Genomic DNA, 112,667 nt, shown 5'->3' with positions numbered 1-112,667 from the left:
AACGGTCCGCAGGGTAGCCGTTCTCGGCGCCGGGATGATGGGCGCGGGCATCGCGTACTCCTGCGCCCGCGCCGGCATCGACGTCGTCCTCAAGGACGTCTCCGCCGAAGCCGCGGCCAAGGGCAAGGCGTACAGCGAGAAGCTCCTCGACAAGGCGCTCTCGCGCGGCCGCACCACCGAGGCGAAGCGCGACGAACTGCTGGCCCGCATCACCCCGACCGCCGACCCGGCGGACCTGGCGGGCTGCGACGCCGTCATCGAGGCCGTCTTCGAGGACGCCGCGCTCAAGCACCGCGTGTTCCAGGAGATCCAGGACGTCGTCGCACCGGACGCCCTGCTCTGCTCCAACACCTCGACCCTGCCCATCACCGTCCTCGCCGAGGGCGTCGAGCGCCCCGCCGACTTCATCGGGCTGCACTTCTTCTCGCCCGTGGACAAGATGCCGCTGGTCGAGATCATCAAGGGCGAGAAGACCGGTGACGAGGCCCTGGCCCGCGCCTTCGACCTGGTCCGACGGATCAGGAAGACCCCGATCGTCGTCAACGACTCGCGCGGCTTCTTCACCTCACGGGTCATCGGGCAGTTCATCAACGAGGGCGTCGCCATGGTCGGCGAGGGCGTCGAGCCGGCGTCCGTCGAGCAGGCCGCCGCGCAGTGCGGCTACCCGGCCAAGGTCCTCTCCCTGATGGACGAGCTGACCCTCACCCTCCCCCGCAGGATCCGGGAAGAGACGCGGCGGGCCGTCGAGGAGGCCGGTGGCACCTGGGTCGCGCACCCGGCGGACATCGTGATCGATCGCATGGTCGACGAGTTCGGCCGCCCCGGACGCAGCGGCGGCGCGGGCTTCTACGAGTACGACGAGAACGGCGGGCGCACCCGTCTGTGGCCCGGCCTGCGGGAGCACTTCGGCCACCGCGCGGACCCGGGCGGGGGCGGGTCCGGTGCCCGTCCCGGCACCGACATCCCCTTCACCGACATGAAGGAGCGGATGCTGTTCTCCGAGGCGCTGGACAGTGTCCGCTGCCTGGAGGAGAACGTCCTCACCTCCGTCGCCGACGCCAACATCGGCTCCCTCATGGGCATCGGCTTCCCGCCGTGGACCGGCGGCGTGCTCCAGTACATCAACGGGTACGAGGGCGGCCTGCCCGGCTTCGTGGCCCGCGCCCGGGAGCTCGCCGAACGGTACGGCGACCGCTTCCTGCCGCCCGCGCTGCTCGTGGAGAAGGCCGAGCGGGGCGAGACCTTCCACGACTGACCCGCCACGGCGGTGCCACCCCCGCGGGCCGCGTTCACCGCGCCGTGAACGCGGCCCGCAGCTCCTCCTTCAGCGACCGCTGGAACGCGGTCACCAGCGCCTGGATCACCATCGGCTGCATATGGGCGGACAGCGACTTCATCGCCGCCACGTGCTCCGGGTCCGCCTCCCGCTCCCGGTACGGGCCCCACACCTCGTCCCGGAACAGCCGCGTCAGCTCCTGCGCGGCGGACCGGGAGTGCTCCAGCAGCACCGTCCGCGCGGCCAGGATCGTCTCGTGCGCGATCGGCACGTCGAGCAGCTCGACCCCGAGCCGCAGCAGCCCCGGGTCCACCCGGTAGCGGCCGTCGACCGGCTCCGCGCGCTCCAGCACACCCATCGCCGCCAGCCGCGCGATGTCCTGCTCGCCCAGGGCACGGCCCGCCCGGCGCTCCAGATCCGCACGCGTCGCGTCCTGCGCCGAGTCCGGCGCCCACGACGCCACCAGCGCCCGGTGGATCGCCAGATCCTGCGCGCTCAGGTCCGGCGGGAGCTGTTCCAGGTAACGCTCGATCGCGGACAGCGTCATGCCCTGGTGCTGGAGCTCCTCGATGAGCGCGAGCCGGGACAGGTGCTCGGCGCCGTAGTGCCCGACGCGGCGCGGCCCGATCACCGGGGGCGGCAACAGTCCCCGGGTGCTGTAGAAACGTACGGTGCGCACGGTGACACCGGCGCGGGCCGCCAGCTCGTCGACCGTGAGCGCCGTCGGATCCTCGGTCCCGGTCGCCATGTCTGCTCCTCGCACTCCGGCCCGACGGGGAACGGCCGAACCCGCCCCCGACGGTTCAACAGTATTGCTGTCTCACCATCCCTGTGAAAATGCCCGGTGACCGCGGGGCGGATGGTGCCGCGGGCCCGCGGCACCCCGCCGCCCCGCGTGGGATGTCGGTGCCGGCCCGTACGGTGATCCCATGTCGGAGATCACGTACATCCGGGGCGACGCCACCGCGCCGCAGGGCAGCGGCGTCAAACTGATCGCGCACGTCTGCAACGACCTCGGCGGCTGGGGCAAGGGCTTCGTCCTGGCGATTTCGCGCCGCTGGCCCGAGCCGGAGGCGGCCTACCGCCGCTGGCACCGGGAGCGCGCGGGCAATGACTTCGCGCTCGGCGCGGCGCAGTTCGTCCGGGTGAGCCCGTACCTCTGGGTGGCCAACATGGTGGGCCAGCGGGGGATGCGCAGAGGCAGCAAGGGGGTGCCGGTGCGCTACGAGGCGATCGACACGGCGCTGGGGGCCGTGGCCGACCGGGCGGTCGCACTGGAGGCGTCGGTCCACATGCCCAGGATCGGCTGCGGGCTGGCGGGCGGCACATGGTCCAGGATCGAACCCCTGCTGGAGAAGCGCCTGCTGAGCCGGGGCATAGCGGTCACGGTGTACGACCACGACTGAGTCACTGGGCCCCGGCCGGTGTCACGGGCTCGCCGTGGCGGGGCCGGGTGCCGCGGCGCGGGCGCCTCAGCGCTCGGGGCGCAGACCGAAGACGATCGGCCAGTCGTCCGCGTCGGTGCCCACGTCGCCGGGCGCGCGGTCCGGGCCCGCGGTGAACACCGCGGTCAGCGGCGGCGTCAGCGCGTACCGGTCGGGGTCCACCGCGCACTCCGCGCGCAGGACCATCGCCGCCTCGGGGTCGACCGCCGAGCGGTCGGGAAAGGACGACGCGTCCACGCCGACCTGGCCCAGCGCGAACGGGTACACGGCGACGGCGACCTCCAGGCGGTCGCCGTCCAGGACGTGCTCGACCCAGCCGTCGGTCGGCAGCAGGTGGAAGGCCCTGTCGCCCTCGTAGCAGTAGTCGCCCAGCCGTGCGACGGCGTCCTCGCCGGGCGGGCCGTCCGGGTCGACGACGAGCGTCACGACGGGCGTGTCCGGCTCGTCGGGGTTCACGCCGGAACGAACGAGGAGCCGGGCCACGGGACGACCTCCGGGAACGGGGGCGGTGTACGGGGACTCAGTAGAACACGGCCGTCCGCGCGCGTGGCCGGTGCCTGCGGTGCCACGGTCCGTCAGGTGGGTCCGGCGGCCCGGTTCCCGTGTTCCGGGGCCCTTCACACGGCGCGGGAGCAGCAGCGGGCTGGCGAGGAGCAGTACCCCGCGCCGCCCGAATCGCGCCACGGGCCGGGGCGCCGGGCGTGAGCCGACGAGACCGCCGACGCGCGGGACGGCGAACCCGAGACCGCACTGCCGGGACGCGGACCCGAGGCGGCCCAGCAGCAGTGTCGCGAGCGGCGGCTCGGGCGCCGACGCGGGCGTGGGCCGAAGACCACGCGTCGGCGGGCGGCGCCGGTATACGCGTGGACGGGCCTGGGACGCGCGGGACGGGTTCTCGACCCGTCCCCGGGAACGCATACTGGTTCGTACCGGGACCGGGCGTCCGAGCCGTACGCCCGGCCGACCGCCGGGAGTCCCGCATGAGCACTTCGTCAGCGCGAGGCGCCGACCCCGTCCCTCCGCCGGCCGGGGGCGTGCTCTGGAGCATCTCCGGCGACATCCGTGCCCTGCTGATGCTGCCCGCCGCCCTCACCCTCCAGGTCGCCCATCCGGCGGTCGGCGCGGGCGTCGACGAGTACTCCGTCTTCCGTACGGACCCGTGGGGGCGTGGCGAGAGGTCCCTGCGCTCGCTCCAGCTCTGGGTGTACGGGGGAGAGGCGGCGGCCGAGGAGGGGCGCAGGCTCCGCGAGCTGCACCGCACCATCCAGGGGGTCGACAGCCGGGGGCGCCGGTACCACGCGTTGTCGCCCGCCACCTACGCCTGGGTGCACGCCACCGGCTTCCCCGTCTATCGGCATGCCGCGCGGTACCTGCTGCGGCCGTTCACCGAGGCGCAGGAGCGGGCCCTGTACCGGGAATGGCTCCAGGTGGGCAGGGTGCTCGGCATCCGCGACCAGGACATGCCGCAGACGATCGAGGAGTTCTGGCCCTACTTCCGCAAGACGCTCGCCGCGGAGATCGAGCGGACCGTCGTCGTCGAGGATCTGATCGCCACCGACCGCCCCGTACCGCCGCCGGACCGGGGGCCGTTGCCGTCGCGGCTGGTGCTGAGAGTGCTGTGGCCGGTGCTGTTCCCGCCGCTGGCCCGGTTCCGCCGCTTCGTCACCATCGGCCTGATGCCGCCGCAGGCGCGGGAGGCGATCGGGCTGGAGTGGACGGACGCACAGGAGCGCAGGCTGCGGCGGCTGGGCGCGGTGGTGCGGCGCGTCGTGCCCGTGCTCCCCGAGCGGCTGCGTTACCTGCCGTACGCGCGCCGGGCGCGTGCCGCGCACCGTGCTGCCGTGCGCGGTGACCGGGCGGACGCCGGACACAGGCCCGGCACACCGACCCGGCCGGTGTGATCACGGGTCGGTCCGCTCCGTGCGCAGGTGCGGGTTCCGTCGCCCACCGGGAGGAAGAAGGGCGGCGGAACCCGGAGAACGGTGCAGCCGTCAGGCCGGTCCGGGCGGACCGTCAGCGGCGGTCGTGGACCGTGTTCGTCGCGGCGATCTTCTTCCACGACGCGGGCCGCTCGGCCTTCGCGGGAGAGTGCGCCACGCGCTCCCCGGCCGCCGCCGGAGCCTCGGGCCGCGACGGCTGGTACAGCCAGGTGTCGAAGAAGTCGGCGAGGGGCGTGCCCGAGACCCGCTCGGCATAGGCCACGAAGTCGCCCACGCTCGCGTTCCCGTACGCGTGCTCGGCCGGCCAGCCCTTCAGCAGCGCGAAGAACGTTTCGTCGCCCAGCTTGTCGCGCAGCGCCTGAAGGGCCAGCGCCCCGCGGTCGTAGACGGCTGCGTGGAACTGGTCGTCGGGGCCCGGGTCGCCCGGCTTCACGGTCCAGAAGGGGTCGTTTGCGGGGTGCAGGGCGTAGGTGTGGTCGGCCAGTTCCCGCGCGGTGCCCTCGCCCTCCTTCTCCGACCACAGCCACTGGCTGTACCGGGCGAAGCCCTCGCTGATCCAGATGTCCTTCCAGCCCTTGACGGACACACTGTCGCCGTACCACTGGTGCGCCAGCTCGTGGACGACCACCGACACGTTGGATCCGTTCGCGAACTGCCGCGGGCTGTAGAACGGCCTGGTCTGCGTCTCCAGCGCGAACCCGCTCTTCACGTTGGGGGAGTACCCGCCGAGCGCGTCGAACGGATACGGCCCGAACACCTCCGTCAGCCACTCGGCGACCTCGGCGGTCCGCTCGATGCTGGCGCGTGCAGCCCCGGCGCCCGCGCCGAGATCCTTGCTGTACGCGTTGACGACCGGCAGCCCGTCCGCCGTGGTGTCCGTGGTGATGTCGAACTTCCCGATCGCCAGCGTCGTCAGGTACGTCGCCTGCGGCTTGGTGGAGCGCCAGTTGAATCGGGTCCAGCCGAGCTTCGAACTCTGCGACTGGAGCGTGCCGTTGCTGATCGCCTGGGTGCCGTCCGGCACCGAGACCGAGATGTCGTACGTCGCCTTGTCCAGCGGATGGTCGTTGCTGGGGAACCACCAGACGGCCGACTCCGGCTCCTGCGCGGCCACCGCGCCGTCCGGCGTACGGACCCAGGAGGTCCAGCCGTTCACCTCGACCTCGGACGGCTTCCCGGCGTACCGCACGACCACCGAGAGGGACCTTTCCTTCGCCAGTGCCCCGGCCGGGGTGATCTCCAGCTCCTGCTCACCGCTCCTGGTGAAAGCGGCCTTCTTGCCGTTCACCCGCACCTCGGACACGTCCAGCCCGAAGTCGAGGTTGAAGCGGGACAGCGCCTGTGTGGTCGTGGCGAGGATCGTCGCCGTGCCCTCCAGCAGGTCGGTCGCGGGCTGGTACTTCAGCCGCAGGTCGTAGTGGGACACGTCGTAGCCGCCGTTGCCGCTGGCCGGGTAATAGGGGTCGCCGATGGACGGGGAGCCCACGGTGCCCCCTGCGGCCGAGGCCGGGACCGCCAGCAGCAGGGAGGCCGCGAGGGCGCCGGGGACGATGAGTCTGCGGTGCACGAATGCTCCAAGTCGTCGGTTCGGATGGGCTTGAGCACTTGCCAGGACCCTGTGCAAAGACATGTCCATGACTGACGATGTCATGCATTCGCCGTTCCGCCGACATGGCACCGCGGCCGCGCCGACAACGAGAAACCCGATACGGCCCAGGTCCAGGACCCGCCGTGCGGACACCGGCTCGCCGAGGACCGGTCCGACGACGTCACGGACGAACTCGCTCCGCACGGTGTCACCGCACGACCCGACCGCGACGGAGCCCACGTGCCGCTGAGGCAGTCCGCCCGGAAGCCGATTCCCCTCCTCCCGGACGGAGGGCGGCGCACCACCTCCGCGGTCCGCGGCCCGGGCGGCGGCACAGCCCGTAGGATCGGCACCCTGATGACTGCCACTCTCGTCGCCAAGGACCTCGCCGCCGCGCACGGCGACCGCACCCTCTTCGCCGGGCTCGACCTCGTCGTCGCGCCCGGTGACGTGATCGGCCTCGTCGGAGCCAACGGCGCGGGCAAATCGACGCTGCTCCGGCTGCTCGCCGGACTCGACCGGCCGGAGCAGGGCGAGCTGCGGCTCTCGCCGCCCACCGCCACCGTCGGCCACCTCCCGCAGGAGCCGGAGCGGCGCCCGGGCGAGACCGTGCGGGAGTTCCTGGCCCGTCGCACCGGCGTCGCCGACGCCCAGCGCGCGATGGACGAGGCGACGCAGGGCCTCGTCGACGGGACGCCCGGTGCCGACGACGCGTACGCCGAGACGCTCGAACGCTGGCTGGCGCTCGGCGGCGCCGACCTCGACGAGCGCGCGGAGGAGGTCGCCGCCGACCTCGGCCTCACCGTCGGCCTCGACCTGCCGATGACCGCGCTCTCCGGCGGCCAGGCGGCCCGCGCGGGCCTCGCCTCCCTGCTGCTCTCCCGCTACGACGTCTTCCTGCTCGACGAACCCACCAACGACCTCGACCTCGACGGTCTGGAACGGCTCGAACGCTACGTCTCCGGGCTGCGCGCGGGCACGGTCGTCATCAGCCACGACCGCGAGTTCCTGACGCGGACGGTCACCAAGGTCCTCGAACTCGACCTGGCCCAGCAGACGATCAACCTGTACGGCGGCGGATACGCGGCCTACCTGGAGGAGCGCGAGCGGGCCCGCAGGCACGCCCGCGAGGAGTACGAGGAGTACGCCGACAAGCGCGCCGCCCTGGAGGACCGCGCCCACACGCAGCGCTCCTGGATGGACAAGGGCGTGAAGAACGCCCGCCGCAAGGCGACCGACAACGACAAGATCGGCCGCAAGTTCCGCAGCGAGGCGAGCGAGAAGCAGGCCGCGAAGGCCCGGCAGACCCAGCGCATGATCGAACGGCTCGACGTCGTCGAGGAGCCGCGCAAGGAATGGGAACTGCGGATGGAGATCGCCGCCGCGCCCCGGTCCGGCTCGGTCGTCGCGACCCTGCGCGAAGCACGCGTCGAACGGGGCGACTTCGTCCTCGGCCCGGTGTCCCTCCAGGTCGACTGGGCGGACCGGGTCGCGATCACCGGCGCCAACGGGGCGGGCAAGTCCACCCTCCTCGCCGCACTCCTCGGACGCCTCCCGCTGGACTCCGGACACGCGACGCTCGGTTCGGGCGTGGTGGTCGGCGAGGTCGACCAGGCGCGCAAGCTGTTCCACGGCCCGGAGTCGTTGCTGGACGCGTTCTGCGCCGCCGTGCCCGACAGCGAACCGGCCGAGGTCCGCACGCTGCTCGCCAAGTTCGCTCTGCGCGCGGACCATGTGCTGCGCCCCGCGACGACCCTCTCGCCGGGCGAACGCACCAGGGCCGCGCTCGCCCTCCTCCAGGGCCGCGGGGTGAACCTCCTCGTCCTCGACGAACCGACCAACCACCTCGATCTGCCCGCGATCGAGCAGCTGGAATCGGCGCTGGGCTCGTACCCGGGGACGCTGCTGCTGGTCACGCACGACCGGCGGATGCTGGAGGCGGTGCGCACGACCCGGCGCATCGAGGTGGTGGACGGCAGGATGAAGGAGTTCTGACCGTCCCGGTCCCGTGACCGCCGCTCCCGGTCCCGTACCCGCTCCTCCTCACCCGCGAGGGCGAGGGCCCGGCCGCCGCGCCGATGAGGGCCCGGCCGCGTGTCGGCGAGAGCGGAGGCCCGGCGCGGAGGCGGGAACGCGCCGGTCCGCGCGTACCCCGCCTCCGTCCGGGCGTCAGCGCTTCCTGCCGCCGTCCCGGTCCGGACCGGTCAGCCCGGCCCGCCGCAGGGCGTCCGCCATCGCGCTGTTCACCGGCGCCGGACGGGCGGCGCCGCCACCGCGCCGGTCGCGGTCCTGACCGCCCTGGCGCGGCCGCGGCGGCCGGGCACCCTGGCCACCCCGTTCACCGCGCTCCCGCCGGGACCCGCCGCCCTGGCCGGACGCTGCCGCCGCGTCGTCGAGCCGCAGCGTCAACGAGATCCGCTTGCGCGGAATGTCGACGTCCATGACCTTGACCTTGACGATGTCGCCCGGCTTCACGACGTCCCGCGGGTCCTTCACGAACGTCCGCGACATCGCCGACACATGCACCAGACCGTCCTGGTGCACCCCGATGTCCACGAACGCGCCGAACGCCGCGACATTGGTGACGACACCTTCCAGCACCATGCCGGACGCCAGGTCGCCGATCTTCTCGACGCCCTCCTTGAAGGCGGCCGTCCTGAACGCGGGCCGCGGGTCGCGCCCCGGCTTCTCCAGTTCCTTCAGGATGTCGGTGACCGTCGGCAGACCGAACTTCTCGTCCACGAAGTCGTCGGCCCGCAACGACCGCAGCACCCCCGTGTCGCCGATCAGCGAGGCGACGTCACCGCCCGTCCGCTTCGCCATCGCCCGCACCACCGGATACGCCTCCGGGTGCACGCTGGACGCGTCCAGCGGGTCGTCGCCCCGGATGCGCAGGAAGCCCGCACACTGCTCGTACGCCTTCGGGCCCAGCCGCGCCACGTCCTTGAGCGCCCTGCGCGACCGGAAGGGCCCGTTCGCGTCACGGTGCGCGACGATGTTCTCCGCGAGCCCCGCGCCGATCCCCGAGACCCGCGAAAGCAGCGGCGCCGACGCGGTGTTGACGTCCACACCGACACCGTTCACACAGTCCTCGACGACCGCGTCCAGCGACCGCGACAGCTTCACCTCGGACAGGTCGTGCTGGTACTGGCCGACCCCGATCGACTTCGGGTCGATCTTCACCAGCTCCGCCAGCGGGTCCTGGAGCCGCCGCGCGATCGACACCGCGCCGCGCAACGACACGTCCATGTCGGGAAGTTCCTGCGAGGCGAAGGCCGAGGCCGAGTACACCGACGCGCCGGCCTCCGAAACCATCACCTTCGTGAGGTTCAACTCCGGGTGCTTCGCGATCAGTTCACCGGCGAGCTTGTCGGTCTCGCGGGACGCCGTGCCGTTGCCGATCGCGACCAGTTCGACGGCGTGCGCCCGCGCCAGGTGCTCCAGCTTCGCCAGCGCCTGGTCCCACTTGTTCGCCGGGACGTGCGGGTGGATGACGTCCGTGGCGACGACCTTGCCGGTCGCGTCGACGACCGCGACCTTCACACCCGTGCGGAAACCGGGGTCGAGCCCCAGCGTGGCACGCGTCCCGGCCGGTGCGGCGAGCAGCAGATCGCGCAGGTTCGACGCGAAGACCCGCACCGCCTCGTCCTCGGCCGCCGTGCGCAGCCGCAGCCGCAGGTCGATGCCGAGGTGCACCAGGATCCTCGTCCGCCAGGCCCAGCGCACGGTCTCGCCCAGCCACGTGTCGCCGGGGCGCCCCTGGTCGCTCACCTCGAAGCGCCGGGCGACGATGCCCTCGTACGACGACGGTCCGGGCGTGTCCGAGGGCTCCTCCGGCTCCAGGACCAGATCGAGCACACCCTCCTTCTCGCCCCGCAGCATCGCCAGCACGCGGTGCGAGGGCAGTTCGGTGAACGGCTCGGCGAAGTCGAAGTAGTCGGCGAACTTCGCGCCCGCCTCCTCCTTGCCCTCGCGCACCTTCGCCGCCAGCCGGCCGCGCGTCCACATGCGCTCGCGCAGCTCACCGATCAGATCGGCGTCCTCCGAGAACCGCTCGGTGAGAATGGCGCGGGCGCCCTCCAGCGCGGCGGCCGGGTCCGCGACGCCCTTGTCCGCGTCGACGAAGGCGGCGGCAGCGGCGAGCGGTTGCACCGACGGGTCGCCGAGCAGCCCGTCGGCGAGCGGTTCGAGCCCCGCCTCGCGGGCGATCTGCGCCTTGGTGCGCCGCTTGGGCTTGAACGGCAGGTAGATGTCCTCGAGACGGGCCTTGGTGTCGGCGGCCCTGATCCGGGCCTCCAGCTCCTCGTCCAGCTTGCCCTGCTCGCGCACGGAATCGAGGATCGCCGCCCGGCGGTCCTCCAGCTCCCGCAGGTACCGCAGCCGCTCCTCAAGGGTGCGCAACTGCGCGTCGTCGAGCATCTCGGTCGCTTCCTTGCGGTAGCGCGCGATGAACGGCACGGTCGACCCGCCGTCGAGCAGCTCGACGGCCGCCTTCACCTGCCGTTCGCGTACGCCGAGCTCCTCGGCGATCCTGCCTTCGATGGACGTCGTCACGGTTCTACCGACTCGCCTTCTCGTACGGGCTGTGCTCGTGCCCCTCCCGGCACCAGCTGCACTGGCTGTGCTCACGGGGCCGGGGCCCCTTCGCCTGCATTGTGCCGGGTGGCCGGGCGCCGTGTCGCCCGGCCACCCCCGGCGCGGCCTCGTTGCGATGGCGGGAAAGGTGGGAGATTCGTCATTGCGGCCATCCGGGCGGTCGCGAAGGACGGTGTGCATGACGCAGAGATCCCTCTTGCGGTAGCCCCGCCCCGGCGGGCCGGTGGGTCAGCCGGCCCTCTCGGGCGGTCCGAAGCGCGGCACGCGCCGTTCCAGGAAGGCCGCGACACCCTCCGCGGTGTCGCGGCTGCGCCGCGCCCGCTCCGCCCAGTACGCGTCCCGGTCCCGGCGTCCGTCGGCGAACTCCTTCGCCGCCGCCTGCGTGAGCCACGAACGCGCCGCCAGCGTGCGCGTGTACGCGTCGACCCGCGCGTCCAGTCCACCGGCCGGAAGCACCTCGTCCACCAGCCCGGACCGCAGCGCCCGCGCGGTGTCGATCAGTTCGCCGGAGAAGAGCAGGTGCTTCGCCGTGGCCGGCCCGGTCAGCGCCACCAGCCGCCGGGTCGACGACGCCGGGTACACGATCCCGAGCCTGGCCGGGGTGACCCCGAACGAGGCACCGTCCTCGGCGAACCGCAGGTCGCAGGCGGCCGCGAGCTGACTGCCGCCGCCCACGCAGTAGCCGCGGATCGCCGCCAGCGTCGGCCGGGGAAATGCGGCCAGCGCCTCCTCGGCCGCCACGGAGAGCGTCTGCGGATCCTGCGACGGACCGCCGGGCAAGGACAGGGCCCCCGGCAAGGACGGGTCCCGGTGCGACGGAGCCCTGAGCGAGGCGATGTCCGCCCCGGCGCAGAAGGTGTCCCCGGCGCCCGTCAGCACCAGCGCGCGTACCGAGAGGTCCGCCGCCAGCCGCTCCAGCAGCGGGGGAAGCGCGTTCCACATCGAGGTCGTCATCGCGTTGCGCTTGGCAGGGTTGTCGATGACGACGGTGGCGACACCGTCCGCGACGGTGTGCGTCAGCCGGGGTTCCGTACGGTCCATGCGCCGGATGCTATCCGCACGGTTCGAACCTATGATCAAAAAGGGGTGGCCGTGCACCTGCGCACCGTGAGGAGCTTTCCGTGGCCGATCCCGCAGTCGAGGGCAGGAAGCTGAGCCGGAGTTTCGGCCGGCTGGCCCTGCTCGGCATCCTTCTCGTCGTGGCCGGTGTGATCGGCCTCGTCTACACCGGTGTCGCGACCCTGACATCGATGCTGCTCTTCGGCTGGTTGCTGCTGGTCGGTGGCGTCGTCGGTCTGCTCCACGCCATCGAGTCGCGGGGCAGCAACTACTTCTGGCTGGCGGTCGTGGTGGCTGCGCTGAACATCGCCGCGGGGGTCGTCGTCATCCGGCATCCGCACGGCACGGCCGAGGCGCTGACCATGTTCGCCGCGCTTCTCTTCCTGACCGGCGGGGTGTTCCGGCTGGTCGGCAGCGTCGTCGTGCGCGGCCCGCAGTTCGGCTGGACGCTGCTCCAGGGGGCCTTCGGGCTCCTCCTCGGTCTGTTGGTCCTCTTCGACTGGCCGCACAGCAGCCTCTACGTCCTCGGTCTCTTCTTCTCGCTGGCCCTGCTCTTCGACGGCCTCGGTCTGATCGCGATCGGGGTCGGCGGCCGACGCATCGTCTCCCTCGTCGCGGACCAGGGCACGGAACCGGAGCGTCGCCACCCGCGCATGGAAACGGACCGCAAGACGACCGGGGAACGGCCGGACGCGTCCACCGGAGAGGACAAGAACCAGTCCAAGAACTGATTGAGTCGGGCAGGTTCGATCAGAATTCGTCGATAGAAGTCGACTTTTATTCACTGGTCCGGTGCGGTGGCTACGCCGCGCACTCTGTACTCGACGTGCAGTCGCCGACGAGTCGAGGGCGGTACCGGACTATGGAGAGCCGCGGGAGGGTCCCCGCTCGGCCCCTGTCGTACGAAGGAGTCTGGCGGTTCACCGCCCCGGCCGTGGACGTCTCCGTCCCACGGGCCAGGCGCGCGGTACGCGATCTGCTGGACCGTCAGGGTGTGCCGATCGGCACCGACGCCGCCGAAGGACTGCTGCTCATCGTCTCCGAGCTGGTCACCAACGCGGTGAAACACGCCGCGCTGCTCTCGCCGGAACTCGCCGTCGAGGTGGCCGTCGGCGCGGCATGGGTCAGGGTGTCCGTGGAGGACAACCACCCCTACCGGCCGACGGCCCTGGAGACGGACCACGGGCAGACCGGCGGTCGCGGGCTGCTCCTCGTCCGGGAGATCACCCGGGAGGCGGGCGGTGCCTGCGACGTGCAGCACACCGCGGGCGGCGGGAAGATCATCTGGGCCGCGCTGCCGCTGAACCCGGGGCTCTGACCCGGCTTCCGCCGGATCCGCGGGCACCCGGTGACGCGGCTCCCGCGAGCACCGGGCGGCCCGTCCGCTACCAGCCGGCGGATGGTCCGGTCAGCTCCCTGACGGCCGGCCGGGCGGCGTCCAGCACCGTCATGAACCACGCCGAGAACGGCGCCTCGGCGTGCCGTTCGGCCAGTTCCTCGGCCGTGACGAACGCGGTCTCGCCGACCTCCTCCGGGTCCGGCCGCAGCCGGTCCTGCACCATGCCCACGAAGAGATGGTTGAACTCCTGCTCCACCAGGCCGGAAGCCGGGTCGGGGTGGTTGTAGCGGACCGTGCCCGCCGCGGCCAGCAGCGAGGGCGACACGCCGAGCTCCTCGTACGTGCGCCGGGCGGCGGCGGCGAAGGGCGCCTCGCCGGGGTAGGGGTGGCCGCAGCAGGTGTTCGACCAGACACCGGGGGAGTGGTACTTGCCGAGCGCGCGCCGCTGGAGCAGCAGCCGGCCGCGCTCGTCGAACAGGAACACGGAGAAGGCCCGGTGCAGCAGACCCGGCGGCTGGTGGGCGGAGAGCTTCTCCGCCGTACCGATGGTGGTGCCGTTCTCGTCGACCAGTTCGAGCATGATCGCTTCTGCTGTGCCGTTCGACGAGCTGTGCGCCGCGGTGGCTGGTGTGGTCGGCATACCCATCCTTCGCTATGGTCCCGGCCCGGTGCGCCGGTCCCGTCGAGTCCGCTCAAGTCTGCCGTACAAAAGCCGCTCGTCCGCACTACGGGTCCGCATGTCCGGACTCGGCGCCATCACCGCACGGGGGCGGTCCGGACGGCCCTCGGACGGCGGAGGCGGCCGGGCGGATCGTGCCCCGCCGCACCGGCGCCGCCATCGCCTCGCCCCGGGACGCCGAAGGTCGGCCGGATCCCGCAACGGGCGGTGTGGTCGTGATCAGTCACCGCGGGACACCTCTGCGGTCGAGGGACCCGGTCGGCCGTTCAGTGACAGAGACCCGCCTCGTGCTCGGCGTGGCCGCTCGGCTCCAGTTGGAACGTGCAGTGCTCGACGTCGAAGTGGTCGCCCAGGCACCCCTGGAGTTCGTGGAGGAGCTTCTCGTGGCCGACCGAGTCCAGCACCTCCTGGCTCACCACCACATGCGCGGAGAGCACCGGCATCCCCGAAGTGATCGTCCAGGCGTGCAGGTCGTGGACGTCCAGGACCCCGGGCAGCGCCGTGATGTGGGCCCGTACGTCCCCCATGTCCACGCCCGTCGGGGCCGCCTCCAGCAGCACGTTCAGCGTCTCACGGAGCAGCTTCACGGTGCGGGGGACGATCATCAGGCCGATCACCAGGGAGGCGATCGGGTCGGCGGCCTGCCAGCCGGTGGCCAGGATGACGCCCGCCGAGACCAGCACGGCGACCGAGCCGAGCGTGTCCGCGAGCACCTCCAGATAGGCGCCGCGCACATTGAGGCTCTCCTTCTGCCCGCGCAGCAGCAGCGACAGGGAGACGAGATTGGCGGCCATACCGACCAGGGCGAAGACGACCGTCAGCCCGCCCCTGGTCTCGGCGGGGTTGATGAAGCGCCCGACCGCCTCGAAGAGCAGGAACCCCCCCACCCCGAGCAGCAGCAGACAGTTGGCCAGCGCCGCGAGGATCTCGGCGCGGGCGAAGCCGAAGGTGCGGTTGAGCCCGGCGGGCCGGTTGGCGAAGTGGATCGCCAGCAGAGCCATGCCCAGTCCCAGGGCGTCGGTCGCCATATGGGCCGCGTCGGCGATCAGGGCGAGCGAGTCGGCGAGCAGCCCCCCGACGACCTCCGTGACCATGACGGTGAGTGTGATGCCCAGCGCGATCCGCAATCGACCCTTGTACGCGGCGGCGGCCGTGCCGGTGGGCGGCGGCCCGCCGTGGGTGTGTCCGTGATCGTGCCCTGCCCCCATGGGGACGCCTCCCGATCGTCTCGCGGACTCGGGCACGGTCGGCCCGAGCACTGCCAGTGAACTACGGGTGGGGGGTATCGGGCAACACGGCACTGAACACCGTTGTCATGTGCCCTGACCTGCGGAAACACTTGCAGGTCAGGGCGGTGGGGTGATCAGCGGAAGGTCAGTTCGTGCGTGCCTCGGGGTGCTGGAGACACCAGCCGTCCCAGGCGGATTCGACCATCTCGCGCACGTCGCGCCGGGCCGTCCAGCCGAGATCCCCGGACATCCGGGCGGCGGACGCGACGGCCTTCGCCCCGTCGCCGGGGCGGCGCGCCTCCACCACCGGCGGCACGTGCCGGCCGGTGACCTCGCCCACGAGACCCGCGATCTCCCGTACCGACACCCCCTCGCCGCGGCCGATGTTCACGGTCAGGTCGTCGGCGTCCCCTTCGGCCCGCGCGGCCAGACTCCGGGCGACGGCCAGATGCGCGTCGGCGAGATCGGCGACGTGGATGTAGTCGCGGATGCCGGTGCCGTCGGGGGTGGGGTAGTCGTCACCGAAGATTCGGGGCGCCTCGCCCCGGGTCAGCCGTTCGAAGAACATCGGGATCACGTTGAAGGCGCCCGTGTCCGCCAGTTCCGGCGCCGCCGCCCCGGCCACGTTGAAGTAACGCAGACAGGCGGTGGACAGCCCGTGCGCCCGCCCGGCCGCCCGGACCAGCCACTCCCCGGCGAGCTTCGTCTGGCCGTAGGGACTGATCGGGGCACAGGGCGTCTCCTCGGTGATCAGTTCCACATCCGGCACGCCGTACACGGAGGCGGAGGAGGAGAACAGGAAGTGCCGTACCCCGGCGGCGACGACCGCCTCCAGCAGCGCGGTCAGCCCGGCCAGATTCTCCCGGTAGTACAGCAGCGGCCGCTCGACGGACTCGCCGACCTGCTTCTTCGCCGCGAGATGCACCACACCCGTCACCGCGTGCCGCGCCAGCACCTCGTCGAGCAGCGCGCGGTCGGCCACCGAGCCCTCGATCAGCGGCACACCGGCCGGGAGCCGTCCGGCGACGCCGGTCGACAGGTCGTCGAGGACGACGACCCGCTCACCCGCCTCCGCCATGGTCCGCACCACGTGTGCGCCGATGTACCCCGCCCCGCCTGTGATCAGCCATGTCATACGGACCAGCCTAGGGGCTGTCCCGCAGTCCCCGGCGGGCGTGCGGCGTCAGCCACGACACCTCGCCGCGTTGCCGGAACGCCCGAGTGCATCCAGTATTCGGGTGTCCTCCGCCTTGCGCTGCACCGCATCCGACGCCGCACGCCGATCCGCCAGGGATCACGGGACAGCCCTGAGGGCGTGTCCCGGCAGCGGCACCGCCGTCCCGGAGCGTACGGGGAGGGCCAGGGTTCCCGCCGGGCGCTCCGTCCGCGCTGCGGGCCCTCTCGCCCGATCCGGGCGGGATTGGCCCGGATCCGTACCACCGCGTTTTGTCAGGCGAGGCGGGAATCGACGATGATGATCGCGGGCGATGCCGCATGACGCCGGTCCGTCCCAACGGAGCACGAACGGGCGGTGAACTCCCGCTTCCGTTCATCCGATAGCCTCTGCCGACGTGCCGTCGGCCCGCTTCCGGGCCGCGTTGCAGCGCGCCGACCCCGTCAGCACCAAGGAGTGAGTTCGTCTGTCGACCGCCATCCTCACCGGTGCTCCGCTGCCCGGATCCTCGCTCGCGGACGATCTGCGGTCACTGGGCTTCGACGTACAGGCCGCCGCCGACGCGACCGAGACCGCGCGGCTCCTCGCGGCCGTTCCCGCCGACCGCCGCGTCGCACTGGTCGACCCCCGTTTCGTCGGTCACGTACACGCCCTCCGGCTCGGACTGACCGACCCGCGCTTCCCGGCCGCCGCCGTCCGCGGCGCGCTCACCGCGCAGCCGGAGGCCCGCCCCGCGCTCGCCCGGGCCCTGGTCACCGCCGTGTCCGACGGCTCCGCAGCACCCACCGCCGCCGGCACGACTGTGGCGACGGTCACCGACCACACCCTGCCGGGCCGCGTCGCCGGTCTCCTGGACGCCGAGGGCATCCCCGTACAGCGCCCCGAACTGGGCTCGCTGGTCGCCGCCGTCCCGGCCGACGCGCCCGCGCGCGCCGAGGCGGAGGGTGCCGTCGCCGCCGTCGACGACGAGGCGATACGGCTGCGCAGTGCCGTGAAGTCCCGCGACGGCTTCTTCACCACGTTCCTCATCAGCCCGTACTCCCGCTACATCGCCCGCTGGTGCGCGCGGCGCGGGCTCACCCCCAACCAGGTCACCACCGCCTCCCTGCTGACCGCCCTGATCGCGGCCGGCAGCGCGGCCACCGGCACCCGTGCGGGCTTCGTCGCCGCCGGCGTGCTGCTGCTCCTCTCCTTCGTCCTGGACTGCACCGACGGGCAGCTCGCCCGCTACTCGCTCCAGTACTCGACGCTGGGCGCCTGGCTGGACGCCACCTTCGACCGGGCCAAGGAGTACGCCTACTACGCGGGGCTCGCCCTCGGGGCCGCCCGGGGCGGGGACGACGTCTGGGCGCTGGCGCTCGGCGCCATGGTGCTCCAGACCTGCCGGCACGTCGTCGATTTCTCGTTCAACGAGGCCAACCACGACGCGGTGGGCAATTCGAGTCCCACGGCCGCCCTCTCCGACCGGCTCGACAGCGTGGGCTGGACGGTGTGGCTGCGCCGGATGATCGTGCTGCCGATCGGGGAGCGCTGGGCGATGATCGCGGTGCTCACCGCGGCGACCACGCCCCGGATCGTCTTCTACGCCCTGCTCGGCGGCTGCGCCTTCGCCGCCTGCTACACCACCGCGGGCCGGCTGCTGCGCTCGCTGACCCGCAGGGCCGAGCGCACCGACCGGGCCGCCCGGGCCCTGGCCGACCTCACCGACTCCGGCCCGCTCGCCCAGGCCGTCGCGGCGTTCGGTCGCAGGCTCGGCGGCAACTGGAGCGCCCCCGTCGCGGCCCTGCTCGCCGGAGCGCTCATGATCGCCTCCGCGCTCACGCAGCCCTTCGGGAGCTGGCACACCATCCTCGCGGCCGTCGTGTACGCGATGTTCTCCGGCATGGCTGTCTCCCGCCCCCTCAAGGGCGCCCTGGACTGGCTCGTACCCCCGATATTCAGGGCGGCCGAGTACTGCACCGTCCTGATCCTCGCCGCCCGCAGCGACGTCCCGGGGGCGCTCCCCGCGGCCTTCGGGCTGGTCTCGGCCGTCGCCTACCATCACTACGACACCGTCTACCGCATTCGCGGAGGCACCGGCGCGCCGCCCCGGTGGCTGGTGCGCACGATCGGCGGGCACGAGGGCCGCACCCTGGTGGTGGCCGTACTCGCCGCCGTACTCACCCGGCATTCAGCGTTCACCATGGCGCTCACCGCGTTCGCGGTGGCCGTGGCACTGGTGGTGCTCGTGGAGTCCATCCGCTTCTGGGTGTCCTCAGGAGCACCCGCCGTTCACGACGAAGGAGAACCCGCATGATCGGCCTCGTACTGGCAGCCGGTGCCGGGCGGCGACTGCGCCCCTACACCGACACGCTCCCGAAGGCCCTCGTGCCGGTGGACGGCGAGAAGACGGTCCTGGACCTCACGCTGGCCAACTTCGCGGAGATCGGCCTCACCGAGGCCGCCGTCGTCGTCGGCTACCGCAAGGAGGCCGTGTACGCCCGCAAGGCCGAGTTCGAGGAGAAGTACGGCCTCGCCCTCACCCTGATCGACAACGACAAGGCCGAGGAGTGGAACAACGCCTACTCCCTGTGGTGCGCCCGCGACGTCCTCGCCCGCGGCGTCATCCTGGCGAACGGCGACACCGTCCACCCCGTCTCCGTCGAGAAGACCCTGCTCGCCGCCCGCGGCGACGGGCAGAAGATCATCCTGGCGCTCGACACCGTGAAGCGCCTCGCCGACGAGGAGATGAAGGTCGTCACCGAGGACGGCCGGGGTGTGCGGTCCATCACCAAGCTGATGGACCCGGCCACCGCGACCGGCGAGTACATCGGCGTCACCCTCATCGAGCCGGAGGCCGCCGCCGAACTCGCCGACGCCCTGAAGGCGACCTTCGAGCGCGACCCGGACCTCTACTACGAGGACGGCTACCAGGAACTCGTCGACCGCGGCTTCACCGTCGACGTGGCCCCCATCGGCGAGGTGGCGTGGGTCGAGATCGACAACCACGACGACCTCGCGAAGGGCCGTGAGATCGCGTGCCAGTACTGACCCGGCTCATTCCGTCCCCGGTCGTCGTCGACATCAGCCGCGGCGCCCTGGACGACCTGGCCGGCCTCCTCGCCGACCAGCGGATCTCCGCCTCCGGCAAGCTCGCCGTCGCGATCAGCGACGGGTCGGGGCGCGCGCTGCGCGAACGGCTGGCCCCCGCACTGCCCGGTGCCCACTGGTACCCGGTCGCGGACGGCAGCCTCGACTCGGCGGTCAAGCTCGCCGACGACATCAAGGGCAACCGGTACGACGCCGTGGTCGGACTCGGCGGCGGCAAGATCGTCGACGTGGCCAAGTACGCCGCCGCGCGCGTGGGGCTGCCCATGGTCGCGGTGGCGACGAACCTCGCCCACGACGGGCTCTGCTCGCCGGTCGCCACGCTGGACAACGACAACGGCCGGGGCTCCTACGGGGTCCCGACCCCGATCGCCGTCGTCATCGACCTCGACATCGTCCGCCAGGCACCGCCCCGCTACGTGCGCTCCGGCATCGGCGACGCGGTCTCCAACATCTCGTGCGTGGCCGACTGGGAACTCGCCCGCGACGTCAGGGGCGAGAAGGTCGACGGCCTCGCCGCGGCCATGGCCCGGCAGGCCGGCGAGGCCGTGCTGCGCCACCCCGGCGGGATCGCCGACGACGGCTTCCTCACGGTGCTGGCCGAGGGCCTCGTGCTGACCGGCATCTCCATGTCGGTGGCAGGAGACTCCCGGCCCGCATCGGGCGCCTGCCATGAGATCAACCACGGCTTCGACCTGCTGTACCCGAAGCGTGCGGCCAGCCACGGCGAGCAGGTCGGCCTCGGCGCCTGCTTCGCCATGCACCTGCGCGGTGCGCGCGAGGAGTCGCTGCTCATGGCGGCCGTGCTGCGCCGGCACGGCCTGCCCGTGCGGCCCGAAGAGATCGGTTTCACCGCCGACGAGTTCGTCCGCGCCGTCGAGTACGCCCCGCAGACCCGTCCGGGACGCTTCACGATCCTCGAACACCTCAACCTGTCCACCGACCAGATCAGGGACGCGTACGCCGACTATGCAAAAGCCATCGATAGCTGAACTCCGCCCGGTCGTGCACCCTCCGGGCGTGAAGGACCGGCGCAGTGGTGAGCACTGGGCGGGGCGGCTCTACATGCGCGAGATCTCCCTGCGCGTGGACCGGCACCTGGTGAACACCCGGATCACGCCCAACCAGCTGACCTATGTGATGACCGTCGCGGGCGTGCTCGCCGCGCCGGCCCTGCTCGTCCCGGGCATCCCCGGGGCGCTGCTCGGCGTGCTCATGGTCCAGCTCTACCTGCTGCTCGACTGCGTCGACGGCGAGGTGGCCCGCTGGAAGAAGCAGTTCTCGCTGGGCGGGGTCTATCTGGACCGGGTCGGTGCGTACCTCTGCGACGCGGCCGTGCTCGTCGGTTTCGGTCTGCGGGCCGCCGACCTGTGGGGTTCCGGACGGATCGACTGGCTGTGGGCCTTCCTGGGGACCCTCGCGGCCCTCGGCGCCATCCTGATCAAGGCCGAGACCGACCTCGTCGGCGTCGCGCGCCACCAGGGCGGACTTCCCCCGGTCAAGGAGGCCGCCTCCGAGCCGCGCTCGTCCGGCATGGCGCTCGCCCGTCGGGCCGCCGCCGCGCTCAAGTTCCACCGGCTGATCCTCGGCGTCGAGGCGTCCCTGGTGGTCCTGGTGGCGGCGGTGTTCGACGCGGTCAGGGACGACCTGTTCGTCAGCCGTCTCCTGGTCGCGGTCCTGGCCGGCATCGCGCTGCTGCAGACCCTCCTGCATCTCGTGTCGATCCTCGCATCGAGCAGGTTGAAGTGAGCACATCCATGAAACTCGGCGCGGTCATCATCACGATGGGCAACCGCCCCGAGGAACTGCGGGCCCTCCTGGATTCGGTCGCCCAGCAGGAGGGCGACCGGATCGAGGTGGTCGTCGTCGGCAACGGCGCCCCCGTGCCCGACGTCCCCGCGGGCGTACGCACCGTGGAACTGCCCGAGAACCTGGGCATCCCCGGCGGCCGGAATGTCGGGATCGAGGCGTTCGGCCCGTCCGGTGCCGACGTGGACGCGCTGCTCTTCCTCGACGACGACGGGCTGCTGCCGCTCACCGACACCGCCGAGCTGTGCCGACGGGCGTTCGAGGCCGATCCCCGGCTGGGGATCATCAGCTTCCGCATCGCCGACCCGGACACCGGTGTCACCCAGCGGCGCCACGTGCCGCGCCTGCGCGCGTCCGACCCGATGCGTTCCTCCCGGGTGACGACCTTCCTCGGCGGCGCCAACGCCGTACGCACCAAGGTCTTCGCCGAGGTCGGGCCGCTGCCCGGTCGGTTCTTCTACGCGCACGAGGAGACCGACCTCGCCTGGCGGGCACTGGACGCCGGCTGGTCGATCGACTACCGCGCGGACATGGTCCTCGACCACCCGACGACGGCTCCCTCGAGGCATGCCGTGTACCACCGGATGGTGGCCCGCAACCGGGTCTGGCTGGCCCGCCGGAATCTGCCGGCGCCCCTGATCCCCGTCTACCTCGGTGTGTGGCTGCTGCTGACCCTGGTGCGCAAGCCCTCCGGTCCGGCCCTGAAGGCGTGGTTCGGAGGCTTCAAGGAGGGCTGGTCCACTCCGTGCGGCACCCGCCGCCCGATGAAGTGGCGCACGGTATGGCGGCTGACCAGGCTCGGCCGACCTCCGGTGATCTGAGTGTCTCCACTCTGAGAGCATGGGGGGCGACTCCTCTGTACCTCCGTCTCCACGGGACCTGTCCGCTCCGAGCCGCGCCCACGACCGGCCGCGCACGTTGAATACGAGAGTTTCATTCTGGTGAGTGACACAACCCACGATGGTGCGGTCGCCCTGGGCGCCGCACCATCCGCCGACGACGGCCTGAGCGCGGCCGAGAGGGCCGCCAAGTACGGGCTGACGGTGAGCGGCGCCCGGCCAGGGCTGATCGAGTACGTCCGCCAGCTCTGGGGGCGGCGCCACTTCATCATGGCGTTCTCCCGGGCCAAGCTGACCGCCCAGTACAGCCAGGCGAAGCTGGGCCAGCTGTGGCAGGTGGCCACACCGCTGCTCAACGCCCTCGTCTACTATCTGATCTTCGGGCTGATCCTGGGGACCAGGAAGGGAATGACCCAGGAGGTCTTCATCCCGTTCCTGGTGACCGGCGTCTTCGTCTTCACCTTCACCCAGAACTCGGTGATGGCCGGTGTGCGGGCGATCTCCGGCAACCTGGGGCTGGTCCGGGCCCTGCACTTCCCGCGGGCCTCGCTGCCGGTCTCGTTCTCGCTCCAGCAGCTCCAGCAGCTGCTGTACTCGATGATCGTGCTCGCGGTCGTGGCCGTCGCCTTCGGCAGTCGCCCGGGGTTGTCCTGGCTGCTGGTCGTCCCGGCGCTGGCCCTGCAGTTCGTCTTCAACACCGGACTGGCGATGATCATGGCCAGGCTCGGCAGCAAGACCCCCGACCTCGCGCAGCTGATGCCGTTCATCATGCGGACCTGGATGTACGCGTCGGGCGTCATGTTCTCCATCCCGGTGATGCTCGCGGACAAGCCGGCCTGGATCGCCGACGTGCTCCAGTACAACCCGGCGGCCATCTACATGGACCTGATGCGTTTCGCCCTGATCAAGGGCTACGGCGCCGAGAACCTTCCGGCGCACGTCTGGATGGCGGCGCTCGCCTGGGCGGCCGTCGTCGGCATCGCGGGCTTCGTGTACTTCTGGAAGGCGGAGGAACGGTACGGCCGTGGCTGAGGACAACACTTCGGGGCGGGTCCCCACCGTCATCGCCGACGACGTGCACATCGTGTACCGCGTCAACGGCGGCGGAGGAGGCAGGGGCAGCGCCACCGCGGCACTGAGCCGGATCCTGCGTCGCGACAAGGGCGAGGGGCGCGGGGTGCGGAAGGTGCACGCCGTGCGAGGCGTCACCTTCACCGCGTACCGCGGTGAGGCGATCGGCCTGATCGGGACCAACGGCTCCGGCAAGTCGACCCTGCTGCGGGCCATCGCCGGTCTGCTCCCGACCGAGAGCGGCAAGGTGTACACCGACGGCCAGCCGTCGCTGCTCGGCGTGAACGCGGCGCTGATGAGCGATCTGACCGGGGAACGCAACGTGGTGCTCGGCGGCCTGGCCATGGGCATGTCGCGCGAGGAGATCCGCGAGCGCTACCAGGAGATCGTCGACTTCTCCGGCATCAACGAGAAGGGCGACTTCATCACGCTGCCGATGCGGACGTACTCCTCCGGCATGGCCGCCCGCCTGCGGTTCTCCATTGCCGCCGCCAAGAACCACGACGTCCTCATGATCGACGAGGCGCTGGCGACCGGCGACCGCAAGTTCCAGATCCGCTCCGAGAAGCGCATCAGGGAACTGCGCAAGGAGGCAGGCACGGTCTTCCTGGTCAGCCACAGCAACAAGTCCATCCGGGACACCTGCGACCGGGTGCTGTGGCTGGAGAAGGGCGAACTGCTGATGGACGGTCCGACCGACGAGGTCCTCAAGGCGTACGAGCGCGAGACCGGCAAGTAGTCCGTCCCCGGTCCTGCGGCACACCGAAACGGCCCTTGCCGGAGCCTTCCGGCGGGGCCGCTTCGGTGTCCGGACCGTGGACCCGCCGTGGCGTCCTGCACGCCCGGCGGTATGCACCGGTCAAGATCTCCTACCGGCGGATGACGTCAAAGCCTCTCCTCGCGGGGAAGGTTGGCGGAGTGGAGGGCGTTGTCGGGCAGCGCGCGACACCCCGTCCGTGCCGATGGGCTCGTACAACGTAAGCTGTACCGGTGCTGATTCGTGGCAAGTGGGGCGATACCGCCAGGGCGTATGGCCCGCAGGCGCGCTCCGCACTCGGCAGAGCGGGCGGCGTGTCCGGAATGGGATGTTTTGGGTCAGCAGTGTAGAACGGGAGATGTGACGGCAATGACGGAAGATCTCCAGCTCCGAGGTGTTCACGCCGTCCCAGCGCCTCTCCTTTCCGGACGGACACGGCGCGTCACGGCACCGGCACCGGGCGGCCCGTGGTGACCCCGGCCCGGCAGGCCCGCCCCGCGGTGGCCGTGCCCCGCACCCTCGACAAGGCCGCGGACGAGAACTTCCCCGTGGCCCCCTTCTTCCTGCCGCGCGCCTGGCGGGACGACCTGATGGCCGTCTACGGCTTCGCCCGGCTCGTCGACGACATCGGCGACGGCGACCTCGCCCCCGGCGGCGCGGACGCCCGCCACCTCGGCCTCGCCCCCGAGCAGGCCGACGACCGGCTCGCCCTGCTCGACGCCTTCGAGGCCGACCTGCGCCGAGTCTTCGCCGCCACGGGCGACGGCCCGCACCACCCCCTGCTGCGCGCGCTGCGCCCCACCGTGCGGCGGCGCGCGCTCACCCCCGAACCCTTCCTCGGCCTCGTCGAGGCCAACCGCCAGGACCAGAAGGTCCGCCGCTACGGGACGTACGAGGAACTCGCCGCCTACTGCGAGCTCTCCGCCAACCCCGTGGGCCGGCTCGTCCTGCAGATCACCGGCACCGCCAGCCCCGAACGGATCCGCCGATCCGACGCCGTCTGCACGGCCCTGCAGATCGTCGAGCACCTCCAGGACGTCGCCGAGGACCTCGGACGCGACCGGATCTACCTGCCCGCCGACGACATGGCCCGCTTCCACGTCCGCGAGTCCGACCTCGCCGCCCCCTCGGCGGGCGCGTCGGTCCGTTCGCTGGTCGCGTTCGAGGCGGAACGCGCCCGGGAACTGCTGAATGAAGGCACCCCCCTGGTGGGTAGCGTCCACGGCAGGCTCAGGCTGCTTCTCGCCGGATTCGTGGGAGGCGGGCGCGCCGCCCTCTCCGCGATCGCGGCCGCCGGGTTCGATGTCCTGCCCGGCCCCCCCAAGCCCACCAAGCCCAGCCTGCTGCGCGAAGTGGGAGTTGTCTTGCGAAGAGCGCGTGGAGAGGGGTGAGCCGGACCGTGGAGGCACAGACGATGCCCGTGTCGGCACCGGTACAGGCCGCATACAGATACTGCGAGGCGGTCACCGGACAGCAGGCGCGCAACTTCGCGTACGGAATCAGACTGCTGCCGGCCGAGAAGCGGCAGGCCATGTCGGCGCTGTACGCCTTCTCGCGCCGGGTCGACGACATCGGGGACGGCGACCTCGCGCCGCAGGCCAAGCGGGAACGCCTGGAGAGCACCCGCGAGGTCCTGGACCGGATCCGCGGCGGCGCGATCGACGAGGACGACACCGATCCGGTAGCCGTCGCGCTCGCCGACGTCGCGCGAAGGTTCCCGCTCCCGCTCGGCGGGCTCGACGAACTCATCGACGGCGTGCTGATGGACGTGCGCGGCGCGACCTACGAGACGTGGGACGACCTCAAGGCGTACTGCCGCTGCGTGGCGGGAGCCATCGGCCGCCTCAGCCTGGGGATCTTCGGTACCCAACGGGGTGCGCCCGGCACCGACCGTGCCGCCGAGTACGCCGACACGCTCGGGCTCGCGCTGCAGTTGACGAACATCCTGCGAGACGTCCGCGAGGACGCCGGCAACGGACGCACGTACCTTCCCTCCGACGACCTCGCCAAGTTCGGCTGCTCGGCCGGTTTCCACTCGGCCACGCCACCGTCCGGCGCGGACTTCGCGGGGCTGGTGCATTTCGAGGTCCGCCGGGCCCGCACGCTGTTCGCCGAGGGATACCGGCTGCTGCCGATGCTGGACCGGCGCAGCGGCGCCTGCGTCGCGGCCATGGCGGGCATCTACCGGCGGCTGCTCGACCGCATCGAGCGCGACCCCGGGGCGGTGCTGCGCGGCCGGGTGTCGCTGCCCGGCCACGAGAAGGCGTACGTCGCGATGCGCGGACTCTCCGGACTCGACACGCGGCACGTGTCCCGACGGACGGTCAGGAGGCGCGCCTGATGCGGCGCACGGATATCTCGCGCACCATGTGGATCACGGGCAGGTGTCCGTGCTCAACCCTCGGCCGTACCGAAGCGTCCCTGACTGAAGCGACCCGACGAAAGGAGGACGCATGACGGACGGCGCCCCGCGTTCCTCCCGCGCGGTGGTGATCGGCGGCGGAATCGCCGGCACCACCGCCGCTCTGCGACTGGCCGATGCCGGGCTCGAGGTGACCCTGCTCGAAGGGCGGCCCCGGCTCGGCGGACTCGCCTTCTCCTTCCGGCGCGGCGAACTGACGGTCGACAACGGACAGCATGTCTACCTGCGCTGTTGCACCGCCTACCGGTGGTTGCTCGACCGCGTCGGCGCGGCGAGCCTCGCGCCTCTGCAGAACCGTTTGGACGTACCTGTCCTCGACGTCGGCCGGCCTTCGGGGCCCCGGCTGGGACGGCTGCGCCGCAACGACCTGCCGGTGCCGTTCCACCTCGCGGCCGGACTCGTCGGCTATCCGCACCTCTCGCTCGTCGAACGCGCGAGCGTCGGACGCGCCGCGCTCGCGCTGGGCCGCCTGGACCCGGAGGACCCCGCCCTCGACACCGTCGACTTCGGCGCCTGGCTCGCCCGGCACGGCCAGTCGCCGCGCACCGTCGAGGCGCTGTGGGACCTGGTCGGCGTCGCCACGCTCAACGCCACCGCCCCGAACGCCTCCCTGGCCCTGGCCGCGAAGGTCTTCAAGACCGGCCTCCTGTCCGAGCCCGGCGCCGCCGACATCGGCTGGGCGGGCGTACCCCTCGGCGAGATCCACGACACACTGGCCCGGGCGGCACTCGACGCCGTCGGCGTCCGCGTCGAACTGCGCACCAAGGCGACCTCCCTCACCCGTACGGAGCAGGGCGGCTGGAGTGTCGGCACGGACGGCGAACGGATCGACGCGGACGCCGTCGTCCTCGCCGTCCCGCAGCGCGAGACCCACGCCCTGCTGCCCGCCGGAGCGATCGACGCACCGGACCGGCTGCTCGACATCGGCACCTCGCCGATCCTGAACGTGCACGTCGTCTACGACCGCACGGTGCTGCGCCGCCCGTTCTTCACCGCGCTCGGCTCCCCGGTGCAGTGGGTCTTCGACCGTACGGAGGCATCCGGGCTCACCGGACCCGGACAGTACCTCGCGGTGTCCCAGTCCGCGGCGGACGAGGAGATCGACCTCCCCGTCGCCGAGCTGCGAGGGCGCTACCTGCCCGAGCTGGAGCGTCTCCTCCCGGCCGCCCGCACGGCCGGGATCAGGGACTTCTTCGTCACCCGGGAGCGCGCGGCGACCTTCGCCCCCGCCCCCGGCGTCGGCCGACTGCGGCCCGGATCCCGCACCCGAGCCCCCGGCCTCGGCCTGGCGGGCGCGTGGACGGCGACCGGCTGGCCCGCGACGATGGAGGGCGCCGTCCGCAGCGGGTTCAGCGCCGCGGACGTCGCGCTGAGGGCACTGGGCCGCTCCCATGAACATCCGCTGCAGGAGGCGGCATGAGCAGTACCACCGGAACAAGAGGAGAGTCAGTGACCCCGGCGAATCCGGCTTTCGACACCGTGGCCGACACCACGGACGTCACCGCGCTTCTGGAGCGTGGGCGGGCCCTTTCCACGCCGGTGCTCCGGGCCGCTGTGAACCGGCTCGCACCGCCCATGGACACCGTCGCCGCCTACCACTTCGGCTGGATCGACGCCCAGGGAGAGCCCTCCGACGGCGACGGCGGCAAGGCCGTCCGGCCGGCGCTCGCCCTGCTGTCCTCGGAGGCGGCGGGCGCCGCACCCGAGGCGGGCGTCCCCGGAGCCGTGGCCGTCGAACTCGTGCACAACTTCTCGCTGCTGCACGACGACCTGATGGACGGCGACGAGCAGCGTCGCCACCGTGACACGGTCTGGAAGGTCCACGGTCCCGCCCAGGCGATCCTGGTCGGCGACGCGCTGTTCGCGCTCGCCAACGAGGTCCTGCTGGAACTCGGCACCTCCGAGGCGGGCCGCGCGACCCGCCGGCTGACCGCCGCCACCCGCAAGCTCATCGACGGTCAGGCCCAGGACATCTCCTACGAGCACCGCGAACGGGTCACCGTGGAGGAGTGCCTGGAGATGGAGGGCAACAAGACCGGCGCACTGCTCGCCTGCGCCTGCTCCATCGGTGCGGTCCTCGGAGGCGCCGACGACCGCACCGCCGACACCCTGGAGGCGTACGGCTACCACCTCGGCCTCGCCTTCCAGGCCGTCGACGACGTGCTCGGCATCTGGGGCGACCCCGACTCCACCGGCAAGCAGACCTGGAGCGACCTGCGTCAGCGCAAGAAGTCGCTCCCGGTCGTCGCCGCGCTCGCCGCGGGCGGACCGGCCTCCCAGCGGCTGGGCGAACTGCTCGCCGCCGACGCCAAGAGCGCCGATTTCGACAGCTTCTCCGAAGAGGAGTTCGCCGCCCGCGCGGCACTCATCGAGGAGGCGGGCGGCCGCGAATGGACCGCCCAGGAGGCGCGTCGCCAGCATGCGGTCGCCATCGAGGCACTGCACCGCGTCGACATGCCGGAAACCGTGCGGGCGCAGCTCACGGCGCTCGCGGACTTCGTCGTCGTACGAAAGAGATGATCACCATCTGGTCCATATGACTCGCAGTCGCCGGCCGGTGCCCCCACGGGCACCGGCCGACGGAGCCCCCAGCACAGCAGAGGACAACACTGCACGAAGGGGAAGCCATGACAGCGACGACCGACGGAAGCGCCGGGGCCGTGACCCCCGGCGCGGCCACGGCCACCCATCCGACCGACACGACCAGCGCCGCGCACGAGGTGCTCGAAGCCGCGCGGTACGCCGTGGAACGCTCGGTGGAGCACCTCCTCGGCAGACAGGACGAGCAGGGCTGGTGGAAGGGCGACCTCGCCACCAACGTCACCATGGACGCCGAGGACCTGCTGCTCCGTCAATTCCTCGGCATCCAGGACCCGGAAGTCGTCCGTGCAGCCGCGCTCTTCATCCGCGGCGAACAGCTCGGCGACGGCACGTGGGCCACCTTCCACGGCGGACCCGGAGACCTCTCCGCCACCATCGAGGCGTACGTGGCCCTGCGGCTGGCCGGGGACGCCCCCGACGCACCGCACATGGCCCGCGCCGCACGCTGGATCAGGGAACGGGGCGGCATTGCCGAGAGCCGCGTCTTCACCCGCATCTGGCTCGCCCTCTTCGGCTGGTGGAAGTGGGAGGACCTCCCGCAGCTCCCGCCCGAGCTGATGTTCTTCCCCACGTGGGTTCCGCTCAACATCTACGAATTCGGCTGCTGGGCCCGGCAGACCATCGTGCCGCTCACCATCGTCTCGGCCAAGCGGCCGGTGCGCCCCGCGCCCTTCCCCCTCGACGAACTCCACACCGACCCGAACGACCCGAACCCGCCCCGGCGCGTCGCTCCCGTCGCCAGCTGGGACGGCGTCTTCCAGCGCCTCGACAAGGCGTTGCGCCTGTACCACCGCATCGCACCGCGCAAGCTGCGCCGGGCCGCCATGAACAACGCGGCGCGCTGGATCGTCGAGCGCCAGGAGAACGACGGCTGCTGGGGCGGCATCCAGCCGCCCGCCGTCTATTCCGTCATCGCCCTGCACCTGCTCGGTTACGACCTCGACCACCCCGTGATGCGGGCCGGCCTGGACTCCCTCGACCGGTTCGCCGTCCGGCGCGAGGACGGCGCGCGGATGATCGAGGCGTGTCAGTCCCCGGTCTGGGACACCTGCCTCGCGACCATCGCGCTCGCCGACGCCGGGGTCCGCCCCGATCACCCGGCGCTCGTGAAGGCCGCGGACTGGATGCTCGGCGAACAGATCGACCGGCCCGGCGACTGGGCCGTACGCCGTCCCCGGCTCGCGCCGGGGGGCTGGGCGTTCGAGTTCCACAACGACAACTACCCGGACATCGACGACACCGCCGAGGTGGTCCTGGCACTGCGCCGGGTCCGCCACCCCGACCCCTCGCGCGTCGAGGACGCCATCGCGCGCGGAGTGCGCTGGAACCTCGGCATGCAGTCCCGCGACGGGGCGTGGGGCGCGTTCGACGCGGACAACACCAGCCCGTTCCCCAACCGGCTGCCCTTCTGCGACTTCGGCGAGGTCATCGACCCGCCGTCCGCCGACGTCACCGGACACGTGGTGGAGATGCTCGCCGTCGAGGGCCAGGCCGGCCTGCCCGCCGCACGACGCGGCATCCAGTGGCTGCTCGCCCGACAGGAGGCGAGCGGCGGCTGGTTCGGCCGTTGGGGCGTCAACCATGTGTACGGCACGGGGGCGGTGGTGCCCGCGCTGGTGGCCGCCGGACTGCCCGCCGCGCACCCGGCGATCCGCCGGGCCGTCGCCTGGCTGGAGTCCGTTCAGAACGACGACGGCGGCTGGGGCGAGGACCTGCGCTCCTACCGCGAGGAGAAGTGGATCGGCCACGGCGCCTCCACCGCCTCCCAGACCGCGTGGGCCCTGCTCGCCCTGCTCGCCGCGGGACGGCGGGACACCGAGCCCGTACGGCGCGGGATCTCCTGGCTGACCGGGACGCAACGGGCCGACGGCTCCTGGGACGAGCCGTACTTCACCGGCACCGGATTCCCCTGGGACTTCTCCATCAACTACCACCTCTACCGCCAGGTCTTCCCGCTGACCGCGCTCGGGCGGTACGTGCACGGCGAACCGTTCGCCGACCGCGCGGCCGGCCGCAAGGGGGCCTGATGGGCGATGGCCCCCGGCCGGCCGGTCCCGCGGCGCCGCTGCTGATCGCCTGCGCGCTCGGCATCGAGCGGCTCGCGCTGCGCAGGGGCAGGGCCCGCGGGGCACCGGGGCCGGTGTCCGTCCTTTGTACGGGCATGGGGCCCAGGGCCGCCGACGCGGCCGTGACCAGGGCGCTCGGCGGGGGCCGGGCGCCCGGCACGGCCGTCCTCGCCGCCGGTTTCTGCGCCGGTCTTTCACCCGGCATGCACCCCGGGGACCTGGTGGTCGCCGACGAGACCCGGGGCACCGGCGGCCCGACCGCCTGCACCGGCACGCGGCTGCTCGCCGAGGCTCTCGCCCGGGCGGTGCCCGGGCACACCGTCCACACCGGCCCGCTGACCGGCTCCGCCCATGTCGTACGCGGACACGAGCGGGCCGAACTGCGGGCCACCGGAGCGATCGCGGTGGACATGGAGTCCGCCGCCACCCTCCGCGCCGCGTTGCGGTCCGGGCCGCGGCCCGTTGCGGCCGTACGGGTGGTCGTCGACGCCCCGGAGCACGAGCTCATCCGTATCGGCACGATACGCGGTGGAATATCGGCTTTCCGCGTCCTCTGTGCCGTCCTGCCTGCTTTTTATGAATGGCACCGATCTTTGCCGCTCCCCAGGAGGTGAGCCAGATGGCCATGCCGCTCCGTCAGTCCATCAAGGTTGCGACGTACCTCATGGAACAGAAGCTCCGCCGGCGGGACAAGTTCCCGCTCATCGTGGAACTGGAGCCCCTGTTCGCCTGCAACCTCGCGTGCGAGGGCTGTGGGAAGATCCAGCATCCGGCCGGAGTGCTCAAGCAGCGCATGCCGGTCGCCCAGGCCGTGGGCGCCGTCCTCGAATCAGGTGCTCCGATGGTCTCCATCGCGGGCGGCGAACCGCTGATGCACCCGCAGATCGACGAGATCGTCCGGCAGTTGGTGGCACGCAAGAAGTACGTGTTCCTCTGCACCAACGCCATGCTGTTGCGCAAGAAGATCGACAAGTTCTCGCCCTCCCCGTTCTTCGCCTTCGCCGTACACATCGACGGACTGCGCGAGCGCCATGACGAATCGGTGGCCAAGGAAGGCGTCTTCGACGAGGCGGTGGCGGCGATCAAGGAGGCCAAGCGGCGCGGCTTCCGGGTCACCACCAACTCCACCTTCTTCAACACCGACACCCCCCAGACCGTCATCGAGGTCCTCAACTACCTCAACGACGACCTGAAGGTCGACGAGATGATGATCTCGCCCGCCTACGCCTACGAGAAGGCGCCCGATCAGGAACACTTCCTCGGGGTCGAGCAGACCCGCGAACTGTTCAAGAGGTCCTTCGCGGGCGGCAACCGCTCGCGCTGGCGGCTCAACCACTCACCGCTCTTCCTGGACTTCCTGGAGGGCAGGGCGGACTTCCCGTGCACCGCGTGGGCGATCCCGAACTACTCGCTGTTCGGCTGGCAGCGGCCCTGCTACCTGATGAGCGACGGATACGTCCCCACGTACCGCGAACTCATCGAGAAGACCGACTGGGACAAGTACGGCCGCGGCAAGGACCCGCGCTGTGCCAACTGCATGGCGCACTGCGGCTACGAGCCGACCGCCGTCCTCGCCACCATGGGATCGCTGAAGGAGTCCCTGCGCGCCGCGCGCGAGACGCTCGCCGGGAGCCGGTGACGTCGCGTCCGCCGCGGAGCCGGGCACGCGAGGGTCTCCCCGTACCGCAGGCCCCGCCGCCCGCGACGCGCCGCCCCGGGCGGCGCGTCGCGGGCGGGGAGGTGCCCGTGCGGTCGACGACCGCGGCGCGCACGGCCGGACGCGGACGGGGGACGGACGGGGAACGGCGGTCGCCCGGGGCGGTCGGTCAGGTGCTGAGGGACGCCGGGGGCGACGTACCGCCGCGGACGTTCGGCGTCCCCGAGCGGTTCCTCGCCCACGGCACACGCACCGAGGTGCCGGCCGATGTCGGGCGCACCGGTCGAGAACGCCGGAGGGATCAGCGCCGCAACGGCCACCGGGGAGGCGGCCGGACGGACCAGGAGGGCACGGAATGAAGGACGACGAACCCAAGGGCTTCGACCTGGCACGGCTCCTCGCCGAGCGCGGCCCCGAACGCTACGAACTGCACACGAAGCACCTCAACCACCAGCTGCCCCGCATGCTGCGCACCCTCGGCTTCGACCAGGTCTACGAACGGGCCGAGGGCGCGTACTTCTGGGACGCGGACGGCAACGACTACCTCGACATGCTCGCCGGCTTCGGGGTGATGGGCCTCGGCCGGCACCACCCGGTCGTGCGCAAGGCGCTGCACGACGTCCTCGACGCCTCGCTCGCCGACCTCACCCGCTTCGACTGCCAGCCGCTGCCCGGACTGCTGGCCGAGAGGCTGCTGGCGCACAGCCCGCACCTGGATCGGGTCTTCTTCGGCAACAGCGGTACGGAGGCCGTGGAGACCGCCCTGAAGTTCGCCCGGTACGCCACCGGCAGGCCCAGGGTCCTCTATTGCGCGCACGCCTTCCACGGGCTGACGACCGGCTCGCTGTCCGTCAACGGCGAGAGCGGCTTCCGGGACGGCTTCGCGCCGCTGCTGCCGGACACCGCCGTCCCGCTCGGCGACCTCGACGCCCTGAGGCGCGAACTGAGGCGCGGGGACGTCGCGGCGCTGGTGGTCGAACCGATCCAGGGCAAGGGCGTCCACGCGGCGCCGCCCGGCTACCTGCGGGCCGCGCAGGAGCTGCTGCACCGGCACGGGGCGCTGCTCATCGCCGACGAGGTGCAGACGGGGCTCGGCAGGACCGGGGACTTCTACGCGTACCAGCACGAGGAGGGCGTCGAACCCGATCTGGTCTGCGTCGCCAAGGCCCTCTCCGGGGGCTATGTGCCGGTCGGGGCGACGCTCGGCAAGGACTGGATCTTCAGGAAGGTCTACTCCTCGATGGACCGGGTCCTGGTGCACTCCGCGAGCTTCGGCTCCAACGCCCAGGCGATGGCCGCCGGGCTCGCGGTCCTCGCGGTGATGGATGACGAGGACGTCGTCGCCGGCGCGCGCCGCACCGGCGATCTGCTGCGCGAACGGCTGGCCGCGCTGATCGACCGGTACGAGTTGCTGCGCGAGGTGCGCGGGCGCGGGCTGATGATCGGCATCGAGTTCGGTCGGCCCTCGTCACTGAAGCTGCGCGGCCGGTGGACGATGCTGCAGACGGCCCGCAAGGGCCTCTTCGCGCAGATGGTCGTGGTGCCGCTGCTCCGCAAGCACCGCATCCTCACCCAGGTCTCGGGTGACCACATGGAAGTGATCAAGCTGATTCCGCCACTGGTGATCGGGGAGCCGGAGGTCGACCGGTTCGTCACGGCGTTCACCGCCGTCATGGACGAGGCACACAGCGGCGGCGGACTGATGTGGGACTTCGGCAGGACCCTGGTGAAACAGGCCGTCGCCCACCGCTGACCCCGGCCACGGCCCCCGTCCGGACAGGGGTCGGTGCGGCCATGGCCACCTTTTGCCTCTCAGGTAAGAAATTTGCCCGAGAGGAAAGATTTTGGCCCAATGGGTACATGAACACTCCGGACGGAGCGGCGGCCGACGAGCTGCCCGAGGTCGCGCCTCGCCTGCGCGATCTGCGCCGTGGCCGTGGTCTCACCCTGGAGGCCGCCGCCCAGCGGGCCGGGCTCTCGCCCGCCCACCTCTCCCGGCTCGAGACGGGCCGTCGACAGCCGTCGCTGCCGATGCTGCTCGGTCTTGCCAGGATCTACGGTACGACGGTTTCCGAGTTGCTCGGCGAGAGGCCCCCCGAACGGGAGGCGATCATCCGCGGCGGGGCGTTCGAGGGTGCCGAGGCCGGCGGCTGGCAGTACCAGCGGGCGGGCAGTCCCGGCCGGGCGATGCAGGCGCTCCGGGTCCGGGTCCTGCACGGCGCGCAGGGCGACCTGGTGCGGGTGCATCCCGGCGAGGAGTGGCTGTACGTGCTCGCGGGCCATCTGCGGGTCACGCTCGGGGACACCGTGCACGACCTCGCCCCCGGTGACAGCGCGCACTACGATTCGCTCACCCCGCACCGCGTCACGGCCGTCGACCGTGACGGAGCCGAGCTCCTCTTCGTCCACACCCTGTTGCAGAGCCCCGCCGCCGAGCTGTGTCTCGGCGACGGTATCCACCGCCGCTGAGACCGGCCCCCGGCCGGTCACCAGAGAGGACCGCCATGTCCGATTCAGAGAACTTCGACCCACTGGGGTCGGCCAAGAAGTACGAGGCGCAGGAACGCAAATTCCCGCGCGGCGTCGTGATCCGGCTGTTCGCCTATCTCATCGCCGGGCACGTCTTCGCGGCCTTCCTGTACATCCTCTTCGCGGTGGCCGGCAAAGGCTGACCACCGCGACCGACGGGCGGCTGGCGTCAGACCGATTCGAGGAGCCGGTCGCGCAGCCGCTCACGGGTCTCGGCGGACAGCCCCAGGCCCTCCTCCAGGTAACGCTCCGTGCCGCCCCAGGTCTCCTCGATGGTGGTGAACGCCGCGACGAGGTAGTCGCGGTGCGCGCCGAAGAGCGGATTGAGCAGTTCCAGCACCTCGGCCGACAAGCCGTCCGCCGAGGTGTCGCTGCGGCGGATCCGGTAACGGCGGTGCGCCTCGTTGGACTTCAGGTAGTCGGCCTCGATGGCGTCGCGCTCGACACCGACCGCGAGCAGCGACACCGCGATCGACAGACCGGCCCGGTCCTTGCCCGCCGCACAGTGCATCAGCGCCGGAACGCTGTCCTCGGCCAGGGCGTGCAGCACCCGGCTGTGCTCGGCGGTGCGTTCCAGGATGATCGCACGGTACGAGGCGATCATCCGGTCCGCCGCCTTCCCGTCGGCGAGCAGCGAGCGCAGCTGGTCCAGGTCGCCGTCGCGGACCATGCGCCAGAACTCGGCACCGTCCGCCGGGTCGGAGAGCGGGATGCTGAGATTTCGCACACCCGGCAGTTCCACGTCGAGCCCGTCGAGCCGGCGGTCCGCGGCATTGCGGAAGTCGAAGACGGTGTGCAGCCCCAGACCGGTCAGGAAGGCGGCGTCCTCGGCGGTGGCGTGCGCGAGATGCCCGCTGCGAAAGAGCCGCCCGTGCCGCACCCGCCGACCGTCCTCGGTGGGCAGCCCGCCCACGTCGCGGAAGTTGCGGACGCCCGCCAGCTCGGGTTCCGTCGACGGGATCTGCGGCAGCTGCTGCGTCACAGTGACTCCTGGGGGTGTCCGGCCGTCGGTGCGAGTCGCCGACAAGGCCACTCCCGCGACGATACGACATCGGTTCCTCAGGCAATCATCTCGCCCTCCGCTCTGTCGATGCCCGCGCCAATCTCCGTGCCTCCGAGGCGAATTCGGCCTGCGCGATCGTCACGACACCATCGCTCGGCCCCCGAAGCCCCTGGCCGACGAAGTCCACACGCGCGGCATGCAGTTCGGTATCTGGATCGAACCGGAAATGGTCAATGCGGACAGTGATCTTTATCGTGCACCCCCGACCGGGCAGCATTTCCCCGGGCCGACGCGGACGGAGTTCCGCCATCAACGGGTACTCGATCTCGCCCGGAGCGATGTGCGGGAGTATCTCCGGGAGCAACTGGACGCGTTGCTCTCCGGTAGGCCCATCGACTATGCGAAATGGGACTGCAACCGCGGTTCACCAATGCGGGATGGCCGGGCGAGGAATATCCGCAAAATCTCTGGCCCGAGGATGTCGAGGGTCTGTACGCGCTGATCGACCGACTGCGGGCGGCTTGCCCCTCGGTGGCCTCGCATCCTGCTCGGGCGGCGGCGGCCGGATCGACCTGGGTATCCCTTCCCGTACCAACCGGGTGTGGAACCGGGACGACACCGACCCGCTCGGCCGCCTCGCCATCCAGGAGGGGTTCAGCCAGATCCATCCGGCCCGGCTGAAGTCCGCGTGCGGCACGGACAGCCCAAACGTCCAGTTCAGCGGTCGGGTCGGCTCGTTGGGACTCCGCTTCGTGAGTGCGATGGCCGGGGCGCTGGGCGTGGGCGGGGACCTCGCCGAGTGGAGCGAGTCGCCCGAGGCGTGGAGCTGGACGGATCTCTGCGGGGCGGTGCACCGCGGGTCGGTACTGCTGCACCAGGGGCTGCTCACGGGGCTGCGGGGGACCTCGACGCGCGGGTGCTGAGGCTCCGGCACGCGCGACGTCGATCGAATGTCCGTATTGAGCATATCTGTTGGCGTATGACCAAATCGATTCTGTGAGGGATTCGCGCTCGTGAGCGGAATCATATCCGTGACCGTGCGTACCGACAGGCCGATCGGATATTCCGTACGCGGCGCGGGAATTCAAGATCTGGGATCCACGGAGGGTGACCGGAATTCCGCCTCGAATTCTCGGCGCGGAATCCTCTCGGGAATCGACGGCTTGTTCTCGGTCCGCGGCTCGCCTACGGTCACCGTCAATCCGGACGGACCGCCCAATCCTGCCGCCGACCGGATAACGCACTCACTCGACGCGTGGCAGGAGCGGGGGAACCAAGTGGTCCGCCGGCCGGCGAAAGACCGGTCGGCTCGGGGTGAAGTCGCGCTCGCCGCGGCCGGGCATCTCCAGCCCGAACCCGACAGCTCACCTCGCAGGCGCCGGAGAGGAAGAACGCATCATGCCCATCTCGGGTAAGCACCGTCGTATCAAGTCCAGTGCGATCGCCCGCGGTGTCGCCGCCGTGAGCACCGGCGGCGCCGTCATCGCCCTGCCGCTGCTCGGCGCCACCGGCGCCCATGCCGCGCCGCAGGCCGCCGCCACGAAGCCGGCCTCCGCCGCCGCGCACACCGCCCCGGCCCAGCGGGTCGCCCAGGAACCGGCCGCCGACACGACGTACTCCGTCGCTCCCGGCGACTACCTGTCGAAGATCGCCGCCGAGCACGATGTCGAGGGCGGCTGGCAGAAGCTCTACCAGGACAACCGTGAGGTCATCGGTGCCGACCCGGACCTGATCCGTCCGGGCACCGAGCTGACGCTCGGCGCCAAGGCGTCGGGCCACGTCGCGCCCACCGGCGGAGGCATGGGCTCCGTCCTCCCGTCGAAGGTGCCCGCGGTGCCGTCGGCGGTCACCGAGAAGTCCGCCCCGGCCGCGTCCGTCCCCGCCCAGCCCCGGGCGGCCGAGAAGGCGAAGACCTCCGCCCAGGCGGTCCGGAGCACCGGCTCCGGTTACGTGCCCCCGGTTCCCGGCAACCACACCACCGCCTACCGGGCCTCGGGATCCAACTGGTCCAGCGGCAGCCACTCCGGAATCGACTTCCCCGTCTTCACCGGAACCAGCGTGAAGGCCATCACCTCCGGCACCGTCGTCACCGCCGGCTGGGGCGGCGCCTACGGCAACCAGGTCGTCATCAAGCATGCCGACGGCCGCTACTCGCAGTACGGGCACCTGTCCTCGATCTCCGTCTCGGCGGGTCAGTCCGTGAGCCCGGGTCAGCAGATCGGTCTCTCCGGTTCCACCGGGAACTCCACCGGACCGCACCTGCACTTCGAGGTCCGCACCGGCCCGGCGTACGGCTCCGACATCGACCCGATCGCCTACCTCGCGGCCCACGGCATCCACGTCTGAGCCACGCACTCCACACACCCGGGCCGAACGGTCCGGCGACCGGAGCGGCCGGGCCCGGCCCGGTCGGCACGGAGGGGCGCGCGACAGCGCACGCGCCCCTCCGTGCCGCGTGTTCCCCCGACGGCGAACCTGGCCAGGTGGCCTATCTCACCACCCGTCAACCCTTTATTACGGTCGCGTAGGTCACATTCGTCAGTGCAGGATGAGCGTTCGTGGCAGACGATTCGAGAAAAAACCAGCGTGGCGTCATCGACCGAAAGGGCGTCATCGGGTCGTACGCGGCGATCGGCGACAGTTTCACGGAAGGGGTCGGCGACCCCGGACCGGACGGAACCCCCGTCGGCTGGGCGGACCGGTTCGCCGTGCTTCTCGCGGACCAGCTCCCGGACCCCGCCGAGAGGACGAGCGCCGAAGGTCCCGCGCATGCGGACTTCCGTTACGCCAATCTCGCCGTACGCGGACGCCTCCTCGACCAGATCGTCGAGGAACAGGTACCGCGCGCCAAAGAGCTGGCACCCGACCTGGTGAGCTTCTGTGCGGGCGGCAACGACATCATCAGGCCCGGCACCGACCCCGACGACGTGGCGGAACGCTTCGAGCGCGCGGTCGCCGAACTGACCGCGTCCGTCGGCATCGTCATGGTCACCACCGGCTTCGACACCCGGGGCGTTCCCGTGCTTCGCCATCTGCGCGGCAAGATCGCCACGTACACCGCCCACGTACGGGCCATCGCCGACCGCTACGGCTGCCCCGTCCTCGACCTGTGGTCGCTGCGGTCCGTCCAGGACCGGCGGGCCTGGGACGACGACCGGCTCCACCTGTCACCCGAGGGGCACACCAGGGTCGCGCTGCGCGCCGCCCAGGTCCTCGGGATCGAGGTGCCCGCCGACCCCGACCAGCCGTGGCCCCCGCAGGCCCAGCGCGGCACGCTCGAAGTCCGCCGCGACGACATCCACTGGGCGCGCGAGCACCTGGTGCCATGGATCGGCCGACGGCTGCGCGGTGAGTCCTCGGGCGACCACGTCGAGGCGAAGCGGCCGGACCTCCTGCCGCTCTGAGGAGCGTCTCGAGGCGTCACCCGCCGGAAGGGCGGTCCGGACCTCGCCGACGGGATCCGGTGGACGTCCCCCCATCCGTGACGCCCCATACCGCTCGCGGGGTGGCCCCGGCCCAGGGCCACCTCGCGAACGAGGGCACACCGGTGCGGGGCCGGCCGCGCTCAGGGCCGCGCGGATTCCGGGCGGCCCGCTCTCACGGCCGTCCGGCGAGCGACGGCGGGCCCGCGGGTATCCGTTCCAGCACCCCGCCCGCGAACACGTCGTAGAGCGGCAGCGTCTCCAAGTGCACGTAGCCGATGTGGCAGTCGCACACGGCCAGCGGACAGGCACGCGGACGCAGCGCCTCCCGGTAGCTCCCGTCGTAGAGGTTGCCCAGCTCCGCCCGGACGAAATGACAGCGCCGCACCGTGCCGTCGCCGTCCACGGAGATCACCGACTCGCCCGTCCGGCACGGCAGCCCGGCCGACCGGTGCGGGTGTCTGCTGTACGGGAAGAGCGGGTCGATCGCCGTCCAGCGGTCCGCCTCCTCGTCCGTATAGGTGTGCCCCTCCGCCGCGTTCACCCACAGGTACACCTCGTCCGGCAGCGCGGCCCGCAGCCGACGCGCCTCGTCCAGGTGCTCGTCGAGGCCGACCACACCGACGCTGTGGCGGATGCCGAGCGCGGACAGCTCCCGGCACTTGCCCAGGAACCGCTCGTACGGCGTCTGACCGGGGTGGTACGTGCACCAGAGCGCGATCTTCTCCCGCCCGGCCTCACCCGCCTCGGCCAGCCACCCGGTGCGGCCGCTGAGATTGGTCTGGATCGCGACCCGGCCGATGTGCGGCGAGCGCGCGAGACCGACCAGCGCCCGCCGGTACCAGGACCGGACCAGGCCCTCGCCCCATGGCGTGAACAGGACCGAGAGCCGGTCGCTCGTCCGCTCCGCGGCCCAGGCCGTGAACCGCTCCAGCGCCGCGCGGTCCGCGCGCAGCTGCTCCGGGCTGTCGCGTCGCTTGGCGAACGGGCAGTACGGGCAGTCGTAGTCGCAGGACGCGAGCGGGCCGCGATAGAGGATGGTCAGGTCCATGGGCGTGCTCACTTCAGCTCGTACGCGGCCATCGCGGCCCGTACACCGGGGGAGAAGAGCTCGGGGCCCAGCGCGTCGGAATGGGCCAGGCCCTCGGGGGAGAGCCGCAGCAGACCGGACGCCCCGGCCGCCGTGTCGAGCCAGCCGCGCTCCTCGAACCGGGCCAGCTCGGCGGGGAAGTCGTCGGCGGGCAGGCAGCCGAACCGCTCGAGGTAGTCGGCCATCGGCATCCCCTGGGCCTGGAGCACCGACTGCAGCAGATGGCGCCGGCGCGCCTCGTCGCCGTCGACGTACCGTCCGACCTCGGCGCGCGAGAAGTCCTCGGTGGCGGTGTACCCGTCGATGATCGCCCGCACCTCGCGCATCTCCACCGCGTAGTCGAAGGAGTAGTGCAGCCGCGACGTGTACGAACGGGCCCCGCACCCCAGACCGATCATGCCGTCCGTCTGACAGGCGTAGTCGTCGGAGCCGTCCGTACGCGGGGCGTCGGCGCGGCGGAACATCCGCATCGACACCTGCTCGTAGCCGCGGGCGAGCAGATGGTCCCGGCCCGCGCGGTACAGCCGCAGCCGCTGCTCGTCCCAGGCGGCGTCCGCCGCGTCCCGCTCGTCCGCCCGCGCCTCCGAGCCCAGTCGGCCGAGACCGGTCAGCGGGCGGACGTACAGCGGGTACAAGTACAGCTCCTCCGGCCGCCATCGCAGCGCGGCGTCCAGCGAGGTGTGCCAGCTGTCCTCGGTCTGCCCTTCGATGCCGTAGATCAGGTCGATGTTCAGGACCGGGACACCCGCGTCGCGTATCCGGTCCAGCGCGCCCTCCACATCGGCGCGGCGCTGCGGCCTGACGGCGGCGCGGGCCTCGTCCTCGACGAAGCTCTGCACCCCGATGCTGATCCTCGTCGCGCCCCGCTGCGCGAGGACGGCCAGCCGGTCGGCGGTCGCGGTCGACGGCGACGTCTCGACGGACAGCGGAACGGACCGCAGATCGGCGCCCATCCGCTTCTCCGCGATGTCGCACAGCCGCTCCAGCTCGGCCGCCGTCAGGAACGTGGGCGTACCCCCGCCGAACGCTGCCGCGGCGAACCGCACCGGCTCCGCGTCGCCCAGCGCGTCACGGACCGCGACCGCCTGCCGGTCCAGCGCGTCGAGGTAGCGGGTCGTCAGCTCGTCGGGAGCTCCGATCCGGGTGAACAGGTTGCAGAAGCCGCAACGGACCTCGCAAAAGGGTACGTGGAGGTAGAGCGAGAGCGCGTCCTTGCGCTCCGAGGCCCACAGCTCCCGCAGCGCCGGCCGGCCCGGCAGGGGCCGGTAGGCCGTCTTGTGCGGATAGGCGTAGACGTAGCTCCGGTACGGTCGGACGGCCGGTGCGACGGTCGTGGTGCGGCTCATGACGCGATGGCCCCCGGTTCCAGGAAGAAGTGCGCGTACGGGACCGTCCACACGGACTCGTGGCCGATCCGGTGACCGGTGTAGCCGTCGTCCCCGTACGCCGTGCCGTGGTCGGAGCAGACGATGGCGAAGCAGCGGCGACGGCTGCTCGCGGCGGCGAAGAGCCGTCCGATGTGGGCGTCGACGTACTCGAGCGCGGCGGCGTGGGTGGCGCGGGAGTCGCCCGCCTCGCGGGTGGCCCCCGGCAGATGGAACCAGTTGGGCTGGTGCAGCGCCGACACGTTGACGAAGAGGAACAGCCGCTGTTTTGGGGCGAGAGAGGCGATCACCTGCTCCGCCTGGGCCACCTGCGCCTCGAAGGACGTGGGCGACGCGACCCCGAACTCCGGCTCCCAGTGGCTCTCCTGGAACAGGCCGGGCAGCACGGAGCCCAGCGCCCCCTGCTTGTTGAAGAACCCGACGCCGCCGATGCACACCGTGCGGTAGCCCACCGAGGCGAGGCCGGAGGGCAGGTCGGGCGTGTCGAAGACGAAGGTGCCCGACGCCGTGGACTCGCTGCCCGCGAACCGTGCCGCGAACAGCCGGGGATGGGGCCCCGGGCCGACCGGTGTCGGCAGGAAACCCGCGAACATCGCCTGGTGCGAGGCGTACGTGAAACTGCCGGGCGCGTGCCGCGTCTCCCACATGCCGCCCGGCAGATGGCGCGCCAGATGGGGGATGCGTCCCGCGGCGGCGAGCTCCTGCGCCACGTCGTGGCGCAGCGTGTCGAGGGTGACGAACAGCAGGTCGTGGCTTCCCACGACTCCGCTCATGTCCGGATTCTCGCAGGCCGAGGCGGCGGGCGCGGTGTCAGTGAGTGGGGGTTGCACGGTGGTTCCTTGCTCGGTTCAGTACGGCGGCGACCTGCGCCGCGTAGGTGTCCAGGCCCTCGGCACCGCTGCCGGGGAGCCCGGTCAGCCGCGGCAGCAGGTCGCCGAAGGCGTTGACCTCGCAGACCGCGAAGCGCCGCAGGTCGGACGAGGGCAGCAGATCGACGCCGACACACAGTGTGTCCGGGAAGCACGCGGCGGCCCGTTCGCACACGGCCAGGGCCTCGGCCCAGTCGCCGCCCGCGGCCGTGACGGCCGCGCGGAACTCGTCGAGATCCCCCCGCGCGCCCCCGAGGTGGAGATTGGTCATGGGGGAGCGGCTGGTCCGCACGACGGCGTGGGTGGCGCGGCCCGCCACCACCACGACCCGCAGGTCCGCCGCCCTGCCGCGCCGGGTCGCCTTGGGCAGCCAGCGTTCCACGTGCAGCCCGTCCGGAGCGAGCGCGTCGACGATCGCCCCGACCTCCCGCTCCGTCGTGAGGCGGCGAACCCGCAGCGAATTGAAGAGCCGGCCGGCCGCGTCGCGCTCCACCGATGTGGTGGCCCGCACCCGGCCGGGCCCGGCCGTCTCCAGGGCCAGCACCCCCGAGGCGGACGAACCGTGCGCGAGCTTCACGAAGGCCCTGCGCATGCCGTGGGCCGCCATCCGCTCGCGCACATCCGCCCAGTCGCGCACCGCGGGGGCCGCGGCGCCCGACGTCGGCGAGGCGGGCACCGGGATGCCGGCACCGTCCAGTACGGCGTGGCACAGACGCTTGTCGAACAGCACCGCGATGTCACCGGGGGCGTCGAGCAGCACGGCACCGGATTCGGCAGCGGCCCGCGCCACCGACCGCACGGCGGCCGTGAACCGGGCGTACCACAGGGCGGTGCCTTCGACCCTGGTCGGATCGTCGACCGCCCGGAGCAGCCGCTCCACCTCGGCGTCCTCCCCGGGCGAGTCCATGCGTACGGTCTCGCCCGGACGGAACACGGCCTCGCCGCGCAGCACGTCCATCCAGGGAACGACCCGTGCGGGCTGCAGCCCGGCGGCGCGCACGGCGTCCTGGAAGAGCGCCACCCGGCGGTTGCCGGGCACCCCCACGACGGCGAGACACGGCGCCGGGTCCCCCGGCCCCCGGCTATTCGCTGACGGCGACATAGCGGAACTCGTCATCGTCCGGATCCCAGTACGCGACCTCGCCCACCTCGCAGTTCACCCGGTCGGGACCGAGCAGGTTCCTGAGACGGTCCACCAGCGCCTCACCGGCGAAGTGGTGGTGCAGATCCAGTGAGGTCAGATGGGTGAGCGGCTGGCCCGAGAGCAGCGCCTCGACACCCTCGTCGCCCAGGGTCCCCATCGCCAGGCAGAGCGATTCGAGCTGGGCGACGACCGGGGCCGATGCCACCGCGGCCGCGATCTCGTCCTGGATCTCGCTGTTCTGCAGCCCGAGATGGCGCAGGGCCGGGAACGACGCCCCGGACAACAGGGGCGCCAGGTCCTCGACTCCCGCGTCCCCACCGAACTCGGGCACGCCGAGCCAGAGCTCCAGATGCTCGAGCGCGGGCAGCTCGGACGCGCCCACCGCGCGCACGACCTCGGACGGCAGCCCGCCCGACTCGAACCGCAGCCTCTTGAGCGACGTGTGCCGCACCGGGCGCAGGCCGAGCTTCGTCCCGTCGTCGAACGCGTCGCCGCATCCGCGCACCGTCAGCTCCTCCAGCGAGCCGAACGCCTCCAGGACCGGAGTGATGTCGGCCATCTCCAGCCAGGACAGCTCGCACTCCTCGCTGACGACATCGGCGAGGAAGAGCGCCTTCAGGGCCGGAAAGCGGTCCGCGTGCGCGGCCAGTGCCTCGACGACCGGAGCGAAGGATCCGTAGTCCTCCCGCCCCCACGGGCCGATCAGCAGGGCCCGGACCTTCGTCGTGTCGACCGCGCCGACGAAGTACCGCCACAGCTCGGCGAACGTCAGATGCCAGGCGCTCTCCAGCCGCCACGCGACGGAGTCGGCCGCGGGGAGAGGATCACTGCCCTGCGCGCCGGGCCCGGGAAGGGTGAGAACCGGAAGGCCGTGGAACGTCTCGGGGTGTTCGATGTCCGTCATCGCACGTCACTCCGACACCGCGGTGTAGCGGCCCTCGACACCGCGGTCGCCCCACGGCTCCTCGCGTTCCGACACGTCGACCCGTACGCCGTGGGGCTCCAGGGCCTGGACGATCCGGCGTTCCATCGGCTCGGTCATGAAGTGGTGGTGCAGATCGAGGCATTCGAGATGGGTGAGCGGCTGGCCGCCCAGCAGCGCGGCCGCGCCCTCGTCGCCCAGCGTGCCGTTCGACAGGTCGAGGACCCGGAGCTGGGCGACGACCGGGGCGGCCGCGACGGCCGTCGCGATCTCGCTTTGCACCTCGCTGTTGCGCAGACCGAGATGCGTGAGCTTCGGGAAGCGGGAACCGGAGAGCAGCGGGGCGAGGTCCGCCACATCGGCGTCGCCTCCGTAGGCGGAGACGCCGAGCCAGAGATCGAGCCGCTCCAGCGCGGGCAGTTCGCTCTCCAGAACGCCGCGGAGCGCACCGACCGGCATGCCTCCGGTCTCGATGGTCAACGCCCGCAACCGCTCGTGCTTGCAGGGGGAGAACACCAGGTGTGAGCCGCCGCGCACCCCGAGCTCCAGCAGACCGGGGAAGGCGTCGAGCAGCGCCGTGACATCGGACTGCTCGATCCAGGAGATCTCGTTCTCCTCCGAGGTCATGTCGCCGACGAAGACGGCCTGGAGCGAGGTCAGCCGGTCGGCGGCGGCGGTCACCAGGCCGATCGGGTAGGAGGAGGTCTCCTCGTAGCACTCGCCCCACTGACCGATGATCAGCGCACGGACCCCCGCCGGGTCGACGGTGTCGAGGAACGTCAAAAACGCCTCCTCCCAGGTCTTCTCGCCGTCGTCGTCGTACGGGTCGACCGAGATGCGCCAGGCCGCCGCGTCGGCGGCCTGGGCGGGTGCTTCGCCCGTCGCGTGCTGGAAGTCGACGGCGGGCAGGCCGAGCAACTCGTGCAGGTGGTCCACACCGGACATGGCCCTGAGCTCCTGGTACTGGGGAACGGCTGATGTCCGCAAGGTTTATCAAGCCCCACTGACAACGCCGTGACCGGGGACCGTCCGGCACGTGTCCGGTGGTGCTCGGCGGGCCGCTCGGGGCTACCGGTGGCTCGTCCAATCCGCTGCGCGGGACTCACCGGCCCGGCGTCCGGTACGGTGCGTCGCAAGGCGGGGCACCGCACCGGACGCCGCGGGCTCTTCGCTCCGAACCCTCCGGTTCACAGCCCGCTGAGGGTCCGGCGGCCGGACGGAACAGTCGCAGGACAGCCCGGCAGGACGTCGGTTCAGACCCTGAGCCACGACCACCGGAACCCGCTACGAGCATCGATGTCAGACCCTCCCCTTAGCGTTTTCCCCGTGGCCGGCACAACGGGTGCGGCCGTCGAGGGGAGAGGTCTGTGTACCGACAGGGCGATGTACTGATCATGTCGTTGGCGGAGTCGGCGGTGCCCGCCCATCTCGTGGAGGCCCCGGGCGAGCCGAGGGACCGCCGGGGACGGATGGTCCTCGCGCTGGGCGAGGTGACCGGCCACGCCCACGCGGTCCAGGGACCGGGTCGGCTGATGCGCGAAGCGGGAGCGTTCGGCCCGATGCTGCTGCACCTTCCCGAGGGCGGCCGGGTGGTGCACGAGGAACACGCGGCGATACCGCTGCCGAGGGGCTGGTATCGCGTGGTGCGTCAGCGGGAGTACGCGCCGGGCGCGGTCCGCATCGTCGCGGACTGACCGGCCGGCCCGACGGGCGGCGGCCGGAAGCCACGCCGGTGAACGGTGATCCGGCCCGCATCGGATCACCGCGGCATGCAGGACTTGGCGTGCAGGACGCGGTGTGCGGGGCACGCGGGCCAGGGGACGCGACGCGCGCGACACGGCGTGCGGACCACCCCACCCGACACCGCACATCCCATACCGAACACCGAACACCGAACACCAGACATCGAACACACATACCCAGGGGACGGGGAAGACGGATGCAGTACGTGGACTCTTGGCGGGCCGTGGCGGCGGCGACGGGCGCGGCGGACCGGGCCGCGGCCGAGGACGGGGTGCGGCTCGCCTACCGCCGTGCGGGGCTCCCGGAGCCGGAGCGGATCGTCTGGGTCGACTCGCCCAGAGCCGCCGTGGAGGCCGTCGAGAAGCTCGTCGACGCAGGGCGCTCGGTGCGCGACGAGGTGCGGACCAGGCCCTGGGCCCAGGAACGGCGCCGGATGTACGACGAACTCGGCCCGGCCGGCTGGTCCGCCCTGTGGTCGGCCACGGGGGCACAGCTCTGGGAGACGACGGCGGCGCTCGCCGAGCGGATCCGGGTCGGCATCGTCGCGGACCTCGCGCGGAGTCCCGAGGAGGAGTCCGCCGTCCGCCTGGTGCTGCTCGACGCGGTCCTCGGGCAGCACGACGCGGCCTGGCTCGCCGCGTTCGACGGCCGGGGCGACCGCCTGGACGGCCTGGCCGAGGTGGCCAGGAACGCGGGCTGGTGGTGGCCCTACGAGCGCGTGGCGGTGATCAGCGAGCGCCCGGAGGCACTTCACCGGGACGAGGCGGGCCGCCTCGACCGAGGGGACGGCCCGGCGCTCGCCTACTCGGACGGTTTCGCGCTCCACGCCTGGCGGGGCATGCCCGTGCCCGCGGAGTTCCTCGCGGAGCTGAACGCTCTGACGCCCCGGCGGATACGTGAGGAGGAGAACGCGGAACTGCGCCGTGTGATGCTGGAGTTCTACGGCTACGACCGCTACCTCACCGAGTCGGGCGCCGAGCCCGTCCACCGCGACGAGACGGGGGTGCTGTGGCGGATCGCGCTGGACGGCGACGAGGACGTCGTGATGGTCGAGGTGGTCAACTCCACGCCGGAGCCGGACGGTACGCACCGCACGTACTGGCTCCGGGTGCCGCCCGGTACGCGGACTGCGAAGGACGGGGTGGCCTGGACCTTCGGGCTCTCGGCGGACGTGTACGCGCCGGTGCGCCAGACCTGACCGCCGTGGGCGGGCCGACGGCGCCGACCCGTTCGGTGCCATCGGCCCGGCGACCGGAGCACGAATGCGCCCACGTGCCCGCCCGGCAGGCGGTGTCATGGATACCGGCAGGTGGTCGCGCGGCCCGCCCGCCGACCGTGCACATCGGCTGACGGGGGCGGACGCGCCGGGTCTCGTGGAATGTCAGGCCGTCAGTTCAGCAAGCCCGATGCCGAGTTCACGGGCGAGGACCTCGTCGGTCCAGTCCAGCATGGTGGCTTGGGAGAGGGGCGCCGCGTACGACGTCATCTGCACCGTCAGGCCGTCCAACAGCGCGGTGAGCCGCCAGGCCACGGACATCGGGTCGTCGCAGTGGAACTCACCGGCGGCGGCGCCCTCTTCGATGACCTCGGCCAGTTCCGCCTTCCACTGCTGGTCGAGATCACCGGCCACGTTGCGCAGGGCCGGGTCGCGCAGCGAGGCGGCCCACGCCTCGATCCACAGCCGCCACACCTTGGCCCGGCCCGTCGGCGCGTACCAGCGCACGGCCGCGCGCAGTCTGCGGACCGCACTGGTGCGCCGGCTCAGCAGCTTGCGCAGATGGGCGAGATCGGCCTCCGCGGCATGCGCGAAGGCGGCCGCGACGAGCTTCTCCTTGGTCGAGAAGTGGTAGAGCACGAGAGCGTTGCTCACCCCGAGCACGGAGGCGACATCGGCGATCCGGACCGCAGCGACACCTCTCACCTCGATCTGCTCGACGGTGGCGCGCAGGAGTTCCTCGCGTCGTTCCGCCACGCCCAGTCGCACTCTTGCCACGGCGTCACCCTAACCAATACGTGGGCCCCGGGAGGACCAGGGGCGCGGCCGCCCGTATGCGGCACGGGTGCGCGACGGGGCAAAATCCCGTGGCCGCGACGGTCGTTGGACCCTGCATGACGGGAATCGACGCAGGGAACACACGGCGGGAAGCGCTGCTCGGTCTGCTCGGCGAGGTGGATGGCGGGGTGCTCGTGACGCTGGGGCGGGGCGGCAGACCGCAACTCTCCCATGTGAATCACCACTACTACGCCGAGGAAGGCGTCATTCGTGTCTCGGTCTCACCGAGGACCGGGTGAAGACGAGGAACCTCCGCCGCGACCCCCGGGCGAGCGATCACGTCACGGGCGCGGACCGCTGGGCCTGGACGGTCGTGACGGCACGGCCGAGCTGACGCCGACGGCGGCCGACCCGTACGACGACACGGTGCAGGAGCTGATCACGCTCTACCGCGACGTCCGGGGCGAGCACCCCGACTGGGACGAGTTCCGCGACGCGATGGCCCGGAACCGGCGCCTCGTGCTGCGGTTGCGTGTCGAACATGTCTACGGGCAGCCGCGCGGCTGACGGCACCGAGGCCGTCGGTCGGTCCGGCGGGCGTGCCGGGCTCGTGCGGTCCGTCAGATGTTCTGCACTCGCGCGGGCGTGCGCCCCGCCGATAATTGAGACGACACCGACCCCCAGGAGATGATGTGACCGGCGCCGATCTCTTGCCTCCGCTCCGTGCCCGGATGCGCTCGTTGCGTCCCGCCGCATTCGGCGCCGAGCCGGAGGGCGCACGCATGGAGCGGATCCGACGCTCGCCCCACTTCGTCGACGGTTCCTTCCAGAACCCCGTGGGCGCGCGGACCAGGCCGTCCGGATCCGCGCTGGAGTTCGCGAAGGTCTACTTCCAAAAGGAGGGACGGATGCGCAGGGCTCCGGCCGGCACCGTCCCCGTCCACGCCACGACCTACGCGGACCTGGCCGAGCCGCCCGTCACCGGGCTGCGGCTCACCTGGATGGGCCATTCCAGCGTGCTCGCGGAGATCGACGGCAGCCGCGTGCTGTTCGATCCGGTGTGGGGTGAGCGCTGCTCGCCCTTCGCCTTCGTCGGCCCCAAGCGGCTGCACCCGGTGCCGCTTTCGCTCGCCGCTCTCGGCCCGGTGGACGCGGTGGTGATCTCGCACGACCACTACGACCACCTCGACCTGCCCACGATCAGGGCCCTCGCGGGCACGGGCACGGTGTTCGCGGTGCCGCTCGGCGTCGGCGCCCACCTGGACCGTTGGGGTGTACCCGACGACCGGATACGCGAACTGGACTGGAACGAGACCACGAGGATCGCCGGAATCGCCCTCACCGCCACTCCGGCACGCCACTTCTGCGGACGCGGCCTGCGCAACCAGCAGCACACGCTCTGGGCGTCCTGGTCCGTCGCCGGGGCCGAGCACCGGATCTACCACAGCGGCGACACCGGATATTTCCCCGGCTTCAAGGACATCGGCGCCGAACACGGCCCGTTCGACGCGACGATGATCCAGATCGGTGCCTACTCCGAGTACTGGGCCGACATACACATGACCCCGGCCGAGGGGATGCGGGCCCATCTGGATCTCCAGGGGGGCGAGCCGCTCGGCGCGATGCTCCCGATCCACTGGGCCACCTTCAATCTGGCCCCTCATCCCTGGGCCGAGCCGGGTGAGGGAACCATTGCCGCCGCGCAGGACACGGGCGCCGCGATCGCCCTGCCGCGACCGGGCGAGCCGTTCGAGCCCACGTCGCGGAGCCTTCCCACCGAGCCGTGGTGGCGTCCGGTGGCTCCGCAGCCGTTGGAGCGCCGGCCCGTCGGCGCCACACGGATCACCGAACTCGCGGAGGGTCCGACGGGAGTCATGTCCCCGGCAGGCCCGGGGACCGCGGGCATGGGAACCGCGGACGCGGGCACGGAGGACGGGAGCGGGCGCTCCGAGGTGGCCCCGACACCGTAACGGCGTCCGCGGCACCTCCGCTGACGCAAGAACACACGCAGAACACAGAACGGAGAGCGGCGGCGCGACGGCAGACGGCTCGGCCCGTCCGGTACGACCGGACGGGCCGAGCCGTTTCCATGCGCGGGGCGGGGCGTGCGGCGCTGCGGCCCATGAGGCCGATCGAGTGTCAGCCGACCGGAGGTTCCCGGCGGAGTAATCGGTATTGCGTGCGAGGTGTCATACCAGGGCGGGACGGATGGCGGGCAAGTTCGACAACTGCCCGTCGCACGTACGCGAAGGGCAACTACCGTGTGTGTCCGGTAGGCAACGGTGGGCTTCCATCGGTGAGCCCGCCCGACCGCTGAACCGAGCCCGACCGAGCACCGTAGGGGGCCACGCATGGACGCCGATTCCTGGTGCCCCACGTACCGAGGACACTGATGTCTCAACTTCGCGCACCCGAGGCGCGACCGGAACGCCGCGAGAGCGGACGGCACGGCCGACCGGGTGGCCGCTCCCACGCGGCCTCCACGAGGGCACGCACCGCCCAGGCGACCCCCGAGGCGCGCATACGCCCCCAGATGCTGCGAACCGCGGTGCTGCCGACCGTCGTCGCGGTGCTGAGCGGAGCCGCGGCGGTCATCTGCACCATCCGCTCGACCGGTGTCCGGCCGTCCACCTCGTTGTGGATCGCGCTGGGCGGGGCCGGCGCGATGGCCCTCGCCGCCGTACTGGCCGCCTGCCTCGCCGCCAACCGGGTCGTCACCATCGTCTTCGGCCGCTGCCTGGCTCTGCGCCGCTTCAGCGCGCAGGGCCAGACCGAACTGCAACGGATGATGGAACTCCTCCGCAACGGCGAGACCCTCCCCGTACGGAGGCGCGCGCAGCCCGCGGGCCCCGGCAGCGACGCCTTCGAGCTCCTCGCGCAGGAGATCGGCCGTCAGCAGGAGGTCGCCGTCGCCGCCGTGGTGGAGGCGTCCCGGCTCGCGGACCACACCGGCGAGGAACAGAAGGTCGAGGTGTTCGTCAATCTCGCCCGCAGGCTTCAGTCGCTCGTGCACCGCGAGATCCAGCTGCTCGACGAGCTGGAGCACCAGGTCGAGGACCCCGATCTGCTCAAGGGCCTCTTCCACGTGGACCACCTCGCCACCCGCATCCGCAGGCACGCGGAGAACCTCGCCGTTCTCGGTGGTGCCGTATCGCGGCGGCAGTGGAGCAGCCCGGTCGCCATGACCGAGGTGCTGCGCTCGGCCATCGCCGAGGTCGAGCAGTACCCGAGGGTCAAGCTGGTGCCGCCGATCGACGGCACCCTGCGCGGGCACGCCGTGGCCGATGTGATCCACCTGCTGGCCGAACTGGTCGAGAACGCCACGGTCTTCTCCGCCCCGCACACGCAAGTGCTGCTGCGTGCCCAGCAGGTGACCGCCGGACTGGCGCTGGAGGTCGAGGACCGGGGTCTGGGCATGCCGGGCAACGAGCAGAGGCGTATGAACGCCCTGCTCACCGACCCCGATCAGATCAATGTGGCCCATCTCCTGCAGGACGGCCGGATCGGCTTGTTCGTCGTCGCGTCCCTGGCTCGTCGGCACGGCATCGCGGTACGGCTGCAGAGCAACATTTACGGAGGCACGCAGGCCGTACTCGTCCTTCCCCAGACCCTGTTGGGCGTGGACGAGGGTGCCCCGGACGGGAGGGACGCGGCACCCGGGCCACAACCCGGGCCCGCGCACCGCACAACGGCCCAGCACGGCACAGGAGTTCACCCCCGCCCGAATCCGAACCCCGGCCCGAACGCCAATCTCGGCCCGAACCTGGGCCCCGGCCCGAACGCCGTCGCGCCCCCGGCCCCGATCCCGCACCCCATCCCGGCCCCGCACCCCGGCCCGGCACCGGCCCCGGACACCGGATCCGCCGCGCGCTCGCGGCCGGGCCCCCGGCGGCAGCCGTACGTCCCCGGACAACCGACGGGGCCGTCCGCGCCCGGCGAGCGACCCGGCGACCCGGCCCCGGCCAGGTCGCCTCGCGGAACCCGGCACACGGGCGGCGGCCCACCGGCGCCCGACGGGGGGCAACCCGAGCGCGACGCCGTGGACCGGCCCCAACTCCCCAGGCGCACCACCCAGGAACACCTGGCTCCTCAGCTCAGGAACCCCCCGGCCGCGCGCACCGTGGACGGGCACGCCCTGCACGACCCGGGTCTCATGGCGGCCTTCCGGCGCGGCATCGACCTGGCCGAGGCCCGTAGCGAGTCCGAGGCCGACACCGACGGCCGGGGCGCGGGCACGAGCCGGGGCCCGGAACCGGCGAGGCAGCCCCGGCCCTCGCCGCAGCCGCTGCCGGTCCGTGGGCGGACTGCGCCCTTCGCCCCGCGGCATCACGCCCCGGGCCAGGACGCGGGCCCCGCACCGGCCCCTGCCCCGGCACTCGCGCCCGTCGACGACCACTTCGAAGCGAACCCCCTCAAGGAGTAGATGCGCCATGGCGACCGATATGCCATCCGGTCAGGTCTCGGACCTCGACTGGTTGTTGAGCGGACTGGTGCAGCGTGTGCCGTACACCCGCAGCGCGGTCCTCCTGTCCGCCGACGGACTGGTGAAGTCCCTCCACGGCATGGATGCGGACAGCGCCGATCACATGGCCGCGCTGGCCGCGGGACTGTACTCGCTCGGCCGCAGCGCCGGTGCGCGCTTCGGTGACAACGGCGACGTGCGTCAGGTCGTGGTCGAGCTGGACGCGACCCTGTTGTTCGTCTCCACCGCCGGGTCGGGCACCTGCCTCGCCGTTCTCGCCGGACGCGAGGCGGACGCCGCGGTGCTGGGCTACGAAATGACCATGCTGGTCAAGAGCGTCCGTCCGTATCTGATGACCCCGGCCAGACAGACAGCCGCGGCACCGGGGGCCCCGGGGCTGTGAGCGTGTCGGTTCCGCAGGACGGGCCGTTGCTCGACGACGCGGCCGGGCGGCTCATCCGGCCGTACACCGTGAGCAACGGCAGGACCCGTCCGACCACCGTGCTCGATCTGCTCTCCCTGGTGAGGGCGACGGGAGCCGTACCACAGGCTCCTCTCGGTCCCGAGCACTGTGTCGCGCTGGGGCTGTGCGGCGGCCCCACGTCGGTGGCCGAGATCGCCGCACATCTGCGGTTGCCCGCGGTCGTCACCAAAGTGCTCGTCTCCGACCTGGTGGACTGCGGGGCAGTCACCGCGTACCCGCCCGCCTTCCATGACACGCCCACCGACCGATCCCTGCTGGAGGCAGTGCTCGATGGCTTACGACGACAGCTCTGACGGCTTCGGCAGCTCCGCCGCTTACGAGAACAGCGCGGGCCCGGAGGGCTATGGGCTCCCCGAGGGGTACGGAAGCCACCGGCGCCCCGAAGGCATGGGAGCGTACGAAGGTCCCGGAGCCCACGGGGACCTCGCAGGCCATGGGACGGTCCACGGATTCCACGCGCCCGCCGGAGGACCGGTGGATTCCGGCCGTCCGGAGGGATACGGCTGGCCCGGGCCGGGTCACGGTTCCGGTGGAGATTCCGGCTTCGGTGGGGACCCCGTCTTCGGCGGGGGCCATGAATCCGGCGGCTCGTACGAATGCGCGGGACCTTACGGGGCCGGCGCGGGACACGCCCCGAACGGCACCCATGACCAGGGCCGGGACGTCGGCACGTCCGCGGCCTCCATCGGTGCCCCCGGCTCCGTCGGCGCCACCCACGCCGCAGGGCCCCCCGCCGAGGGGTTTCCCCTCGCGCTGAAGGTGCTGGTGGCAGGCGGCTTCGGGGTCGGCAAGACGACGTTCGTCGGCGCGGTCAGCGAGATCGCGCCGCTGAGCACGGAGGAACTGCTGACCCAGGCCGGTGCCACGACGGACAACCTCGACGGCATCGAGTCCAAGACGTCCACCACCGTGGCCATGGACTTCGGCCGCATCACGCTCGACGAGCAGCACGTGCTCTACCTGTTCGGCACCCCTGGACAGGAGCGCTTCTGGTTCATGTGGGACGAGCTCTCCCAGGGCGCGCTGGGAGCGGTGGTGCTCGCGGACACCCGACGGCTCGCCGAGTGCTTCGCCGCCGTCGACTTCTTCGAACGCCGCGGCATCGGCTTCGTCGTCGCGGTGAACGAGTTCGAGGGCGCCCATCGGTACGCCCCCGAGGAGGTACGGGCCGCGCTCGACCTGGGCCCCGACGTACCAGTCGTGCTGTGCGACGCGCGCATCGCCAGCTCCGGCACGGGGACTTTGGTCACCCTGCTCCAGCACCTCATCGACGCCGCCTCCGCCCCGGCTCCGCAGGCCGTCTTCGGAGCCCGCGCGTGACGCGGCCCGCCGCCGACCGGCTGCTGCTCACGCCCGTGGACCGCGACGCCGTCGTCCGTACCCATCGGCTGCGGACCCTGGGACTGGGGGAACGCGCCGACGCCTCGTTCGACAACTTCGACGCCTTCGCCGACCGGGTGGCCGAAGTCACCGACGTTCCCTACTCGATGGTCAACTTCATCGACGGCAACCAGCAGTTCTTCGCCGGGCTGCACACGCCGACCGGCACCTGCAAGGGGTCCGACCTGGGTGCCGTCGCGGCGGGCAGCAGCCGGGCCGGCCGGTACGTGGCGCTGGACCGCGGCTACTGCCCGCACGTCGTCGTGCGGCGCAAGGCGCTCGTGCTGGAGGACGTGTGCGACTATCCGCGCTTCGCCGGAAACCCGGTCGTCGACGACATAGGCATCCGTTCCTACCTCGGCGCCCCGCTGATCGACCGGACGGGCATCGCCCTGGGAGCCGTCTGCGCGGTCGACACGGTGCCCCGCTCCTGGGGCAGGGCGGGGCTCGACACGATCAAGTCCCTGGCCCGGGAACTCGTCGGCCACATCGACCAGCGGGAGGGCATCAGCACCGGAATCTGACCGCTCCGGCGACCCTGCGACGCGCGGACGCACACGTCAGGCCGCGGGGCGGAAGGCCAAGTCGCCTGGGAACTGGGCGGCAGCCGCCAGGACCCGACGGCGCAGGCCCGTCCGAGCGAGGCCCTGGCGCCCGGTCGGTACGCAGGCCGGTGCGCCCCTCCTCACGTCGTCCTGCGGCCATCCTGCGTCCCGGGCCTGCGCACCGACGCACACGGTCATGTGCACACCGGGCGGCTGACCCTCACCCTGGACCACTCGCTGCTGTGGTGCAGCGGCGCCGAACGGTCCGTGACGGGGGAGGGCAACGCACTCCGCGGGGGAGCAGACCGCGGGCGAGCGCGCGCACTCGACATCCTTCGGGCGAGGCCGCCCCGGCGGTGCCGTGGCCGTACACCGCCGAGCAGGACGCGTCGGATGATCGTGTCCCCCGCGGGGGCGTGGCTGTCGGCGAGGTCTCCGAGTTTGGCGCGGGCCCTGATCGTGCCCCCCGGGCGCATGTCCCCGGGCCCCGGCTCGCGGGCGGCGGTGCGAGGCTGGCCCCGCCGCCGGGGGAGCGGTCGCCTCTGGACCGGGACGACCGCTCCGGCCCTGTCACCGGCCCAGGAAGGCGCCGATCCGCGCCCGCAGCCCCCGCGCGTCGAGACCGTGCGCGGCCAGGTGCTCGTCCATCTCCCCGTACGTACGCAGCTCGGCCCGTCCGACCCCGAGCCCCAGCACCCGGTGCGGCACGTCGGCGAGCGCGTCGTTGGCGGCGGCCGTGGACGACCCCGCCAGGTACGGCTCGACGACCACGACATCGGCGGCCTGGCCGGCACCGACCGCCCGCCTCAGAGCGGCCCCGTCGAACGGGCGGACCGTCGTCGCGTACAGCACGGTCACATCGAGACCGTCCGTCGCCGCGAGCACGTTGTCGAGCATCGGCCCGACCGCGATCACGACCCCGCCCCCGCCCTCCCGCACCGCGGCGAACCCGCCCCCCGTGCCGACCGGCCGCGGGCGCCCGTTCGACTGGAGCGACAGCCGTACGTACACCCGGTCGTCCCCGGCCGCCGACTGCCGAAGCAGTGCCTCCGCCTCGTCCGGGTGGCCCGGGACGTGAATCGTCCAGCCGTCGAGGGTGTCCATGAGGGCGACATCGCCCGGCGCCATATGGGTGAAACCACCGGCCGGCCAGTCGTACGAGGCCCCGGCACTCACCAGGACCCCGCCCACCCCCTGATGGCCGAAGTCGAGTTTGACCTGCTCGAACGGGCGCTCCACCAGAAAACTGGCGAAGGTGTGCACGATCGGCCGCAGGCCGGTGAGCGCCATCCCGGCCCCGGCCCCGACCAGCAGCTGCTCCCTGATCCCCACATTGACGACCCGGTCCGGATGGGCACGCTCGGCCGGTTCGAAGCCGTCCCGGCTGATCTCCGCCAGTACGAGCGCGAGACGGGGGTCCTCGTCCAGCATCTGCGACACGGTCGAGATGAACCGGTCACGCATCGTGTCCATGTGAAAAGTCCTTCTTTCGTTTCGTGGCGGCCCCGTCGGTTCCGCGCGTCCGGTCAGCTCTTGGGGGCGACGTGCGCGACCACCGCGCGCGGCCGTCCCGGGTGCGGGGCGGTGAACGCCTCGTACAACGCCTCGTGGTCGCGCCCGTCGACGGACGCGACCGACCAGCCGGCCGCCTCGAAGCGGGCGGCGATCCCGCCCGGCCGCGCGTGCGATGCCGACGCGTTGTCGATCACCACGGTGTGCAACTGCTCCAGCCCGGCCGGGCCCGCGTACGCGATCGCCTCGTGATTGCTGCCCTCGTCCAGCTCGGCGTCCCCGACCAGCACCCACACCCGGGGGTCGGACAGCCCCTGTGCCCGCAGGCCCAGCACGCTGCCCACGGCCAGTGGCAGCCCGTGCCCCAGTGATCCGCTGCCGATCTCCACCCCCGGCACCAGCGTCCGGTCCGGGTGGTGCCCGAGCGGCGAGTCGTACGTCCCGAACCCGGGCAGCAGCTCCTCGCCGAAGAAGCCGTGCGCGGCCAGAACCGCGTAGTGCGCCATCGGCCCGTGCCCCTTGGACAGCAGGAACCGGTCGCGGTCGGGCGCGTCGAGGGTGCGGGGCGTCACCCGCAGCACCCTGTCGTACAGCACCCAGAGCACGTCCAGTGTGGAGGTCGCGGCGGAGCCGTGCTTCTCGTCCCCCGTCATCAGGCTCATCAGCCGGTTCATGTCGTCGTAGTGGCCGGTCGTCGTGACAGTGGTCCTCGTCATGCCTCCAGCCTTGAACATCACGTTCGATTGAGGTCAAGACGGGAAAGGTGTTCGTGACCACCCTTCCGAGTGCGGTATTGTTCTCATGCGCGTTCGGCCAGGGGAAAACCCAGGTCAGGCGGGTAACGGGACGTGGCGCAGCTTGGTAGCGCACTTGACTGGGGGTCAAGGGGTCGCAGGTTCAAATCCTGTCGTCCCGACTTGCGAAGTCGCAGGTCAGAGGCTGTTTCGGAATGATCCGAAACAGCCTTTTGATCGTTTTGGGGCCAGTTGGGGACCGACGCGCTCGACCGCGTCAGTGGACGACCACGTTCGGGCTCGGTGGGGAGCGCGTGGCGCGCAGCACGCCGAGGGGCGGAGAGGGCTGTGCCGGGCGGCCGTGATCGTGTGCCCGGCCGGTTGTCTGAGCGTTTCCCGGTCGGGCGGGGCCGGCGCGCACGGGGCGAGGAGTCCGCCTCGTGGTGCACATCGTGCCCTCGACGGTTCATCTCCGCCGACCAAGTCGTTCGCCGGAAGCGGTTCCCTTGCGTACGAGGCGCATGTTGATGCGTTCACCGCGGAGCCCATGACGCAAGTGGGGGATGCCGTGCGTCATTTCGGATGATCGAACCGCGGTCGGAGCGCGGGGCGCGGGGAGTACGGCCCGCGGAGTGATCAGATGTCATCCGGTGTCAGGACCTGAGAGAGAGGAACTTCATGTTGAAAATCTTGGACGGGGGCGCTCGTCGCATCGCCGCGGGCTCGGGCGCTGCCGCAGCAGCCGTCGTGCTGGGTGCTGCGCCGCTCGCCGTTGCGGCTCCCGCTCAGACGTCTGTTCCCGTGAAGTCCTATGCCACGGTGACCAGCCAGAATGGGCTGAACGAGCGGCAGTACCCCAGCACCGACTCGTCAGTGGTGGGCACCCTCGATTACTACGATCGGGTGGGCCTGCGCTGCAAGGTCCGTGCGCAGAACATCGCCGGCAACGACGTCTGGTTCCTGCTGCGTGGCAAGCCGGTATGGATCTCGGCCAAGTATGCAGTCCCGACCGGGTTCGTCCCCTACTGCAAGGATGTCTACCAAACCCCGCTCACATACAGCCCGAAGGCCGCCGACGCCATGGGCTGAGCGCCACGGCCACTCGACGTCCGGTTGCGTCTGACGCAGCAGGGCCGACTGGTGAGCGAGCCGCTCGCCCGGGCGACCGCCCTGCCACTCGACGGCGAGTGGTGGGGCAATTGATGCCGGCGCTTTACCCGTGCGGGCGGCAGGCGGAGGCACTGGACGGGTACGAGCGTGCCCGGCGGCTCGCCGTCGAGCCCGGGGCCGACGCTGGTGCGCAACCGCGGCGGCTTCACGAGCAGTCCTCGCCGCGGATTCCGACCGGGGCGGTCGGCGCCGCGGCCCTGCCGATCCGGAGCCGGGGCGACTCCTGGTCAGCCGGCCGTCCCGCAGGATGTTCTCGGACCGGCCGGCGGGGTTCCTGGCCGTCGACGTGTCCACCGAGGACCTGATCGATCTGCCGGAGCCCGCCGACCCCTCAGCCGTACGGGGAGTGCGGTCCCGCCCGCGCTCGGACGGGACCGCGCCCGGCCCGCCTGTCCGGGTGTGACGGTGGGTCATCCGGCGCCCACAGCGTCGCGCCGGCGCGGGTCCCCTTCAGCTCGATCGCCGCGACGATGTCCGCGGCCACGGCCCGGTCCACGTCCGAGTGGCGGCCTGCGTGGATCCGCGGGGTGCGGCCGACGCGCTCGCTCCGTCCCGCGCTCGTGTCCAGCACCGTGTCTCCCTTCCGGACCGGGCCCGAATACATCCGCAGACAGGTGAGCCGCCCCGTGGCCGTCGAGTTCACCTCGAAGGCCAGCGCGGCGAACGGTGCCGCCGGGTCGGCGGGCCGCTCCCGCACCGTGCCGTCGAGGGTGCCGCGTACCGGAGGCACGTCCGGCGGCGAGGGCAGGTAGGCCACGACGGCGTCCAGCAACGGTTCGATCCCGCGATCGCGGTAGGCCGAACCGCACAGCACCACGACACCCTCGCCGGTGCGGGTCAGCTCGCGCAGCGCGGCGGCCGGCGTCGGCTCGTACACCGTCGAGCGAGCGCGGAACTCCTCCAGCGCCACCGGGTGGAGCTCCGCGACGGCCTCCTCCAGCAGCCGACGGCGCCGGTGCGCCTCCTCCCGCAGGGGGCCGGGAACCGGCCCCTCCTGGTACCCGCCGCGGTCCTTGTCCCAGAGCAGCGACCGCATGCGGGGCAGGTCGACCACTCCGGTGAATCCGTCCTCCGCGCCGATCGGCATCTGCGTGACCAGGGGCACCGTGCCCAGTCGCTCGCGTACCGAGGTGACCGCCGTGTCGAGGTCGGCGCCGGATCCGGCCCGTGCCGGGGCCGGGCGCAGCCCCCGCGCGGCGCGGCGTGGCGCCGCGCGGTCGCCCGGAGGGGACGTGCCTCGGGCGGGGGTCGGTTGCTCGTCACGGGCGTCCGGTGCCGACCGCGCAGTGGGCACCGGCAGCACGAGGACACCAGGATCACCTCGTACCGTGAACCGGGGACGACGACGATGCGGTGACGCATGGCCGGCCTCCCCTCGTTCTGTCACGGTTCGCGCCGGGGCGTCGTCCACGGCGCGTGACCGGTGGCGAGCGCAGTGAAGCCCCGCGTCGGCACGGAACCGGTTGTGTCCGCCCGGCGAGGAGCGGCGGGCGGCGCGCCATGCCCGGTGACACGGCGTCATGAGCGGGCGCGCCGAGGCGGTTCGGGAATCGGGAATGATGAGCCGGTCACGAAGAGCCGCCGGAGCAACGGAAGGACCGCAACGATGGACGACGACCACGGCCGGTCGGCCGCCGCAGTGTTCGACGCGCTGGGAGAGGAGTACGAGCGCGCGTTCGCCGGCTCGCCCGCCCGTCATGCCTCGCTCCGGCGTCTGCTGGAGGAACTCCCGCCGCACGGGCGGGTCCTGGACGTCGGCAGCGGTACGGGCAGGCCGACCGCGTGGACCCTGGCTGAGGCCGGTCACACCGTACTGGGGGTCGACGTCTCCCCGGTCATGGTGGAACTGGCGGGCCGTCACGTGCCGGCCGCCTCGTTCGTCTGCGCCGACATTCGCGACCTCTCTCTGGAGGAGGGCGGGTTCGACGCGGTCTGCGCCTACTTCTCGTTGCTCCAGATGCCCCGGGACGATCAGGCGAAGGCATTGCGGAAGTTCGGACGGCTCCTGGCGCCGGGTGGCGTGCTGGCCGTCGCGACGGTGCCACTGGACGTCGAGGACGCCCCCGTGGTCTTCATGGGCCAGGAGATGCGGGTGTCCAGCTTCGACGCCGCGTCGTTCACCGAGACGGTGACGGCGGCCGGGTTCTCGGTCCTGTGGGAGCGCAGCGACCTGTTCACCCCGGCGCACGGGGCGGCCGTTCCGGAACCGGAACTGTTCCTGCTCTGCCGTCGGGACTGAGCGGGCCCGGTGGCCCTCAGCGCTTGCGCGCGAGCCGTTCCCCCGCCCGTCGCCGGAGGAGGGCGGCCGGGTGCCTGCGGTGCCTCAGCGGGTCCCGCCACCCGCGCAGCGCCCGGGCACCGCACCCGCGCCACTGCGCGGGCGACAGGGGGACGGGCTGTCCGCCCCTGGTGACCAGAGCGTTGACCGGTGTCATGGGGTCCGCGGCCATGGCCTTCGCCAGGAGCACGCCGATGACCAGCGGGCCCAGGGTCACGGCCAGGGCCGTACCGGCGGTGGTCACGTGCTGGAGGCGGGGGCGGTGCGGTGCGTCGGGAACCATGGCCGTCATTCGACCAGCCGTGCGAGGACGGCGGATCGGACCGCGTACTCAGCCCGACCGCCTCTCGTACTCAGACGCCGGTCCGACCGCCTCTCCTGCGCGGACCCGGACACACCGGGGCCCGCCGGACGGCTCGTGTCCGGCGGGCCCCGGGGGCTACGTGGTGGTGCCCGGGCCGGAGCCCGCCGTGGAGGCCGCTTTGATGCCCTTGGTGATGTCGTCCATGACGGAGAGCGCGGGCGCCTTCGGGTCGATGTCGAATCCGGAACGGACGACGATCATCATGGCCTCGTCGCGGGGGGACGGGAAGGCCAGCGACTGCACGTACCCGTCGTCGCCGTTCTTCGTCACCACCTTCCAGCGCACCAGGTAGCCCTGTCGGCCCGCGACCGTGACCGGCCCGGACTTCAGTTCCTCGTGCGAGGTGATGCCGCCGTAGATCTTCTCGCCGTACGATTCCTCGGCGTTGGCGGAGACGTCCCGCGTGGCCGTGTCCTTCGCCGTCGCCGTGTCGAGCTCCAGGGCCTTCGCCGGAGCGGAGAACACTCCGCCGCGCACACACTGCTCGGAGACATCGCCCGGGCAGGCGTACTCGCCCGTGGTCACTCCGGCGCCCGACACCCCCGACCGTCCCGTCCAGCCCTTCGGTACGGGAAGGCTGATGCCGCTGAGCAGGTCCGTGGCGTACCCGTCCTCCACCCCGGGGCGTTCCCGCCCCGGCGCACCGTCCTCGCCGCCCCCGTTCTCCCCGCCACGCCCTCCGGGCGCACCGTCGGGGCCGGGGGGCGGCGCCGTGGCCGCGTCCCGCCGCGCGGACACGTCGGAGTCGTCCAGGAGGAAGAGGCCGCCCCCGACGGCTGCGAGCGCCACCACACCGGCGGTGACGCCGATGCCGATACGCGTCCGGCGCCGCCGGATGGTGGCGGGCGGCACGCGCAGATGGTCGGTCCATCGGGTGCCGTCCCACCAACGTTCGTGAAGGGGACCGATTCCTGTATGCCCGGGGTCGGGATGCCAGCCGGGCGGGCTCGTCTGGGTCACGCGGCCCACCGTAGAGCGACTGCCTGAGAATCGGATGAATCTGGTGTCTGGGATGTGCGCGACGGGCGCCATCGGGGTACTTCCGGGGCGCCCGGTTCGGCGGCGGGGCGGGGCTGGGCGGCGCGGAGCCTTCGACGACCGACTCCGTTCTTTGGTCCGACCATACGTTATGTGTGACATAGTGGGGTTGGGAGCGGATGACGTGATGGCGGCCGGGTGATGCGGCCGGGGCAGGGGGTGGCGGATGCCGGTCGAGTGGCAGCCCGTACGGCAGTCGCGCACACACGAACTCGTGCTTCAGAGCATCGAGCAGCGCGTGTTCGCCGGTGAGCTCAAGGCGGGTGACCGCTTGCCCCCCGAGCGGGAGCTCGCACCGGTGCTCGGGGTCAGCCGGTCCGCGTTGCGCGAGGCGCTGAGGGTGCTGGAGACCATTGGCGTGCTGGTCGCCCAGCCGGGCCGGGGGCCGGACGCCGGGGCGCGGATCGTGCGCAATCCGGACGATGCCCTCGGGCGGCTGTTGCGTCTGCATTTCGCGCTCGGCAGCTACGGGCTCCATGATGTCCTGGAGGCGCGTGTCGCGCTGGAGCGCTCCAGTTTCGAGGCGGCCGCGCGGCATGCCTCACAGGAGGATCTCGACGAGGCGGAGACCCTGGTCGCGCGCATGGGGGAGCCCGGGATCGGGGTGGCCGAGTTCAATGACCTGGACGCCCGGTTCCATGTACACATCGCCCGTGGTTCGGGCAACGAGCTGACGTCCACGCTCACCTCCGCCGTGCGCGAGTCGGTGCGACCGCTGATCCTGCGGGCCCTGGAGCGCGCCGAGGACTGGCCGACCACGGCCGCCGCGCTCAATGCGGAGCACGCCGAATTGCTCGGGCTGGTCCGCGCCGGCCGGGGCGCGGACGCCGCGGACCTGGTGGAACGTCATATCCGTAACCTCCACGGCACGCTGGTCGAGGAGGACGCCGGGCGGGCGTGAAGACCGTCCGCCCGGCGTGGGGGTGGGGGCCTCAATCAATCACCTCAGGATTGTCAGGTGCATGCAAAATTGCGGCGCGGCTCGGTGTGCCCTGTCCGCTCGACGTGTGCCGCACTCCTTGCGTTCTGGACGGAGGCTAGTATGGTCGGACCATAAAAGAATGGGAGAAACGATCGGAGAGACCATGCGCATCGGACTCTTCGCCACCTGTCTGGGAGACACGCTCTTCCCGGAGGCGGTGAAATCGGCCGCGGTCCTGCTCGCCCGTCTGGGCCATGACGTGGTCTTCCCTCCGGGGCAGACCTGCTGCGGACAGATGCACGTCAATACCGGATACCAGCGCGAACCCGTGCCGCTGGTGCGGAACTTCGCCGAGCAGTTCGGCGACGCGTCGATCGAAGCGGTCGTCATGCCGTCCGGTTCGTGCGTCGGAACGGTCCGTCACCAGCACGAGATGGTCGCCCGACGGTACGGTGACGCGGCGCTGCGCTCCGGGGTCGCCATCGTCAAGGACAAGACGTACGAGTTGTCCGAACTCCTCGTCGACGTCCTGGGCGTCACCGATGTCGGCGCCTACTTCCCGCACCGTGTGACGTACCACCCCACCTGCCACTCCCTGCGCATGCTCCGGGTCGGCGAGAAGCCGCTGAAGCTGCTTCGTGCCGTCGACGCCATCGATCTCGTCGAACTCCCCGAAGCAGACGCGTGCTGCGGGTTCGGGGGCACGTTCGCCCTCAAGAACGCCGATACGTCGACGGCGATGCTCCAGGACAAGATGCGCAACATCGCCGCCACCGGGGCCGATGTCTGCACCGCCGGCGACTCGTCCTGCCTGATGCACATCGGCGGCGGTCTCTCCCGCATCAGGTCGGGCACCCGCACCCTGCACCTCGCGCAGATCCTCGCCGCCACCCGCACCTCGCCGTACGCCCCGACGGAGGCCCCCCGATGAGCAGCACCTTCCTGGGCATGCCCGCGCGCCCGCCCCGCTCCCCGTACGGAACGGGTCATCTGCGCGGCGACCGGACGTTCCCGAAGGCGGCCCACGACGAACTGCGCGACGAACAACTGCGCCGCAATCTGGGCAGGGCCACTCGCACCATCCGCGCCAAACGCCTCGACGTCACCGGTGAACTTCCCGACTGGGAGGCGCTGCGCGACGCCGGCTCGGCGATCAAGACCGACACCATGAACCGGCTCCCCGAACTCCTGGAGGAACTGGAGCGCAACGTCACCGAGCGCGGCGGCACCGTCCACTGGGCGCGCGACGGCGTCGAGGCCAACGAGATCGTCACCCGGCTCGTCAAGGCGACCGGCAGCACGGACGTCATCAAGGTCAAGTCGATGGCCACCCAGGAGATCGGGCTCAACGAGCACCTGGCATCCGCCGGCATCACCGCCTACGAGACGGACCTCGCCGAACTGATCGTCCAACTCGCCCACGACAAGCCGTCGCACATCCTGGTCCCCGCGATCCACCGCAACCGCGACGAGATCCGGCAGATCTTCCTCAAGGAGATCCCCGGTGTCGACCCGCGTCTCGACAACGTGCCCGCGCATCTCGCCGCCGCCGCCCGCGCCTATCTGCGCGAGAAGTTCATGACGACCGAGGTGGCGGTCTCCGGCGCCAACTTCGGCATCGCGGAGACAGGAACGCTCTGCGTCGTCGAGTCCGAGGGGAACGGCCGCATGTGCCTGACCCTGCCCGACACCCTCATCACCGTCATGGGCATCGAGAAGGTGCTGCCGCGCTACCAGGACCTGGAGGTGTTCCTGCAACTGCTGCCGCGCTCCTCCACCGGGGAACGGATGAACCCGTACACCTCGATGTGGACCGGGGTGACACCGGGCGACGGGCCGCAGGAGTTCCACCTGGTCCTCCTCGACAACGGCCGCACCGCGGCGCTCGCCGACCGGATCGGGCGCGAGGCCCTCAACTGCATCCGCTGCTCCGCCTGTCTCAACGTCTGCCCGGTGTACGAACGGGCCGGCGGCCACGCGTACGGATCGACGTACCCCGGACCGATCGGCGCGGTCCTCACCCCGCAGCTCGCCGGGATGGACGCGGCCAAGGACGACCCCAACGGCTCGCTGCCGTACGCCTCCAGCCTCTGCGGCGCCTGCTTCGACGCCTGTCCGGTCAAGATCGACATTCCGTCGCTGCTGGTCGAACTGCGACATCAGCACACCGAGCACGCCGGGACGACGGCGGAGAAGCTGGCCATGAAGGCCGCCGCCGAGGTCATGCGACGGCCCGGGCTGTACACGACCGCGCAGAAGGGCGCCGCCCTCGGCCGCGTCCTCGCCGGACGGGACGGCAGGATCAGGCGTCTGCCGCCGCCGTTCGACAACTGGAGCGCCGGCCGTGACACCGCCGCACCGCCGAAACAGACCTTCCGCGCCTGGCTGGCGTCGGCCGAGGGGGCCGCGACGATGCGCGCGGCCGCCGCCGCGCACACGGACGACCCGCGCAAGGGGGAGGAGAAGAAGTGACGACCGCACGCGAGACCGTGCTCGGCCGGATCAGGGACGCCCTGACCCTCGCCCCGGTCCAGGAAGCCCCCGTGCACCGCGCCTACCGCACCGGGCGCACCCTTCCCGACGACGAACGCCTGGCCCTCTTCACCGACCGCCTCGTCGACTACAAGGCCGAGGTGCGCGCCTGCACCGCCGACGCGACCGCTCCGACCGTCGCCGAGGCGCTGCGGGAACACGGCGCACGCCGGACCGGAGTGCCGGCCGGACTCGACACCTCGTGGCTCGACGCGTACGACGGCGAGGTCCGGGTGGACTCCGCCGACCTTCCGGCCCCCTGCCTCGACGCGCTGGACGGCGTCGTCACCGCGTCGGCCGTCGGCTGCGCCGAGACGGGCACGATCTTCCTGGACGGATCGCCGGATCAGGGCAGGCGGGCGCTCTCCCTCGTGCCCGACCTGCATGTGTGCGTCGTCGACCTGTCGGCGGTCGAGGTGGGGGTGCCCGAAGCGGTGGCCCGGCTGGTGCCGGACCGACCGACGACGCTGATCAGTGGGCCGTCCGCCACGTCGGACATCGAACTGGAACGTGTGGAGGGCGTGCACGGCCCGCGCACCCTGGTGGTGGTGATCCGCACCGACGCGTAGCGCCGGGACAGCCGCCGGTAGGGGCCCTGCGAGGGCCCGTAGCGGGGAGGGCCGAAGGCCCGTTCCTCCCCGGGGCTCGGTGGGGTCACCACTGTGGTGGCCGACGCCGGAGGGCCATCACGTCCCTCGAATGGCGGTGGTCGGACGCGCGGGCCCGGTGTGGTTGCCCACCCGCGCACAACGCCCCGGCCCTCCCGCCGCCAGGAGCGGTGATCGGGAGGGCCGGGGCGTTGGGAGCCGACGCGTGAGCGAGCCCGGTCAGATGACGTCCTCCTCGATCTGCGCCTGTTCGCGCGCGTTCCCGTAAGCCGAGGGCGTGCTGTACGAGCGGCGTGCGACGAACCACCACACGGTGGCCAGGGTCAGCACCGCGACCAGTGCGATCGACGCGTAGTTCATCGAGTCGACCGTCACCGGGGACGACTGCGGGAGCAGGAACAAGACGGTGACGAAGGCCACCCACACCACGGCGATCCAGCCGATCGGCTTGCTCCAGCGGCCCAGGTGCCACGGCCCGCGTTCGAAGCGGTCGCCCGAGCGCAGCTTCAGGAAGATCGGGATGGCGTAGGCGGGCGTGATGCCGATGACGTTGATCGCGGTCACCGCGCCGTACGCGGTGGCCGAGTACAGCGACGGCAGGGCCAGCACCGCGGCGACGGCGACCGACAGCCACACCGCGTTGACCGGCGTCTGGGTACGCGAACTCACCTTGCGCCACAGGGCCGAGCCCGGCAGGGCGTTGTCACGGCTGAACGCGAACACCATCCGGCTGGCGGCGGCGACCTCGGCGTTGCCGCAGAACAGCTGCGCCGCGATCACGATGAGCAGCAGAGCCGTGGCCCCGGAGGTGCCCAGCGCGTCGATCATGATCTGGGCCGGCGGCACATTGGTCGCGGTCTCCTGGGCGCCCTTGTAGTCCTGGATGGCGAAGGTCAGTCCGGCCAGCAGCACGAAACCGGCGACCCACGACGCCCAGATCGCGCGGACGATGCCCTTGGCGGCCGTCACCGAGGCGTTCGACGTCTCCTCCGACAGATGGGCGGAGGCGTCGTAGCCGCTGAAGGTGTACTGGGCGAGGAGCAGACCGATCGCCGCCACGTACAACGGGTTGTCCCAGCCGGTGTCGTTGACGAACTCGGTGAAGACGAACGACGGGGACTGGTGGTGCGAAGGCACGACCGCCAGCACGACGACGATCACCGCGACACCGGCGAGATGCCACCACACGCTGATGGAGTTGAGCACGCTGACGAGGCGGACGCCGAAGAGGTTCAACGTCGCGTGCAGCAGCAGGATGCAGACAAAGATGATCATTGTCTTGCCCGGGGTGGGGGTGAAACCCCACTGCAGGTTCATGAACGCGCCGGTGAACAACGCGGCACCGTAGTCGATGCCGGCGATGGCGCCGAGCAGGCCGAGCAGATTCAGCCAGCCCGTGTACCAGCCCCACTTGCGGCCGCCGAGCCGGTCGGCCATGTAGTAGAGCGCCCCCGATGTCGGGTAGGAGCTGGTGACCTCGGCGAGCGCCATGCCGACGCAGAGCACGAAGAGCCCCACACCCGCCCAGCCCCAGAGCATCACCGCCGGACCCCCGGTCGACATGCCGAAGCCGTACAGCGTCATGCAGCCGGACAGGATCGAGATGACGGAGAAGCTGATGGCGAAGTTCCCGAATCCGCCCATGCGACGGGCGAGAACCGGCTGATAGCCGAGTTCGCGCAGCCGCTGCTCCTCGTCGTGCGGCGGGGCGGCCTCCGCGCCCGAATGGGTGGGGGTGGATATGGACATGGCGGGACCTCCGTGAGCGGTGGACAGGGGACGGGTGGACAGGGGGACGGCCGGACCGCCGACGCGTGCGCGAGGTGCGGTCCGGAACGAGGGATGCGGCGCGGTGGCGCGTCGTACCGGCTCAGCCGTGCGGCCCGTGGCCGGGTGCGCGGGACGCGGCCAGGCAGCGGCTCCGGGCGCGCAGGAAGACCTCCTCGGCGGCCCCCGGAGCCTTGGGGTCACGCGTCCGGTACACCCAGGGGACCGAGGTGAAGTACGGCCCGAGTTCGTCGAACACCGGCGCCGCCTCGGCGAACTTGAGCGCCCCCCACAGCGCGTGGGCCAGATGGTTCAGGTCCGGCAGGGAATGTGCGAGCGGGGGAGTGCGGTGGAACCACAGGTGCGACGCGCGCATCGCGTCCCGTTCGGCGTCCTCGGTGACCCAGTGCAGGTCCAGGGCCTTCTCGTGGCCGCGCTCGCGCCGGTACCGCTCGACCCGTACGTACAGCGGCAGCACATGCAGTGCGGAACCCTCCGGTGCCGAAGAGGTCGCCCACTGAACGAAGTTGAACGCCTCAGAGAGCGTCCCACCCGCCTTGCGCGCGTACACGAACTGGAGCATCCGGTGGTACGCCTCGCGGTTGTACGGGTCGCGCTTGTCGGCCTCCGCCAGCAAGCCCCACGGGCCGGGGAAGAGCATCGGTCCCGGCGGACGGATTCGGTGCTCCTGCAGTTGCTGGCGCTCGTCCAGCTGGGACAGGGCCAGCAGACACACCCACGGCACCGGGTCGGCGGGCGAGGCGTGCGCGGCCGCTCGGCAGGCCCCCCACGCCTCCTGCCACAGCTCCCGGGCGCGGTGATGGCCCTCGCGGTGGGCCCGGACGGCCCGCTCCACGACGACCCGTGCGCGCATCACGGCGGCGGCCACGCTCCGCGGCTCCTCGGCCAGCCATGCCTGCACCGCGTCCGAACCGGCGGCGACCGCGCCCAGCACCTGCGTGCGCTGCGTCCACAGGGACCAGTCCGGAGTGCTCTCCAGCAGATTCCGCATGGACACCCAGCGCCCGGTGCGCAAATCCTGTAACGCGCCCCGTAATGCGTTGTCGTGGCCGGCCGGGTGGTAGACCGGCCGGAATTCACTGTTGGCCATCGACGTTCCTCGCTCCCGCGCGACGGGACGGAGAGCGGGGTGCGCAGTGTCTCCTCAGCACGTCGCACAACCCCGTGGCGGCGTGGAACCCGTGGTGCGACGGAGTGCACGGGAGACGGAGTCCCGGCGCTCGGGGCGGTGTTTCGGTCTCATGAATCCTCGGGACGTGGGGGGCGTACTGCTGTTGAATTGCGAACTGCTGTAATGCGCAGGGTTGTTGCTCGGCGGTGAGTGTAAGGCCAGTTGCCCCGAACTCCCGAACGATTCGCGGATCTTACTCAATTCCGCCGATCCGTACGCCGACCGCTTTGCAGGCGGTTGAGCCCCCCCGGCCGGACGGCCCTTGACGTGGGCGGTGGTCTGCACCACGCTGGGCGCGTCCCGATCAATGATCACGATTCCGTTCGAGCCGCAGATTCGTTCGAGCCGCTGAGCTACCGCACCGCTGGAGTGTCGATGACAGTCCCGGTACTCGCCACTCGAAGCGCATGACGGTGAGTTGGGTATCGCACCGGGCCTGCCTCTCGACCCGTACGTCGCCGCCCCCAAAAAATGGCCTGGATCCGTCGGGTGGCCGCGGCGGAAAGCGCCGGGGCCGGCGCGCGCACCGGCGTCATCCACCGACCGGGCCGGACCACCGACCCTCCACACCACCGCCCCGACCGGCCTCGTACGGATCACGGCCCGCGCGGTCGTCATCGCCACCGGTACCCGGAAAACGCCCCGCAGCGTTCCGATACCGCGTACCGGCAACCCCTGATGGCGCGTCAGGGAATCAACAGCCAGTCGGAGCCGATTGCCGCGACCAGTCCCGTCACGAGCAGCCACGTGCCGAGGCGAGTACGGCCGTTCCTGCTGAGCTCGATGACGATCCCGCACAGGATCAGCGCGAGCCCGTACACCCCGACCACCAGCACGGAGGACCGGCTGGCGATACGCAACGCCAGCACGACGGCCATCGCGGCCATGCCGACCGAGGAGAGGGCGATGCGGAGCCGTCTCGCCTGACGCGGCGTCAGGCGACGCGTCCCGGACTCGGACCCGGCCTGCGCCACGGGCTCCGGACCGGTCTCGTCGACCGTGTCGCCAACGCCCTTGCCGGCCGCGTCGGCAACGTTCCCGTCGGCGGCTTCGGCAAGGGCTGCGTCGGGGGCCTCTTCGGGGGCTTCGGAAGCGTTCCCGGAATCGGGCCGCCCGGCCGGTTCCCCGTCCGGCCCGGCCTGGGGGCGGCGCACCTGCTTCGTCCCGTCCTCCGGAACGCCGTCGCAGGCGGCGCCGGGAGCGGTTATCGGGGCGCCCGCGGCCTGATCCTGGTCAGAAGTGCTCATGACGCCGGATCGTAATGGCTGCGGGCCCGCCCCGTTCACCGCTCGCGCGGGCGGAGGCGAACGTGACGTAGGTTCGACGCATGCCCGGCCACATCCTCGTCCTCGGTGGTACGACCGAGGCCCGGCAGCTCGCCGCCGAGCTGACCGCGCCCGGCCGCCCTGCCACGACCCGCGTCACCACATCACTGGCCGGACGGGTCGCCCGGCCGCGCACGCCCGCCGGTGATCTGCGCATCGGTGGCTTCGGCGGTGCGCGCGGCCTCGCCGACTGGCTGCGCACCCACGACGTGGAGACCGTCGTCGACGCCACCCACCCCTTCGCGGACACCATCAGCGCCCACGCGGCGCAGGCGGCCGAGGCCACCGGCACCGCGCTGTTGGCGCTGCGCCGCCCCGGCTGGACGGCGGGCCCCGGCGACCGCTGGCACCCGGCCCGCGATCTCACGCACGCCGCCGCGCTTCTGCCCGGCCTGGGGGGACGGATCTTCCTCACCACCGGCCGTCTGGGCCTGGCGGCCTTCGCCGCCGCGCCCGGCGCCGACCGGCTCCACTTCCTCGTACGGTCCGTGGAATCCCCGGATCCGCCGCTTCCCCGGCACACCGAGGTGATCCTCGACCGCGGCCCGTACACCGTCGAGGGCGAGACGGAGCTGTTGCGCGCGCACGCCGTCGACGTTCTCGTCACCAAGGACAGCGGCGGTCCCGCCACCGCGGCGAAACTCACCGCGGCCCGGCACCTCGGCCTGCCCGTGGTCGTGGTCCGCCGCCCGCCGGCACCCGACGGCGTGCCTGTCGTCCACGACGTGCCGTCCGCGCTCCGGATCCTGTACGCAGAAGGCGGGTTCAGCCGCGACGCAGAAGATACGTGTCCATGATCCAGCCCTTGCGGGCACGGGCCTCGGCCCGCAGCTCCTCGATCCGCTCGGCCACCTCGAAGAGGCGCCCGGAGACCAGGATCTCGTCCTCGGTCCCGACGTACGCCCCCCAGTAGATGAACAGGTCCTGGTCGAGATGACGGGTGAACGCCTGCCGCGCGTCGAGCATCACCACCACGTCGTCGACGCCCTCGGGCCAGCCCTCGGCCAGCCGCCGCCCGGTGGTGATCTGCACCGGGCGTGCCACCCGGTTCAGCCCTGTGCGGTGCTTGGCCAGCAGCGCGGACACACTGCTGATCCCGGGCACCACCTCGTGCTCGAAGGCCACGGAACCCCGGCCGGCGATCTCCTCCAGGATGCCGAGCGTGGAGTCGTACAGTGCCGGGTCGCCCCACACCAGGAACGCCCCGCACTCGTCCTCGCCCAGCTCCCGCGCGACGAAGTCCTCGTACAGATCCGCGCGGCGCCGGCGCCAGTCGTCCACCGCGGGCGAGTAGTCCGATGCCGCCCGGTCGCGCTCCGGGTCACGGGCCTCGACGAGCCGGTAGGACCGGTCCTTCGCGTGTGCGTCCAGGATGTCCCGCCGCAGCCGGGTCAGATCGGACTTCTCCTCGCCCTTGTCGAGGATGAAGAACGCGTCCGCCCTGTTCAGCGCCTTGACGGCCTGCAAGGTCAAATGGTCGGGGTCGCCCGCGCCGATACCGATGACATAGATCTTTCTCACCGCACCGAGTCTGCCCCATGCCCCGGCGCCGGGGGAGCGGGGCCAGTGGCCCGGGCAGTGGGCCCGGCCGTGCCGGCCTCCCGGACAAGCGCCCGCCCGGTCACCGGCTCCCCGGACGCACGGCCCGCTTCGCTACCTGCCTCCGGCGCGCAGACGGGGTGCCTCACCGGCCGCGTCGACGGCCCGCGCGCCGCCGCCCAAGACGCCCTCGCCGTGCCCGGCCTCCACCCGTCGCGCCAGCTCCCCGGCCCAGCCGATCAGCGCGTCGACCGCGATCCCGTGCGGCCGGGCGGCCGCGAACCCCGCGAGCGCCGCCGCTCCCCGCCGCAACAACCGGGCCCCGCCGGTCGCGTTGCCGCGCGCCGCGTGCGTCAGCCCCACGGCCAACTGAGCGAGCCCGCGCCACAGTTCCCGTTCCGAGGGCGGTGCCGACTTCCACGCGTCCTCGAACACCTCGTGCGCGTGGAACGGCATCCCCGCGTCCAGCAGCCGCTGCGCCTCGCGCACCGTTTCCTCGGGAGTACGGGACACCCCCTCGGGCTGCCGCTCCACTCCCGGGGTCCCGTACGGCAGGGGGCGGCCCAGTCCGTCACGGGGACGCGCGTTGCGCGCCCGGCCCTCGGCGTCCCGGTCCCTGCTGCTGGCATCCACCATTCGATTGTGCCCCGCACCTGCGATGAAGCGTGCGAAGCACTGTCCGTGGACCCGGGTTCACGACTAGTGTCGGCACTCGTCCGCACCACTTTGGGGAGGGTAGGGATGAAGCAGTCCCGGCCACTGTACGAGCGCGAGCCGGAACTCGCCGCCGCCGCACAAGCCGTGGATGCCCTGTGCGGCAGCCAGGCCGCTGGAGGACTGCTGGTCTTCAGCGGCGAGGCGGGTATCGGCAAGACGGCACTTCTCGACGAGATCCGGTCCATGGCCGCCGAGCGCTGCACGGTCTGGTCCGCACGCGGCGGTGAAACGGTCACCTCCGTCCCCTTCCACGTCGTACGGCAGTTACTGCAACCGGCTTTCGACCAGTTCCAGCCCGACGAGGTGCGGGCCCTGTTCGGTCCCTGGTACGAGATCGCGGCGCCCGCCCTCGGCCTCGCCGAACCGAGCGGGCCCCAGGCCGACCCGCAGGGTGTCCGGGACGGTCTCGACTTCGTCGTGGCCCGGCTCGCCTCCCGGCTGAGCCACCGCCCGCTGCTGCTCATCGTCGACGACGCACACTGGGCCGACGGCGAAACCCTCGCCTGGCTCTCCTCGTTCACCGAGCGCCTCGGCGAACTGCCCGTCCTCGTCGTCCGCGCGCACCGGCCGGAGGAGATGGCGGCGCGGCACCAGGGCGCCGCGACGGGCGACACCTGCCCCCGCCAGATCCGGGTGGCCCTGCGCGCCCTCACCCCGGACGCCACCGCCGAACTGGTCCGCGCCGCCCTCGGCGAACACGCCGACGACCCGTTCTGCCGCGAGGTCTGGGCCGTCACCGGAGGCAATCCCTACGAGGCGGTCGAACTCGTCGCCAAGGTCCAGGACCGTGAACTGGCACCGCTGGAGGAGTCGGCCGGTCTGCTGCGCGAACTCGGCGCCTCCGCCCGGGGCAGCGGTCTCGTCGCCCGGCTCGAACGGCTCGGTACCAACGCCACCCGGTTCGCCTGGGCCGTGGCCGTCCTCGGCACGGACATCTCACAGGACCTCGCCGCCACACTGGCCGGAATGACTCAGGCCGAGGCCGCCGACTGCACGGCGCTGCTGCGCGAGGCCCGGATCGTCACCGGGTTCGATCCGCTGGAGTTCGTCCACCCGCTGATCGCCTCGGCCATCTACCGCTCCATCCCTCCGGCCACCCGCACAGCCTTCCACGGACGGGCCGCCTGGGCGATCACCCGCGCGGGGCTCGGCGCCGCGGCGGCCTCCCGGCACCTGCTCGAAGTGCACCCGGACGACGATCCGGAACTCGTCGAGCAGCTCCGTGAGGCGTCCCGGCAGCATCTCGCCGTCGGCGCCCCGGAAGCCGCCCGCCGCTGTCTGGAGCGCGCCCTGGAGGAGCCCCCGCACCCGGACATCAAGGCCATCGTGCTGTACGAGCTGGGCTGTGCCACACTGCTCACCTCTCCGGCCACCACCGTCCGGCACCTGCGGGACGCTCTCGACACGCCGGGCCTGGACGAGACGCAGCGGATCGACGCCACTTACCGGCTGGCGGCCGCCCATTCCCACAACAACCAGCTCAAGGAGGCGGCGAGCGCGCTCGCCGCCGAGGCCGCGCGCACTGCGCCCGGTCCGGGCCTGATGCGACTGCAGGCCGCCCACTTCCTCTGGGAGGGGATGCAGGGCACGGAGGACGACGGGCCCGCCAGGTCCGAACGGCTGGCCCGGAACGCCGACCATCTCACCGGCCGGGACAACGCCGAGCGGGCCCTGCTGACCTTGAGGGCCTTCGACGCCATGATGCGCGGCGAGAACGCCCAGCTCATCGTCGACCTCTGCGAACGCGCCCTGGTCGACGGCCACCCCGCCCGCGGTCTCGGCTGGACCGACACCGAATGGGGCTTCGAGTTCCCCACCCTGGTCGGCATCACCTACGCCTTCACCGACCAGCTCGACCGGGCCGAGGCCCTGTTCGGCGAGGCCGTCCGCGCCTTCGAGATCTCCGGGTGGAGCGGCGCGCACCTCGCGTTCGCGCATACGCTGCTGGGGCTGGTCCACCGCCGTCGCGGCCGACTCGCCGAGGCCGAGGGCTTCCTGCGCGAGGGGCTGCGCCTCGCCGACCGCGTCGGCAGCGGACTCCCGGTCCACTGGGACGCGGCCTGCCTGCTGATCGACACCCTGATCGCCCGGGGCCGCGTCGCCGAGGCCCGCGAGATCGCCGACCGCTACGACTTCGGTCCGCCCTACCCCAGCGCGATGGTGCTGCCCGACGCACCCTGTCTGCGCGGCAGGCTGCTGCTGGCCGAGGGCCGTACGAAGGAGGCCGTCAGCGAACTCGAAACGGCCGGTCAGGCCATCGAGGTGCGGGGCAGGTTCAACGGTGTGTGGGCACCCTGGGCCGGTGACCTGGCCCGCGCCCTGGCGGAGGACGACCCGCAGCGCGCCGCCCAACTCGCCACCGCCTACCGGGTGCACGCGGAACGCTTTGGCACGGACACCGCGATCGGCGAGGCGCTGCGCTGCGTCGCCCTCTTCGCACGCCCCGAGGACGCGGTCCATCTGCTGGCCGAGGCGGTCCGCCACCTGGAGGCGTCGCCGTCCGCGTACGAACACGCCCTGGCACTCGTCGATTACGGCATCGCGGTTCGCTCCCCGCGCGAACTCGCCAGGGCCCACAAACTGGCCACCGCGTGCGGCGCGGAATCGCTCGCGGACCGCGCCCACCAGGCACGTGCGTCGATCCGGTCCTCGGAGTGAGGTAATGTTGGTCCTGCGCGGTCACCCGGAACACCGGTAAGAACCGCAACGGGACGTGGCGCAGCTTGGTAGCGCACTTGACTGGGGGTCAAGGGGTCGCAGGTTCAAATCCTGTCGTCCCGACTTGTAAGAGTCGCAGGTCAGGGCCGGTTTCGGATTTCTCCGAAACCGGCCTTTGATCATTCTTGGGGACCAGTTGGGGACCGGCGTCCTTGACCGGCGTCAGCGGGTGACGACGATCGGATTCGACAGCGAGCGCGGCGCGCGCAGCACGCTGAGGTGTGCGGAGAGCGCTGCTCCGGCGGGCGTGATCTTGTGTACGTCGGGGTGGAGGTATCGCTGGGTGGTGGTCAGCGATCCGTGGCCGGCGATGCGTCCCAGGACGTGGACCTGGACGCCTCGTCGGCGAGCCAGGTCAGGCTGGTGTGCCGCAGGTCGTGGCGGCGCAGGTGTTCGTAGCCGAGTTTGGTGATCACGTCGTCCCAGTGGGTGCGTCGCGCAGGACGGCGGTGGAGATGCGTCCGCCGCGCGGGCCGGTGAACAGGCGGGCATCGGGGTCGGGGCCCGCGGCCGGGATGCGCTGGGCGACGAGGGGACGGACTCGACGATGGGAACATTGCGGGCCCGCTTGCCCTTGGTGCCCTTGTCAGTCAGCCCGCCGGGTGCGGGTGTGGTCCGACGCCGCACGGTCCAGATCCACCGGGTGGTGTCGATGTCCCCGACGCGGCAGCCTGAGACCTCGCCGATCCGTGCGGCGGTGCACGCGGCGAGGATGACCACTTCTCCCCAGCCGCGGTACTGGCCGTGGGAGGCCCCAGATGTATCCGGCGCCCACGCCGAGCAGCAGGCAGCGGTCGCCCGGCGCGGCCCTACCGGTTGCCACGAGGTGGTCGAGGCCCGCGAACTGGTTGCCGGCGCCGAGATGGCCGACGGTGCGGGTCCACGCCCAGGCGGTGCGGGCGGGGTCTCGCCACCTTCCGCAGCGGGATGCGGTGCGCCTCACTGAGGGGGCGGGTGCGCACGTCCGTGATCCGGCAGCAAGCATCACCTGATCAACGACGCCACCGGTATCCCGCTCGCCGCCACCTTGACCGGCGGCAACCGTAACGACGTCACCCAGCTGATCCCGCTGCTTCAGCGGTGCCGCCGGTGAGGGGCAAGCGAGGCCGGCCCCGGCGCCGCCCGGACGTGGTGCTGGGCGACCGCGGCTACGACCACGACACGTACCGCCGCCTCGTCCGGGATCAGGGCGAAGCCTTCCTCGCCCTCGGATGCGCACCGATCTGCTGGCGACGCCTGAACTCCCGATAGGAGTTCAAGACAGGGACGGCCAACGATGGCCCGGTGGCCGACCTCAGGCTGGCTTGCGCCACACGGAGACGTGCTTCGCGGAGTCCTGGGTGAACGGAGACCCGTCCCAGTCCGCAACGCGACGTTCCAGTTCGAGCCCAGCGATCCGCGCCATCAGGTCGAGCTCCGCCGGCCAGGCGTACCGGTGCCGGGAGTTTTCGCGGCGGTAGTGGCCGTCGTCGCCGTCGCGGGTGAAGTGGTGCGAGACGAGCATCTGCTCGACCAGGTCGAAGGTGTCGAAGCCGAGATGCTGTTGGGAGATGTCGAACGGCACCGCGACCTGGCCGGGCGGCAGGAGCCGCAGCGGCGGCACACCCAGTTCGATGACGAACCGGCCGCCGGGCTCCAGATGCCGTGCGGCGTTGCGGAAGCACTCGACCTGCTCGTCCTGCGTGAGCAGGTTCGTGATGGTGTTGTAGACGAGGTAGACCAGGGTGAACCCGCCGGGAACGACGGTGGTGGCCATGTCCCCGACGACTACCGGGAGGGTGCCCCCGTCGATCTTGCGCCGCAGCACCGCTGCCATGTGCTCGGACAGTTCGATGCCCACCACCGGCACGCCGCGTTCCCGGAGCGGGACCCCCACTCGTCCGGTTCCGATGGCGAACTCCAGCGCCCGGCCGTCTCCGGCGAGCTCGGCGAGGAAGGCGAGGGTCGGTCCGAGAACGGCAGCCGAGGACGCTTCGGCTTCCTCGGCGTCGTAGCGGTCGGCGGTCGCGCGGGTCCACAGTTCACTGCTCGTCACGGGTGCCCACTGTGCCGGGTGTTGAGGGGCGCTGTCGACGCATTTAAGTTCTCCGCGGCTCAGCGTGCACCGCCCACAACTCGTCGTCGCCTTGCCAGGGCTTCGGCCGAACCGCCCCGCACCCCGGATACAGGGGGAGGGCCCGTCGGGGTTCTCCTTGATGCTGACGGCCTTGTCCAGGCAGGTCTCCCACCCTGATCCAACGCGGTGGGCGGGGTTGTGTGTGGACGGTGAGCAGGATGCCGTCTGCGCCGGTGAGGAGCCCGGCGTCCCGGGGCGGCGTGCTCTCTGCCACGTACGTGCCGAAGGCGGTGCGCAGAGCCGGGAGGTGGCCGGGCAGCGCACTGCCGGGGGCGGCGTCCGCAGCAGCTCTCCCATGGGCGCGGCGCGGGACGGAGCCTGCATCAGGCACAGACCGTCCTCGTCGTGGCGGTCCGCCGCGCAGACCCATCCCGGTGCCCGCCGGAGCGGGAACGGCCGACAGGACGACATGGCCGTCCTGGCTGTCGCCCGCCGTCGTTGCGGCCCGGGGCCCGGCCGAGCGGCAGCCGGCGGACGGCCCCGGGCCGGTGTGGCCGCAGGCCCGGCTACGCGTCGGCCGCTGCGGTCGCGATGGCCAGCCGGTGCACCGGCGGGTGCTCGATCGCGAGATCGGGGCGCCAGGCGGCGAGGACCTGGGCCGAGGGGCCGAACATCCGCTCCGGCAGAGCGTCGAGCGCGGTCCACTGCCAGGTGCTGATCAGATGCGGCTCCGTCACCCGCGGGCTTCCCGACTCCAGCGTCACCACGGCGGCCATCGAGACACGGTTGATCCCCGCGACCACGTCGTGGAGCATGGCGAAGACCGTCACGTCGTCCACGCCGACCTCAAGTCCCGTCTCCTCACGAAGCTCACGGACGGCCGCCTCGGCGATGGACTCGTGCGTCGGGTCGACCTTGCCGCCCGGGAGCTCCCACGTCCCGCCGTGGCGCATGCCGAGCAGCACGCGCCCGTCGGTGTCCTGCACGACGACGCCCACGCCGAGCGCCGCCTGTGCCACCGGCGGGCGGGAGTCGCGGGTGGGGGAGTCGGCAGGAGTGGTGTGCATGGTGCTCCTCGGGGTCGTGCACGGGGTGTCGGGGGCGGCCGGGCACGGGAGGCGCGGGGCGCGGTATCCGTGGTGGTGCCGGGGAACAAGCCTACGGACATCCGTCGCGGCCTCGTGAACGGGCGGCGGTCACGCCCACGGGTGACCGGCCGCGAGGCCGTTGCTCCTCGGGCCCCCTCCGCATTCCGGTGGCGCGGCCTCAGACGGTCAGCCGCAGCGAGGCGGGCGCGATGCCCACCCGTACGGACTGACCGCAGGTCAGTTCCAGGGCGTCCGCCTCCATCCCGTCGCCGAAGACCACCACCCGGTCGGACTCGACCGTGAGCCGCAGTCTCCGGCCGGGCTCCAGTTCGCCCGCGACCAGGGAGGTGCCGGTCGCGGGCGACGGCCATGCCTCGCGGACGAACCAGAGCAGCCGGGCGTCGGTCGGCGCGGGCAGCCTCAGCCCGCTGCGGCGCTCCTGCCACAGCGAGCGGAGCCAGCCCGTGGCACCGGTGCCGGTCCCGACCAGGACCCCGGACGACGCCTGCGCCTCGGTGGGCCCGTCGGGCGCGTCGGGGCCGATCCGGTACCGGGCGGTCTGGTGGCCGGACGGCCCGAAATAGATCTCGTTGAGGGCGAGGAGGCGCTGGGTGTCGTCGGCGACCGCTTCGACCATGGTGAGCTCGTCCGCCCTGCCGCCCGGTGACGCGGCCGCGCGGAGCAGGGCGGCCGCGTCGGACGGGCGGTGCCGTACGAGCACCCCCGGATTGCGTCCGGGGTCGGTGTCGAAGCCCACGACGGGCTGGCCGGACAGATACTTGGCGGTGTTGGCGACCAGCCCGTCCTGTCCGACGACCACCACCACGTCCTCGGGCCCGAACAGGAAGCGGTCGAGACCCGTGCGCTCCACCCGGGACCGCCGCCACCGCAACGGCACGGCCGCCGCCACATCGGCGAGCGCCTGCCGGGTGTGCCGGTGCCGAGCGAACACCTCGTCGATGGACCGGCCCCGGTGGGAGAGGAAGAACTCGGCCTGGCCGTGCGTGCCGTGCCTGGCCAGCAACTCCTCGTACTCCGTGGTGCGATGGACCAGCACCGCACGCGGGGCCAGACTCATTCCCGGGGCCCCCGACCGGTCCTGCCGAGCCTGCCGAGCAGGTCGCCGAGCATGTCGGGGGAGAGGGTGAGGCTGTCGATGCGCGGCAGGTTCTCCGCCAGCCTGGTCGCCGCGAGGGCGTGCAGTGTCGCGGCCTCCACCTCGCCGTGCACCCGTAGCCAGGCCGCCTGCGACTGAGCACGCGCGGCTCCGACCTCGCGCGCCGCCTCGGCCTCCGCGCGGGCCAGCCGCACCTTGCGTACCGCCTCGGCCTCGGCGCGCACCCTGTCGGCCGCCGCGTTCTCCTCCGCCTCGCGCCGGGCATTGGTGCCCCGCTGCTCGACCAACTGCTCCTCGCGCCGGGCCAGTTCGATCCGGCTGGCCAACTCGTTCTCGGCGATGGCCCGTTCCCGTTCCACGGCCACGGCGCGGCGCTCGTACGTGGCCCGGTCGGCCTCCTGCTGGATCTGCTCGCGAGCGGGGGTGCGCAGGGCCCGCTCCACCTCGGCCTCGGGCCGGATGGCGACCACCCGGACCGCGACCACGTCGATCCCCGTGGCAGGCAGCCGGGGTTCGGTGGCGAGTCCCGTCGCGACCCGGTCGCGTACGGCCGCGACGCCGTCGACCAGGGCTTCGGCCAGCGCCGTCCGGGCCAGCACGTCCAGAGTGTGCTGCTGAGCGGTCTCCGTGAGCAGGGTGGCGATCTGTTCCAGCGGTGCGCCGCGCCAGGTCCCGGAGTCCGGGTCGACGGAGAAGTCCAGGCGGGCCGCGGCCTGCGCCGGGTCGCTGATCCGGTACGTCACGGTGGCCTGCACGGTGACGTCCTGGAAGTCCGAGGTGCGGGCGTGGAAGGCCATCGCCAATTCGCGGTCGTCGATCGGAACTTCGGAGAGTGCGGCGGTCAGCGGCCGGTACCAGAAGCTCAGCCCCGGGCCGTCGTGGGCGAGCCTTCCGCGCCTGTGGTGGCGGATGTGGGCGGTGGGCGCGGAGCGCAGATGGCACCAGCCGAGGCGCCGGGTGATGTCGGCCATGCGGAGGACCCCCTTTATTTTCGTCAAGGAGACGATAAAGAGTCTGATTGATATCGTCAAGCAGACGAGAATCGATCGTTGCCGGGTGTCCGCGAGGGCGCGCCGGGCCGGGCCCTATGTCCGGGGGGAATCGCCGGGGAGGCTGCCCTGGGACTGGCCCCGGAGGGCGAGGAACCTGGCCGGCACCTCGCCCCCGCCGTGCACCGCCAGATCGGCGCCGCTGACGTAGCGGGCCAGGTCGCCCGCGAGATAGAGGCAGGCGTGGGCCACGTCGTCGGGCGCCGCCATGCGCCGCATCGGAATCACCCCGGCCACCGCGGCGCCCTCGTCCGCCCCGTACACCGACGCCGCGCTCTGCGTGCGGACCGGCCCCGTCGTGATGTGGTTGACACGCACCTTCGGTGCCCATTCCAGGGCCAGGGCCCGGGTCAGTGCCAGGAGCCCGGCCTTCGCCGCGGTGTAGGCGGCCGTTCCCGGCTGCGGGACGTGCGCGGAGACGCTGCCGATGTTGATGACCGAGCCGCCCGTGCGCTGCTCCCGCATGACCCGGTTCGCGGCCTGCGCCACGTAGAAGGGGGCCAGTAGGTTGAGGGCGACGACCCTCTCGGCGAACCTCGGTGACAGGGTGGCCGCGTCGGCGTCGGGCGAGCCGCCCGCGTTGTTGACGAGTACGTCCAGCCGGCCGAAACGCTCCACCGCCCCGTCGACCAGCACCCCGGCCGCCTCCGGATCCCGGACGTCCACCGACAGGAAGTGCGCCTGCCGGTCCCCGCTCCGCGGTGGCTCCACAGGGGCGCCGCGCCCGCACACCAGGACCTCGGCCCCGGTGGCGAGGAACGCCCGGGCGATGGCGGCGCCGATGCCCTTCGTGCCACCCGTGACGATCACCGCGCGTCCCGAGAAGTCGATGGGGTCGTCGATGTCCATGGTCGTCCGCCTCTACCGATGCCGAAGGGGGGCGCTGATCGGGTCGCGTCAATCTACCAATCGTTTGTTCGGTGAGCGAGAGGTGCGGGGTGTACCCGGCCGGCGAACTTCCCTTCCAGTAGCGGCCGATCGTGGTCGGCGCCCTTCATCGCGGCGGCGGCGTGCGCGATACTCCGCTGCGCCGTCTGCGGCCGACGGAGGTGCGCCGTCCGTGGCGTGCGTCGGGCGGCACGAGGGCACCCGCGGCCGTGCCCCGGTCCCCCGGACCCGCCGCGCCCGCGGTCCCCGCCGTACCGGGGGCGCGTACCGCTTGCTCGTACGCCTCGTCCAGGATGTGACGGCCGGTCGGCCGCGGTCCCATGCGGCGGCCCGCACCGGCCGACGCCGGTTTCAGTCGCCCGGGGCCGCCGGGGCCGCCGGTGCCGGACCCGGCTCCTCGCCCCTGCTTCCGCTCCCGCCGAGGGCCCGCGTGAGCCACCCGATCCAGAAGTTCTCCAGATCGATCCCGCCCCGCAGTACCAGATGCCGCAACCGGTCCGGCTCCGAATCCCGCCCGGGAGGAAAGTCCCGCTCCTCGATCTCCAGATACTCCGCAAGCTGGCGCCGGTGCAGCGCCAGATGACGGCGCAGCTCCGCGTCCAGCCCCGGGGCACCGACGACCGCCGCCGCCCGCATCCGCAGCAGCAACGGGTCGCGGACCTGCTTGGGGTCCTCGGAGCGGGCCACCCATGCGGACAGCGCCTCCCGGCCCGCGGGCAGCACCTCGTACTCCTTCTTCCGACCACGGGCAGGCTGCTTTGACGGCAGCGCCCGGATCTGTCCGGTCTGCTCCAGCTTCCCCAGCTCGCGGTAGATCTGCTGGTGCGTGGCGGACCAGAAATAGCCGATCGACCGGTCGAACCTGCGGGTCAGCTCCAGCCCCGACGACGGCTTTTCGAGCAGGGCGGTCAGGATCGCGTACGGGAGTGACATGGGGTGCATCCTAGGGACCGTCCTCATCCTGCCGTCGTTCCGCCGGAGGCCGGACGACGACAGGGCGAAGACGGATTCCAGGGGCGGCCGGGCGTGATCCGCCGACGGCCCGGCCGCCCCGGCCGCCCGGGGCGGGGCCGGGTTCCGTCACAGAGCGGCCGCGAGTTCGGTGCCCTGGCGGATCGCACGCTTGGCGTCCAGCTCGGCGGCCACGTCCGCGCCGCCGATCAGATGCACCCGGCGGCCCGCCGCGAGCAGTTCCTCGTACAGCTCGCGGCGCGGCTCCTGGCCCGCGCAGACCACCACCGTGTCGACCGGCAGGACGTGCCGCTCGCCGTCGACCGTGAGGTGGAGGCCCTCGTCGTCGATCCGGTCGTAGGAGGCACCCGCGATCATCGTCACACCCCGGTGCCGCAGTTCGGTACGGTGGATCCAGCCTGTCGTCCTCCCCAGCCCCGCACCGACCTTGCCGGGCCTGCGCTGGATCAGGTGGACGGTGCGCGCCGTCGCCGGACGTTCGGCGGCCCGGAGACCGCCCCGCTCCCGGTGGGCGGTGTCGACGCCCCACCGCCGGAAGAACGCCTCGGGGTCGGTGCTCGCCCCGTCGCCCGGGTCGGTCAGGAACTCCGCGACGTCGAAGCCGATCCCGCCCGCGCCGATGATCGCGACGCGGTCGCCGACCCGCGCGCCGTCGCGCAGGACGTCGAGGTAGCCGACCACGCTCGGATGGTCCAGGCCCGGTATCGCGGGGGAGCGGGGTGTGACGCCGGTGGCCAGGACGACCTCGTCGAAGCCTTCGAGCGCCTCGGCCGTGGCTCGTGTACCGAGCCGCAGCTCGACCTCCTCCTCCGCGAGCCTGGTGCGGAAGTAGCGCAGCGTCTCGTCGAACTCCTGCTTGCCGGGAACCCTGCGCGCCACGTCGAGCTGCCCGCCGATCCGGTCCGCCGTGTCGAAGAGGGTGACCCGGTGCCCGCGCTCGGACGCCGCGACGGCGCAGGCGAGACCGGCGGGTCCGGCGCCCACCACCGCGAGCCGCCTGACCGTCCGGGTCGGCGACAGGACGAGTTCGGTCTCGTGGCAGGCGCGCGGATTGACCAGGCAGGAGGTGACCCGGCCGCCGAACACGTGGTCCAGGCACGCCTGATTGCAGCCGATGCACGTGTTGATCGCCTCGGGGCGTCCTGCGGCCGCCTTGGCCACGAAATCGGGATCGGCCAGGAACGGCCGGGCCATGGACACCATGTCGGCCCGGCCCGAGGCCAGGATCTCCTCCGCGAGTTCGGGCGTGTTGACGCGGTTGCTGGTGATCAGCGGCACGGACACGGCCCCGCGCAGCCGCTCGGTCACCCAGGTGTAGGCGCCGCGCGGTACGGACGTGGCGATCGTGGGGATGCGGGCCTCGTGCCAGCCGATCCCCGTGTTGATGATCGTTGCCCCGGCCGACTCGATCGCCCGCGCCAGGCGCACGACCTCCTCCGACGAGGAACCGCCGGGCACCAGGTCCAGCATCGAGAGCCGGTAGATCACAATGAAGTCGTCCCCGACCCGCTCGCGGACCCGGCGCACGATCTCGACGGGGAACCGCATCCGGTTCTCGTACGAGCCGCCCCAGCGGTCGGTGCGGTGATTGGTGGCCGCGACGACGAACTCGTTGATCAGGTAGCCCTCGGAGCCCATGATCTCGACGCCGTCGTACCCGGCGTGCCGCGCCAGCTCCGCTGCCCTGACGAAGTCCTCGACGGTCTCCTCGACCTCGTCGTCCGTGAGGGCGTGCGGCGTGAAGGGGCTGATCGGCGCCCGGAGCGCGCTCGGGCCGACCAGATCGGGGTGGTGCGCGTACCGGCCGAAGTGCAGGATCTGCATGGCGATCCGCCCGCCCGCCGCGTGCACGGCGGAGGTGACCACCGCGTGCTGCTCGGCCTCCGCCTCGGTGGTCATCCTGGCCCCGCCGGGCGCGGAGCAGCCCCGGGCGTTCGGCGCGATGCCGCCGGTGACGATCAGGCCGACGCCGCCCCGGGCGCGTTCCGCGTAGAAGGCCGCCATCCGCTCGAAGCCGTGCTCGGCCTCCTCCAGGCCGATGTGCATGGAGCCCATCAGCACCCGGTTGGGCAGGGTGGTGAACCCGAGGTCGAGCGGGCTCAGCAGATTCGGGTACGGGCTCATGCGGCGGCTCCTCGCTGCGGTGTCGTCGCGCCAGTTGTAGACGACCGGAACGCCATTGTGCAACAAGTTGCATAATGGCGGGCGTCGCTGGGCGGGTCGCCCGGACCCGGCGGTACTGGACGCCGGAACCGGTCACCGGCCGGGCTGGTGCCGCCCGGCCGGTTCGTCCTACGCGTGGTCCGGGGCGCGCCCCGTGTCCGGCTTCGGGCCCTCGGTCCCTGTTCGGGCGACGGTCTCCCCGTGGATGACGCGATGAGCCTCGGGGGCGGTCCCGGTGCTCCGGGCCGGTCCGGCGGACCGCTCCTCCTTCATCGCCCTCGCCTCGGCCTTGAGGATGCGGGCCGACTTGCCCGCGGAACGGGCGAGTTCGGGGAGCCTCTTGGCACCCAGGACGCATATGACCACGATCAGGATGATCGCGAGTTCGCTGATTCCGAACATCAGTCGTCGCCCTCGTCCTCGTCGCCCTCGAAGAAGTCCCCGACCTCGTCGACGACTTCGGCGGCGACCATGCCGCCGACGACGCCCACCGCGAGCCCCGCCGCGCCCGCTGCGACCGCGGTGCCGACGCCCGGTCCGGAGCGGTGACCACCGTCGTGGTGGGGGACGCCGTCATGGCCGTACCCGCCGCCGTGGCCGTGGGCTCCGTACGTGGGGGCGGGCGCGTACGCGGACCGGTGCTCGACCAACTGCCGTAGCCAGCCGTCGACCAGCGCGCGCCAGTCCTGCTGGTGGACCGTGTCGTGGGCGACGGTGAACCGGGTGAGCGCGTCGTGCCCCGCGGAGAAGAGTCCGCCGCGCTTGTCGGCCTCCAGGACCACGTCCATGCCGCCCGGGGAGGCGAGGAAGGTCACCTCGATCTCGTTGACCCGGTCCGCGTACTGAGGTGCCGGGGTCAGCTCGATCTCCTGGTAGAAGGGGAGCCGCTGGTCCGTGCCGCCGATGCGGCCGTACTCCAGATCCGCGGACTTGAAGCCGAAGCCGAGCTGTCCCAGCGCCTCCAGGACGGCCTCCTGGGCCGGCAGCGGGCCCACGGCGAGCTGGTCGAGGTCGCCCTTGTCCTTGGCGCCGGCCACCGACAGTTCGGTACGGACGCCGAGCACGATGCCCAGGCCCTGCCCGTACAGTTCGGTGATCGGTGTTTCCCACGGGAGCGCGATGGTGAACGGTACGGCGCGCTGCTCGTCCTCGCGCAGCCGGAAACCGCCGCCGACGGTGAAACGCTCGAAGGCCACGACGCCTTCGCGTTCCCCCTCCTCGAACTCGGCCTCCACCCGCGCGACGAGTTCCAGTGTGATGTGCTCGATGCCGAAGTCGGCGCTCCCGCCCTTGAGATGGACCTGGCCGGACAGGGTGCCGCCCGGCACTGCGGCCCCGGCGTCGAGGACCGTGTCGACGGTGGGTCCGCCCACACCGAGTGAGCCGAGCAGTCGTTTGAACACCATCGAAGCGTCCACTCCCTTACACGCGTACGAGGGTGCGCGGATGTCCGGAACACTGGACGGACATCCGCGCTCTACAGGCGTGTAGAAGCATAGGCCCGCCGACGGGGCTTCGGGTACCCGCGGCCGTGCGGGGCGGGAAAGTCCGAAACGTGCCACCACCCAGGCGCCCCTGTGCCGGAGCAGCGATGTCGGTCCGGCCCCGGTACGGCGGATGGTGACGACCTATTCGCCGTCGTCGTCGGCGTCGCCCAACCGGCCATGCCGGTGAAGAAGCCGCGGTCGAAGCGTTCGCTCTCGAACGGCTGCGTCCGGGTCACGACAGGGCCCGGACCCAGCCGTCCTCCCACCCCTTCACCCCTCGCCCTCTCCCGGACGCAGGAACCAACGGCGCGCCGCCTCGGCCACCTCTTCCAGGGCACCGGGCTCCTCGAAGAGATGCGTCGCCCCCGGGACCACGTGGACCCGGTGCGCGGCGCGCAGCCGCCCGGCCGCCTCCTCGTTCAACCGCAGTACTTCCTGGTCCGCGCCGCCCACGATCAGCAGTACCGGGGCGCGCACCCGGCCCAGCGCCTCCTCGGCCAGATCGGGGCGGCCCCCGCGGGACACGACCGACCCGACGCGTCCGGGCCGCTCCGCCGCCGCCATCAGCGCGGCCGCGGCCCCGGTGCTCGCGCCGAACAGACCCAGTGGCAGCCCCGCCGAGTCCGGCCGGCCCGCGAGCCAGTCCACCGCCGCCACCACCCGCCGCCCGAGCAGCCCGATGTCGAACCGGTACTGCCCGGTCACCACGTCGTCCCGCTCCTCCTGCACGGTCAGCAGATCCAGCAGCAGTGTGCCCAGCCCCGCCTCCCGCAGATACGCGGCCACCGCCCTGTTCCGCGGGCTGTGGCGCGAACTGCCGCTGCCGTGGGCGAAGAGCACCACACCCCCGGCGCCCGGCCCGAGCGCCAGGTCACCGGCGATCACCGATCCGTCGACGGGTACGGAAACAGCCTCCGAGGCCACCATCGTCATCCTCTCCTTCCCTGGAGGACCCCCACGCTTCTTCTCCGGCTTCGCCCGTGCCGTCCCGGCTCCCGCCGCCCGCCCGCGGACGGCGGGCGGTCAGCCCGCGGCCAGCCCCTGGGCCGCCAGCTGGCGGGCCTCCGCCGCCTCGACGCGTGCCGCCTGCGGCTCCGTGAGGACGTCGCAGACCCAGTCCCAGTGCAAGGCCACCAGATCCCCGCGGCCGAGCCCCGGGATCAGTGAACGGCCCCCCGTCGACCAGCGTACGGATTCCCGGCGCGGAGCCCCGTGGACCAGACGGCCGCCGGTCCAGCGCAGCGGCCGGGACTCGACCTCGGCACACTCGCCGCTCACCGACCGGACCACGCCCGTACGGACGCGGCACCGGTCGAGGACGGACAGCGCCGTCGGATGGCCCGAGGCCACCAGGAGAGGCGTCCAGGGGTACACCTCGAAGACCTGGAAGCTGTGGTGGGCGCGGGCACGGCCGGACGCGTCCCGCCACGTACCGCCCCGCTGGCCGCGGAAGCGTTCGCGCAGCCGGGCCAGCAGGACGGCGGGATCGGTGCGCTCCAGGAGCTCGTTGCCGATCCAGTACGCCTCGACCACCCGCTCGTCGAGGGGATCGGAGAGACCGGCCGTCTCGGCGAGCAGTTCGAGATAGCACCAGGCGCCCTCGAACCGGCGGGCGTGACGCTCGATGACCGCGGTCTCCTCGGGACGCAGCAGGGCCGAGGCGTCGGCGGGACCGCAGTAGCCGAGTGCGTTGGGCGGGTAGGCGTACCGGGCGAACAGGACGGCGCCGCGCGCGCTCACTCAGCAGATCCTCGGGAGCTGCTCGCCGACCGGCAGGCCGACCACCCGGGAGCCGCCGAGGCCCGTCCTGGCCACCACCATGCCGGGATGGTCGGCCACGCACGTGCCGATCCGGCGGGCGGCGCGGCCCAGCGTATGCGACGCGAGGGCCGAGAGCACGGCGTCGGCGGACTCTTCGGACACGAAGGCGATCAGCTTCCCCTCGTTCGCCACCTGGAGCGGATCGAGTCCCAGCAGACCGCACGCGTCACGCACGGCGTCGGGGACGGGCAGCTCGCGCTCGACCAGCTCGACGCCGACCCCCGAGGCCCGGGCGATCTCGTTGAGCGAGGCCGCGACCCCACCGCGCGTGGGATCGCGCAGCACGCGCACGTCGGCCCCGGTGGCGAGCATCGCCGCGACCAGGCCGTGCAGGGGAGCGGTGTCGCTCCTCACCGCCGTGCCGAACTCCAGGCCCTCCCGGCAGCTCATCACCGCGATGCCGTGCACCCCGATGTCGCCACTGATCAGTACGGCGTCCCCCGGCCGCGCACGACCGGGACCGATCTCGACGCCGTCGGGGACCACACCGATCCCCGACGTGGTGACGTAGACCCCGTCGCCGCTGCCGCGGTCGACGACCTTGGTGTCGCCCGTGACCAGCCGGACCCCGGCCGCCTCGGCCGCCGCGCCCATGTCCCGCGCGATCCGCCCGACGTCGGTCAGGGCGGTTCCCTCCTGGAGGATGAACGCGCAGGACAGGAAGAGCGGCACGGCGCCCGACATCGCCAGGTCGTTGACCGTTCCGTTCACCGCGAGGTCGCCGGTGGACCCGCCGGGGAAGAACATGGGCTTCACCACGAACGAGTCGGTGGAGAAGGCCAGCCGTGTCCCGTCGCCGACGGTCAGCACCGCGGAGTCGCCCATCCCGGACTCGGCCGCCGTGCCATAGGCCGGGAGGAACAGGTGCTCGATCAGTTCGGCGGACATCGCCCCGCCGCCGCCGTGACCCATCACGACCGCGGGGGTCTCACGCAGCGGGGCCGGGCAGACCCACCCCTCGAAGTCCAGGCCGGCGTCCGGGGCGGCGGGGGCGGGTGCGTGCTTCGTCGTCTCGGTCACTTCGCATCGACCAGTTCAAGTCGGCGGTACGCGTAGTACGCGGCGCAGGCGCCCTCGGAGGACACCATGGTGGCGCCCAGCGGATTCCTCGGCGTGCACTCCTTGCCGAACGCCTGGCACGCATGCGGCTTGATCAGCCCCTGGAGCACCTCGCCCGACCGGCACAGCGACGACTCGGACGTGCGGATCGCCGCCACGTCGAACCGTCGCTCGGCGTCGAACTCGGCGTACTTCTCGGCCAGTCGCCAACCGCTGGCGGGGATCGTCCCGATGCCGCGCCACGTCCGGTCCGTGACCTCGAAGACGTCCCGCAGCATCTCCATGGCGGGGCGGTTCCCCGCGGCGGGCACCGCACGGGGATAGGCGTTCTCCACCTCGTGACGGCCCTCCTCCAACTGGAGCACCACCCTGCGGATGCCTTCGAGGATGTCGAGCGGTTCGAAGCCGGTGACCACGATGGGGACCCGGTACTTCTCGGCCAGCGCCGGGTACTGCGAGGTCCCCATCACGCTGCACACGTGCCCGGCGGCCAGGAACGCCTGCACCCGGCAGGAGGGGGACTCCATCACGGCCGCCACCGCGGGCGGCACGAGGACGTGCGAGACGAGCAGCGAGAAGTTGCGCACGCCCAGCCGCCGTGCCTGATGCACGGTCATGGCGTTGGCGGGGGCGGTGGTCTCGAAGCCGATGCCGAAGAAGACGACCTCCCGGTCGGGGTTCTCCCGGGCCAGCCGCAGCGCGTCGAGCGGGGAGTACACGACGCGTACGTCACCGCCCGCGCTCTTCACGGAGAACAGGTCCCGACCGCTGCCCGGCACCCGGAGCATGTCACCGAACGAGCAGAAGATGACGTCCGGGCGGGCGGCGATGGTCAGTGCCCGGTCGATGATCTCCAGGGGCGTCACGCACACGGGGCAGCCGGGGCCGTGGATCATCTCGACGCAGTCGGGCAGCAGTTGGTCGATGCCGTGCCGGATGATCGAGTGGGTCTGACCACCGCAGACCTCCATCATCACCGCGGGCCGGGTGGCGGTCGCGTGGATCTGGTCGAGCAGTCGCTCGGCCAGCTCGGGATCGCTGAATTCGTCGAGGTACTTCACCGGTCGGCACCTTCCTTCTCGAACCGCTGGGTGGCGGCCGCGTCGAGGCCGTCGCCGAACTCCTCCTCCAGGAGCCCGAGCCGCTCGAAGTCGGCGAGGGTCGCCCGGGCGGAGATCTCGTCGAGCCGCTGGATCGCGAAGCCGACGTGCACGATGACGTACTCGCCGGTCACGGCGTCGGGAACGTACTGGAGACAGACCTCCTTGCGTACGCCGCCGAAGTCGACCTCCGCCATCGGGACGCCGTCGACCTCGGCGGTATGGAGCACACGCCCCGGTACTGCCAGACACATGGTGTCTTCCTTCTCTGCGGGTCATGGGTGGGTTTCGCTCGCGGACGTCAGCCGGACGACGCCGCGACCAGCAGTTGCCCGTAGGCCAGTCCGCCGTCGTTGGGCGGCAGCAGACGCGGACGAAGGACGATGAAGTCCCGTGACGACAGGGCGGCCAGGGTCGCTTCGAGGAGGACGGCGTTCTGGAAGACGCCACCGCCCAGTGCCACCACACCGATCCCGGTCCGCTGCCGGCACAGCTCGGCGAGGTCGGCCACGAGCAGGGCGACGGCCGTGTGGAAGCGCGCGGCGACCACCTGCGCGGGCACGCCCGCCCGTACGTCGGACACCACCGCGCGGATCACCGGACCGGGATCCGCGAGCAGCGGTTCGTCGTCTCCCGGCGCGGCCCGTGTGCCGAAGGCGTAGGCACACGCGGCGGGCTCCGGCGGCGCCGCCCGTGCCAGTCCTTCCAGCGCCATCGCCGCCTCGGCCTCGTACGCCACCTCGTGCCGCACGTCCGCCAGCGACGCCACGGCGTCGAAGAGCCGGCCCATGCCGGAGGTGGGAACACAGCCGAAACCCGTCGCCAACTGGTGGGCCAGCACCCCGCGTTCGGCCGGAGGGCAGGCCACGACCGACCAGATCCCCTCGTCCCAGGGGACCCCTGCGGCGTGCAGGTGCGCGAGCGCCATGCGGTACGGGCGCAGCACGCTCGCATCCCCGCCGGCCAGGGGCACGTACGCGAGGTGCGCCGCCCGCCGGTACGACGCGTACCCGGCGATCAGCACCTCGCCGCCCCACATCGCCCCGTCGGTGCCGTGGCCGGTGCCGTCGAACGCGAAGCCGATGACCTTCTCGTCGGGGCCGAGGCCGTGCTCGCCCATCACGGAGGCGATGTGCGCGTGATGGTGCTGCACGGTGTGCACGGTCCGGACCCCGGCGCGGGCGCGGGCCCAGGCGCCGCTGCGGTAGCCGGGGTGCCGGTCGGCGGCGAGCCGCTCGGCCTCGACACCGGTCAGCAGCGCGAGATGGTCGGCCGTGCGGGACAGGGCCTCGATCGTCGAGAGGTCGTCCATGTCCCCGACGTGCTGGCTGACCCAGGCGTAGGAGCCCTCGCCCAGTGCGCAGGTGTTCTTCAGGTCGGCGCCCGCGGCCAGCAGCGCAGGCACCTCGAAGGGGAGGGGAAGGGGGAGCGGTGCGTATCCGCGGGATCGGCGCACGGGCAGTTCGGCACCCGCCACGAAGCGGGTGACCGAGTCGTCGCACGGCACCCGGATCGGCCGGTCGTGCCGCAGCCAGGCGTCGACCAGCGGCGCGAGTTCGGTGAGTGCCTTCGCGTCGTCCGTGACGATCGGCTCGCCGGAGCGGTTCCCGGACGTCATCACCAGCGCGTCGGGGCCGGGGGCGTCGCCGTCGAGGCCGAGGAGAAGGACGTGCAGGGGGGTGTACGGGAGCATGATGCCGAGGTCCGGGCTGCCCGGCGCCACGCCGTCCGCGACCCCGGCGGAGCCCGGGCGCGAGCGGCGGGGGAGCAGCACGATGGGCTTCACGGCTCCGGTGAGCAGGCGCTTCTCGTCCTCGGTCATGGTGACCAGTTCCGCGGCGACGTCGAGGTCGGCGACCATGACGGCGAAGGGCTTGCCGCCCCGGCGCTTGCGGCGGCGCAGCCGGTCGACCGCCGTCTCGTCGCGGGCGTCGCAGGCGAGGTGGTATCCGCCGAGTCCCTTCACCGCGACGATCCGCCCCTGGGCGAGCAACTCCCGGGCGAAGCGCAGCGCTTCGTCGCGGTGGAGCGGCGCCGCGCCGTCCTTCCGGACCAGTTCGAGCCGCGGACCGCAGGCGTGGCAGGAGATCGGCTGGGCGTGGAAGCGGCGGTCGCGCGGGTCGTCGTACTCCGCGCGGCAGGACTCGCACATCGCGAAGCCCGCCATGGTGGTGGCCGCGCGGTCGTAGGGCAGGCCGGTGATGATCGTGAACCGCGGCCCGCAATGGGTGCAGGTGATGAAGGGGTGACGGTGACGGCGGTCGTCCGGGTCGCGCAGTTCGGCCAGGCATTGGCGACAGGCCGCGGTGTCGGGGGAGACGAGGGTGCGGGCCCGGCCGGTGGCGCTGGAATCCGCGATGGTGAACCCGTCGCCTCCCAAGAGCGGCCGTCGGGTCTCCGACACGGACTCCACCACGGCGAGCGGCGGCGGTTCGGTCCGCAGCAGGTGCCCGAACCTCCCGACCGCGTCGGCGTCCCCCTCCACCTCGGCGACCACCCCGTCGCCGGTGTTGGCCACCGAGCCGACGAGGCCGAGTCCGGTGGCGGTGACATGGACGAACGGGCGGAAGCCCACGCCCTGTACGACTCCGCGCACCTCGAATCGGCGGCGGACCCGCTCCCGGCGAGGGGCCGCGTCGCCGTCCTCGCGGGGGCCGCTGCCCATCAGCTCCAGCCCCGACAGCGCGGCCGCCGCCTCGGCCTCGTCGATGACCTGCGTGGCGAAGCCCATGTGGAGCAGCACCCAGTCGTCGGTGGCCGGGGGCGCGTCGAGCATGCCGATGTTGACGCGGCGCCGGGCCCCCTCCACGTCGACGAGAGCGAGCTGGCCCGCGTATCCCTCGACGATCTCCACGACGCGTCCGGGAATGCCGAGACACATGATCAGGACCTCCGGAGCGGGTGGGGCGCGGGGACTGCTTCGTCGGAGGGCGAGGCCGCGGCCGGGGACAGCCGGTGGACCAGCGCCCGCACGGTTTCCACCGCCCGGGGGACGGCCGCGGCGACGGCCTCGCTGAGACCGATGCCCTCGTCGACGTCGGCGGGCGTGCAGCCCACGACGTGAGTCAGCGGAAGCGTACCGCCTAGTTGGTCCAGATTTGCCAGCACTGATACCGGATTCATGCCATGTGCGTCGAATTCACCGGTTCCGAGGTCGTCCGGGCCGACCTCCAGGACCATCAGCTCACCAGGCGCTCCGCCGCCCGGGCAGGCGTCGACCAGCACCAGCGCCTCGTACCCGTCGAGCAGGTCGTACGCCAGGTGCATGCCCCGGATGCCGTAGTCGACGACCCGGACCCCGGCGGGGAGCGGTTCCCCGCCGGGGTCGGCGGCGAGCCGACGCACCACCTCCGGGCCGAAACCGTCGTCGCCGAGGAAGAGGTTGCCGACGCCCGCGACGAGTACCCCTGCGGCCACGTCAGGACTCCTCCTCGGCGCGAGGCGCGTTCACATGGAGCGCATTCTGAGATACCTGCGGATGTCGGGGATGGACCGCACGCCGACGACGACGGCGGCCACCGCGAGTGCGGCGACCACCCCCGTGGTGACCAGTCCGAGCGATTTCACGAGGGGCTCTCCTTCCGGGAATCCGATGAACCGGGTACGCCCCGACCGGGACCGCCGACGGGCAGCGGCTCCAGTTCGTCCGGGGCGAAGTAGAAAGAGCGGCCGTACCATTCGTGCAGCTCGGCCGCCGGGTCGTCGACGAGGACGAGGGCCACGTGCGTGCGTTCGTCGACATCGCGCAGCACGGCCGTCACCCGCGCGACCCGACCGTCGAAGAAGAGGTCCTGCGCGTCGGCGCGACGGGCGGGACGCACCCGCACGAGGCTGTCCCTGGCCACGCGCACCCCGTCGATCACGACGGCCCCGGACCCCGGCGTCGCGTCGGCCTCGGCCGCCGGGTCCCACCAGGGCGCGCCGCCGCTCGCGCACGCACCGTCCGGCCCGGTGTCCAGCTCCTCGCCGGTCCGGTTCGCCGCGCGGGCGTCCTGTCCCGGGGCCGGGGCGCCGGGCGTCCGGATCAGGCCGTGGAGCCGGTGGAGATCCTCCGGCGCCAACGCGTCGCAGCGGTCGACGATTTCGCGGGCGCGGGGATCGGTGGCCCGGGCCTTCGTCTTCTCCTCGTCCGTCATCGTCATGACCCGGAGCGTCAGGAGTTCGTCGATCTCGGTGGAGTCGAACAGGGCCCCCTGGCTCTGCTCGGCGATCTCCGGATGGTCGTAGAGGATGATCGGCGCGCCGAGCACCGTGTCCGTGCGGCCCCTCGGCCCCGCCAGGACCGGCCAGCACCGGCGCTGCTCGCACCGGGAAGCGGCGGCGACCGCGTCGTCCGGGGGCTCGCGCAGGGAGACGAACTCCACGCCGCCACGGGCCCGGAGCAGCAGATGCGCGCCGAGCAGCGAGGCGTGGATCGCGGACCTCTTGTCGGCGGCCGTCCCGGCGTACTCGTTGTCCACCGACACCGAGAGCCGGAGGAATCCGTCGTCCTCGGTCGTACGGGTACGGACCCTGGCCACCAGCGGTTCGCGCCGCCGGACGACCTGACCCACGCTCACCCCCTCGGCGTCCACGATCGGTTCGCACTCCTCGCCGCCGGCGACGGAGCAGACCCGATCGGTCGAGCCGGTGGGCGGCACCGGACCCGGGTCCACCTCCCGTTCGACCGCTTCGTCCCAGCTCAGGAACGCCACGCCGTCCACCGTGAGTTCATCGACGTCGGTGTGGCGGCCGTCCGGCTCCCGCCTGCGCACCTGACGCGTCTGGTGCTGGAGGAAGCGCAGCCGGACCGTCACCTCGGCCGCGGCCGGCGGACCGGGCGGGACGGAGAGCAGACACTCCATCGCCATGCCGGGCTCCTCGGCGAAACTCGCGGGCGCCGCGGAGGGCGGCCCGAGCACGCCGAACTGCCAGCGGGAGCGGTTCTTGGGGGAGCCCGCACGGTACGGGTAGAGCAAGTAGCCCTCGTACAGCACCGCGTCGGCGATCCGGCGCACGGGGTCGGGATCCGCCGGATTCGTGGAAGTCGTCCGCATCACTGGACCACCTCGTCGAGGTCACCGGCGGCGGCGCCCGCTTCGGACAACAACGTACGGACCGTCTCGTCCCAGCTGATCAGCCCGCGCCGCTCCCGGAAGCGGACGAATTCGGCGAGGACGTCGTGATCCAGCCTGATCCAGCCGGAGTGCGGGAAGTGGAACGCGATCAGCTGACGCCACACGTCGACCGGCAGGCGGTAGTGCGCCTCGCAGTCCCGGGGAACCTGCCGTACACCCAAGCCCGCACGCCCCCCACCCTCGGTGAAGACGGTGCCCGAGAAGAGCAGACTGATCGACACCGTGCCGTCCCCGAGCGCGTGCAGATAGCGGGAGCCGACGACATCGAAGTCGTAGCTGCAGGGCAGCGCGAGATCGGTCTCGGTGGAGCCGGTGAAACCCTGCACCGCCGTGTCGCACTGCATCCACAGGAACGGGCGCAGCGTGTCCGGCCACCGTTCCCGCTCGCCGAACAGCCCCCGGAGCGCCTGCTGTTCGGCCCGGTCGTAGGGGCGTCGCTGAGGTTCGATGCGGACCTGGCAGTGCAGCACGATCGCGTGGATCCGCTCGCCCGTGCCGTCCTCGACCCTCAGCCGCGCGGTCAGCTGCGGCGCCGCCGTGTACGGCTCGGCGACGATGTCGCTTACGGAGAAGTCCAGTTGGCTAGACGCGGGCCGGTTCATGAGCGATCCCCCGTGCCCGTCGGCCGCGAGGCCGTCCGCTCCATGCTCACCGGCCTGCTGCGGGCGTCGACCCGCTCGAAGAACGCGTCCAGCGCGGCGTGTGCCTCCCGGCCGCCGTCGAATCCGCGCCACAGCGTGCGCAGCCGGCCCGCCAGTTCGTAGCAGGCGTCGATCGGTACCAGATGACACGAGGTCACGTCCTCACGGCCACCCCCACGGTCGGCCCGGCGGACGAGGAGCGCCTCGACGTCGGGGCGCACCATCGACAACGCGGGGTCGGCCTCGACCAGCGCGGCCCAGGCGTCCAGCGGCAGTTCGGACTCCGTCGCCCCGGCCGGGCCGGGGTAGAAGGCGACGGTACGGTCCTGCGTGGAGTCGCGGAACAGGAAGGCCAGGCCCACCGGGATCCGCAACGCGTCCCACGCCCGCGCGTCCGGCGAGAATCCCTCGAAGCGCAGATACCTGTCGGGGACCGCGCGATAGCGCTGCCGTGCCCCCTCGTCCGTGAACAGCAGATGGCAGGGCCGGCAGCAGCACATCAGGGCGCGCCTGTCCAGGTCCACCACGTGCCGGTGCTCCTCGCCGGCCGGGGCGGCGCACATCTCGCAGCGCCCGCCGGTGACCGGCTCGGGACGGTCGCGGCCGATCCGGAGCAGTACGGCGGCCGGGGACCCCGAACGGCCCATGGGCGCGTTCACCGGGCGGCCACGGGCGCGGACGGCACGGCGACCGAGGCCGAGGCCCCGTCGGCCAGCAGGGGCAACGGGTCCAGGTGCGCCCCCTCGGCGCCCGCGTCGAGGCAGGCGCCCGCCCGCCGGACGTCGTAGTGCGCGTGGCAGGCGGAACACCGCAGGACCCCGTCGTCCGGACCGCCGCCCGCGCGCCGGGCCAGCGTCGCGCCCTCCATGGGCCGCTCGCACCGGGCACACCGGTCGTGGAACGCGAACAGTTCGGGGCCGATCCGGCAGGCGACCAGGGGGAATCCACCGGCGCTCAGCCGTTCGACCTCCCCGGAGCCCAGCGCGACCAGGGCCGCTACGGGCTCCCAGACCGCGCTCGCGTCCCCGGCGTTCCCACCGGACGGGTCCGCCTCGCGCAGCCGGGAGTACAACGAGTCCACCGGCACCAACGGCCCCTGAGCCGGGGTGGTCCCCGCGCTGCCGACGGCGGGCTCGACCTCGATCGTGGTGATCTCCGGTGCCGCCGACTCGACCGCGCCGCGCACGGCGAGCGCGAGCGTGGCGGAGGACGACGGGCAGCCGTCGCAGGTGCCCAGCAGCCGCAGCCGCACGGCTCCGTCGTCCGTGACCCCGAGCAGCTCCACATCGCCGCCGTGCGAGCCGAGATAGGGGCGAACGCTCTCCAGTGCGCCCTCGACCCGGTCCGCCACACCGTAGGGGTGCAGCCCGTGCACCAGGAGCATGCCGGCCACCAGTTCGTCGGCGGCGAGGGCGGCCTGGACCGTGTCGTCCAGCCCTCCGCGCTCATGGACGAGGTCGAGGAGCCGTTCGAGTCCGGCGCCGTAGAAGTCGGTCACGAGCCGGACCAGTTCCTCGCCGCGCTCACGGGCCGCGGTTCCTCCCGCCGCGCAGGCGGTGAGCAGGCTCTCGACGCGTTCACCGGTCGTCCGCCAGGTCTCGGAGGCCGGGGGCGGGGACGTCTGCCGCTGCGCCATGTCACTCACTTCCCGCGGACTGGGTGGGGGAGTGCAGCAGCTCCAGCTTCTTGCCCTTGCCGAGGTACATGTGCACGCCGCACGGCAGACAGGGGTCGAAACTGCGCACCGTGCGCATGATGTCGATGCCCTTGAAGTTCTCCCGGTCGTTCTCCTCGAAGATCGGCTGGCCCTGCACCGCGTCCTCGTAGGGCCCGGGGGTCCCGAACGTGTCGCGCGGGCTCGCGTTCCACGGGGTCGGCGGGTACGGATGGTAGTTGGCGATCTTGCCGTCCCTGATCACCATGTGGTGCGACAGCACTCCGCGCACCGCCTCGGTGAAGCCGCAGCCGATGCCCTCCTCCGGCACCTCGAACTTCTCCCAGGTCCTGGTCCGGCCGGCCCGGATCTCCCCGAGTGCCTTCTCGGCGAAGTGCAGCGCGCAGGCGGCGGCGTACGCCTGGAAGTAGGTGCGTGCCCGGTTGCGTTCGAGGGTGTTGCTCCACCGCGGGATGTGCCACTCCAGCTCGACGGGGCCCTTGAGCGCGGTCTTCGGGAGGTTGATCTTCACGCTGCTGCCGGTGGCCCGGACGTATCCGATGTCGACCAGGCCCGCGAGCGCGGTGACCCAGAGCCGTGCCAGCGGGCCGCCGCCGGTGTCGAGCGCCAGGTAGTCCTTGCCGTCGAACCAGCGCGGCGACATGACCCAGCTGTACTTGCCGTCCAGGTCGCGTTTCTGGGGCTGCGGGTTGGTGTGCTGGTTCCAGGGGTGCCGCCGGTCGACCGGATTGCCGAGCGGGTCGTTCGTCACGAACACCTCCTGCTCCTCCCAGTCCCGGTAGTACGAGGAGCCGAGCAGGATGCGGATGCCGAGGTTGATCCTCACCAGGTCGGTGGTGAGGAGCTTTCCGTCGACGACGATGCCGGGGGTGACGTACATCTTCCGGCCCCAGGACGTCATGTCCCCGTACGAGAAGTTGCAGTGCTCCGGGTCCTGGAAGGAGCCCCAACAGCCGAGGAGGACACGGCGGTTGCCGACCTGCTCGTACCCCGGCAGGGCCTCGTAGAAGAAGTCGAACAGGTCGTCGTGCATGGGCACGACCTTCTTCATGAACTCCACGTACCGCTGGAGCCGGGTCATGTAGTCCGTCATGAGCTGGACGGTCGCCACCGTGCCCACGCCGCCCGCGTAGAGCGTGGACGGGTGCACGTGCCGTCCCTCCATCAGGCAGAACATCTCCCGGGTCATGCGGCTGACCTGGAGGGCCTCGCGGTAGAACTCCCCGGTGAAGGGGTTCAGCGAGCGCATGATGTCGCCGATGGTCCGGTACCCGTGGTCCCCCGCGTGCGGGGAAGGCGTGCGATTGGCCTGTTCCAGTACACCGGGATTGGTCTCGGCGACCATCTTCTCGCAGTAGTCGACCCCGACGAGGTTCTCCTGGAAGATGTTGTGGTCGAACATGTACTCGGCGGCCTCGCCGAGATTCACGATCCACTCGCCGAGATGCGGCGGCTTCACCCCGTACGCCATGTTCTGCGTGTAGCAGGAACACGTGGCGTGGTTGTCGCCGCAGATCCCGCAGATCCGACTCGTGATGAAGTGGGCGTCGCGCGGGTCCTTGCCCTTCATGAAGACCGAATAGCCGCGGAAGATCGAGCTGGTGCTGTGGCACTCGGCAACGGTCTTCTGCTTGAAGTCGATCTTCGTGTAGATGCCCAGACTTCCGACGATCCGGGTGATGGGATCCCACGCCATCTCCACCAGTTCGTCCTTGCTCTGACCGATCGTCGTCATGGGGGGCCGCCTCTTCTTCCGTGTCGGTGCGTCACCGGGTGGGTCGCGGTTACGGGGTCACCAGGTGCGGGTGGCGCCGGTCGTGAGTTTCTTGCCGCGCTTGCGCCACTTCGGCTCGCGGTCCAGGGTGTGCGTGGTGATGCTCCGGAGCCGCCGCATGGTCCTTCCGTACGCCTTCACGGAATTCGAGGAGAGCCGGGCTCCCGGCGGCTCGTCCATGAACGGCATGAATTTGTCAGGGAATCCCGGCATGGTACAGCCGATGCAGATCCCGCCGACATTGGGGCAGCCGCCGATTCCGTTCATCCAGCCCCGCTTGGGCACATTGCATTTCACGGCGGGACCCCAGCAGCCGAGTTTCACGATGCATTCGGGCGTACCATATTCCGTCGTGAAGTCGCCCTGCTCGTAGTAACCGGCCCGGTCGCAGCCCTCGTGCACCGTCTGGCCGAACAGCCACGTCGGTCGCAGCGCCTCGTCGAGGGGGATCATCGGGGCCTGGTCCGTGACCATGTAGAGCAGATAGGTGAGCGTCTCCGAGAGGTTGTCCGGCTGGATCGGGCAACCCGGAACGCACACGATCGGCACCCCGGCCCTGGACTTCCATTTCCAGCCCAGGTAGTCCGGCACCCCCATCGCGCCGGTGGGATTGCCCGCCATGGCGTGGATGCCGCCGTACGTGGCACAGGTGCCGGCCGCGACGATCGCGGTGGCCTTGGGGGCCAGCCGGTCGAGCCACTCGCTGGTGGTCACCGGCTGGCCGGTGGCCGGGTCGTTGCCGAAGCCGCACCAGTACCCCTCGTCGTGCAGCCGCTCGTTGGGGATCGACCCCTCGACGACCAGGACGAACGGGTCGAGTTCGCCGCGGTCGGCCTTGAAGAACCACTCCATGAAATCGTCGGCGCCCTGACTCGGTCCGCACTCGAAGTCGATGAGCGGCCAGTGCACGGCGATCTGTGGCAGGCCGGGCAGTGCTCCGAGCGCGATCTCCTCGATGCTGGGCTGCGTGGCGGCGGTCAGGGATACGGAGTCCCCGTCACAGCTCAGCCCCGCGTTGATCCACAGCACGTGGATGAGAGTGTCCTGCGCTTTTATTGCTGCTTCTGTCGGCATGGCCCGCTGCCTTTCGGTCGGGAACCGCCTGCTGTCAGACGTGATGAATGCGATGTCACACGCGAGGCGTGTGACATCGCATGAGTCGTTACCATCTAGGAGCAGTCGCGAGGTCCTGTCAACATATGATTCTCCAGGGAGAATCGCTTTCCTCTCGGTGGTCGCGTCCACGTGAGTGAATTCCGGAAAGTGGGGCGCTGATGCATGAATTATCAATCACCCAGGGCATTGTCGACGCGGTGTGCGAGCGCGCCGACGGGAAGCAGGTGCGGGCCGTCAGGGTGCGCGTGGGAACGCTGACCGCCGTGGTACCCGACGCGATGCGTTTCTGTTTCGATCTGACGGCCGCGGGAACGGCCGCGGAAGGTGCGCTCCTGGAGATCGATCACGTCCCCGGAAAGGCGCACTGCCGGGCGTGTGAGGAAGAATTTCCCCTGAATGATCTTGTATTGCTGTGTCCCTGCGGCAGTTCCGACGTGGACGTCCTGTCGGGCCGGGAGCTGCAGATCGTCTCTATGAGAGTGGGCTGACGGCATGTGCGGTACCTGCGGTTGCGCGGACGGCGGTGGCGAGGGCGGCCAAGCGCCCCGGATCACCGGAATCACCCGACCACAAGCCCACCCGCACGGCGGGCACGCCCACGACGGGCGCGATCACGGCGGACACGGCCACGGCCACGATCACGGCCTCGTGCGGGGCCACCTGCCGGCCGCCGCGATGGCCGGCGCCCACGGGGTGACCGGGGGCGGGGAGACCATCACGCTCGAACAGAAGGTGCTCGCGAAGAACGAGGACCTGGCCGCCCGGAACCGTGCCTGGCTCGCCGAGCGGGACATCGTGGCGGTGAACATGATGAGCTCGCCCGGCGCGGGCAAGACCACCCTCCTCGAACGCACCGTCAGGGAGCTGACCGGCCGCGGCCGTCCGGTCGCGGTGATCGAGGGGGACCAGGAGACGACGCTCGACGCCGAGCGCATCGCAGGCGCGGGCGGTTCCGTCGTGCAGATCAACACCGGCGCGGGCTGTCACCTCGACGCGGAGATGACGCGGGGCGCGCTCACGTCCCTCGCCCCGCGGTCCGGATCGCTGGTCCTCGTCGAGAACGTGGGCAATCTGGTCTGCCCCGCCCTCTTCGACCTCGGCGAGCGCAGCCGGGTCGTGATCATCTCGGTCACGGAGGGCACGGACAAGCCGATCAAGTACCCCCACATGTTCGCGGTCGCGGATCTCGTGATCATCAACAAGATCGATCTGCTCCCGTACGTCGACTTCGACCCCGATCAGTGCGAGAAGCACGCCAGGTCCGTCAACCCCGGCCTGCGGGTGCTCCAGGTCTCGGCGACCACGGGAGAGGGAATGCCGGACTGGTACGCCTGGCTGGACGAACGGTATCGCAGGCCCGACGGCCCCGGCCTTCACCGATGAAGACCGGGCGCCCGACGCCCCGGCGATCCAGCCGGTCGAAGGGAGGCCGGGGCTGATGACGGTCGCGGATGTCTGGGTGGAACTGCGCAGCGAGGCTCTCGGCGCACGGCTGGTGCGGGCCGACACCATCGTGCAGGTGTGGTGGGACGCGAAGCAGCCTTCGTTCCTGAACGTGACCCTCAGCAGCCGAGAGGTGGTCCGCCAGGACGTGCGGGCCGGGTTCCCCGCCCAGGGCATCGAGGAGGGGGAAGCCTCGAACCTCTGCGAAGCCCTGGTGCAGCGCATCGCCCGGGCCGCGCACGCGGGCGGCGGCCACCTGGTGTGGATGGGGCGCGATGAGGGGTCCCAGGGGGTCTGGTGGACACACCGGCCCCTTGTGGAGGCCCGGCACGCCTTCTGACGGCCGTCGGACACCCGCCGGTTCCGGTCCCTCACCCGTCTCCCGCGCGGGCCGGAACTCAGAGCTGAACGGGCAGGTGGCGGGGGCCGCGCAGCATGGCGTTCTGCCGGTAGGGGGGCGGGTCCTGGAGCAGGCGCGCCGCGCCCAGGCAGGGAAGCAGCGCGCCGAGGGCGGACTGGGCCTCGATGCGGGCCAGAGGACCGCCGTAGCACAGGTGGATACCGCTACCGAAGCCGAAGTGCTGGTTGTCCGGGCGGGTGGGGTCGAACCGGTCGGGCTCGTGGAACCTCATGGGGTCCCGGTTGCCCGAGGCGAGCGCGAGGACGACGGATGTGCCTGCGGGGATCGTGACGCCGGCGACGTCGATGTCGGCGCGGGGGATGCGCTCACGCATGTGGACGGGGGGTTCGTAGCGCAGCAGTTCCTCCACGGCCAGCGGCAGCAGGCCGGGGTCGCGGCGCAGGTGGTCCACGTGCTCGGGCCTGCGCAGCAGGGTGAGCACCCCGTTGGTGATCAGGTTGACGGTGGTCTCGTGTCCGGCGATGAGGAGCAGGACGGCCGTTTCCGCGAGTTCTTCCTGCGTGAGACGCAGGGCCGGGTCCGGCTCGTTGACGAAGGCGGAGAGCATGTCGTCGTCCGGGCTGCCGCGGCGCTGTTCGGCGAGGCTGACCAGGTATCCGCCCATCGCGATCCGTGCCTGGGCGCCGGCCTCGTCGGTCTCGGTGGTGTCCTGGCCGGGCCGGACGTCGGCGGCCGAGACCAGGGCGTCGGACCAGGCCCGGAACAGCGGCTCGTCCTCGCGGGGGACGCCGAGCAGGCGGCAGATCACCGCGACCGGCAGCGGGTAGGCGAAGTCGTCGACGATGTCGACCTGCCGGCCCGCTTCGAAGGACGCCAGCAGCTCCTCGGTGATCCGGTCGATCTCGTCGCGCATCGCGTCGACCCGGCCCGGGCTGTGCGGTGGCCCGAAGGGCCGCATGGCCAGCGTGCGCAGCCTGTGGTGTTCCGGGTCGTCGAGCCGCAGGAACGGCGGCTTGTGTGTCACTTCGCCACGGGTACGGGGGTCGACACTCATCCGTGGGTCGTGAAGCAGTGCGGCGATCTCGTGGTACGTGCCGATCAGGTAGCTGTCGTCCGCCTGCCGCACCACGGGACCGGCCGCGCGGAGTTCCGCGTACAGCGGGTAGGGGTCGGGGCGGCTGGCGTAGTCGGTTATGCGTGCCAGCAGAGTCTCGGAGTCCATGGCGGGTCCTCGTCGTGGGACGGGACGTGGGTCAGCGCCTGGGCTGCACCACGGTCAGTCGGCGGTCGGGCAGGTATCCGGTGAGCGCCACGGTGGGGCCGTGGGACAGCCCCTTCGGATCCGGTACGTCGGACGGGATTGGGACGTCGGCCGCGATCGCACGGTCCAGCGCGCCGGGCGGGGGCGGGAACGGGGCCGCGGTCTCGATCAGGCGCCGGTAGTAGTCGAGCGACTTGGCCATGTCGACGGTCACCGCGGCGGTGACCCGCCCCTGGTAGCCGTAGACCATTGCCAGACGGCGCGCCTCCAAAGAGCCCTGGGCGATGACCACGTAGTCGGAGTAGGTCGGTACGCCCACGGACTTGATGTTGAGTCCGAACTGGGTCGACCAGAATGTCGGGACTGCCAGGTGCGGGCGCTGCCTGGGCCCAGGGTTGATCATGTTGTGTGCTGCCACCTCGGCCTGCTCGACCGCGTTGCCCCAATGTTCCAGGGACAGCATCTGATAGCCGAAGAGCGGGTGGGGGAAGCGCGAGACGTCGCCGGCCACGAAGACGTCGTCGGTGACGATGCCGTACATGTTGAAGGCGCGGCACCCGGCGTCGCAGGCGATCCCGCGCGGGCCCGCCGCCAGTCCGGAGTCCGCCAGCCATTCCACGTTGCGGACCGCCCCCAGTGCCACGACGCACACGTCCGCCTCGACACGCGAGCCGTCGGACAGGTCCGCGCCGGTGAAGCCGCCGTTCCCGCGCAGGGCGGTGACGGTGACCCCGCAGCGCAGGTCGACGCCGTGGTTGCGCTGCATCACGGCCGCGAGTCTCGACAGGGTGCCGCCGAGTGCGCCCACGAGGGGTGCGGGGCCGCGTTCGGCAACCGTGACGTCCAGTCCGCGTTCCCGGCAGGCCGAGGCGATTTCCGAGCCGGCGAAACCGGCACCGATCACCAGCACCCGCCTCGGCCCGGCGTCCAGTCGCCCGGCCAGTCCTGCGGCATCCTCACGCGTGCGCAGGGTGAACACGCCGTCCAGGGCGCCCTCTGCCGGGTCGGGCCAGGGCCGCGCCCGCGTCCCGGTGGCGATCAGCAGCCGGTCGTACGGCAGCGACTCCCCGTCCGCCAGCAGCACACGCTTCTTCAGCGGATCCAGCCCGGTGGCGGCCGTGCCCAGCAGCCAGTCGGCGTCCGGATCCTGGCGCATCGGCAGTTCGGTGGTGTCCGCCGTCGCCCGGCCGAGCAGTACCTGCTTGGACAGCGGCGGCCGGTCGTAGGGCGGATGGGGCTCGTCCCCGACCACCGTGAGGGAGCCGGTGAAGCCCTCCTCGCGCAGTGTCTCCGCGGCCCTCAGCCCGGCCAGCGACGCACCGACGATCACGATCCGGCCGCTGCGAAGATCATCGATGGCCATCGGGGTGCACCTCTTCACCGACGAGGATGGCCTGGACCGGACAGGCCGCCGCAGCCTGGCGCACGTGTTCGACCTGGTCGTCGGGGACGGCCGTGGCGTACAGCAGCCCTTCCTCGCCGTGCAGTTCGAACATCTTCGGTGCGAGGAACACGCACTGTGCATAGCCCTGGCAGCGTGTGAGGTCCACAACGGTTCGCATCCCCACCACTTCCTCCGTCGTCACATCCCCCTTTTCTCCAGCATGAGCCGAGCACTGCGGGCTCGCACGGCGACTGCTCGCGGGGCGCCGCCGGGTCGGCCGGCAGCCCGTGGCTCCGTCGACGACGAGCCCGGCGCCAAAGGCCCAGGTGCGTGAACGCCCGGGGGAAATCGGGAAGAAGGAAGAAGAAGGCGAACCCTGGGGCGACGCCGCTGTGCCCTGCGGCCCCGGCCTCTTCAGCCAGGCCACCGGCGGCCCCGGGTCCTGAGCGCTGCTCGCGTCCCCGGTCCGTGCGGTGCTCCCCTGGCGTCCCTGGCAGACCAGGACGACAGTGGATGAGGGGCCTCGGAAAGGCGACAGGACGATGGACCGCTACCCGCCCATCGCCGACCACGGCATGGTCGGCGACCTGGAGACCGCTGCCCTGGTTTCTTCGGAGGGGGTCATCGACTGGTTCGCGGCCCCCCGGTTCGACTCGCCCAGCATATTCGCCGCCCTGCTCGATCATGATCGCGGCGGCTACTTCCTGTTCGCTCCGGAGGTCAAGGGCGCCACGTGCAAGCAGCTCTACTATCCCGACACCGCGGTCCTGGTGACGCGTTTCCTGTCTCCCGACGGGCTCGGGGAGATCTTCGACTGCATGCCCCCGGGCCGGACCGGCAGGGCCACCGACCGGCATACGCTGATCCGCGGAGTGCGGGCAGTACGTGGCAGCATGCGCTTCGTGTTGGAGTGCCGGCCGCGGTTCGACTACGGCCGGGCCGACCACGAGCTCGACCTCCGCGACGGCACCGCCACCTTCCGGGCCCCGGGTGTCACCGCGTATGCGCAGAGCACATTCCCCCTGCAGCCGGACGGCAAGGACGTGCGGGGCGTCGTCACCTTGAACGCGGGGGAGATGGCCGCCGCGGTGTTCACCGTCGACACCGCGGACAGTCGGCCCCCCGCGCCCCCGACCTCGGACGGCGTGACCAGGCAGTTCTGGGACGTGGCGGAATTCTGGCAGCGCTGGGTCCGGGCCTCCCGGTACCGCGGGCGCTGGCCGGGTGTCGTGAACCGATCGGCCATCACGCTCAAACTGCTCACCTACGCTCCGACAGGCGCTCCGATCGCCGCGGCCACCATGGGTCTGCCCGAACAGATCGGCGGGGAACGCAACTGGGACTACCGGTACACCTGGATCCGTGACGGCTCCTTGTCGGTGCGGGCCCTGCTCGACCTCGGGTACGTCGAAGAAGCGGCGCACTTCACCCGTTGGCTGGGGGACCGCTTCCGGGCTGCTGAGGGCACCGGAGGCGAACCGCTTCAGATCATGTACCGCGTCGACGGAGACTCTCGGCTGCCGGAGGAGGAGCTCACGCACTTCGAGGGCTATCGCGGCTCGTATCCGGTGCGGGCCGGGAACGGCGCCGCCGATCAGTTGCAGCTGGATATCTACGGCGAGGCGCTCTACGCCTTGGCCGAGGGCGGCGAGATCACCATGCGGACCGGCTATCACGGCTGGAAGAACGTCGCCCGGACACTGGACTGGCTTGCCGACTCCTGGGACCGGCCCGACGAGGGCGTGTGGGAAACCCGCGGCGGGCGCAAGGACTTCACCTTCAGCCGAGTGATGTCCTGGGTGGCCTTCGACCGGGGGTTGCGCCTGGCGGCCGAGTACAGCCGTCCCGCCGACACGGTGAGGTGGACCACCGCTCGTGATGCCATCCTCGAACAGGTGATGCAACGTGGCTGGAACGAGAAGGACCAGGCCCTCGTGCAGTACTACGGAGGCGAAGTCCTCGATGCCGCGCTGCTGCTCATCCCCCGGGTCGGCTTCCTGACCCCGAAGACGGAGAGCTGGCTGTCCACGCTCGACGCCATGGAACGCACCCTCGTGTCGGACAGCCTCGTCTACCGCTACGACCCCGAGGCATCCCCCGACGGACTGCGTGGCTCCGAAGGCACGTTCAGCCTGTGCACCTTCCTCTACGTGGACGCCCTCGCCCGCGCTGGGCGCTTGCGCCCGGCGCGATACGCCTTCGAGAAGATGCAGACCTACGCCAACCATGTCGGTCTGTTCGCCGAGGAGATAGGCCCCAGCGGTGAGCAACTGGGCAACTTCCCGCAGGCGTTCACTCATCTGTCGTTGATCATGGCCGCCACTACGCTGGACGATGCCCTCGACCGGCAGCGCACGGAGACCTTCGACGCCTCCTGGGAAGAACGGTGAGCCACCGGTCCTGCCGTCGCGTCCGGCCCTGTCCCCGAAGCCATTGACGATGACGGGCAGGTTTCGCCCGCGCACACGGGCGGCAGTCCGCCCCCGGCAGAGCATGGTCCGGAAGAGCATTCTTTCGCTGTGTGTCGTGGAGCCGTGCGGTCGTCGGTCAGTGCCGAGGACGCTCCGTACGACAACGGCCGGCGTCCGTGGGCGGACGGCGGGGAGGGCTGCGCCGTTGGCATGACAGTTGTGCTGCAGACGGACCAGGTGCGGGCGTCGTCTCCCGCCCCGGTCCCGATGCCGGTGCTTCCGTTCCGTGAGATCAGCACGGAGAGGGGGAGCAGTGTCGGTGAAGAGCACCGGAGCAGCTCGCATCCGCTGCTCAAGGGGCAGAAGGCGCTGGTCACCGGAGCGAACTCCGGCATTGGCAGGGCCACCGCCATCGGCCTGGGAAGAATGGGTGCCGATGTCGTGGTCAACTATGTCTCCGGTGGCGAAGCGGCCCAGGACGTGGTGCGGCAGATCGAGGATCTCGGCGTGCGGTCCTACGCGCACGAGGCGGACGTCTCCCAAGAGGACCACGTGGTCGAGATGGTCTCCAGGATGGTCGACCAACTCGGCACGGTCGACATCCTCGTGGCCAACGCCGGCCTGTAACGCGATGCCGCCGCGATCGACATGACCATGTCGCAGTGGCAGAAGGTCCTCGACGTCAACCTGACCGGCCAGTTCCTGTGCGCCCGCGAGGCGGCGAAGGAGTTCCTGCGCCGTGGCGTCGTACCAGAGGTGTCCAAGTCCGCAGGGAAGATCATCTGCATGAGCTCGGTCCATCAGATGATCCCCTGGGCCGGGCACGTCAACTACGCGGCCTCCAAGGGCGGTGTCCTGCTGATGATGGAAACCCTGGCTCAGGAACTCGCACCCCACAAGATCAGGGTCAACGCCGTAGCCCCTGGGGCGATCCGCACCCCGATCAATCGCAGCGCCTGGGATTCTCCCGAGGCCGAAGCCGACCTGCTTCGTTTCATCCCCTACAACCGCGTCGGCGATCCGGAGGACATTGCCACGGCCGTGGCGGCGCTGGCCTCCGACCTCTTCGACTACGTCGTGGGTGCGACGCTCTACGTCGATGGCGGCATGACACTTTTCCCGGCTTCGCCACGGGTGGGTGAGCTCGGTTCCGCTGCCGGCGAGCTCTGTGGCCGGGCGGGGTCCATGGCGGCGCGCGGTGACACCGCCAGGCTTCGCCGCCATGAGTTCCGGAACAGTCGTGGTCTTCGCGGCAGCGCCGGACCGCCCGGGGTCGGGCGCGGTGTGCGTGCGACCATGAGGGGCGTACGGATGGCCGCTGTCGGTGACTCCTCCGGCCAGGGTATGACGTCGTGCGCGCACCGCTTCATGCACTCGGCGACGTGACCACCGCGTCCTCCTCACCCATCAGGGCAAGTACCAGGCGCGGACCGCGGGCGACGCCATCGCCGCCCGAGCCGTCGGCCGTCCCGTCGACGACGGCCCCTGGGGCGACCATGCCACCACAGCCGACCAGCGCGCCGTCCCCCAGGTCCACAGTTCTGGGCCGACCGGTCGGGTACACCGACATTCCCCTGCAGGAATGGATCGACGACGATCTCGGACCGCTGGGGTTGCCCGACCAGGCGTTCCAGCACATCACCACCATGGCTCGCCTCCACGCGGAGAATCGATACGACCGCAAGGCAGAAGGGGTCGAGCAGGTCACCGGGCGACCTCCTCCAGGGGTGGCCGAATACGTCCGTAAGAATCCGGCCTGTTCAGCTCCTGAAGCCGCGCTCAACCGCATGTCTCACCCCGTGCCGCTTCGCCGGGGGAAGGATGACTGGCTTCATCGATGTGTAGTGACAGCACTTGTGCACGGGTTCCGAAGGCAGTCGGTGATCAACCGAACTCGGATCGTTGACGAGAAGTGATGGCACTGCCGGTTGCTCCCAGGGCCGCGAACTATTCGCTGTGACGGGATGGGGCGTCCGTAGGGTTCGTGCATGGCCGACGAGAGGCGGAGCTGCGGCTTCTCGACCCCGAGTCCACCGAGCTCGGTGCGTCTGACAGGCGCTGGAATGCGACGTCGATTCGCTGTTTTACGAGCGACCACCTACGAAACGCGGTGTCGCCGCGTGATGCGCTGGGCGAGGCGGTGGTCAGCCCAGGAGGTTGTCCAGGTGATAGTCCAGCACCCTGAATGCCTCGTCGGGAGAACGCTGCCCCAGGGCGACGTCGACCCCCAGGCTCGTGGCCAGATTCCAACAGATGTCGGCGTCGATCGGGCCGTTGCCCCGTGCTGGCGCGCCCCGTTCCTGCCGGGCTGCGGCGATGAGTCCCGCGGTGAAGTCCAGAAGCTCGCCGCTACCTGGCGCCAGCACGCCGGCCATGGCCGGATCCGAAATCGCCCTTCCGACGACCGCGACTGACAGCTGGAGCAGGCGCAGGCTTTCCGGGTCACGGGCGAGCATCGCGCGCAGGCATTCACGGAGCATCGTCTCCGCGCTCGCCGGGTCGGTTGCCTTGATGGATGCCTCAATCCGGGCGTTCAGTGCCCGTACGGCGCGGTCGATCGCGTCACGGACCAGGTCCTCCCGGGTGGCGTAGTAGTGCTGCACCTGCCCCATGGACACCCCGGCCTCCACCGCGACCTTGCGAAGCGTCACACCCTCCAGTCCGTCGCGGAGCGTCAGCGTCCAGACGGCTTCGGCCAGGCGGTGTCGGCGCTCCTCATGGTCAACGATCTTCGGCATGCATCCTCCCTGGCAAGCCAATGCGTTCGCATTGCATCGCCACCGGCAGTCTATTACAATGCAAGTGCATTGTGAAAAACTGAGGGGGTATCATGAAGTTCGTCGTTCTGCTGATCATCGGAATGGCTTTAGTAGTCTTCAGCGGCCAAGCCGCGATCCGGCTGCTCATCGATCACGACAACGGTGGGGTGCTCAGCGGATTACCGTTTCCGGGCGCCCTGTGCGTTTACATCGCTGCCCTCGCCATCGGTGTCCTCCTCGCCGGCTGGGCACAGGGCCGCGCCAAGGCCCTCGGACACCTCAAGTAACACAAACCCGCGGTAGCTCATTTGGTCCTTGAGCGCCCGCTCGGCGATGTCGGAGAACTCGTTGCGCATCGAGGGCGGCCGCGGCAGGCGGCAGGCGCTGTCGATGGCGGCGTCGGCGGCCTGCTCGGTCAAGCCTCGCTGGCGGGGCAGGGTCGCTGTGCTTCTCCCTCACGTTGGTCACCGCCGCTGGTGCGGCGGCGTCGGAGCGGTTGGTCGTAGGGGGTCACCGAGGGCAGCGGCCTGGTGTCCGGTGGAAGGTGCGCGAGTCGCCATTCGTGCAGGGATGTAACCGTCGCCGACGGGTTGCCGGAAGCCAGCCGGTCGGTCTCTGGGGTGGGTTCGTTCTCGGCCTGGGCGGCCTTGCGGGCCTCTAGAGCGACCGCGTCCGCGGTCATGGTGCCAGCCCGCAGAGCTGCGGCTAGGCCGGCGACGACATGCTCGTGGGGCAGATGACGCCCCAGCAAGAGGACCTCGATCAGGGCCCGGGTTCTGTCCCGCTCACCATGAATCATGCGAGCCTGGTCCCACCAGGCGTCGTGGACCGGGGTGAACCTGCCTGCTGAACGTGCCTGTTCGAGCGCTGTGGAACCGGGGAAGGTACCGGGCTTGCGGACCAGGACTTCCAGGTAGTGGTCCAGGTCCAGACGAACGGCGCCCTTCGCGATCAGCCGCTCGTGCCGGGCGACGAGGTGGGCGCCGCTGATCGCGCGCCAGCGGGCCTGGGCGGACTCGACGAGCTTGAACACCATGGCGAGTGCGGCGGCTGGGCTGCCCGCGCCGCGGGTGACTTTGGTGCGGAGCTTGACCGTGGAGAAGGTTGACTCGATGGGGTTCGTGGTCCGCAGGTGGATCCAGTGCTCGGCCGGGAAGTCGTAGAACGCCAGCAGTTCCTCGCGGTCGTCGGTGATCTTCGCGACGGCCTTGGGGGACTTGGCGCCGTAGGTCTTCGTGAACGCGTCGATCGCCTGCTCGGCGTGGGCGCGGTCCTCGGCGTTGTAGATCTCCTGCATCGCCTTCGTCGCGCCTGGCTGTGCGGACTTCGGAAGGGCGTTCGTGGCATTTCGGGCTTTGTGAACCCAGCACCGCTGGTGCCGGGCGCTGGGGAACACCTCCGCGAGGGCCTTCCACAGGCCCATCGCGCCGTCGCCGACCACCAGCTCGGGGTCGCGCATACCGCGCCTGCGGCAGTCGCGCAGCAGGTCGGCCCACGACTCGGTGGACTCGCGCAGCCCCTCGGCGAGCGCGATCAGCTCCTTGGTGCCGTCCAGGCGCACGCCGAGCAGGACCAGCACGCACTTGTCGGGCTGGGTCGTGGACCGTGCAGGTGCCGCAGCGGGGCAGGGCCGAGCAGGTGGCGCTCGGCGCAATCTCCTTCTTCCGTCGTCGCCTCCGTCACCCCGCGGGTGGCGGAGGCGTTCGGCTGCCGGATCACGGCCTCGTCCCCCAGGGGGATGTCATCCGCGCGAGGGGAGGGGCGGCCGGTACACGCGTCCGCGGTGTTGACATCCTCGCCCCCGTGAAGGAGGGCGATTCCCGTCTACCGCGCCGTTGAAGGCTGCGGTGTCGGGTGGGTTCCCGCTTCGCTGCGCGGTGCCGGGACGAGTCCCGGTCTTACCT

General features: G+C 71.6%; 100 protein-coding genes, 2 tRNA genes, 10 pseudogenes and 1 riboswitch (1 of these 113 running past the window's edge). Of the genes and pseudogenes, 55 read left to right on the top strand and 57 right to left on the bottom strand.

Going from position 1 to position 112,667, the window contains the following annotated elements:
* Nucleotides 1-1,255, top strand: partial view of a 3-hydroxyacyl-CoA dehydrogenase NAD-binding domain-containing protein gene (locus ACGF2V_RS11225; RefSeq protein ID WP_362706333.1) — the 3' portion only. It extends 953 nt beyond the left edge of the window; 1,255 of the gene's 2,208 nt are visible here — the last part of the coding sequence; its start codon lies off the left edge, out of view; its stop codon occupies nt 1,253-1,255.
* A 34-nt stretch (nt 1,256-1,289) separates the two neighbouring features.
* Here ACGF2V_RS11225 and ACGF2V_RS11220 read toward each other — a convergent pair whose 3' ends face one another.
* On the bottom strand, nt 1,290-2,024 hold the full coding sequence (locus ACGF2V_RS11220) for a MerR family transcriptional regulator (protein WP_362622803.1): 735 nt from the start codon (nt 2,022-2,024) through the stop codon (nt 1,290-1,292).
* A gap of 181 nt (nt 2,025-2,205) precedes the next feature.
* On the opposite strand from ACGF2V_RS11220, the gene ACGF2V_RS11215 reads away from it, so the two are divergent.
* A complete protein-coding gene (locus tag ACGF2V_RS11215; RefSeq protein ID WP_362622801.1) occupies nt 2,206-2,682 on the top strand; it encodes a macro domain-containing protein in 477 nt (158 codons plus the stop codon).
* A 66-nt stretch (nt 2,683-2,748) separates the two neighbouring features.
* On the opposite strand, the gene ACGF2V_RS11210 is transcribed toward ACGF2V_RS11215, so the two are convergent.
* Nucleotides 2,749-3,204 (bottom strand): hypothetical protein, encoded by a 456-nt coding sequence (locus ACGF2V_RS11210; RefSeq protein WP_362706581.1) that lies wholly within the window; start codon nt 3,202-3,204, stop codon nt 2,749-2,751.
* A 497-nt stretch (nt 3,205-3,701) separates the two neighbouring features.
* Between ACGF2V_RS11210 and ACGF2V_RS11205 the strand changes: the two genes are divergently transcribed.
* On the top strand, nt 3,702-4,622 hold the full coding sequence (locus ACGF2V_RS11205; protein ID WP_362706330.1) for an oxygenase MpaB family protein: 921 nt from the start codon (nt 3,702-3,704) through the stop codon (nt 4,620-4,622).
* A gap of 112 nt (nt 4,623-4,734) precedes the next feature.
* Here ACGF2V_RS11205 and ACGF2V_RS11200 read toward each other — a convergent pair whose 3' ends face one another.
* Complete coding sequence (locus tag ACGF2V_RS11200; protein ID WP_362706328.1) at nt 4,735-6,228, bottom strand: M1 family metallopeptidase; 1,494 nt, start codon at nt 6,226-6,228, stop codon at nt 4,735-4,737.
* Nucleotides 6,229-6,606: 378 nt separating this feature from the next.
* Here ACGF2V_RS11200 and ACGF2V_RS11195 point away from each other — a divergent pair, with 378 nt between their 5' ends.
* Nucleotides 6,607-8,244 carry an ABC-F family ATP-binding cassette domain-containing protein gene (locus tag ACGF2V_RS11195; protein ID WP_362622789.1) on the top strand — a complete coding sequence of 546 codons (1,638 nt, stop codon included), beginning with the start codon at nt 6,607-6,609 and terminating at the stop codon, nt 8,242-8,244.
* 174 nt (nt 8,245-8,418) lie between these two features.
* On the opposite strand, the gene ACGF2V_RS11190 is transcribed toward ACGF2V_RS11195, so the two are convergent.
* Both ACGF2V_RS11190 and ACGF2V_RS11185 read right to left on the bottom strand, forming a co-directional pair.
* Nucleotides 8,419-10,803, bottom strand: a complete 2,385-nt coding sequence (locus ACGF2V_RS11190) for a Tex family protein (RefSeq protein ID WP_362706325.1) — start codon at nt 10,801-10,803, stop codon at nt 8,419-8,421.
* Nucleotides 10,804-11,073: 270 nt separating this feature from the next.
* Complete coding sequence (locus ACGF2V_RS11185) at nt 11,074-11,886, bottom strand: enoyl-CoA hydratase-related protein (RefSeq protein ID WP_362706322.1); 813 nt, start codon at nt 11,884-11,886, stop codon at nt 11,074-11,076.
* Nucleotides 11,887-11,966: 80 nt separating this feature from the next.
* Between ACGF2V_RS11185 and ACGF2V_RS11180 the strand changes: the two genes are divergently transcribed.
* Together ACGF2V_RS11180 and ACGF2V_RS11175 are read left to right on the top strand one after the other, a co-directional pair.
* Nucleotides 11,967-12,635 carry a DUF308 domain-containing protein gene (locus ACGF2V_RS11180; protein ID WP_362622782.1) on the top strand — a complete coding sequence of 223 codons (669 nt, stop codon included), beginning with the start codon at nt 11,967-11,969 and terminating at the stop codon, nt 12,633-12,635.
* 131 nt (nt 12,636-12,766) lie between these two features.
* A complete protein-coding gene (locus tag ACGF2V_RS11175; protein WP_362706319.1) occupies nt 12,767-13,222 on the top strand; it encodes an ATP-binding protein in 456 nt (151 codons plus the stop codon).
* Nucleotides 13,223-13,289: 67 nt separating this feature from the next.
* Here ACGF2V_RS11175 and idi read toward each other — a convergent pair whose 3' ends face one another.
* The 3 genes from idi to galE form a co-directional block, all read right to left on the bottom strand.
* The gene (gene idi / locus ACGF2V_RS11170) at nt 13,290-13,883 is read right to left on the bottom strand and encodes an isopentenyl-diphosphate Delta-isomerase (RefSeq protein WP_362622778.1); all 594 of its coding nucleotides are present in this window, start codon (nt 13,881-13,883) and stop codon (nt 13,290-13,292) included.
* Between the two features lie 305 nt (nt 13,884-14,188).
* Nucleotides 14,189-15,130 carry a cation diffusion facilitator family transporter gene (locus ACGF2V_RS11165; RefSeq protein ID WP_362622776.1) on the bottom strand — a complete coding sequence of 314 codons (942 nt, stop codon included), beginning with the start codon at nt 15,128-15,130 and terminating at the stop codon, nt 14,189-14,191.
* Nucleotides 15,131-15,296: 166 nt separating this feature from the next.
* Nucleotides 15,297-16,286, bottom strand: a complete 990-nt coding sequence (gene galE / locus ACGF2V_RS11160) for a UDP-glucose 4-epimerase GalE (RefSeq protein WP_362706316.1) — start codon at nt 16,284-16,286, stop codon at nt 15,297-15,299.
* A gap of 655 nt (nt 16,287-16,941) precedes the next feature.
* Between galE and ACGF2V_RS11155 the strand changes: the two genes are divergently transcribed.
* From ACGF2V_RS11155 to ACGF2V_RS11070, 18 genes are all read left to right on the top strand, one after another.
* On the top strand, nt 16,942-18,621 hold the full coding sequence (locus ACGF2V_RS11155; RefSeq protein WP_362706579.1) for a DUF5941 domain-containing protein: 1,680 nt from the start codon (nt 16,942-16,944) through the stop codon (nt 18,619-18,621).
* Nucleotides 18,618-19,355, top strand: coding sequence for a phosphocholine cytidylyltransferase family protein (locus ACGF2V_RS11150; RefSeq protein ID WP_362622770.1), 738 nt, complete (start codon nt 18,618-18,620; stop codon nt 19,353-19,355). The genes ACGF2V_RS11155 and ACGF2V_RS11150 overlap by 4 nt, the downstream gene beginning before the upstream one ends.
* Nucleotides 19,343-20,404 (top strand): iron-containing alcohol dehydrogenase family protein, encoded by a 1,062-nt coding sequence (locus tag ACGF2V_RS11145; protein ID WP_362622767.1) that lies wholly within the window; start codon nt 19,343-19,345, stop codon nt 20,402-20,404. Before ACGF2V_RS11150 ends, ACGF2V_RS11145 begins: the two co-directional genes overlap by 13 nt.
* Entirely contained in the window at nt 20,382-21,161 is a 780-nt protein-coding gene (locus tag ACGF2V_RS11140; protein ID WP_362622765.1) for a CDP-alcohol phosphatidyltransferase family protein, read from the top strand. Before ACGF2V_RS11145 ends, ACGF2V_RS11140 begins: the two co-directional genes overlap by 23 nt.
* Nucleotides 21,162-21,169: 8 nt before the next feature.
* Complete coding sequence (locus ACGF2V_RS11135; RefSeq protein WP_362622978.1) at nt 21,170-22,042, top strand: glycosyltransferase; 873 nt, start codon at nt 21,170-21,172, stop codon at nt 22,040-22,042.
* 120 nt (nt 22,043-22,162) lie between these two features.
* Nucleotides 22,163-23,092: an ABC transporter permease gene (locus ACGF2V_RS11130; RefSeq protein WP_362622762.1), complete on the top strand. Its 930-nt coding sequence runs from the start codon at nt 22,163-22,165 to the stop codon at nt 23,090-23,092.
* Nucleotides 23,085-23,870, top strand: a complete 786-nt coding sequence (locus ACGF2V_RS11125; protein WP_362706312.1) for an ABC transporter ATP-binding protein — start codon at nt 23,085-23,087, stop codon at nt 23,868-23,870. The genes ACGF2V_RS11130 and ACGF2V_RS11125 overlap by 8 nt, the downstream gene beginning before the upstream one ends.
* 488 nt (nt 23,871-24,358) lie before the next feature.
* Entirely contained in the window at nt 24,359-25,279 is a 921-nt protein-coding gene (hpnC, locus tag ACGF2V_RS11120) for a squalene synthase HpnC (RefSeq protein WP_362622975.1), read from the top strand.
* Entirely contained in the window at nt 25,276-26,229 is a 954-nt protein-coding gene (hpnD, locus tag ACGF2V_RS11115) for a presqualene diphosphate synthase HpnD (protein ID WP_362622758.1), read from the top strand. The genes hpnC and hpnD overlap by 4 nt, the downstream gene beginning before the upstream one ends.
* Nucleotides 26,230-26,341: 112 nt before the next feature.
* Nucleotides 26,342-27,730 (top strand): hydroxysqualene dehydroxylase HpnE, encoded by a 1,389-nt coding sequence (hpnE, locus tag ACGF2V_RS11110; protein ID WP_362706310.1) that lies wholly within the window; start codon nt 26,342-26,344, stop codon nt 27,728-27,730.
* Nucleotides 27,727-28,830 (top strand): polyprenyl synthetase family protein, encoded by a 1,104-nt coding sequence (locus ACGF2V_RS11105; protein WP_362622753.1) that lies wholly within the window; start codon nt 27,727-27,729, stop codon nt 28,828-28,830. The genes hpnE and ACGF2V_RS11105 overlap by 4 nt, the downstream gene beginning before the upstream one ends.
* A gap of 107 nt (nt 28,831-28,937) precedes the next feature.
* On the top strand, nt 28,938-30,938 hold the full coding sequence (shc, locus tag ACGF2V_RS11100) for a squalene--hopene cyclase (RefSeq protein WP_362706307.1): 2,001 nt from the start codon (nt 28,938-28,940) through the stop codon (nt 30,936-30,938).
* Nucleotides 30,938-31,591, top strand: coding sequence for a 1-hydroxy-2-methyl-2-butenyl 4-diphosphate reductase (locus tag ACGF2V_RS11095; RefSeq protein WP_362706305.1), 654 nt, complete (start codon nt 30,938-30,940; stop codon nt 31,589-31,591). The genes shc and ACGF2V_RS11095 overlap by 1 nt, the downstream gene beginning before the upstream one ends.
* A 5-nt stretch (nt 31,592-31,596) precedes the next feature.
* Complete coding sequence (gene hpnH / locus ACGF2V_RS11090; protein WP_362625041.1) at nt 31,597-32,616, top strand: adenosyl-hopene transferase HpnH; 1,020 nt, start codon at nt 31,597-31,599, stop codon at nt 32,614-32,616.
* 107 nt (nt 32,617-32,723) lie between these two features.
* On the top strand, nt 32,724-32,993 hold the full coding sequence (locus ACGF2V_RS11085) for a hypothetical protein (protein WP_392911608.1): 270 nt from the start codon (nt 32,724-32,726) through the stop codon (nt 32,991-32,993).
* On the top strand, nt 32,990-34,387 hold the full coding sequence (locus tag ACGF2V_RS11080; protein WP_362625043.1) for an aspartate aminotransferase family protein: 1,398 nt from the start codon (nt 32,990-32,992) through the stop codon (nt 34,385-34,387). The genes ACGF2V_RS11085 and ACGF2V_RS11080 overlap by 4 nt, the downstream gene beginning before the upstream one ends.
* Nucleotides 34,388-34,494: 107 nt before the next feature.
* Complete coding sequence (locus ACGF2V_RS11075) at nt 34,495-35,103, top strand: XRE family transcriptional regulator (protein WP_362625044.1); 609 nt, start codon at nt 34,495-34,497, stop codon at nt 35,101-35,103.
* A gap of 35 nt (nt 35,104-35,138) precedes the next feature.
* A complete protein-coding gene (locus ACGF2V_RS11070) occupies nt 35,139-35,306 on the top strand; it encodes a DUF6126 family protein (protein ID WP_362625045.1) in 168 nt (55 codons plus the stop codon).
* Between the two features lie 26 nt (nt 35,307-35,332).
* On the opposite strand, the gene ACGF2V_RS11065 is transcribed toward ACGF2V_RS11070, so the two are convergent.
* The gene (locus tag ACGF2V_RS11065) at nt 35,333-36,145 is read right to left on the bottom strand and encodes a tyrosine-protein phosphatase (RefSeq protein ID WP_362625047.1); all 813 of its coding nucleotides are present in this window, start codon (nt 36,143-36,145) and stop codon (nt 35,333-35,335) included.
* Nucleotides 36,146-36,329: 184 nt separating this feature from the next.
* On the opposite strand from ACGF2V_RS11065, the pseudogene ACGF2V_RS11060 reads away from it, so the two are divergent.
* The 3 genes and pseudogenes from ACGF2V_RS11060 to ACGF2V_RS11050 all read left to right on the top strand — a co-directional run.
* Nucleotides 36,330-37,166: pseudogene (locus ACGF2V_RS11060) on the top strand (alpha-galactosidase); the annotation flags it as partial.
* A 235-nt stretch (nt 37,167-37,401) separates the two neighbouring features.
* Nucleotides 37,402-37,557, top strand: a riboswitch (cyclic di-AMP (ydaO/yuaA leader).
* A gap of 7 nt (nt 37,558-37,564) precedes the next feature.
* Nucleotides 37,565-38,512 carry a LysM peptidoglycan-binding domain-containing M23 family metallopeptidase gene (locus ACGF2V_RS11055; protein WP_362625048.1) on the top strand — a complete coding sequence of 316 codons (948 nt, stop codon included), beginning with the start codon at nt 37,565-37,567 and terminating at the stop codon, nt 38,510-38,512.
* 212 nt (nt 38,513-38,724) lie between these two features.
* Nucleotides 38,725-39,570: an SGNH/GDSL hydrolase family protein gene (locus ACGF2V_RS11050; protein ID WP_362710004.1), complete on the top strand. Its 846-nt coding sequence runs from the start codon at nt 38,725-38,727 to the stop codon at nt 39,568-39,570.
* A gap of 193 nt (nt 39,571-39,763) precedes the next feature.
* Here ACGF2V_RS11050 and ACGF2V_RS11045 read toward each other — a convergent pair whose 3' ends face one another.
* The 6 genes from ACGF2V_RS11045 to ACGF2V_RS11020 are packed head-to-tail and all read right to left on the bottom strand — an operon-like array spanning nt 39,764 to nt 45,943.
* Nucleotides 39,764-40,639 (bottom strand): STM4011 family radical SAM protein, encoded by an 876-nt coding sequence (locus ACGF2V_RS11045; RefSeq protein ID WP_362625050.1) that lies wholly within the window; start codon nt 40,637-40,639, stop codon nt 39,764-39,766.
* 8 nt (nt 40,640-40,647) lie between these two features.
* Nucleotides 40,648-42,024, bottom strand: coding sequence for an STM4012 family radical SAM protein (locus tag ACGF2V_RS11040; RefSeq protein WP_362710006.1), 1,377 nt, complete (start codon nt 42,022-42,024; stop codon nt 40,648-40,650).
* Nucleotides 42,021-42,836 (bottom strand): STM4013/SEN3800 family hydrolase, encoded by an 816-nt coding sequence (locus ACGF2V_RS11035; protein WP_362710008.1) that lies wholly within the window; start codon nt 42,834-42,836, stop codon nt 42,021-42,023. Before ACGF2V_RS11035 ends, ACGF2V_RS11040 begins: the two co-directional genes overlap by 4 nt.
* 37 nt (nt 42,837-42,873) lie before the next feature.
* Nucleotides 42,874-44,034 carry an STM4014 family protein gene (locus ACGF2V_RS11030; protein WP_362710077.1) on the bottom strand — a complete coding sequence of 387 codons (1,161 nt, stop codon included), beginning with the start codon at nt 44,032-44,034 and terminating at the stop codon, nt 42,874-42,876.
* Complete coding sequence (locus ACGF2V_RS11025) at nt 44,015-44,980, bottom strand: STM4015 family protein (RefSeq protein WP_362710010.1); 966 nt, start codon at nt 44,978-44,980, stop codon at nt 44,015-44,017. Before ACGF2V_RS11025 ends, ACGF2V_RS11030 begins: the two co-directional genes overlap by 20 nt.
* A 6-nt stretch (nt 44,981-44,986) precedes the next feature.
* A complete protein-coding gene (locus ACGF2V_RS11020; protein ID WP_362710013.1) occupies nt 44,987-45,943 on the bottom strand; it encodes an STM4015 family protein in 957 nt (318 codons plus the stop codon).
* Between the two features lie 422 nt (nt 45,944-46,365).
* Between ACGF2V_RS11020 and ACGF2V_RS11015 the strand changes: the two genes are divergently transcribed.
* Together ACGF2V_RS11015 and ACGF2V_RS11010 are read left to right on the top strand one after the other, a co-directional pair.
* Nucleotides 46,366-46,692, top strand: a complete 327-nt coding sequence (locus ACGF2V_RS11015) for a hypothetical protein (protein WP_362625060.1) — start codon at nt 46,366-46,368, stop codon at nt 46,690-46,692.
* Nucleotides 46,693-46,937: 245 nt separating this feature from the next.
* Entirely contained in the window at nt 46,938-47,939 is a 1,002-nt protein-coding gene (locus tag ACGF2V_RS11010; protein WP_362625061.1) for a DUF6745 domain-containing protein, read from the top strand.
* Between the two features lie 183 nt (nt 47,940-48,122).
* Here the strand turns inward: ACGF2V_RS11010 and ACGF2V_RS11005 are convergent, their stop codons facing one another.
* Nucleotides 48,123-48,713: a TetR/AcrR family transcriptional regulator gene (locus ACGF2V_RS11005; RefSeq protein ID WP_362625147.1), complete on the bottom strand. Its 591-nt coding sequence runs from the start codon at nt 48,711-48,713 to the stop codon at nt 48,123-48,125.
* Between the two features lie 137 nt (nt 48,714-48,850).
* Here ACGF2V_RS11005 and ACGF2V_RS11000 point away from each other — a divergent pair.
* The 7 genes and pseudogenes from ACGF2V_RS11000 (at nt 48,851) to ACGF2V_RS10970 (ending at nt 55,584) form a co-directional block, all read left to right on the top strand.
* Nucleotides 48,851-49,301, top strand: a pseudogene (locus tag ACGF2V_RS11000) (TIGR03618 family F420-dependent PPOX class oxidoreductase).
* 125 nt (nt 49,302-49,426) lie between these two features.
* Nucleotides 49,427-50,704, top strand: a complete 1,278-nt coding sequence (locus ACGF2V_RS10995) for an MBL fold metallo-hydrolase (RefSeq protein WP_362625062.1) — start codon at nt 49,427-49,429, stop codon at nt 50,702-50,704.
* Nucleotides 50,705-51,126: 422 nt separating this feature from the next.
* Nucleotides 51,127-53,157 (top strand): ATP-binding protein, encoded by a 2,031-nt coding sequence (locus ACGF2V_RS10990; RefSeq protein WP_362710015.1) that lies wholly within the window; start codon nt 51,127-51,129, stop codon nt 53,155-53,157.
* A 7-nt stretch (nt 53,158-53,164) separates the two neighbouring features.
* Nucleotides 53,165-53,599 carry a roadblock/LC7 domain-containing protein gene (locus tag ACGF2V_RS10985; RefSeq protein ID WP_362625064.1) on the top strand — a complete coding sequence of 145 codons (435 nt, stop codon included), beginning with the start codon at nt 53,165-53,167 and terminating at the stop codon, nt 53,597-53,599.
* A gap of 2 nt (nt 53,600-53,601) precedes the next feature.
* Nucleotides 53,602-53,973 (top strand): DUF742 domain-containing protein, encoded by a 372-nt coding sequence (locus ACGF2V_RS10980; RefSeq protein ID WP_362710018.1) that lies wholly within the window; start codon nt 53,602-53,604, stop codon nt 53,971-53,973.
* A 391-nt stretch (nt 53,974-54,364) separates the two neighbouring features.
* On the top strand, nt 54,365-55,000 hold the full coding sequence (locus ACGF2V_RS10975) for an ATP/GTP-binding protein (RefSeq protein ID WP_362625149.1): 636 nt from the start codon (nt 54,365-54,367) through the stop codon (nt 54,998-55,000).
* Complete coding sequence (locus tag ACGF2V_RS10970) at nt 54,997-55,584, top strand: GAF domain-containing protein (RefSeq protein WP_362625066.1); 588 nt, start codon at nt 54,997-54,999, stop codon at nt 55,582-55,584. Before ACGF2V_RS10975 ends, ACGF2V_RS10970 begins: the two co-directional genes overlap by 4 nt.
* Before the next feature lie 591 nt (nt 55,585-56,175).
* On the opposite strand, the gene ACGF2V_RS10965 is transcribed toward ACGF2V_RS10970, so the two are convergent.
* Entirely contained in the window at nt 56,176-57,078 is a 903-nt protein-coding gene (locus tag ACGF2V_RS10965; protein ID WP_362625067.1) for a transketolase, read from the bottom strand.
* Nucleotides 57,079-57,131: 53 nt separating this feature from the next.
* Nucleotides 57,132-57,833 (bottom strand): transketolase, encoded by a 702-nt coding sequence (locus ACGF2V_RS10960; RefSeq protein WP_362710021.1) that lies wholly within the window; start codon nt 57,831-57,833, stop codon nt 57,132-57,134.
* Nucleotides 57,834-57,959: 126 nt separating this feature from the next.
* On the opposite strand from ACGF2V_RS10960, the gene ACGF2V_RS10955 reads away from it, so the two are divergent.
* The 3 genes from ACGF2V_RS10955 (at nt 57,960) to ACGF2V_RS10945 (ending at nt 59,326) form a co-directional block, all read left to right on the top strand.
* A tRNA-Pro gene (locus ACGF2V_RS10955) sits at nt 57,960-58,033 on the top strand.
* Between the two features lie 496 nt (nt 58,034-58,529).
* Complete coding sequence (locus ACGF2V_RS10950) at nt 58,530-58,940, top strand: SH3 domain-containing protein (protein ID WP_362625069.1); 411 nt, start codon at nt 58,530-58,532, stop codon at nt 58,938-58,940.
* Nucleotides 58,832-59,326 carry a BTAD domain-containing putative transcriptional regulator gene (locus tag ACGF2V_RS10945; RefSeq protein WP_392911590.1) on the top strand — a complete coding sequence of 165 codons (495 nt, stop codon included), beginning with the start codon at nt 58,832-58,834 and terminating at the stop codon, nt 59,324-59,326. Before ACGF2V_RS10950 ends, ACGF2V_RS10945 begins: the two co-directional genes overlap by 109 nt.
* A 101-nt stretch (nt 59,327-59,427) precedes the next feature.
* On the opposite strand, the pseudogene ACGF2V_RS10940 reads toward ACGF2V_RS10945, so the two are convergent.
* Nucleotides 59,428-60,180 (bottom strand): annotated as a pseudogene (locus ACGF2V_RS10940) (EF-Tu/IF-2/RF-3 family GTPase); the annotation flags it as partial.
* A gap of 447 nt (nt 60,181-60,627) precedes the next feature.
* Here ACGF2V_RS10940 and ACGF2V_RS10935 point away from each other — a divergent pair.
* Nucleotides 60,628-61,260, top strand: a complete 633-nt coding sequence (locus ACGF2V_RS10935) for a class I SAM-dependent methyltransferase (RefSeq protein ID WP_362625072.1) — start codon at nt 60,628-60,630, stop codon at nt 61,258-61,260.
* A 16-nt stretch (nt 61,261-61,276) separates the two neighbouring features.
* Here the strand turns inward: ACGF2V_RS10935 and ACGF2V_RS10930 are convergent, their stop codons facing one another.
* Together ACGF2V_RS10930 and ACGF2V_RS10925 are read right to left on the bottom strand one after the other, a co-directional pair.
* On the bottom strand, nt 61,277-61,582 hold the full coding sequence (locus ACGF2V_RS10930) for a hypothetical protein (RefSeq protein WP_362710026.1): 306 nt from the start codon (nt 61,580-61,582) through the stop codon (nt 61,277-61,279).
* 156 nt (nt 61,583-61,738) lie between these two features.
* The gene (locus ACGF2V_RS10925) at nt 61,739-62,623 is read right to left on the bottom strand and encodes a DUF2510 domain-containing protein (protein WP_362710029.1); all 885 of its coding nucleotides are present in this window, start codon (nt 62,621-62,623) and stop codon (nt 61,739-61,741) included.
* 244 nt (nt 62,624-62,867) lie between these two features.
* On the opposite strand from ACGF2V_RS10925, the gene ACGF2V_RS10920 reads away from it, so the two are divergent.
* The 4 genes from ACGF2V_RS10920 (at nt 62,868) to ACGF2V_RS10905 (ending at nt 66,724) form a co-directional block, all read left to right on the top strand.
* Nucleotides 62,868-63,602: an FCD domain-containing protein gene (locus tag ACGF2V_RS10920; protein ID WP_362710032.1), complete on the top strand. Its 735-nt coding sequence runs from the start codon at nt 62,868-62,870 to the stop codon at nt 63,600-63,602.
* A gap of 184 nt (nt 63,603-63,786) precedes the next feature.
* Nucleotides 63,787-64,554, top strand: a complete 768-nt coding sequence (locus tag ACGF2V_RS10915; protein WP_362710080.1) for a (Fe-S)-binding protein — start codon at nt 63,787-63,789, stop codon at nt 64,552-64,554.
* Nucleotides 64,551-66,095 (top strand): LutB/LldF family L-lactate oxidation iron-sulfur protein, encoded by a 1,545-nt coding sequence (locus tag ACGF2V_RS10910; protein WP_362625078.1) that lies wholly within the window; start codon nt 64,551-64,553, stop codon nt 66,093-66,095. Before ACGF2V_RS10915 ends, ACGF2V_RS10910 begins: the two co-directional genes overlap by 4 nt.
* The gene (locus ACGF2V_RS10905; RefSeq protein WP_362710034.1) at nt 66,092-66,724 is read left to right on the top strand and encodes an LUD domain-containing protein; all 633 of its coding nucleotides are present in this window, start codon (nt 66,092-66,094) and stop codon (nt 66,722-66,724) included. Before ACGF2V_RS10910 ends, ACGF2V_RS10905 begins: the two co-directional genes overlap by 4 nt.
* Nucleotides 66,725-66,982: 258 nt before the next feature.
* On the opposite strand, the gene ACGF2V_RS10900 is transcribed toward ACGF2V_RS10905, so the two are convergent.
* From ACGF2V_RS10900 to ACGF2V_RS10890, 3 genes are all read right to left on the bottom strand, one after another.
* The gene (locus ACGF2V_RS10900) at nt 66,983-68,512 is read right to left on the bottom strand and encodes an amino acid permease (protein WP_362625082.1); all 1,530 of its coding nucleotides are present in this window, start codon (nt 68,510-68,512) and stop codon (nt 66,983-66,985) included.
* A gap of 121 nt (nt 68,513-68,633) precedes the next feature.
* Entirely contained in the window at nt 68,634-69,641 is a 1,008-nt protein-coding gene (locus ACGF2V_RS10895) for a hypothetical protein (RefSeq protein ID WP_362625083.1), read from the bottom strand.
* Between the two features lie 767 nt (nt 69,642-70,408).
* A complete protein-coding gene (locus ACGF2V_RS10890) occupies nt 70,409-70,876 on the bottom strand; it encodes a hypothetical protein (protein ID WP_389048220.1) in 468 nt (155 codons plus the stop codon).
* A 173-nt stretch (nt 70,877-71,049) separates the two neighbouring features.
* Between ACGF2V_RS10890 and ACGF2V_RS10885 the strand changes: the two genes are divergently transcribed.
* Nucleotides 71,050-71,844, top strand: coding sequence for a cobalt-precorrin-6A reductase (locus tag ACGF2V_RS10885; RefSeq protein ID WP_362625087.1), 795 nt, complete (start codon nt 71,050-71,052; stop codon nt 71,842-71,844).
* Here the strand turns inward: ACGF2V_RS10885 and cobF are convergent.
* Together cobF and ACGF2V_RS10875 are read right to left on the bottom strand one after the other, a co-directional pair.
* Nucleotides 71,813-72,568, bottom strand: coding sequence for a precorrin-6A synthase (deacetylating) (cobF, locus tag ACGF2V_RS10880; protein ID WP_362710037.1), 756 nt, complete (start codon nt 72,566-72,568; stop codon nt 71,813-71,815). The two genes, ACGF2V_RS10885 and cobF, sit on opposite strands and share 32 nt — an antisense overlap.
* Before the next feature lie 132 nt (nt 72,569-72,700).
* On the bottom strand, nt 72,701-73,222 hold the full coding sequence (locus ACGF2V_RS10875) for a DUF309 domain-containing protein (protein WP_389048177.1): 522 nt from the start codon (nt 73,220-73,222) through the stop codon (nt 72,701-72,703).
* Between the two features lie 105 nt (nt 73,223-73,327).
* On the opposite strand from ACGF2V_RS10875, the gene ACGF2V_RS10870 reads away from it, so the two are divergent.
* Nucleotides 73,328-75,961 carry an AAA family ATPase gene (locus ACGF2V_RS10870; RefSeq protein WP_362710039.1) on the top strand — a complete coding sequence of 878 codons (2,634 nt, stop codon included), beginning with the start codon at nt 73,328-73,330 and terminating at the stop codon, nt 75,959-75,961.
* A 49-nt stretch (nt 75,962-76,010) separates the two neighbouring features.
* Nucleotides 76,011-76,084, top strand: a tRNA-Pro gene (locus ACGF2V_RS10865).
* 99 nt (nt 76,085-76,183) lie between these two features.
* On the opposite strand, the pseudogene ACGF2V_RS10860 reads toward ACGF2V_RS10865, so the two are convergent.
* Nucleotides 76,184-76,774 (bottom strand): annotated as a pseudogene (locus tag ACGF2V_RS10860) (tyrosine-type recombinase/integrase); the annotation flags it as partial.
* 1 nt (nt 76,775) lies between these two features.
* Nucleotides 76,776-76,928 (bottom strand): annotated as a pseudogene (locus tag ACGF2V_RS10855) (3-oxoacyl-[acyl-carrier-protein] synthase III C-terminal domain-containing protein); the annotation flags it as partial.
* A gap of 66 nt (nt 76,929-76,994) precedes the next feature.
* Between ACGF2V_RS10855 and ACGF2V_RS10850 the strand changes: the two are divergent.
* Nucleotides 76,995-77,212 (top strand): annotated as a pseudogene (locus ACGF2V_RS10850) (transposase); the annotation flags it as partial.
* Nucleotides 77,213-77,315: 103 nt separating this feature from the next.
* On the opposite strand, the gene ACGF2V_RS10845 reads toward ACGF2V_RS10850, so the two are convergent.
* From ACGF2V_RS10845 to ACGF2V_RS10735, 23 genes are all read right to left on the bottom strand, one after another.
* Complete coding sequence (locus tag ACGF2V_RS10845; RefSeq protein WP_362625093.1) at nt 77,316-78,056, bottom strand: class I SAM-dependent methyltransferase; 741 nt, start codon at nt 78,054-78,056, stop codon at nt 77,316-77,318.
* 587 nt (nt 78,057-78,643) lie between these two features.
* On the bottom strand, nt 78,644-79,144 hold the full coding sequence (locus ACGF2V_RS10840; protein ID WP_362625095.1) for an NUDIX domain-containing protein: 501 nt from the start codon (nt 79,142-79,144) through the stop codon (nt 78,644-78,646).
* 199 nt (nt 79,145-79,343) lie between these two features.
* Nucleotides 79,344-80,243, bottom strand: coding sequence for a hypothetical protein (locus ACGF2V_RS10835; protein ID WP_362625097.1), 900 nt, complete (start codon nt 80,241-80,243; stop codon nt 79,344-79,346).
* Nucleotides 80,240-81,253, bottom strand: coding sequence for an SPFH domain-containing protein (locus ACGF2V_RS10830; RefSeq protein ID WP_362710042.1), 1,014 nt, complete (start codon nt 81,251-81,253; stop codon nt 80,240-80,242). The genes ACGF2V_RS10835 and ACGF2V_RS10830 overlap by 4 nt, the downstream gene beginning before the upstream one ends.
* Nucleotides 81,254-81,367: 114 nt before the next feature.
* Complete coding sequence (locus tag ACGF2V_RS10825) at nt 81,368-82,180, bottom strand: SDR family oxidoreductase (RefSeq protein ID WP_362625101.1); 813 nt, start codon at nt 82,178-82,180, stop codon at nt 81,368-81,370.
* Between the two features lie 390 nt (nt 82,181-82,570).
* Nucleotides 82,571-83,152, bottom strand: a complete 582-nt coding sequence (locus ACGF2V_RS10820) for a PadR family transcriptional regulator (protein WP_362710045.1) — start codon at nt 83,150-83,152, stop codon at nt 82,571-82,573.
* Nucleotides 83,153-83,299: 147 nt separating this feature from the next.
* Nucleotides 83,300-85,315, bottom strand: coding sequence for an NADPH-dependent 2,4-dienoyl-CoA reductase (locus tag ACGF2V_RS10815; RefSeq protein WP_362710048.1), 2,016 nt, complete (start codon nt 85,313-85,315; stop codon nt 83,300-83,302).
* 168 nt (nt 85,316-85,483) lie between these two features.
* Nucleotides 85,484-85,756: a twin-arginine translocase TatA/TatE family subunit gene (locus ACGF2V_RS10810; protein WP_362710050.1), complete on the bottom strand. Its 273-nt coding sequence runs from the start codon at nt 85,754-85,756 to the stop codon at nt 85,484-85,486.
* Complete coding sequence (locus ACGF2V_RS10805) at nt 85,756-86,760, bottom strand: sporulation protein (protein ID WP_362710053.1); 1,005 nt, start codon at nt 86,758-86,760, stop codon at nt 85,756-85,758. The genes ACGF2V_RS10810 and ACGF2V_RS10805 overlap by 1 nt, the downstream gene beginning before the upstream one ends.
* Nucleotides 86,761-87,111: 351 nt before the next feature.
* Nucleotides 87,112-87,774, bottom strand: a complete 663-nt coding sequence (locus ACGF2V_RS10800; protein WP_362710055.1) for a dienelactone hydrolase family protein — start codon at nt 87,772-87,774, stop codon at nt 87,112-87,114.
* A gap of 90 nt (nt 87,775-87,864) precedes the next feature.
* The gene (locus tag ACGF2V_RS10795) at nt 87,865-88,581 is read right to left on the bottom strand and encodes a DUF6390 family protein (protein WP_362625110.1); all 717 of its coding nucleotides are present in this window, start codon (nt 88,579-88,581) and stop codon (nt 87,865-87,867) included.
* Nucleotides 88,582-89,574 (bottom strand): hydrogenase expression/formation protein HypE, encoded by a 993-nt coding sequence (gene hypE, locus ACGF2V_RS10790; RefSeq protein WP_362710083.1) that lies wholly within the window; start codon nt 89,572-89,574, stop codon nt 88,582-88,584. It lies immediately after the preceding gene.
* 104 nt (nt 89,575-89,678) lie between these two features.
* Nucleotides 89,679-90,782, bottom strand: a complete 1,104-nt coding sequence (hypD, locus tag ACGF2V_RS10785; RefSeq protein ID WP_362625112.1) for a hydrogenase formation protein HypD — start codon at nt 90,780-90,782, stop codon at nt 89,679-89,681.
* On the bottom strand, nt 90,779-91,075 hold the full coding sequence (locus ACGF2V_RS10780) for a HypC/HybG/HupF family hydrogenase formation chaperone (protein ID WP_362625114.1): 297 nt from the start codon (nt 91,073-91,075) through the stop codon (nt 90,779-90,781). The genes hypD and ACGF2V_RS10780 overlap by 4 nt, the downstream gene beginning before the upstream one ends.
* 47 nt (nt 91,076-91,122) lie before the next feature.
* On the bottom strand, nt 91,123-93,702 hold the full coding sequence (hypF, locus tag ACGF2V_RS10775; RefSeq protein WP_362625116.1) for a carbamoyltransferase HypF: 2,580 nt from the start codon (nt 93,700-93,702) through the stop codon (nt 91,123-91,125).
* A 2-nt stretch (nt 93,703-93,704) separates the two neighbouring features.
* Nucleotides 93,705-94,238 carry a hydrogenase maturation protease gene (locus ACGF2V_RS10770; RefSeq protein ID WP_362625117.1) on the bottom strand — a complete coding sequence of 178 codons (534 nt, stop codon included), beginning with the start codon at nt 94,236-94,238 and terminating at the stop codon, nt 93,705-93,707.
* A gap of 30 nt (nt 94,239-94,268) precedes the next feature.
* Nucleotides 94,269-94,388 (bottom strand): DUF6893 family small protein, encoded by a 120-nt coding sequence (locus tag ACGF2V_RS10765; RefSeq protein WP_389048194.1) that lies wholly within the window; start codon nt 94,386-94,388, stop codon nt 94,269-94,271.
* Nucleotides 94,385-95,857: a hypothetical protein gene (locus ACGF2V_RS10760; RefSeq protein WP_362710058.1), complete on the bottom strand. Its 1,473-nt coding sequence runs from the start codon at nt 95,855-95,857 to the stop codon at nt 94,385-94,387. Before ACGF2V_RS10760 ends, ACGF2V_RS10765 begins: the two co-directional genes overlap by 4 nt.
* Nucleotides 95,857-96,540, bottom strand: coding sequence for a DUF6084 family protein (locus tag ACGF2V_RS10755; protein WP_362710061.1), 684 nt, complete (start codon nt 96,538-96,540; stop codon nt 95,857-95,859). The genes ACGF2V_RS10760 and ACGF2V_RS10755 overlap by 1 nt, the downstream gene beginning before the upstream one ends.
* Nucleotides 96,537-97,226, bottom strand: coding sequence for a DUF5947 family protein (locus ACGF2V_RS10750; RefSeq protein WP_362625122.1), 690 nt, complete (start codon nt 97,224-97,226; stop codon nt 96,537-96,539). Before ACGF2V_RS10750 ends, ACGF2V_RS10755 begins: the two co-directional genes overlap by 4 nt.
* Before the next feature lie 8 nt (nt 97,227-97,234).
* Nucleotides 97,235-98,215: a NifU family protein gene (locus ACGF2V_RS10745; RefSeq protein WP_362710064.1), complete on the bottom strand. Its 981-nt coding sequence runs from the start codon at nt 98,213-98,215 to the stop codon at nt 97,235-97,237.
* A 1-nt stretch (nt 98,216) separates the two neighbouring features.
* Complete coding sequence (locus tag ACGF2V_RS10740) at nt 98,217-99,989, bottom strand: nickel-dependent hydrogenase large subunit (RefSeq protein WP_362625126.1); 1,773 nt, start codon at nt 99,987-99,989, stop codon at nt 98,217-98,219.
* 57 nt (nt 99,990-100,046) lie between these two features.
* Nucleotides 100,047-101,102 (bottom strand): hydrogenase expression protein HypE, encoded by a 1,056-nt coding sequence (locus ACGF2V_RS10735; RefSeq protein ID WP_362625127.1) that lies wholly within the window; start codon nt 101,100-101,102, stop codon nt 100,047-100,049.
* A gap of 200 nt (nt 101,103-101,302) precedes the next feature.
* Between ACGF2V_RS10735 and ACGF2V_RS10730 the strand changes: the two genes are divergently transcribed.
* From ACGF2V_RS10730 to ACGF2V_RS10720, 3 genes are read left to right on the top strand one after another with little or no spacing between them, the layout of a single operon-like run.
* Nucleotides 101,303-101,632, top strand: a complete 330-nt coding sequence (locus tag ACGF2V_RS10730) for a hydrogenase maturation nickel metallochaperone HypA (RefSeq protein ID WP_362625129.1) — start codon at nt 101,303-101,305, stop codon at nt 101,630-101,632.
* A 4-nt stretch (nt 101,633-101,636) separates the two neighbouring features.
* A complete protein-coding gene (hypB, locus tag ACGF2V_RS10725; protein ID WP_362710068.1) occupies nt 101,637-102,527 on the top strand; it encodes a hydrogenase nickel incorporation protein HypB in 891 nt (296 codons plus the stop codon).
* Nucleotides 102,528-102,582: 55 nt separating this feature from the next.
* On the top strand, nt 102,583-102,927 hold the full coding sequence (locus ACGF2V_RS10720) for a hypothetical protein (protein ID WP_362710071.1): 345 nt from the start codon (nt 102,583-102,585) through the stop codon (nt 102,925-102,927).
* 58 nt (nt 102,928-102,985) lie between these two features.
* Here the strand turns inward: ACGF2V_RS10720 and ACGF2V_RS10715 are convergent, their stop codons facing one another.
* The 3 genes from ACGF2V_RS10715 to ACGF2V_RS10705 are packed head-to-tail and all read right to left on the bottom strand — an operon-like array spanning nt 102,986 to nt 105,771.
* On the bottom strand, nt 102,986-104,170 hold the full coding sequence (locus ACGF2V_RS10715; RefSeq protein WP_362625135.1) for a cytochrome P450: 1,185 nt from the start codon (nt 104,168-104,170) through the stop codon (nt 102,986-102,988).
* Between the two features lie 31 nt (nt 104,171-104,201).
* Nucleotides 104,202-105,572 carry an FAD-dependent oxidoreductase gene (locus ACGF2V_RS10710; RefSeq protein ID WP_362625137.1) on the bottom strand — a complete coding sequence of 457 codons (1,371 nt, stop codon included), beginning with the start codon at nt 105,570-105,572 and terminating at the stop codon, nt 104,202-104,204.
* Nucleotides 105,559-105,771, bottom strand: coding sequence for a ferredoxin (locus ACGF2V_RS10705; RefSeq protein WP_362625157.1), 213 nt, complete (start codon nt 105,769-105,771; stop codon nt 105,559-105,561). Before ACGF2V_RS10705 ends, ACGF2V_RS10710 begins: the two co-directional genes overlap by 14 nt.
* Before the next feature lie 364 nt (nt 105,772-106,135).
* On the opposite strand from ACGF2V_RS10705, the gene ACGF2V_RS10700 reads away from it, so the two are divergent.
* The 3 genes and pseudogenes from ACGF2V_RS10700 to ACGF2V_RS10690 form a co-directional block, all read left to right on the top strand.
* A complete protein-coding gene (locus ACGF2V_RS10700) occupies nt 106,136-107,983 on the top strand; it encodes a glycoside hydrolase family 15 protein (protein ID WP_362710073.1) in 1,848 nt (615 codons plus the stop codon).
* A gap of 369 nt (nt 107,984-108,352) precedes the next feature.
* Nucleotides 108,353-109,146: pseudogene (locus ACGF2V_RS10695) on the top strand (SDR family oxidoreductase).
* A gap of 222 nt (nt 109,147-109,368) precedes the next feature.
* Nucleotides 109,369-109,545 (top strand): annotated as a pseudogene (locus ACGF2V_RS10690) (pyridine nucleotide-disulfide oxidoreductase); the annotation flags it as partial.
* A gap of 603 nt (nt 109,546-110,148) precedes the next feature.
* On the opposite strand, the gene ACGF2V_RS10685 reads toward ACGF2V_RS10690, so the two are convergent.
* Nucleotides 110,149-110,742, bottom strand: coding sequence for a TetR/AcrR family transcriptional regulator (locus ACGF2V_RS10685; RefSeq protein ID WP_362710075.1), 594 nt, complete (start codon nt 110,740-110,742; stop codon nt 110,149-110,151).
* Nucleotides 110,743-110,834: 92 nt separating this feature from the next.
* On the opposite strand from ACGF2V_RS10685, the gene ACGF2V_RS10680 reads away from it, so the two are divergent.
* Nucleotides 110,835-111,050 (top strand): hypothetical protein, encoded by a 216-nt coding sequence (locus ACGF2V_RS10680; protein WP_351521646.1) that lies wholly within the window; start codon nt 110,835-110,837, stop codon nt 111,048-111,050.
* Here ACGF2V_RS10680 and ACGF2V_RS10675 read toward each other — a convergent pair.
* Nucleotides 111,051-111,182, bottom strand: a pseudogene (locus tag ACGF2V_RS10675) (AAA family ATPase); the annotation flags it as partial.
* Nucleotides 111,179-112,357: pseudogene (locus ACGF2V_RS10670) on the bottom strand (IS256 family transposase); the annotation flags it as partial. The pseudogenes ACGF2V_RS10675 and ACGF2V_RS10670, both read right to left, overlap by 4 nt.
* Nucleotides 112,358-112,667: the final 310 nt, after the last annotated feature.

It is taken from the genome of Streptomyces sp. NPDC047982, from assembly GCF_043204165.1.
Classification (GTDB): Bacteria; Actinomycetota; Actinomycetes; order Streptomycetales; family Streptomycetaceae; genus Streptomyces.
Note: the sequence above shows the minus strand (reverse complement) of the source record. Positions and strands in the feature narration are given on the sequence as shown.

Bases quoted from the DNA above. Each gene is read 5' to 3' on its own strand.
- ACGF2V_RS10735 (WP_362625127.1), bottom strand. From the start codon at position 101,102: ATGCCGACAGAAGCAGCAATAAAAGCGCAGGACACTCTCATCCACGTG.
- ACGF2V_RS10885 (WP_362625087.1), top strand. From the start codon at position 71,050: ATGCCCGGCCACATCCTCGTCCTCGGTGGTACGACCGAGGCCCGGCAG.
- ACGF2V_RS10915 (WP_362710080.1), top strand. From the start codon at position 63,787: ATGCGCATCGGACTCTTCGCCACCTGTCTGGGAGACACGCTCTTCCCG.
- ACGF2V_RS10750 (WP_362625122.1), bottom strand. From the start codon at position 97,226: ATGGGCCGTTCGGGGTCCCCGGCCGCCGTACTGCTCCGGATCGGCCGC.
- ACGF2V_RS10945 (WP_392911590.1), top strand. From the start codon at position 58,832: ATGGATCTCGGCCAAGTATGCAGTCCCGACCGGGTTCGTCCCCTACTG.
- ACGF2V_RS11075 (WP_362625044.1), top strand. From the start codon at position 34,495: ATGAACACTCCGGACGGAGCGGCGGCCGACGAGCTGCCCGAGGTCGCG.
- ACGF2V_RS11220 (WP_362622803.1), bottom strand. From the start codon at position 2,024: ATGGCGACCGGGACCGAGGATCCGACGGCGCTCACGGTCGACGAGCTG.
- ACGF2V_RS10810 (WP_362710050.1), bottom strand. From the start codon at position 85,756: ATGTTCGGAATCAGCGAACTCGCGATCATCCTGATCGTGGTCATATGC.
- ACGF2V_RS10985 (WP_362625064.1), top strand. From the start codon at position 53,165: ATGGCGACCGATATGCCATCCGGTCAGGTCTCGGACCTCGACTGGTTG.
- ACGF2V_RS11140 (WP_362622765.1), top strand. From the start codon at position 20,382: ATGCAAAAGCCATCGATAGCTGAACTCCGCCCGGTCGTGCACCCTCCG.
- hpnE (WP_362706310.1), top strand. From the start codon at position 26,342: ATGACGGACGGCGCCCCGCGTTCCTCCCGCGCGGTGGTGATCGGCGGC.
- ACGF2V_RS10900 (WP_362625082.1), bottom strand. From the start codon at position 68,512: ATGTCCATATCCACCCCCACCCATTCGGGCGCGGAGGCCGCCCCGCCG.
- ACGF2V_RS10755 (WP_362710061.1), bottom strand. From the start codon at position 96,540: ATGAACCGGCCCGCGTCTAGCCAACTGGACTTCTCCGTAAGCGACATC.
- ACGF2V_RS10780 (WP_362625114.1), bottom strand. From the start codon at position 91,075: ATGTGTCTGGCAGTACCGGGGCGTGTGCTCCATACCGCCGAGGTCGAC.
- ACGF2V_RS10715 (WP_362625135.1), bottom strand. From the start codon at position 104,170: ATGGACTCCGAGACTCTGCTGGCACGCATAACCGACTACGCCAGCCGC.
- ACGF2V_RS11040 (WP_362710006.1), bottom strand. From the start codon at position 42,024: ATGAGCCGCACCACGACCGTCGCACCGGCCGTCCGACCGTACCGGAGC.
- ACGF2V_RS10895 (WP_362625083.1), bottom strand. From the start codon at position 69,641: ATGGCCAACAGTGAATTCCGGCCGGTCTACCACCCGGCCGGCCACGAC.
- ACGF2V_RS11165 (WP_362622776.1), bottom strand. From the start codon at position 15,130: ATGGGGGCAGGGCACGATCACGGACACACCCACGGCGGGCCGCCGCCC.
- ACGF2V_RS10815 (WP_362710048.1), bottom strand. From the start codon at position 85,315: ATGAGCCCGTACCCGAATCTGCTGAGCCCGCTCGACCTCGGGTTCACC.
- ACGF2V_RS11150 (WP_362622770.1), top strand. From the start codon at position 18,618: ATGATCGGCCTCGTACTGGCAGCCGGTGCCGGGCGGCGACTGCGCCCC.
- ACGF2V_RS11020 (WP_362710013.1), bottom strand. From the start codon at position 45,943: ATGTCCGGTGTGGACCACCTGCACGAGTTGCTCGGCCTGCCCGCCGTC.
- shc (WP_362706307.1), top strand. From the start codon at position 28,938: ATGACAGCGACGACCGACGGAAGCGCCGGGGCCGTGACCCCCGGCGCG.
- ACGF2V_RS11030 (WP_362710077.1), bottom strand. From the start codon at position 44,034: ATGTCGCCGTCAGCGAATAGCCGGGGGCCGGGGGACCCGGCGCCGTGT.
- ACGF2V_RS11105 (WP_362622753.1), top strand. From the start codon at position 27,727: ATGAGCAGTACCACCGGAACAAGAGGAGAGTCAGTGACCCCGGCGAAT.
- ACGF2V_RS10805 (WP_362710053.1), bottom strand. From the start codon at position 86,760: ATGGTGTTCAAACGACTGCTCGGCTCACTCGGTGTGGGCGGACCCACC.
- ACGF2V_RS10820 (WP_362710045.1), bottom strand. From the start codon at position 83,152: ATGTCACTCCCGTACGCGATCCTGACCGCCCTGCTCGAAAAGCCGTCG.
- ACGF2V_RS10745 (WP_362710064.1), bottom strand. From the start codon at position 98,215: ATGGCGCAGCGGCAGACGTCCCCGCCCCCGGCCTCCGAGACCTGGCGG.
- ACGF2V_RS10835 (WP_362625097.1), bottom strand. From the start codon at position 80,243: ATGAGTCTGGCCCCGCGTGCGGTGCTGGTCCATCGCACCACGGAGTAC.
- ACGF2V_RS10710 (WP_362625137.1), bottom strand. From the start codon at position 105,572: ATGGCCATCGATGATCTTCGCAGCGGCCGGATCGTGATCGTCGGTGCG.
- hypE (WP_362710083.1), bottom strand. From the start codon at position 89,574: ATGGGTCACGGCGGCGGCGGGGCGATGTCCGCCGAACTGATCGAGCAC.
- ACGF2V_RS10825 (WP_362625101.1), bottom strand. From the start codon at position 82,180: ATGGACATCGACGACCCCATCGACTTCTCGGGACGCGCGGTGATCGTC.
- ACGF2V_RS10720 (WP_362710071.1), top strand. From the start codon at position 102,583: ATGACGGTCGCGGATGTCTGGGTGGAACTGCGCAGCGAGGCTCTCGGC.
- hpnH (WP_362625041.1), top strand. From the start codon at position 31,597: ATGGCCATGCCGCTCCGTCAGTCCATCAAGGTTGCGACGTACCTCATG.
- ACGF2V_RS10910 (WP_362625078.1), top strand. From the start codon at position 64,551: ATGAGCAGCACCTTCCTGGGCATGCCCGCGCGCCCGCCCCGCTCCCCG.
- ACGF2V_RS10700 (WP_362710073.1), top strand. From the start codon at position 106,136: ATGGACCGCTACCCGCCCATCGCCGACCACGGCATGGTCGGCGACCTG.
- ACGF2V_RS10800 (WP_362710055.1), bottom strand. From the start codon at position 87,774: ATGACGATGGTGGCCTCGGAGGCTGTTTCCGTACCCGTCGACGGATCG.
- ACGF2V_RS10760 (WP_362710058.1), bottom strand. From the start codon at position 95,857: ATGCGGACGACTTCCACGAATCCGGCGGATCCCGACCCCGTGCGCCGG.
- ACGF2V_RS11205 (WP_362706330.1), top strand. From the start codon at position 3,702: ATGAGCACTTCGTCAGCGCGAGGCGCCGACCCCGTCCCTCCGCCGGCC.
- ACGF2V_RS10990 (WP_362710015.1), top strand. From the start codon at position 51,127: ATGTCTCAACTTCGCGCACCCGAGGCGCGACCGGAACGCCGCGAGAGC.
- ACGF2V_RS10960 (WP_362710021.1), bottom strand. From the start codon at position 57,833: ATGACGAGGACCACTGTCACGACGACCGGCCACTACGACGACATGAAC.
- ACGF2V_RS11025 (WP_362710010.1), bottom strand. From the start codon at position 44,980: ATGACGGACATCGAACACCCCGAGACGTTCCACGGCCTTCCGGTTCTC.
- ACGF2V_RS11095 (WP_362706305.1), top strand. From the start codon at position 30,938: ATGGGCGATGGCCCCCGGCCGGCCGGTCCCGCGGCGCCGCTGCTGATC.
- ACGF2V_RS11135 (WP_362622978.1), top strand. From the start codon at position 21,170: ATGAAACTCGGCGCGGTCATCATCACGATGGGCAACCGCCCCGAGGAA.
- ACGF2V_RS10875 (WP_389048177.1), bottom strand. From the start codon at position 73,222: ATGGTGGATGCCAGCAGCAGGGACCGGGACGCCGAGGGCCGGGCGCGC.
- ACGF2V_RS10705 (WP_362625157.1), bottom strand. From the start codon at position 105,771: ATGCGAACCGTTGTGGACCTCACACGCTGCCAGGGCTATGCACAGTGC.
- ACGF2V_RS10840 (WP_362625095.1), bottom strand. From the start codon at position 79,144: ATGCACACCACTCCTGCCGACTCCCCCACCCGCGACTCCCGCCCGCCG.
- ACGF2V_RS11045 (WP_362625050.1), bottom strand. From the start codon at position 40,639: ATGGACCTGACCATCCTCTATCGCGGCCCGCTCGCGTCCTGCGACTAC.
- ACGF2V_RS11215 (WP_362622801.1), top strand. From the start codon at position 2,206: ATGTCGGAGATCACGTACATCCGGGGCGACGCCACCGCGCCGCAGGGC.
- ACGF2V_RS11195 (WP_362622789.1), top strand. From the start codon at position 6,607: ATGACTGCCACTCTCGTCGCCAAGGACCTCGCCGCCGCGCACGGCGAC.
- ACGF2V_RS11055 (WP_362625048.1), top strand. From the start codon at position 37,565: ATGCCCATCTCGGGTAAGCACCGTCGTATCAAGTCCAGTGCGATCGCC.
- ACGF2V_RS11010 (WP_362625061.1), top strand. From the start codon at position 46,938: ATGCAGTACGTGGACTCTTGGCGGGCCGTGGCGGCGGCGACGGGCGCG.
- ACGF2V_RS11080 (WP_362625043.1), top strand. From the start codon at position 32,990: ATGAAGGACGACGAACCCAAGGGCTTCGACCTGGCACGGCTCCTCGCC.
- ACGF2V_RS10965 (WP_362625067.1), bottom strand. From the start codon at position 57,078: ATGGACACGATGCGTGACCGGTTCATCTCGACCGTGTCGCAGATGCTG.
- hypB (WP_362710068.1), top strand. From the start codon at position 101,637: ATGTGCGGTACCTGCGGTTGCGCGGACGGCGGTGGCGAGGGCGGCCAA.
- idi (WP_362622778.1), bottom strand. From the start codon at position 13,883: ATGCCGACCACACCAGCCACCGCGGCGCACAGCTCGTCGAACGGCACA.
- ACGF2V_RS11070 (WP_362625045.1), top strand. From the start codon at position 35,139: ATGTCCGATTCAGAGAACTTCGACCCACTGGGGTCGGCCAAGAAGTAC.
- ACGF2V_RS11175 (WP_362706319.1), top strand. From the start codon at position 12,767: ATGGAGAGCCGCGGGAGGGTCCCCGCTCGGCCCCTGTCGTACGAAGGA.
- ACGF2V_RS10920 (WP_362710032.1), top strand. From the start codon at position 62,868: ATGCCGGTCGAGTGGCAGCCCGTACGGCAGTCGCGCACACACGAACTC.
- ACGF2V_RS11185 (WP_362706322.1), bottom strand. From the start codon at position 11,886: ATGGACCGTACGGAACCCCGGCTGACGCACACCGTCGCGGACGGTGTC.
- ACGF2V_RS10935 (WP_362625072.1), top strand. From the start codon at position 60,628: ATGGACGACGACCACGGCCGGTCGGCCGCCGCAGTGTTCGACGCGCTG.
- ACGF2V_RS10680 (WP_351521646.1), top strand. From the start codon at position 110,835: ATGAAGTTCGTCGTTCTGCTGATCATCGGAATGGCTTTAGTAGTCTTC.
- ACGF2V_RS10730 (WP_362625129.1), top strand. From the start codon at position 101,303: ATGCATGAATTATCAATCACCCAGGGCATTGTCGACGCGGTGTGCGAG.
- ACGF2V_RS10685 (WP_362710075.1), bottom strand. From the start codon at position 110,742: ATGCCGAAGATCGTTGACCATGAGGAGCGCCGACACCGCCTGGCCGAA.
- hypF (WP_362625116.1), bottom strand. From the start codon at position 93,702: ATGTGTCTCGGCATTCCCGGACGCGTCGTGGAGATCGTCGAGGGATAC.
- ACGF2V_RS10740 (WP_362625126.1), bottom strand. From the start codon at position 99,989: ATGACGACGATCGGTCAGAGCAAGGACGAACTGGTGGAGATGGCGTGG.
- galE (WP_362706316.1), bottom strand. From the start codon at position 16,286: ATGACATGGCTGATCACAGGCGGGGCGGGGTACATCGGCGCACACGTG.
- ACGF2V_RS10870 (WP_362710039.1), top strand. From the start codon at position 73,328: ATGAAGCAGTCCCGGCCACTGTACGAGCGCGAGCCGGAACTCGCCGCC.
- ACGF2V_RS10930 (WP_362710026.1), bottom strand. From the start codon at position 61,582: ATGGTTCCCGACGCACCGCACCGCCCCCGCCTCCAGCACGTGACCACC.
- ACGF2V_RS11035 (WP_362710008.1), bottom strand. From the start codon at position 42,836: ATGAGCGGAGTCGTGGGAAGCCACGACCTGCTGTTCGTCACCCTCGAC.
- ACGF2V_RS10830 (WP_362710042.1), bottom strand. From the start codon at position 81,253: ATGGCCGACATCACCCGGCGCCTCGGCTGGTGCCATCTGCGCTCCGCG.
- ACGF2V_RS10950 (WP_362625069.1), top strand. From the start codon at position 58,530: ATGTTGAAAATCTTGGACGGGGGCGCTCGTCGCATCGCCGCGGGCTCG.